The organism is Castellaniella sp. (assembly GCF_047971665.1).
GTDB lineage: Bacteria > Pseudomonadota > Gammaproteobacteria > Burkholderiales > Burkholderiaceae_B > Castellaniella.
Window position 1 is genome coordinate 1 of the sequence record NZ_JBKEAA010000020.1, and the last position, 111,500, is coordinate 111,500.

At 63.7% G+C, this 111,500-nt stretch carries 109 protein-coding genes, 2 pseudogenes and 1 riboswitch; of the genes and pseudogenes, 55 read left to right on the forward strand and 56 right to left on the reverse strand.

Annotated elements, in window-relative coordinates:
* Positions 1-43: 43 nt before the first annotated feature.
* Positions 44-745, reverse strand: coding sequence for a GntR family transcriptional regulator (locus ACK5JE_RS08225; protein ID WP_416801217.1), 702 nt, complete (start codon positions 743-745; stop codon positions 44-46).
* 233 nt (positions 746-978) lie between these two features.
* Between ACK5JE_RS08225 and ACK5JE_RS08230 the strand changes: the two are divergent.
* A pseudogene (locus ACK5JE_RS08230) lies at positions 979-1,103 on the forward strand (3-keto-5-aminohexanoate cleavage protein); the annotation flags it as partial.
* Between the two features lie 95 nt (positions 1,104-1,198).
* Here the strand turns inward: ACK5JE_RS08230 and ACK5JE_RS08235 are convergent.
* The 3 genes and pseudogenes from ACK5JE_RS08235 to ACK5JE_RS08245 all read right to left on the reverse strand — a co-directional run bounded on the left by ACK5JE_RS08235 (position 1,199) and on the right by ACK5JE_RS08245 (position 3,611).
* Positions 1,199-2,761, reverse strand: a complete 1,563-nt coding sequence (locus ACK5JE_RS08235) for a hypothetical protein (RefSeq protein WP_416801409.1) — start codon at positions 2,759-2,761, stop codon at positions 1,199-1,201.
* Positions 2,762-2,881: 120 nt separating this feature from the next.
* Positions 2,882-2,944, reverse strand: a pseudogene (locus tag ACK5JE_RS08240) (hypothetical protein); the annotation flags it as partial.
* A 493-nt stretch (positions 2,945-3,437) separates the two neighbouring features.
* Positions 3,438-3,611, reverse strand: a complete 174-nt coding sequence (locus ACK5JE_RS08245) for a hypothetical protein (protein WP_416801218.1) — start codon at positions 3,609-3,611, stop codon at positions 3,438-3,440.
* Between the two features lie 274 nt (positions 3,612-3,885).
* Here ACK5JE_RS08245 and ACK5JE_RS08250 point away from each other — a divergent pair, with 274 nt between their 5' ends.
* On the forward strand, positions 3,886-4,608 hold the full coding sequence (locus tag ACK5JE_RS08250; RefSeq protein WP_416801219.1) for a thioesterase family protein: 723 nt from the start codon (positions 3,886-3,888) through the stop codon (positions 4,606-4,608).
* Between the two features lie 62 nt (positions 4,609-4,670).
* Here the strand turns inward: ACK5JE_RS08250 and ACK5JE_RS08255 are convergent, their stop codons facing one another.
* The 7 genes from ACK5JE_RS08255 to ACK5JE_RS08285 form a co-directional block, all read right to left on the reverse strand.
* The gene (locus ACK5JE_RS08255) at positions 4,671-5,309 is read right to left on the reverse strand and encodes a glutathione S-transferase family protein (protein ID WP_416801220.1); all 639 of its coding nucleotides are present in this window, start codon (positions 5,307-5,309) and stop codon (positions 4,671-4,673) included.
* 70 nt (positions 5,310-5,379) lie between these two features.
* A complete protein-coding gene (locus ACK5JE_RS08260) occupies positions 5,380-5,778 on the reverse strand; it encodes a YchJ family protein (protein WP_416801221.1) in 399 nt (132 codons plus the stop codon).
* Positions 5,775-6,473 carry an ABC transporter permease gene (locus ACK5JE_RS08265; protein WP_416801222.1) on the reverse strand — a complete coding sequence of 233 codons (699 nt, stop codon included), beginning with the start codon at positions 6,471-6,473 and terminating at the stop codon, positions 5,775-5,777. The genes ACK5JE_RS08260 and ACK5JE_RS08265 overlap by 4 nt, the downstream gene beginning before the upstream one ends.
* The gene (locus tag ACK5JE_RS08270; protein WP_416801223.1) at positions 6,470-7,186 is read right to left on the reverse strand and encodes an ABC transporter permease; all 717 of its coding nucleotides are present in this window, start codon (positions 7,184-7,186) and stop codon (positions 6,470-6,472) included. The genes ACK5JE_RS08265 and ACK5JE_RS08270 overlap by 4 nt, the downstream gene beginning before the upstream one ends.
* Before the next feature lie 100 nt (positions 7,187-7,286).
* Complete coding sequence (locus ACK5JE_RS08275) at positions 7,287-8,105, reverse strand: transporter substrate-binding domain-containing protein (RefSeq protein WP_416801224.1); 819 nt, start codon at positions 8,103-8,105, stop codon at positions 7,287-7,289.
* Positions 8,106-8,248: 143 nt separating this feature from the next.
* Positions 8,249-9,613, reverse strand: a complete 1,365-nt coding sequence (locus ACK5JE_RS08280; protein ID WP_416801225.1) for a TrkH family potassium uptake protein — start codon at positions 9,611-9,613, stop codon at positions 8,249-8,251.
* 6 nt (positions 9,614-9,619) lie between these two features.
* Positions 9,620-10,276: a potassium channel family protein gene (locus ACK5JE_RS08285; RefSeq protein ID WP_416801226.1), complete on the reverse strand. Its 657-nt coding sequence runs from the start codon at positions 10,274-10,276 to the stop codon at positions 9,620-9,622.
* 167 nt (positions 10,277-10,443) lie between these two features.
* Here ACK5JE_RS08285 and ACK5JE_RS08290 point away from each other — a divergent pair, with 167 nt between their 5' ends.
* Positions 10,444-11,454, forward strand: coding sequence for an alkene reductase (locus ACK5JE_RS08290; protein ID WP_416801227.1), 1,011 nt, complete (start codon positions 10,444-10,446; stop codon positions 11,452-11,454).
* A 9-nt stretch (positions 11,455-11,463) separates the two neighbouring features.
* Here ACK5JE_RS08290 and ACK5JE_RS08295 read toward each other — a convergent pair whose 3' ends face one another.
* Together ACK5JE_RS08295 and ACK5JE_RS08300 are read right to left on the reverse strand one after the other, a co-directional pair.
* Positions 11,464-11,925, reverse strand: a complete 462-nt coding sequence (locus tag ACK5JE_RS08295; protein ID WP_416801228.1) for a GatB/YqeY domain-containing protein — start codon at positions 11,923-11,925, stop codon at positions 11,464-11,466.
* Positions 11,926-11,954: 29 nt separating this feature from the next.
* On the reverse strand, positions 11,955-12,773 hold the full coding sequence (locus tag ACK5JE_RS08300) for an NRDE family protein (protein WP_416801229.1): 819 nt from the start codon (positions 12,771-12,773) through the stop codon (positions 11,955-11,957).
* Between the two features lie 226 nt (positions 12,774-12,999).
* Here ACK5JE_RS08300 and fabA point away from each other — a divergent pair, with 226 nt between their 5' ends.
* Together fabA and fabB are read left to right on the forward strand one after the other, a co-directional pair.
* Entirely contained in the window at positions 13,000-13,515 is a 516-nt protein-coding gene (gene fabA, locus ACK5JE_RS08305; protein ID WP_416801410.1) for a 3-hydroxyacyl-[acyl-carrier-protein] dehydratase FabA, read from the forward strand.
* Between the two features lie 10 nt (positions 13,516-13,525).
* Positions 13,526-14,743 (forward strand): beta-ketoacyl-ACP synthase I, encoded by a 1,218-nt coding sequence (gene fabB / locus ACK5JE_RS08310; protein WP_416801230.1) that lies wholly within the window; start codon positions 13,526-13,528, stop codon positions 14,741-14,743.
* 79 nt (positions 14,744-14,822) lie between these two features.
* On the opposite strand, the gene ACK5JE_RS08315 is transcribed toward fabB, so the two are convergent.
* Entirely contained in the window at positions 14,823-16,031 is a 1,209-nt protein-coding gene (locus ACK5JE_RS08315) for a CynX/NimT family MFS transporter (RefSeq protein WP_416801231.1), read from the reverse strand.
* Positions 16,028-17,245, reverse strand: coding sequence for an MFS transporter (locus ACK5JE_RS08320; RefSeq protein WP_416801232.1), 1,218 nt, complete (start codon positions 17,243-17,245; stop codon positions 16,028-16,030). The genes ACK5JE_RS08315 and ACK5JE_RS08320 overlap by 4 nt, the downstream gene beginning before the upstream one ends.
* A 145-nt stretch (positions 17,246-17,390) precedes the next feature.
* Here ACK5JE_RS08320 and ACK5JE_RS08325 point away from each other — a divergent pair, with 145 nt between their 5' ends.
* The gene (locus ACK5JE_RS08325; RefSeq protein WP_416801233.1) at positions 17,391-18,275 is read left to right on the forward strand and encodes an urea transporter; all 885 of its coding nucleotides are present in this window, start codon (positions 17,391-17,393) and stop codon (positions 18,273-18,275) included.
* Here ACK5JE_RS08325 and ACK5JE_RS08330 read toward each other — a convergent pair.
* From ACK5JE_RS08330 to ACK5JE_RS08345, 4 genes are all read right to left on the reverse strand, one after another.
* On the reverse strand, positions 18,257-19,960 hold the full coding sequence (locus tag ACK5JE_RS08330; protein ID WP_416801234.1) for a cbb3-type cytochrome c oxidase subunit I: 1,704 nt from the start codon (positions 19,958-19,960) through the stop codon (positions 18,257-18,259). The two genes, ACK5JE_RS08325 and ACK5JE_RS08330, sit on opposite strands and share 19 nt — an antisense overlap.
* Before the next feature lie 13 nt (positions 19,961-19,973).
* Positions 19,974-20,945 carry a c-type cytochrome gene (locus ACK5JE_RS08335; protein ID WP_416801235.1) on the reverse strand — a complete coding sequence of 324 codons (972 nt, stop codon included), beginning with the start codon at positions 20,943-20,945 and terminating at the stop codon, positions 19,974-19,976.
* Entirely contained in the window at positions 20,942-21,205 is a 264-nt protein-coding gene (locus tag ACK5JE_RS08340) for a hypothetical protein (protein ID WP_416801236.1), read from the reverse strand. The genes ACK5JE_RS08335 and ACK5JE_RS08340 overlap by 4 nt, the downstream gene beginning before the upstream one ends.
* A 481-nt stretch (positions 21,206-21,686) precedes the next feature.
* Entirely contained in the window at positions 21,687-22,598 is a 912-nt protein-coding gene (locus tag ACK5JE_RS08345) for a YicC/YloC family endoribonuclease (protein WP_416801237.1), read from the reverse strand.
* A gap of 82 nt (positions 22,599-22,680) precedes the next feature.
* Here ACK5JE_RS08345 and rph point away from each other — a divergent pair, with 82 nt between their 5' ends.
* The 6 genes from rph (at position 22,681) to ntrC (ending at position 29,479) form a co-directional block, all read left to right on the forward strand.
* Positions 22,681-23,433 (forward strand): ribonuclease PH, encoded by a 753-nt coding sequence (rph, locus tag ACK5JE_RS08350; protein ID WP_416801238.1) that lies wholly within the window; start codon positions 22,681-22,683, stop codon positions 23,431-23,433.
* Positions 23,430-24,047, forward strand: coding sequence for an RdgB/HAM1 family non-canonical purine NTP pyrophosphatase (gene rdgB, locus ACK5JE_RS08355; protein WP_416801239.1), 618 nt, complete (start codon positions 23,430-23,432; stop codon positions 24,045-24,047). The genes rph and rdgB overlap by 4 nt, the downstream gene beginning before the upstream one ends.
* An 18-nt stretch (positions 24,048-24,065) precedes the next feature.
* Positions 24,066-25,277 carry a radical SAM family heme chaperone HemW gene (gene hemW, locus ACK5JE_RS08360; protein ID WP_416801411.1) on the forward strand — a complete coding sequence of 404 codons (1,212 nt, stop codon included), beginning with the start codon at positions 24,066-24,068 and terminating at the stop codon, positions 25,275-25,277.
* A 256-nt stretch (positions 25,278-25,533) separates the two neighbouring features.
* Positions 25,534-26,946: a type I glutamate--ammonia ligase gene (gene glnA, locus ACK5JE_RS08365; RefSeq protein ID WP_416801240.1), complete on the forward strand. Its 1,413-nt coding sequence runs from the start codon at positions 25,534-25,536 to the stop codon at positions 26,944-26,946.
* A gap of 11 nt (positions 26,947-26,957) precedes the next feature.
* Positions 26,958-27,911: a two-component system sensor histidine kinase NtrB gene (locus tag ACK5JE_RS08370; RefSeq protein ID WP_416801241.1), complete on the forward strand. Its 954-nt coding sequence runs from the start codon at positions 26,958-26,960 to the stop codon at positions 27,909-27,911.
* The gene (gene ntrC / locus ACK5JE_RS08375; RefSeq protein ID WP_416801242.1) at positions 27,908-29,479 is read left to right on the forward strand and encodes a nitrogen regulation protein NR(I); all 1,572 of its coding nucleotides are present in this window, start codon (positions 27,908-27,910) and stop codon (positions 29,477-29,479) included. The genes ACK5JE_RS08370 and ntrC overlap by 4 nt, the downstream gene beginning before the upstream one ends.
* 17 nt (positions 29,480-29,496) lie before the next feature.
* Here the strand turns inward: ntrC and ACK5JE_RS08380 are convergent, their stop codons facing one another.
* From ACK5JE_RS08380 to ACK5JE_RS08390, 3 genes are read right to left on the reverse strand one after another with little or no spacing between them, the layout of a single operon-like run.
* Positions 29,497-30,279 carry an ABC transporter ATP-binding protein gene (locus ACK5JE_RS08380; protein ID WP_416801243.1) on the reverse strand — a complete coding sequence of 261 codons (783 nt, stop codon included), beginning with the start codon at positions 30,277-30,279 and terminating at the stop codon, positions 29,497-29,499.
* 8 nt (positions 30,280-30,287) lie between these two features.
* The gene (locus ACK5JE_RS08385) at positions 30,288-31,940 is read right to left on the reverse strand and encodes an ABC transporter permease (protein WP_416801244.1); all 1,653 of its coding nucleotides are present in this window, start codon (positions 31,938-31,940) and stop codon (positions 30,288-30,290) included.
* 12 nt (positions 31,941-31,952) lie between these two features.
* Positions 31,953-32,993 carry a Fe(3+) ABC transporter substrate-binding protein gene (locus tag ACK5JE_RS08390; protein ID WP_416801245.1) on the reverse strand — a complete coding sequence of 347 codons (1,041 nt, stop codon included), beginning with the start codon at positions 32,991-32,993 and terminating at the stop codon, positions 31,953-31,955.
* A 262-nt stretch (positions 32,994-33,255) separates the two neighbouring features.
* Here ACK5JE_RS08390 and ACK5JE_RS08395 point away from each other — a divergent pair, with 262 nt between their 5' ends.
* The 5 genes from ACK5JE_RS08395 (at position 33,256) to ACK5JE_RS08415 (ending at position 38,910) form a co-directional block, all read left to right on the forward strand.
* On the forward strand, positions 33,256-34,032 hold the full coding sequence (locus tag ACK5JE_RS08395) for a ferredoxin--NADP reductase (protein ID WP_416801246.1): 777 nt from the start codon (positions 33,256-33,258) through the stop codon (positions 34,030-34,032).
* Positions 34,033-34,120: 88 nt separating this feature from the next.
* Positions 34,121-34,507: a Rid family detoxifying hydrolase gene (locus tag ACK5JE_RS08400; RefSeq protein ID WP_416801247.1), complete on the forward strand. Its 387-nt coding sequence runs from the start codon at positions 34,121-34,123 to the stop codon at positions 34,505-34,507.
* 120 nt (positions 34,508-34,627) lie between these two features.
* Entirely contained in the window at positions 34,628-36,604 is a 1,977-nt protein-coding gene (gene recG / locus ACK5JE_RS08405) for an ATP-dependent DNA helicase RecG (RefSeq protein WP_416801412.1), read from the forward strand.
* A gap of 11 nt (positions 36,605-36,615) precedes the next feature.
* Positions 36,616-37,572 carry a LysR substrate-binding domain-containing protein gene (locus ACK5JE_RS08410; protein WP_416801248.1) on the forward strand — a complete coding sequence of 319 codons (957 nt, stop codon included), beginning with the start codon at positions 36,616-36,618 and terminating at the stop codon, positions 37,570-37,572.
* Positions 37,573-37,788: 216 nt separating this feature from the next.
* Positions 37,789-38,910, forward strand: coding sequence for a branched-chain amino acid ABC transporter substrate-binding protein (locus ACK5JE_RS08415; RefSeq protein ID WP_416801249.1), 1,122 nt, complete (start codon positions 37,789-37,791; stop codon positions 38,908-38,910).
* A 95-nt stretch (positions 38,911-39,005) separates the two neighbouring features.
* Here ACK5JE_RS08415 and ACK5JE_RS08420 read toward each other — a convergent pair whose 3' ends face one another.
* From ACK5JE_RS08420 to ugpB, 4 genes are read right to left on the reverse strand one after another with little or no spacing between them, the layout of a single operon-like run.
* Positions 39,006-40,079, reverse strand: a complete 1,074-nt coding sequence (locus ACK5JE_RS08420; RefSeq protein WP_416801250.1) for a sn-glycerol-3-phosphate import ATP-binding protein UgpC — start codon at positions 40,077-40,079, stop codon at positions 39,006-39,008.
* 15 nt (positions 40,080-40,094) lie between these two features.
* Positions 40,095-40,937 carry a sn-glycerol-3-phosphate ABC transporter permease UgpE gene (ugpE, locus tag ACK5JE_RS08425; RefSeq protein WP_416801251.1) on the reverse strand — a complete coding sequence of 281 codons (843 nt, stop codon included), beginning with the start codon at positions 40,935-40,937 and terminating at the stop codon, positions 40,095-40,097.
* Between the two features lie 33 nt (positions 40,938-40,970).
* Positions 40,971-41,852: a sn-glycerol-3-phosphate ABC transporter permease UgpA gene (gene ugpA, locus ACK5JE_RS08430; protein ID WP_416801252.1), complete on the reverse strand. Its 882-nt coding sequence runs from the start codon at positions 41,850-41,852 to the stop codon at positions 40,971-40,973.
* 4 nt (positions 41,853-41,856) lie between these two features.
* Positions 41,857-43,167, reverse strand: a complete 1,311-nt coding sequence (gene ugpB / locus ACK5JE_RS08435; protein WP_416801253.1) for a sn-glycerol-3-phosphate ABC transporter substrate-binding protein UgpB — start codon at positions 43,165-43,167, stop codon at positions 41,857-41,859.
* A gap of 175 nt (positions 43,168-43,342) precedes the next feature.
* Between ugpB and proC the strand changes: the two genes are divergently transcribed.
* The 6 genes from proC (at position 43,343) to ACK5JE_RS08465 (ending at position 49,179) form a co-directional block, all read left to right on the forward strand.
* A complete protein-coding gene (gene proC, locus ACK5JE_RS08440; protein WP_416801254.1) occupies positions 43,343-44,176 on the forward strand; it encodes a pyrroline-5-carboxylate reductase in 834 nt (277 codons plus the stop codon).
* Positions 44,177-44,335: 159 nt separating this feature from the next.
* Complete coding sequence (locus tag ACK5JE_RS08445) at positions 44,336-45,454, forward strand: high-affinity branched-chain amino acid ABC transporter substrate-binding protein (protein ID WP_416801255.1); 1,119 nt, start codon at positions 44,336-44,338, stop codon at positions 45,452-45,454.
* A gap of 94 nt (positions 45,455-45,548) precedes the next feature.
* Entirely contained in the window at positions 45,549-46,478 is a 930-nt protein-coding gene (locus ACK5JE_RS08450) for an ABC transporter permease subunit (RefSeq protein WP_416801256.1), read from the forward strand.
* Complete coding sequence (livM, locus tag ACK5JE_RS08455; protein ID WP_416801257.1) at positions 46,479-47,714, forward strand: high-affinity branched-chain amino acid ABC transporter permease LivM; 1,236 nt, start codon at positions 46,479-46,481, stop codon at positions 47,712-47,714. It begins immediately after the preceding gene.
* The gene (gene livG / locus ACK5JE_RS08460) at positions 47,711-48,475 is read left to right on the forward strand and encodes a high-affinity branched-chain amino acid ABC transporter ATP-binding protein LivG (protein WP_416801258.1); all 765 of its coding nucleotides are present in this window, start codon (positions 47,711-47,713) and stop codon (positions 48,473-48,475) included. Before livM ends, livG begins: the two co-directional genes overlap by 4 nt.
* A gap of 2 nt (positions 48,476-48,477) precedes the next feature.
* Positions 48,478-49,179 carry an ABC transporter ATP-binding protein gene (locus ACK5JE_RS08465; RefSeq protein WP_416801259.1) on the forward strand — a complete coding sequence of 234 codons (702 nt, stop codon included), beginning with the start codon at positions 48,478-48,480 and terminating at the stop codon, positions 49,177-49,179.
* Positions 49,180-49,268: 89 nt separating this feature from the next.
* On the opposite strand, the gene ACK5JE_RS08470 is transcribed toward ACK5JE_RS08465, so the two are convergent.
* A complete protein-coding gene (locus ACK5JE_RS08470) occupies positions 49,269-49,880 on the reverse strand; it encodes a glutathione S-transferase family protein (protein ID WP_416801260.1) in 612 nt (203 codons plus the stop codon).
* 131 nt (positions 49,881-50,011) lie between these two features.
* On the opposite strand from ACK5JE_RS08470, the gene ACK5JE_RS08475 reads away from it, so the two are divergent.
* The 6 genes from ACK5JE_RS08475 (at position 50,012) to ACK5JE_RS08500 (ending at position 55,211) form a co-directional block, all read left to right on the forward strand.
* Positions 50,012-50,983: a D-2-hydroxyacid dehydrogenase gene (locus ACK5JE_RS08475; protein ID WP_416801413.1), complete on the forward strand. Its 972-nt coding sequence runs from the start codon at positions 50,012-50,014 to the stop codon at positions 50,981-50,983.
* A gap of 18 nt (positions 50,984-51,001) precedes the next feature.
* Positions 51,002-52,111, forward strand: coding sequence for a type I glyceraldehyde-3-phosphate dehydrogenase (locus ACK5JE_RS08480; RefSeq protein ID WP_416801261.1), 1,110 nt, complete (start codon positions 51,002-51,004; stop codon positions 52,109-52,111).
* Positions 52,112-52,115: 4 nt separating this feature from the next.
* Positions 52,116-53,519, forward strand: coding sequence for a class II fumarate hydratase (fumC, locus tag ACK5JE_RS08485; protein WP_416801262.1), 1,404 nt, complete (start codon positions 52,116-52,118; stop codon positions 53,517-53,519).
* A gap of 131 nt (positions 53,520-53,650) precedes the next feature.
* Positions 53,651-54,031 (forward strand): DUF488 domain-containing protein, encoded by a 381-nt coding sequence (locus ACK5JE_RS08490; protein WP_416801263.1) that lies wholly within the window; start codon positions 53,651-53,653, stop codon positions 54,029-54,031.
* Positions 54,032-54,096: 65 nt separating this feature from the next.
* Positions 54,097-54,426 (forward strand): NfeD family protein, encoded by a 330-nt coding sequence (locus ACK5JE_RS08495; RefSeq protein WP_416801264.1) that lies wholly within the window; start codon positions 54,097-54,099, stop codon positions 54,424-54,426.
* Positions 54,426-55,211 carry a slipin family protein gene (locus tag ACK5JE_RS08500; protein ID WP_416801414.1) on the forward strand — a complete coding sequence of 262 codons (786 nt, stop codon included), beginning with the start codon at positions 54,426-54,428 and terminating at the stop codon, positions 55,209-55,211. Before ACK5JE_RS08495 ends, ACK5JE_RS08500 begins: the two co-directional genes overlap by 1 nt.
* Here ACK5JE_RS08500 and ACK5JE_RS08505 read toward each other — a convergent pair.
* Complete coding sequence (locus tag ACK5JE_RS08505) at positions 55,168-55,659, reverse strand: TlpA family protein disulfide reductase (protein WP_416801265.1); 492 nt, start codon at positions 55,657-55,659, stop codon at positions 55,168-55,170. The two genes, ACK5JE_RS08500 and ACK5JE_RS08505, sit on opposite strands and share 44 nt — an antisense overlap.
* Before the next feature lie 224 nt (positions 55,660-55,883).
* Here ACK5JE_RS08505 and ACK5JE_RS08510 point away from each other — a divergent pair, with 224 nt between their 5' ends.
* Positions 55,884-56,216, forward strand: a complete 333-nt coding sequence (locus ACK5JE_RS08510) for a c-type cytochrome (protein WP_416801266.1) — start codon at positions 55,884-55,886, stop codon at positions 56,214-56,216.
* A 241-nt stretch (positions 56,217-56,457) separates the two neighbouring features.
* Positions 56,458-58,092 carry an L-aspartate oxidase gene (gene nadB / locus ACK5JE_RS08515; protein WP_416801267.1) on the forward strand — a complete coding sequence of 545 codons (1,635 nt, stop codon included), beginning with the start codon at positions 56,458-56,460 and terminating at the stop codon, positions 58,090-58,092.
* A 6-nt stretch (positions 58,093-58,098) separates the two neighbouring features.
* Here the strand turns inward: nadB and nadC are convergent, their stop codons facing one another.
* Together nadC and nadA are read right to left on the reverse strand one after the other, a co-directional pair.
* Entirely contained in the window at positions 58,099-58,974 is an 876-nt protein-coding gene (gene nadC / locus ACK5JE_RS08520; RefSeq protein WP_416801268.1) for a carboxylating nicotinate-nucleotide diphosphorylase, read from the reverse strand.
* Entirely contained in the window at positions 58,971-60,107 is a 1,137-nt protein-coding gene (nadA, locus tag ACK5JE_RS08525) for a quinolinate synthase NadA (protein WP_416801269.1), read from the reverse strand. Before nadA ends, nadC begins: the two co-directional genes overlap by 4 nt.
* Positions 60,108-60,288: 181 nt before the next feature.
* Positions 60,289-60,431, forward strand: a riboswitch (yybP-ykoY riboswitch).
* A gap of 75 nt (positions 60,432-60,506) precedes the next feature.
* Here nadA and ACK5JE_RS08530 point away from each other — a divergent pair.
* From ACK5JE_RS08530 to hutG, 8 genes are all read left to right on the forward strand, one after another.
* Complete coding sequence (locus tag ACK5JE_RS08530; RefSeq protein WP_416801270.1) at positions 60,507-61,082, forward strand: TMEM165/GDT1 family protein; 576 nt, start codon at positions 60,507-60,509, stop codon at positions 61,080-61,082.
* A 6-nt stretch (positions 61,083-61,088) separates the two neighbouring features.
* On the forward strand, positions 61,089-62,366 hold the full coding sequence (locus ACK5JE_RS08535) for an arsenic transporter (protein ID WP_416801271.1): 1,278 nt from the start codon (positions 61,089-61,091) through the stop codon (positions 62,364-62,366).
* Positions 62,367-62,489: 123 nt separating this feature from the next.
* On the forward strand, positions 62,490-63,191 hold the full coding sequence (locus tag ACK5JE_RS08540; protein WP_416801272.1) for an aspartate/glutamate racemase family protein: 702 nt from the start codon (positions 62,490-62,492) through the stop codon (positions 63,189-63,191).
* 241 nt (positions 63,192-63,432) lie between these two features.
* The gene (locus tag ACK5JE_RS08545; RefSeq protein WP_416801273.1) at positions 63,433-64,191 is read left to right on the forward strand and encodes an IclR family transcriptional regulator; all 759 of its coding nucleotides are present in this window, start codon (positions 63,433-63,435) and stop codon (positions 64,189-64,191) included.
* Between the two features lie 32 nt (positions 64,192-64,223).
* Positions 64,224-64,967 (forward strand): transporter substrate-binding domain-containing protein, encoded by a 744-nt coding sequence (locus tag ACK5JE_RS08550; protein WP_416801274.1) that lies wholly within the window; start codon positions 64,224-64,226, stop codon positions 64,965-64,967.
* Positions 64,964-65,632, forward strand: coding sequence for an amino acid ABC transporter permease (locus tag ACK5JE_RS08555; RefSeq protein ID WP_416801275.1), 669 nt, complete (start codon positions 64,964-64,966; stop codon positions 65,630-65,632). Before ACK5JE_RS08550 ends, ACK5JE_RS08555 begins: the two co-directional genes overlap by 4 nt.
* Before the next feature lie 14 nt (positions 65,633-65,646).
* Entirely contained in the window at positions 65,647-66,414 is a 768-nt protein-coding gene (locus ACK5JE_RS08560) for an amino acid ABC transporter ATP-binding protein (RefSeq protein ID WP_416801415.1), read from the forward strand.
* Positions 66,411-67,346 (forward strand): formimidoylglutamase, encoded by a 936-nt coding sequence (gene hutG / locus ACK5JE_RS08565; RefSeq protein WP_416801276.1) that lies wholly within the window; start codon positions 66,411-66,413, stop codon positions 67,344-67,346. The genes ACK5JE_RS08560 and hutG overlap by 4 nt, the downstream gene beginning before the upstream one ends.
* Positions 67,347-67,540: 194 nt before the next feature.
* Here hutG and ACK5JE_RS08570 read toward each other — a convergent pair whose 3' ends face one another.
* Together ACK5JE_RS08570 and ACK5JE_RS08575 are read right to left on the reverse strand one after the other, a co-directional pair.
* Positions 67,541-67,969: a DUF411 domain-containing protein gene (locus ACK5JE_RS08570; protein WP_416801277.1), complete on the reverse strand. Its 429-nt coding sequence runs from the start codon at positions 67,967-67,969 to the stop codon at positions 67,541-67,543.
* 101 nt (positions 67,970-68,070) lie between these two features.
* On the reverse strand, positions 68,071-68,367 hold the full coding sequence (locus tag ACK5JE_RS08575) for an acylphosphatase (protein WP_416801278.1): 297 nt from the start codon (positions 68,365-68,367) through the stop codon (positions 68,071-68,073).
* Positions 68,368-68,674: 307 nt separating this feature from the next.
* On the opposite strand from ACK5JE_RS08575, the gene ACK5JE_RS08580 reads away from it, so the two are divergent.
* On the forward strand, positions 68,675-69,934 hold the full coding sequence (locus ACK5JE_RS08580; protein ID WP_416801279.1) for an FAD-dependent oxidoreductase: 1,260 nt from the start codon (positions 68,675-68,677) through the stop codon (positions 69,932-69,934).
* Positions 69,935-69,982: 48 nt separating this feature from the next.
* Here ACK5JE_RS08580 and ACK5JE_RS08585 read toward each other — a convergent pair whose 3' ends face one another.
* Both ACK5JE_RS08585 and arsC read right to left on the reverse strand, forming a co-directional pair.
* Positions 69,983-70,765 (reverse strand): hypothetical protein, encoded by a 783-nt coding sequence (locus ACK5JE_RS08585; RefSeq protein WP_416801280.1) that lies wholly within the window; start codon positions 70,763-70,765, stop codon positions 69,983-69,985.
* Positions 70,766-70,839: 74 nt separating this feature from the next.
* Entirely contained in the window at positions 70,840-71,184 is a 345-nt protein-coding gene (arsC, locus tag ACK5JE_RS08590; RefSeq protein ID WP_416801281.1) for an arsenate reductase (glutaredoxin), read from the reverse strand.
* A 105-nt stretch (positions 71,185-71,289) separates the two neighbouring features.
* On the opposite strand from arsC, the gene ACK5JE_RS08595 reads away from it, so the two are divergent.
* The 5 genes from ACK5JE_RS08595 to ACK5JE_RS08615 all read left to right on the forward strand — a co-directional run bounded on the left by ACK5JE_RS08595 (position 71,290) and on the right by ACK5JE_RS08615 (position 76,188).
* On the forward strand, positions 71,290-72,117 hold the full coding sequence (locus ACK5JE_RS08595; protein ID WP_416801282.1) for an RsiV family protein: 828 nt from the start codon (positions 71,290-71,292) through the stop codon (positions 72,115-72,117).
* A 194-nt stretch (positions 72,118-72,311) separates the two neighbouring features.
* On the forward strand, positions 72,312-73,337 hold the full coding sequence (locus tag ACK5JE_RS08600) for a sulfate ABC transporter substrate-binding protein (RefSeq protein ID WP_416801283.1): 1,026 nt from the start codon (positions 72,312-72,314) through the stop codon (positions 73,335-73,337).
* A 26-nt stretch (positions 73,338-73,363) separates the two neighbouring features.
* Positions 73,364-74,212, forward strand: coding sequence for a sulfate ABC transporter permease subunit CysT (gene cysT / locus ACK5JE_RS08605; protein WP_416801416.1), 849 nt, complete (start codon positions 73,364-73,366; stop codon positions 74,210-74,212).
* Between the two features lie 18 nt (positions 74,213-74,230).
* Complete coding sequence (gene cysW / locus ACK5JE_RS08610) at positions 74,231-75,118, forward strand: sulfate ABC transporter permease subunit CysW (RefSeq protein WP_416801284.1); 888 nt, start codon at positions 74,231-74,233, stop codon at positions 75,116-75,118.
* On the forward strand, positions 75,115-76,188 hold the full coding sequence (locus ACK5JE_RS08615) for a sulfate/molybdate ABC transporter ATP-binding protein (RefSeq protein ID WP_416801285.1): 1,074 nt from the start codon (positions 75,115-75,117) through the stop codon (positions 76,186-76,188). Before cysW ends, ACK5JE_RS08615 begins: the two co-directional genes overlap by 4 nt.
* A gap of 74 nt (positions 76,189-76,262) precedes the next feature.
* Here the strand turns inward: ACK5JE_RS08615 and ACK5JE_RS08620 are convergent, their stop codons facing one another.
* The 6 genes from ACK5JE_RS08620 to ACK5JE_RS08645 form a co-directional block, all read right to left on the reverse strand.
* Complete coding sequence (locus tag ACK5JE_RS08620; RefSeq protein ID WP_416801286.1) at positions 76,263-77,147, reverse strand: ankyrin repeat domain-containing protein; 885 nt, start codon at positions 77,145-77,147, stop codon at positions 76,263-76,265.
* A gap of 57 nt (positions 77,148-77,204) precedes the next feature.
* Positions 77,205-77,987, reverse strand: coding sequence for a TatD family hydrolase (locus ACK5JE_RS08625; protein ID WP_416801287.1), 783 nt, complete (start codon positions 77,985-77,987; stop codon positions 77,205-77,207).
* 40 nt (positions 77,988-78,027) lie between these two features.
* On the reverse strand, positions 78,028-79,071 hold the full coding sequence (gene holB / locus ACK5JE_RS08630) for a DNA polymerase III subunit delta' (RefSeq protein WP_416801417.1): 1,044 nt from the start codon (positions 79,069-79,071) through the stop codon (positions 78,028-78,030).
* A complete protein-coding gene (tmk, locus tag ACK5JE_RS08635) occupies positions 79,062-79,745 on the reverse strand; it encodes a dTMP kinase (protein ID WP_416801288.1) in 684 nt (227 codons plus the stop codon). The genes holB and tmk overlap by 10 nt, the downstream gene beginning before the upstream one ends.
* Positions 79,746-79,749: 4 nt before the next feature.
* Positions 79,750-80,757, reverse strand: a complete 1,008-nt coding sequence (mltG, locus tag ACK5JE_RS08640; RefSeq protein ID WP_416801289.1) for an endolytic transglycosylase MltG — start codon at positions 80,755-80,757, stop codon at positions 79,750-79,752.
* Between the two features lie 217 nt (positions 80,758-80,974).
* A complete protein-coding gene (locus ACK5JE_RS08645) occupies positions 80,975-82,045 on the reverse strand; it encodes a YeiH family protein (RefSeq protein ID WP_416801290.1) in 1,071 nt (356 codons plus the stop codon).
* Between the two features lie 197 nt (positions 82,046-82,242).
* Between ACK5JE_RS08645 and ACK5JE_RS08650 the strand changes: the two genes are divergently transcribed.
* From ACK5JE_RS08650 to ACK5JE_RS08670, 5 genes are all read left to right on the forward strand, one after another.
* Complete coding sequence (locus ACK5JE_RS08650) at positions 82,243-83,094, forward strand: EamA family transporter (RefSeq protein ID WP_416801291.1); 852 nt, start codon at positions 82,243-82,245, stop codon at positions 83,092-83,094.
* A gap of 305 nt (positions 83,095-83,399) precedes the next feature.
* Entirely contained in the window at positions 83,400-84,443 is a 1,044-nt protein-coding gene (gene tauA, locus ACK5JE_RS08655; protein ID WP_416801292.1) for a taurine ABC transporter substrate-binding protein, read from the forward strand.
* A 105-nt stretch (positions 84,444-84,548) separates the two neighbouring features.
* Positions 84,549-85,364 (forward strand): taurine ABC transporter ATP-binding protein, encoded by an 816-nt coding sequence (locus ACK5JE_RS08660; protein WP_416801418.1) that lies wholly within the window; start codon positions 84,549-84,551, stop codon positions 85,362-85,364.
* Between the two features lie 34 nt (positions 85,365-85,398).
* Positions 85,399-86,229, forward strand: a complete 831-nt coding sequence (locus ACK5JE_RS08665; RefSeq protein ID WP_416801293.1) for an ABC transporter permease subunit — start codon at positions 85,399-85,401, stop codon at positions 86,227-86,229.
* Between the two features lie 27 nt (positions 86,230-86,256).
* Positions 86,257-87,759, forward strand: a complete 1,503-nt coding sequence (locus tag ACK5JE_RS08670; protein ID WP_416801294.1) for a PLP-dependent aminotransferase family protein — start codon at positions 86,257-86,259, stop codon at positions 87,757-87,759.
* A gap of 50 nt (positions 87,760-87,809) precedes the next feature.
* Here ACK5JE_RS08670 and ACK5JE_RS08675 read toward each other — a convergent pair whose 3' ends face one another.
* Both ACK5JE_RS08675 and ACK5JE_RS08680 read right to left on the reverse strand, forming a co-directional pair.
* A complete protein-coding gene (locus ACK5JE_RS08675) occupies positions 87,810-89,237 on the reverse strand; it encodes an NAD(P)/FAD-dependent oxidoreductase (protein WP_416801295.1) in 1,428 nt (475 codons plus the stop codon).
* Between the two features lie 38 nt (positions 89,238-89,275).
* Entirely contained in the window at positions 89,276-89,668 is a 393-nt protein-coding gene (locus tag ACK5JE_RS08680) for a nuclear transport factor 2 family protein (RefSeq protein ID WP_416801296.1), read from the reverse strand.
* Between the two features lie 310 nt (positions 89,669-89,978).
* Between ACK5JE_RS08680 and xsc the strand changes: the two genes are divergently transcribed.
* Together xsc and pta are read left to right on the forward strand one after the other, a co-directional pair.
* Entirely contained in the window at positions 89,979-91,775 is a 1,797-nt protein-coding gene (xsc, locus tag ACK5JE_RS08685) for a sulfoacetaldehyde acetyltransferase (RefSeq protein ID WP_416801297.1), read from the forward strand.
* Positions 91,776-91,799: 24 nt separating this feature from the next.
* Positions 91,800-92,768: a phosphate acetyltransferase gene (pta, locus tag ACK5JE_RS08690; protein ID WP_416801298.1), complete on the forward strand. Its 969-nt coding sequence runs from the start codon at positions 91,800-91,802 to the stop codon at positions 92,766-92,768.
* Positions 92,769-92,924: 156 nt separating this feature from the next.
* Here the strand turns inward: pta and ACK5JE_RS08695 are convergent, their stop codons facing one another.
* The 7 genes from ACK5JE_RS08695 to ACK5JE_RS08725 all read right to left on the reverse strand — a co-directional run bounded on the left by ACK5JE_RS08695 (position 92,925) and on the right by ACK5JE_RS08725 (position 101,310).
* Complete coding sequence (locus ACK5JE_RS08695; RefSeq protein WP_416801299.1) at positions 92,925-94,652, reverse strand: cobaltochelatase CobT-related protein; 1,728 nt, start codon at positions 94,650-94,652, stop codon at positions 92,925-92,927.
* On the reverse strand, positions 94,639-95,619 hold the full coding sequence (locus ACK5JE_RS08700; RefSeq protein WP_416801300.1) for an AAA family ATPase: 981 nt from the start codon (positions 95,617-95,619) through the stop codon (positions 94,639-94,641). The genes ACK5JE_RS08695 and ACK5JE_RS08700 overlap by 14 nt, the downstream gene beginning before the upstream one ends.
* A gap of 11 nt (positions 95,620-95,630) precedes the next feature.
* Positions 95,631-96,458 carry an IclR family transcriptional regulator gene (locus ACK5JE_RS08705; protein WP_416801301.1) on the reverse strand — a complete coding sequence of 276 codons (828 nt, stop codon included), beginning with the start codon at positions 96,456-96,458 and terminating at the stop codon, positions 95,631-95,633.
* Between the two features lie 125 nt (positions 96,459-96,583).
* Positions 96,584-97,705, reverse strand: coding sequence for a TRAP transporter substrate-binding protein (locus tag ACK5JE_RS08710; RefSeq protein ID WP_416801302.1), 1,122 nt, complete (start codon positions 97,703-97,705; stop codon positions 96,584-96,586).
* A gap of 74 nt (positions 97,706-97,779) precedes the next feature.
* The gene (locus ACK5JE_RS08715; RefSeq protein WP_416801303.1) at positions 97,780-99,102 is read right to left on the reverse strand and encodes a TRAP transporter large permease; all 1,323 of its coding nucleotides are present in this window, start codon (positions 99,100-99,102) and stop codon (positions 97,780-97,782) included.
* Positions 99,099-99,656, reverse strand: coding sequence for a TRAP transporter small permease subunit (locus tag ACK5JE_RS08720; RefSeq protein WP_416801304.1), 558 nt, complete (start codon positions 99,654-99,656; stop codon positions 99,099-99,101). The genes ACK5JE_RS08715 and ACK5JE_RS08720 overlap by 4 nt, the downstream gene beginning before the upstream one ends.
* Before the next feature lie 19 nt (positions 99,657-99,675).
* On the reverse strand, positions 99,676-101,310 hold the full coding sequence (locus tag ACK5JE_RS08725) for a GMC family oxidoreductase (RefSeq protein WP_416801305.1): 1,635 nt from the start codon (positions 101,308-101,310) through the stop codon (positions 99,676-99,678).
* A 126-nt stretch (positions 101,311-101,436) separates the two neighbouring features.
* Between ACK5JE_RS08725 and ACK5JE_RS08730 the strand changes: the two genes are divergently transcribed.
* Both ACK5JE_RS08730 and ACK5JE_RS08735 read left to right on the forward strand, forming a co-directional pair.
* A complete protein-coding gene (locus ACK5JE_RS08730) occupies positions 101,437-102,291 on the forward strand; it encodes an IclR family transcriptional regulator (RefSeq protein WP_416801306.1) in 855 nt (284 codons plus the stop codon).
* A 149-nt stretch (positions 102,292-102,440) separates the two neighbouring features.
* Positions 102,441-103,358, forward strand: a complete 918-nt coding sequence (locus tag ACK5JE_RS08735) for a YgfZ/GcvT domain-containing protein (RefSeq protein ID WP_416801307.1) — start codon at positions 102,441-102,443, stop codon at positions 103,356-103,358.
* Positions 103,359-103,457: 99 nt separating this feature from the next.
* On the opposite strand, the gene mmsB is transcribed toward ACK5JE_RS08735, so the two are convergent.
* From mmsB to ACK5JE_RS08760, 5 genes are all read right to left on the reverse strand, one after another.
* Positions 103,458-104,351, reverse strand: a complete 894-nt coding sequence (gene mmsB, locus ACK5JE_RS08740) for a 3-hydroxyisobutyrate dehydrogenase (protein WP_416801308.1) — start codon at positions 104,349-104,351, stop codon at positions 103,458-103,460.
* 80 nt (positions 104,352-104,431) lie between these two features.
* A complete protein-coding gene (locus tag ACK5JE_RS08745; RefSeq protein ID WP_416801309.1) occupies positions 104,432-105,592 on the reverse strand; it encodes an enoyl-CoA hydratase/isomerase family protein in 1,161 nt (386 codons plus the stop codon).
* Complete coding sequence (locus ACK5JE_RS08750) at positions 105,589-106,743, reverse strand: acyl-CoA dehydrogenase family protein (RefSeq protein WP_416801310.1); 1,155 nt, start codon at positions 106,741-106,743, stop codon at positions 105,589-105,591. Before ACK5JE_RS08750 ends, ACK5JE_RS08745 begins: the two co-directional genes overlap by 4 nt.
* Before the next feature lie 241 nt (positions 106,744-106,984).
* A complete protein-coding gene (locus ACK5JE_RS08755) occupies positions 106,985-107,290 on the reverse strand; it encodes an RnfH family protein (protein ID WP_416801311.1) in 306 nt (101 codons plus the stop codon).
* Positions 107,271-107,705, reverse strand: a complete 435-nt coding sequence (locus ACK5JE_RS08760) for a type II toxin-antitoxin system RatA family toxin (RefSeq protein ID WP_416801312.1) — start codon at positions 107,703-107,705, stop codon at positions 107,271-107,273. The genes ACK5JE_RS08755 and ACK5JE_RS08760 overlap by 20 nt, the downstream gene beginning before the upstream one ends.
* A gap of 161 nt (positions 107,706-107,866) precedes the next feature.
* Here ACK5JE_RS08760 and smpB point away from each other — a divergent pair, with 161 nt between their 5' ends.
* Positions 107,867-108,331: an SsrA-binding protein SmpB gene (gene smpB / locus ACK5JE_RS08765; protein WP_416801313.1), complete on the forward strand. Its 465-nt coding sequence runs from the start codon at positions 107,867-107,869 to the stop codon at positions 108,329-108,331.
* Positions 108,332-108,359: 28 nt separating this feature from the next.
* Here the strand turns inward: smpB and ACK5JE_RS08770 are convergent, their stop codons facing one another.
* On the reverse strand, positions 108,360-109,079 hold the full coding sequence (locus ACK5JE_RS08770) for a methylated-DNA--[protein]-cysteine S-methyltransferase (RefSeq protein WP_416801314.1): 720 nt from the start codon (positions 109,077-109,079) through the stop codon (positions 108,360-108,362).
* A 5-nt stretch (positions 109,080-109,084) separates the two neighbouring features.
* Positions 109,085-111,463, reverse strand: coding sequence for a phosphoenolpyruvate synthase (gene ppsA, locus ACK5JE_RS08775; protein ID WP_416801315.1), 2,379 nt, complete (start codon positions 111,461-111,463; stop codon positions 109,085-109,087).
* Positions 111,464-111,500: the final 37 nt, after the last annotated feature.

Consider the following 111,500-nt stretch of genomic DNA (forward strand, 5'->3'; position numbering starts at 1 on the left):
GAGGGCCTGCAGAGTTTTCTCTGCGGGCCCTTGTTCTTGGGGCTCAGTGGCCGGATGCCGCCCGGGGGGCGTAGCGCTGGCTCACGATGTAGTTGTATGAGGTCTTGATATCCTCTTGCAACGCTTGGCGCGCGGCTGCGATGTCTTTTGATTCGAGGGCATTGATCAGGGCCTCGTGGTAGACGACAGCCACCTTTTTCTGGGTTCTGACGGACCCCGAACGCAAGTCGTAGTTCAGGATCGGGCCGATCCGAAGCCACAGCGATTCGATGATCTTGAACAGGGTGGGCATATGTGCGGCGGCGTAGATGGAAAAATGGATCGTTTTATTCAGCAGCACCACATCGCCCAGGCTTTCGCCCCCCACGGTCATCTTTTCTGACAGCTCGGCGTTCTGCTCCCGAAGCGACTGGATCAGGTCGGGGCCCACGTTCGGCACGGCCTTTTCGACCGCATAGCTTTCGACTTCCAGCCGGATCTGCGTGACTTCCTGGAATTGTTCGGCCGTCAGCACCGGAACACGGACTGAGCGGTTGGGGGTGACTTCCAGCGCCTGATCCGCGACCAGCTCATAGACCGCCTGACGGACCGGCATCATGCTGACGCCCAGGGTTTCGGCCGCGGAGCGCAGAGACAAGGACTCGCCCGGCGTGATCTGGCCCGTCAGCAGAATTTCCTTGATTTGTTGCAATACCTGGGCGCCCAGCGTTTCGCTCTGCAGGACCGGTTTGAGAGGGTTGTTCATGTCGTTCTTTGGCGGGTTTTATTTGCTGTGCCCGGGGAGGGTCTGATCAGACCGCAGGCCGCATTCAACAGCCTACATTCTGACAGGTCTGGGAGGCTTGTTCAGCGGAATTCAGAGAGTGGCCTTTTCCTGGGCTAAACTCTCATGTGACCTGTGATCACAAATAGGCAGCATCACTGTGATCACAAAAAGAGATCCTGCTTTCTCTGAGGATCGGGTGGCGGTGCGTCGACATCCTTACAAAAGGGACAGCGAACGGTACGCGTTTCGAATTCGAATGCCATGACATGAGTCATCCAGGCATTTCTACGATCGGGGCCTCGCCAAGGGGCCCCTGTTCATCCAGTCCGTGTCTGGCGGTCTGACGTCATGGGCCAGCCGCCTGTGACAGCCTCGTCGATTGGACGTTTTCCCTGCGGCGAGGTTTGTCCTCGCCGCAGGGAAGTCCTCTGCTTATTCAGGCAGCGCGAATGCAATGATGTAGTCGCCCCAGTCATTGGGGTTGTAGCGCGCGCCACTGGCGGTCAGAACAATGTATTGCCGTCCGTCCTTTCCGACATAGGTGAGCAGCGTGGATTGCGAGCCCGAGGGCAGGCGTCCCTTCCACAGCACTTCACCCGTCACAGTGTGATAGGCGCGCAGATAATAGTCCTGTGTGCCTGAATGGAATGTCAATCCCGAGCTGGTCGTGATCGCACCGCCCAGGGCGGGCATGCCGATGTAGAAGGGCAGCGGATTTTGAAAACCGAGGCCGGGAAGCGTGACGTCCCGGCCGGTGCCCGCGGGCTGTTGCCAGATCATCTTGCCACTGGCGACATCCACGCCGGACAGAGTGCCCCAGGGAGGTTCCAGGCAGGGGATGCCGATGGGTGACATGAAATTGACGACTTCATGCGCATAGGGAAGCCCGAATTGCGCCGATAGGGCACCATGCGCATCCCCCTTGAAATCGGGATTTTCTTTACGGAATTGTTCACGCGCAATGAGTTGCGCCACGACGGGCATCCGCATGTCGGCCACGACCAGAATGTTGCGCTGTTGATCGATGGTTGCGCTGCCCCAGTTCATGCCCCCGTTGTTGCCTGGATAGATGATGGTTTTGCTTGTCGATTGCGGGGTGAAATCGCCCTGGTAGTTGTAGCGCTTGAACATGATGCGACAGAGCATCTGATCGAAGATCGTGGCGCCCCACATGCGTTTCTCGCTGAGTGGCTCGCCTCCGATGACCGCCATGCCGGTCGAATAGGGCTGCGTGTCGGCGTAGTATTCCCCCTCGACGGATCCATCCCCCTGGGGAACGGGCTTTTCCTCGACCGTCTTGATCGGTTTGCCGGTACGGCGATCCAGTACAAAGATCTGGCCGCGTTTGGTGGTCTGAATCACAGCGGGGAGCGTGCCGCCCTGGCCATCGGGGATGTCGGCCAGCGCGGGCTGCGAAGGCAGGTCGTAGTCCCAGATGTCATGGTTCTGTGTGCGAAAGCTCCAGACCGGCCGGCCATCGTCCAGTTTGAGCGCCACGAGGGCTGCATTGTACGTATCGTCGAAATCGCGCCGTTTGCCGCCGTAATAGTCGGGTGTCGCGTTCCCGAGCGGCAGATAGACCAGGCCCAGTTTTTCGTCGATTGCGATTCCGCTCCAGACATTCGGCGTGCCGCGGGTATAGCCTTCGCCTTCGGGAGGCAGGTTGGTGATGGCGGAGTTTCCCAGATCCCAGGCCCAGACCTGGGCGCCGGTCAGTGCATCGAAGGTCCGCACGGCACCCGAGGGCTCTCCAGTGCTGATGTTATCCGCAATCCAGGCGCCGAGTATGATTTTGCCGCCACCGATGAACGGCCCGGCGGTTTGAGCCACATAACCAGGAATCGCAGGAACGACTTTGTTTTCGTCTGGGGGATCCCCGGGAATCAACTGATTCATGCCGATGGACAGATCGACCATGCCTTGTGTGCCGAAAGATGTGCAAAGCTGCCCGTCGGATGCCTTCAGGGAAATGAGACGGGTATCGGTTGTCGTCATGACGATGCGAGGGCCGCATTTGTCTTGGGAACCCGGATCGAAATAGGCCAGGGTACGGCAGCGCTTCCAGAATGGCGAGGCGCTTTTGGGATCGAACTGCCATTTGATCTTTCCGGTGACGCCATCCAGTGCCGTGACTTGCGATCCAGCGGCGCACTGGTATAGCGTGCCATCGATCGCCAATGGTGTGTTCTGATCCTGCAGGTGCTTGGACTGATCGGCGACAAAGCCGGTTCTCGTGACCCAGGCGGTTTCAAGTTGCAGATGTTTTGTGGCGTGATTTGTTCGATCGTGGCATAGCGCAGACCTTCTGTGGTCTTGCCCCAGGATACCCAGTTGTCCCCGACTGCCGCAGTGGCGGGCGACGTCTTGCCCGGAACGAGTGCCACTTCATTCCGGATGATGTTGTGCGGCAGGAACATGAGCGCGATGAACCCGGCAAATCCCGCGGTCAACACCAGGCCGCCCAGGACGAAGGGCCGACCTGATGCCGGGCGGCCCTTGTCGGTGGGGATCAGTGGTAAAACGAACAGGGCGCAGGCCGCCAGAAAGATCGGGACGATCAGACGCGGCACGAGTGGCCAGAAAGCCAGGCCGGCCTCCCACAGCGCCCAGGCAACTGTGGCCACGAAGACGGCCAGATACAGATACAGGCCAGTCGCGTGGCCGCGGAATGTCAACCATGCCGAAAGCAGAATGAACAGTCCCGCGATACCGTAATACCACGAGCGCCGCCGAGGGTCATCAGATTGATGCCGCCGATCATCAATGCGGCACTGATGATGGCCAGCAACGCACCGGTCAGCCGTACGAGAAAGTGTGTCTTGCCCCCGTTGTCATGTTGTCTCATGGCACTTTCCCAATAATTTTAAACTTTAAATGATGTTAAATCTCATGTTAAAAAGTTAGTTTTCAGCCCCCCCGGCGTCAAGTGACATTGCGTAAGGATGTGTGGTATCGCAATGACGGGTTCGAGGACAGGGTGGCGAGCCCCGCAATGATGCCCGTATGCCCGTATACTCTTGCGCATGCCTACTTCCAACAACCTTCATCTCGGCCATGCTGGAGAGTCCTATCCCGACGCTTTCTATGTGCGTTGCGGAGAGAATCGATTTCAATCTACGTTGCACGCGCAGGGTGCCTGGCAACCCGGTGAGCAGCATCTGGCGGCGGCTGCCGGGCTGGTCCTGGCCGAGGCCGAGCGCCGCCAGCCCAGCGACAAGCTGGTCTCGCGCGTGTCGTTCGATGTGCTGGGCGTCATTCATTCGGGCCCGTTCACCATCGACGTCCAGATGGCCAGGCCGGGCCGCTCGATCGAGTTGATCGAGGCCCGCATGCGACACGGGGACCAGACCAGCGTTCATGCGCGGATCTGGCGGCTGGCCTCGAGCGATACCAGGCAGGTGCAGGGATCCGAATGGTCGCCGCTGCCGTCGCCCGATACGGTCCCGCCTTTGGCGTTTTCGTCGGTCTGGGACGGGGGGTTCATTGCCTCGCTGGAAGCGCGTCAGATGGCCGGCGCCCGTCCGGGCCGGGGCCAGACCTGGCTGCGCACGTCTTATCCCCTGGTCGCCGGCGAACTCGATCCGCCGGTGGCTGCATTCGTCAAACTGATCGATACCGCCAACGGCCTGGTCGTGCGCGAGAATCCGGCGGCGGTGTTCTTTGCCAACGTGGACCTGACCGTTCACCTGACGCGCCAGCCCGAGGCCGGCTGGGTCGGGTTCGATACGCGGGTCGATTTCGGTCCCGGCGGCCTGGGCGAGACATTTTCGGTCCTGAGCGATATCAACGGTCCGATAGGGACCGCGGCACAAAGCCTGACCGTGCGCCTGCGCGATAGATAAGGCGTGCGCCCTCGCAACCCGTCAGACCTGCGCAGGCGCAACCCTTGCGTCTGCGCGGTGATTCATGGAGATGTGGGCAGCAGTTCCCGGCTGCGTGCCGCGCTGGGCCGGGCCGCGATGCGTTCGAACCACGGGCCGATGTGCGGCAGCGCGTGATCGAAGGGCTGATTGACGGATTCACCAAAATCCAGCCAGACATACAGCCAGATATCGGCGGCGGTAAAGCGCCCGCCGCACAGGTAGGGGCCAGGACCGAACATGCCATCGAGCCATCGCAGACGATCCTGCGCCACCCGCTTCAGGCCCTCGGCTGCTTCGGGCGCGACCGGAATACGGGGTTCGAAGCGGGCCAGTCCCTCGGCATAGTGGAACGCGTTGTGAATGAATTCGGTGATGTTGAGTTCGACGCGGCGCCACCACTGCCGGGTCTGGGCGCGTTGCTCAGGTGTGCGGCCGATCAGGGCGGGATCGGGGTGGCGTTCTTCCAGGTATTCCGCGATGGCGACGGCTTCGGCCAGGGTGGTGCCATCATCCAGTTGCAGGGCGGGGGTCTGTCCTGCGGGGTTGCGCGTCAGATAGAGGGGCTGGCGGTTTTCCCCTGTCATGACATCGATCGTCGCGGCGGGCAGCGACAGCTGCTTTTCGAGCAGGAACATCCGCAGGCAGCGCGGCGCGGGACTTTGGGCGTCGTAGATCAGCATCTTGCAATGAAAGGCAGCGGGGTTGGGGTGGTAACCGGAATCCCTGGTTGAAACAGAGCCCCCAGTGTACTCAAGTGGTCCCGTCCACGTACAACCATTGCCCTGTCATCCGTTCGAACCGGCTGGTTTCATGAATGCGGGTGGCGCGGCCATGGAGGTGGACCCGGGCGACGAATTCCACGATTTCATGATCGGCGTCGAGCCGGGTGTGATGCCGCACGTCCAGACCCAGCCAGCGCGTACCGGTTTCGTTGGGTTCCAGTGTGGCGGGGCGCGTGTCGGGATGCCAGGTCCGCAGCAGGTAATCCAGTTCGTCCAGGACATAGGCGCTGTAGCGCGAACGCATGAGGGCCTGGGCGTCGGGAGCCTGGAGATGGGCGGGGCCGTGATGCCAGCGGCCGCAGCATTGAGGATAGGCGGACGGGAGGCCGCAGGGGCAGAGATCGGGGAGGGCGGTGGCGCGTTTCATGAGAACGGGCCCTGGTCCTCCGCCCGGATCCCCAGACTGCGTTCCACCATCCAGGCACAGCCCAGCAGGACGAAGTTGATGGTCAGATACAGGATGCCGGCGATGATGAAGGTTTCGACGATCAGGTAGCTCTGGCTCATCAGGCGGCGGGCAAAGCCCGTCAGCTCCATGACGGCAATGGTGGAGGCCAGGCTGGTGCCCTTGATGGCCAGCACCAGCTCGTTGCTGTAGGCGGGGAAAGCCTGGCGAATGGCCAGGGGGAAGCGGATGCGGCGAAAAATCTGCAGGCGGCTCATTCCGCAGGATGCGGCGGCATCGATCTGGCCGACCGGGACGGATTGCAGGCCGCCGCGCAGCGCCTCGCTCATGTAGGCGCCGCTGTTCAGGGCGATGGCCAGGATGGCGCACCGCGCGCCGTCCGAAAACAGCCACCACAAGGCGGGCTGGTTGCGCACGAAATCCAGTGTACCGATGCCGTAGTACAGCAGGAACAGCTGAATCAGCAGTGGCGTGCCGCGGAAAAGGGTGCTGTAGGCGAAGGCGGTGCCCGACACCAGCCGATGGTGCGTGGTCCGCATCAGCGCCGCGCCCAGCCCCAGCAGCGAGGCGAACAGGATGGAGAACAGACCGATGCGCAGGGTGATCCAGAAGCCTTCGATCAGGACCGGAACGGTTTTCTCGAACAGTTCGATCATTGTCCCGTCCCTCGCATGCCGCGCCCGAAATGGCGCTCGGCCCAGACGAACAGCCCCTGGCTGCAGGCGCCGATCAGGAAATAGAGGATGCCTGCCATCAGGTAGAGAGCCAGCGGCGCACGCGTGGCCGCCGCACCCAGGACGGCTGCGCGCATCAGTTCGACTAGACCCACCAGGGAAATCAGGGCGGTGTCCTTCAGGGCGGTCTGCCAGACGTTGTTGGCGCCGGGCAGGGCATACCAGAAGAGCTGCGGCAACGTGATGCGTCGCAGACACTGGCGTCGATCCATGCCGATGGCCCGTGCGGCTTCGATCTGGCCGGGGTTGATGGCCTTGAAGGCGCCGCGAAAGACCTCCACGCTGTAAGAGCCGGAAATCAGGGCGATGGCCAGAATGCCGACCAGCATGGGAAAGACGGCGCTCATCAGGTCATCCCATTCCAGCCAGTCGGCCAGATTGGCGGCGGGCTCGACCGTGCCGAAAAACAGCAGATAGATGATGAGGAGTTCCGGGACGCTGCGCACGACCAGCGTGTACAGGCCGACCAGGGCGCGCACCAACCGGTTCGCACCGAGCTTGGCCGCCGCGCCGACGATGCCGATGATCATGCCCAGACAGATGCCGCACAGGCTGATGAAGACGGTCATGGCCGCCCCGCGCAGCAGCATGACGCCCCAGCCGGCGCTCAGAATGTCGTACAGGGTCTGAATCATGGAATCGATCGGAATCTCCGGGGCCAGGCCGACGTGAAGCCGCCGGCGGCTCCGGAGAGAGGGCGCCGGCTTTCAGGAAAGCCGGCTGCGCGGCCGGGCATTATTTTTTGCAGGCAGCGTAGTTGGACAGGTCGACGCCAAACCATTTGGTGCTGGACGCCTTGATGGTGCCGTCGCCGATCAGTTCGCACAGGGCCTTGTCCACCTTGGCCTTGAGTTCGGTGTTTTTCTGGTTGATGCCGGTACCGATGCCCAGGCCCAGGATGTCCGGGTCTGCGTTGCTCTTGACGACGGCGTCGGCCAGGGCGAACTTGTCCTTGCCAGTGGTGTCCAGGAACTGACTCTGAGGCGTGACCTCGGAGAAAGTCGCATCCAGGCGGCCGGCCGTCAGGTCGATCTGCATCTGGTCCTGGGTCTCGTACGTTTTGATCTTCATGTCCGGGGCGTATTTCTGCAGAAAGGCGCCCTGGGTGGTGCCGCTCTGGACGCCGACGGTCTTGCCCGCCAGGCCGGCCATCAGAGCCTTGGAATCGGCGGCTTTCAGCAGCGGGGATCCCTTGGGCAGCACGAAGGCGGAGTCTTCTGTGGCATAGGGCAGGCTGAAGGCGATGACCTTGGCGCGCTCGGCGGTGACGGACATGCCGGAGATCACCAGATCGAATCGCTCGGCTTCGAGGGCGGGGATCAGGCTGTCGAAGGCCTGCACCACGAAACGGCATTTCATGTCGAGTTTTTTGCACAGGGCCTGGCCGACATCGGCGTCGAAACCGGTGACCTTGCCATTGGCATCGACCATGCTCCAGGGCGGGTAGCCGCCTTCGGTGCCGATTTTAAGCGTGGCGGCCGAAACCGTGGTTGCCAGGCCTGCGAGACCCAGAGCGGCGCACAGCGCCGCCTTTCGTGCGATGGAAATCACCATGAACAGAATCCTAATCAGTGGTTGAAACCAGGAACTACAAAAGGCAATAGTAGTATATCGAAGGCCCGGACGGGGCCGCCATCCTTCTTCTTCGCGGTTTGCATGCGGCTCGGATAACCCGCCTCGCGGCCGGTATGCCGGGGTTATCCAATCTGCACGGCGGTTTCGGGGTAGCGGACCCGGCTGCGGCGCTGGGTGCCGAGGCTGTAGACCAGGGTCAGGGGACCGAGGCGGCCGACGAACATCAGCAGCATCAGCACGATCTGGCTGGGCATGCTCAGCGTGCGGGTGAAATCAGGGCTGAGCCCGGTCGTGGTGAAGGCCGACATGACTTCCATGACGACGGCGATGAAAGGCTCGTTCTCGAGCAGGCTGACGAGAAAGATGCCAAGGCAGACCAGCATGCCGGACATGATCATCAGGGCCAGGGCCTTGTGGATGATCTCGGGGGCGATGGTCCGGTGCATCAGGACGACTTCCTTGCGCTGCAGGACATAGGCCCGGACCACGGCAAGCAGGACGATGAAGGTGGCGAGCTTGATGCCACTGGCGGTGGACAGGGAGCCGCCACCGATGAACATCAGGCCGGTGAGCAAGAACCGGGAACTGTCATAGAGCTGGTTGACATCGAGACTGGAAAACCCCGCCGTGCGGGCCGCGATGATCTGGGTCCAGGCGGCCAGCCCCTGGTTGGCCGCCGGCAGCGCGCCCAGCGTCAGGGGGTTGCTCGCCTCGATCAGCCAAAAAAGCACGAAGCCAGCCAGATTGATGATCAGCGTGCCGAGCAGCATCAGCCGCGTGTAGTAGGCCAGCGTGGCCCAGCTGCGTTTTTGCTGGATATCGGCCAGAACCGTGAAGCCCAGCCCGCCCAGGATGATGCAGCCGGTCATGACGAACGTGGTGACCGGATCTCCGGTGAAGCTTGCCAGACTGTCGGAAAAGAGCGTCATGCCCGCATTGTTGAAAGCTGACACGGTATGGAATCCCGCCAGCAGGAAGGCATGTTCCAGGCTGTCGTGGCGCCACCACCAGAGCGTCAGGATCAGGGTGGCAGCTCCCTCGATTACCAGTGAGAACTTCAGCACGGTCAGCGCGGTCTGGCGGATGCGCATCACGCTGGTTTGGTTGAAGGCTTCGAGCGCCAGGGCCTGATATTTGAGGCTGATGCGCTTGCCCAGGGTCAGGGTGGCAATGATGGCGAACGTGACGAAGCCGATCCCGCCGACCTGGACCAGGGTCAACAGCACGGCCTGACCGAAAAAGGTCAGTCGCGTCCCCGCATCGATCACCATCAGGCCCGTCACCGTGACGGCGGACGTGGCGGTGAACAGCGCTTCGAAGACGCTGAAGGGCTGGCGCTGCGCAATGGGCAGTGACAGCAACGCCGTTCCGATCAGGATCAGAACGAGAAAGCTGCCCGCCAGCACGGCGGGCGGGCTGGCCTGCAGCTGACCGGTATGGCGTATCTGCCGATATGCCCGCAGCGGATGGATATTGAAACGAGCCATGCGTGATCAGCTCAGTTTCGGTGCGGCGTGCTTGAGTTCATTCAGCGGACCGAACAGAATCAGCGTGTCCTTGGTGCGCACGACGAACTGGTCGGTCGGATGCACGGTGGTCTCTCCCTTGCGCTTGACGGCCAGCGCATGGATGGCGCCGGGTGGATCCGTACTCAGCGCGTCGCCCAATGTATGCCCGTCCAGTTGCTCGCTGGCCTCGATTTCAACGACGAAATCGCCATTGCCCAGGGAAATGTAGTCGTTGACCATGGGGTAGCTGAGCACCTGGGCGATGCGGATGCCCATTTCTTCTTCGGGGTGGATGATGCGGCTGACGCCCAGTTTGGTCAGAATCAGATGGTGTGCGCGCGAGGAGGCCTTGACCCACAGGTCCTTGACGCCCAGCGACTTGAGATGCACGGTACAGACCAGGCTGGCCTGCAGGTCCTCGCCGATGGCGACCAGGACCACGTCGTATTCCGAGAGCCCCAGTTCGGCCAGCGTATCGCGGTCGGTGACATCGGCGATGGCGGCATGTGTCAGCCGGTCGGCCATCTGGTCGACGACACGGCCTTCAGCATCCACGCCCAGCACCGAGTGGCCCAGCCGCATCAGCTCCAGTGAGGTGGCGCTGCCGAAGCGGCCCAGACCAATGACGGCGAATTGTCCCATGATGCTCCCTTCTTTAAAGCTCAAATAATGATCTGGACGTGGTCAGCGTCGTAAAAATCTGGTAAAAACCCTGATGGATTTTTATGTAAATTTGATTTCTGGATATTGCGTTGCAGCAAATCACGCCAAGAAATGTGCTGAATCAGCCCCGCTTTTTCCCGCATGATATGACAAGTTTGTTCGATCCGGTCAGGCTGGGTGAAATAGAGCTGTCCAATCGCATCGTGATGGCGCCCGCCGCAGGAGCCTGGTCCACGCAGCGGCGCATCCCGGACGACGGCATGCGCGCATATTATGCCCAGCGCGCCGGCGCCGGCCTGATCCTGGCCGGCGCGGCCTCGGTGTCGCCGCTGGGGATCGGGCATCCGGATACTCCAGGGATCTGGAATTCGTCTCAGACGCAGGGCTGGCGGGCAGTCACGGATGCCGTGCATCGGCGGGGCGGGCGGATCGTCCTGCAACTGTGGCATGCGGGCCGGATGTCGGACCCCGAATACCTGTCGGGCGAAATGCCTGTGGCGCCTAGCGCCATTGCCTGCGGGCGAGGGCCCTGCCTGCAGGCCAGCGGGTTCGTTGTGCCGCGCTGTTTGCGGCTCGATGAAATCAAGCGCGTGGTTGCGGACTTCGAACAGGCGGCGCGTCACGCCTGGCTGGCGGAATTCGATGGCGTCGAAGTACATGCCGGGGATGGTTATCTGATCGATCAGTTCCTGCATGAGGGCTCCAACAGCCGCAGGGACGATTATGGCGGCTCGGTCAGCAAACGCAGCCGTTTCCTGCTGGAAATCGTCGACGCCTGCGTCGGCATCTGGGGCGCGGGCCGTGTCGGTGTGCATCTGTCGCCGCGCGACGACCGTCATGACATGCGCGAGCCGGACCCGGCGGCGCTGTATCGCCATGTGGCCCTCGAACTGGGCCAGCGGCGCATCGCGTTCATTGGTGTGCGCGAGCGCGAGGGGGCGGATGCGCTCGTGCCGGTGATCCGGAATGCGTTCAGTGGCACACTGGTCTTGAACGAGGGCTACGAACCCGATTCAGCGCTGCGCGCCGTCCAGGCCGGGCGCGGCGAGGCCGTCGCGTTCGGCCAGGCGTTTGTCCGCTATCCCGACCTGGTCCAGCGCATCGAGGCCGGTCTGGCCTCGATGCCTCAAGCCTCTGCGGTCGGCGGGCGCGGCTGACCGGGTCGATCAGCCGTTCAGGCGTGAACGCACCTGGGCGGACACGGCCGCCATGTCGGCGCGGCCTGCCAGCGCTTTTTTGAGCTGACCCATGATGACCCCCATGGCAGCGCCGCCCCGCAGCTCCTGGTCGTTGGCCTGAGCGATTGCTGTCTCGATGGCGGCGGTGATTTCCTCGGGCGCAGCGCCCCGCGGCAGGAATTCCTTCAGGATGTCCAGTTCGGCGCGCTCCTGATCCGCGCTTTCGGTGCGTCCGGCGGCGTCGAAGGCCGCGATCGATTCGCGGCGCTGCTTGACCTGTTTTTCGATGATGACCAGGATGGCTGAATCATCGGGTTCGACGCGCTCGTCCACGGTTTTTTGTTTGATGGCCGCTTGCAACAGCCTCAGGGTGCCCAGGCGGGTGCTGTCGTGCGCGCGCATGGCGGTCTTGATCGCGTCGGTGATCTGGCTGGCGAGCCCGGTGCTCATGGAAAAATTCCCTGTCATGCATGAAAATCCTATTTTAACGCGTGCGCCGAGGCCGCCGGCGCGGCCCGGGACGCCAGATTCGATGGTGACAGCCGCCAGTCATGCCGTTCACGCGCGTGTCCCGCAGCATCATAAGTCTGCTCGCACAGCAGCATGCGACCGTCGGCGGCGCGGGTCAGCACCGTCGAGCACCGGGTGCCATAGTCGGGACTGATGATGAAGGGACTGCTCAGCAGACGCTCGAGCGCCAGGGAAAGACCGGTGACCGGCAGTTGTGCGTCTTCGGCCGGCGTGATGTCGCGCAGTCGTTCGAACACCTGTTCCGGCGCCGAGGCCCATGTCTCGGGCGTCAGGGCGTCCAGCGAGGCGCGCAGGCGCGCGGCCTTGGGCCAGGGGGTGTCGAGCAGGTGGTTTGACAGCACGTAGCGGCCAGGCCCGAGCGCGCGGGGCGCGCAGGCGGGATCCCGGTTGCTCAGATACCAGGTCCGCCGGGCATCGCCCACGATCAGGTTGAACCCGGCCCACGCGTTCGCCCGGGCGGCCAGGACGGCGATCCAGTCCTCGGGGGGCGCTTCGCTCAGTAGAAAATCGCGCACCAGCCATCCGCGCGAAGAAGCGCCGGGCGGCACGGGATGGCCCGGCTCCCGGTAGTTGGTCAGCAGCGCATGGCGCGAGGCGGTCATGCCCAGCCAGGTGCCGCCGCCTTGCAGGTCGCGACCGGCGATCAGGTGCCTGGCGTTCGGCCAGGGGGCGGCGGCCTGCGTCGGACGCGCATGGAATTCGTCGCGATTGGCGGCGATCAGCACAGGCCAGTCGGGGTGCCCCAAGGACAGATAAGCAATGCACATGATCTTGAATTCAACAGGAGTTTTCCAATCGTATCCTGAATCGGTGAGGGTGCTGCGCATGACCGATGAGTCGTGGACTGATTGCAGGCGCCCGCCGGACCGTCCCTTCGTTCTCCGTGCGGTCCCCCATCGGCTGAAAAGGGATCGGGTTATACTAATCAGCTTACCTGGTTTATAGGGCGCTTGCGCCCGCAATGGCCGCCGAGCCGGAGACCTCAGACGGAGCATCATGGAAAAGAATAGCTATAGCTACGACGAATTGTTGACGTGCGGGCGCGGGGAACTCTTTGGACCTGGCAATGCCCAGCTGCCGTTGCCCCCCATGTTGATGCTCGACCGGATCACGCATATCGATGACAAGGGCGGTGCGCATGACAAAGGCCAGATCGTGGCCGAGCTCGACATCCATCCCGACCTGTGGTTTTTCGATTGCCATTTCCAGGGCGATCCGGTGATGCCGGGCTGTCTGGGTCTGGATGCCATGTGGCAGCTGGTGGGTTTTTTCCTGGGTTGCTGCGGTGGCAAGGGCCGGGGCCGCGCCCTGGGCGTGGGCGAGGTCAAATTCACCGGCCAGGTGCTGCCGACCGGCAAGCTGGTCCGCTACACCATCGACATGAAACGCGTCATGATGCGCAAGCTGGTGATGGGCATCGCCGATGCCCGCATGGAGGTCGATGGTCACGAGATCTACGTGGCGCATGACCTGCGCGTCGGCCTGTTCACCCGTACGGACAATTTCTAGGAGGTTCGACATGCGTCGTGTCGTCGTTACCGGCATGGGCATCGTGTCCAGCCTGGGCAACAACCAGTCCGAGGTCCTCGACAGCCTGCGCCATGGGCGCTCGGGCATCACGTTCCAACCCGAATACGCCGAACAGGGACTGCGCTCCCATGTGGCGGGTTCGGTGCACCTGGATGCGCTCAGCCTCATCGACCGCAAACTCAACCGTTTCATGGCCAATGGTCATGCCTACGCCTGGCTGGCCATGCAGGAAGCCATCCAGGACGCAGGGCTGACACCGGATCAGGTGTCCAATCCGCGCACCGGCCTGATCGTCGGCGCCGGCGGCGCTTCGCATTCTTCCATCCATGATGGCATTCAGACGCTGCGCGAAAAAGGCGTGCGCCGCGTCGGCCCTTATATGGTCACCAAGGCCATGGCCAGCGGTGTGTCCGCCTGCCTGGCCACCGGCGCCCAGATCAAGGGGGTGAATTACTCCATCAGTTCGGCGTGCTCCACCAGCGCCCATTGCATCGGCAATGCGGTCGAGCAGATCCAGCTGGGCAAGCAGGACATCGTCTTTGCCGGCGGCGCCGAAGAAGAACACTGGTCGCTGTCCTTCATGTTCGACGCCATGGGCGCGCTTTCCGTGCGCTACAACGACATGCCGGATCACGCCTCGCGCACGTACGACGCGGACCGCGACGGGTTTGTCATCTCGGGCGGTGGCGGCATCCTGGTGGTCGAGGAATACGAGCACGCCAAGGCGCGCGGCGCGCGCATTCTGGCCGAGATCGTCGGCTATGGCGCGACCTCCGACGGCTATGACATGGTGGCGCCCTCGGGCGAGGGGGCCGCGCGCTGCATGCGTCAGGCGCTGGCCGACGTGACCACGCATGTCGACTATATCAATACCCACGGCACCAGCACGCCCGTGGGCGACATCAAGGAACTCGAAGCCATCCGCGAGGTCTTCGGCGAAACACAGCCCTTGATCGCATCCACCAAGTCCTTGTCCGGCCACGCGCTGGGCGCGGCGGGCGTGAACGAGGCGGTCTATACCCTGCTGATGATGGAACACGGGTTTGTCGCCGCTTCGGCCAACATCGAGACGCTCGATCCGGCGGCCGAGGGCATGAACATCCTGCGCGAAACCCTGCCGCAGACCCGCATCGAGACGGCGCTGTCCAACAGCTTCGGCTTTGGCGGCACCAACGCAACGCTGGTGTTCTCGCGCGCGGAACTCTGATTCCGCTCCGGATGCGACAGCGTCCACCGGGCAGATCGACGGCCCTCGCGCTTTTCCCGCGCCGGGGCCGTCATGGTTTTCAAGAGGCCGGCTCCCGGATGACCGTGGCGCGGACCAGCGCATTGCGGCCCGCCCGCCAGCCGGCCAGCGCCGTGCAGACCCCGAGCACGATCAGCAGCCCGGTCGAGGTGCGGAAATTGCCGGCCCTGTCATGCAGGACTCCGATCAACAGCGGACCGGCCGCGGCCAGCAGGTAGCCTGCGGTCTGCGACATGCTGGACAGGTGGGCGGCGACATGGGCATCGCCGGACCGCAGCACGATCAACAGGACGGCCAGCGCGAACAGCCCCCCCTGGCCGATACCCTGGACGACGGCCAGCGGCCAGATGCTCCAGCGCGGTCCCAGGATCATGCCGATCAGGGCCAGAGTGGCGGCGGTCGCCAGAAAGACGGCCAGGCCCCGCTGGTCGCGGCAGCGTGAGGCGAACATGGGCGTCAGCAGGCAGGCGGCGACCTGCATCAGGATCGACAGAGAGGTCGCCAGACCGGACTCGGTGCCGCCCAGGCCGCGATCGCGCAATATCGGCGCCATCCAGCCCAGCACGCAATAGGCCAGCGCCGATTGCAGCCCCATGAACAGGGTGACGGCACGGGCCAGGCCGTCGCGCCACAGGCCTTCGACCGGCAGAATATGACGGCCCCCGGCCGGTCGGGCGGGCGTGCGCAGGGCAATCGGCGCCCAGGCCGCCAGCGCGGTGATTCCCGGAATGGCCCAGAGCGCCAGGCCCAGATCCCAGCGTTCGCCCAGGGCCCGGGTCAGGGGCAATGTGATGGCGGCCGCCAGCGCGGCGCCGCCGACCAGGCTCATGGTATAGAGGCCGGTCATCAGCGCCGCCCGGGCGGGGAAATCGCGTTTCACCAGACTGGGCAGCAGCACGTTGCCCAGCGCGATCCCCGCGCCTGCCAGGCCGGTGCCCAGGAACAGGCCCGATACGCCCAGCGTACCGCGCAATGCCGTGCCGATCACGATCAGCGCAAGTACCAGCAGCAGGGTGCGTTCAATGCCTGTGCGCCGGGCCAGACGGGGTGCCAGCGGTGCGAACAGTCCCATGCACAGCACGGGCAGGGTGGTCAGGTAGCCGGCCTGCGCGCCGTTCAGGTTCAGGGCCTGGATCAGCTCGGGCAGCAGGATGGCCGTGCTGGGGAACAGGGGCCGCAGATTGGCGGCCAGCAGCAACAGGCAAGCCGCCGTGAGCCAGGCGGCCTTGCGGGGAGCGGGCGGACTCATGCGGCGCGTCGACGCGTGTCGGGCAGGAAGAAGGCCGCCAAACCCAGCAAAGGCAGGAAGGCGCACAGGTGATAGACGAAAGCGATGCTGGTCGCGTCGGCCAGCCGGCCCAGCGCGGCGGCGCCGATGCCGCCCATGCCGAAGGCGAAGCCGAAAAACAGGCCGGAGACGGTTCCGGTCTTGCCGGGCATGAGTTCCTGGGCGTAGACGACAATGGCGGGGAACGCCGAGGCGATCATGAATCCGGCGCAGAACACCAGGATCAGCGTCCAGTGCAGGTTGGCGTAGGGCAGGGCCAGCGAGAACGGTGCCGCCCCCAGGATCGAGCCCCAGATCACGCGTTTGCGGCCGATGCGGTCACCGATGGGACCGCCCGCCAGGGTACCGGTAGCCACGCCGACCAGAAACACGAACAGCGAGTATTGCGCCTGCTGAATGCCCAGACCGAAGCGGTCGATCAGGAAAAAGGTGAAATAGCTGTTCAGTCCGGCCAGATAGAAATACTTGCTGAAGATGAGCAGCATCAGGATGAGCACGGCGCTGCGTACCTCGCGTGGCGACAGGCCATTGTCGGTTTTGCTCAGCGACGAGCGGCCGCGTACGCCGGACAGGTTGGCCGCATACCAGCGGCTGACGCCGAGCAGGATGCAGATGCCGATGAGCGCAGCCACGGATACCCAGGCCACGCTGCCCTGGCCGTAAGGCACGATCAGCAGGGCGGCCAGCAGGGGCCCGATCGACGAGCCGATATTGCCGCCTACCTGGAAGATCGACTGGGCCAGACCATGATGACCGGCCGAGGCCATGCGCGCGACCCGCGACGATTCCGGATGGAAGACCGAGGATCCGGCCCCCACCAGCGTGGCAGCCAGCACCACCAGGGGGAAATTCCAGGCCTGCGACAGCAGCAGCAGGCCGCAACAGGTGAAGCCCATGCCGATCGGCAGGGAATAGGGCAGTGGACGGCGGTCCGTGAAATGGCCGATGAACGGTTGCAGCAGCGAAGAAGAAAACTGGAAGGCCAGGGTGATGATGCCGACCTGGGCGAAGCTGAGATCGAAACGGCCCTGCAACACCGGGTAGATCGCCAGCAGCACCGACTGCATCATGTCGTTGAGCAGGTGCGTCAGACTGATGGCCCCGAGAACGGGGAAAGCGACACCGGGTTCCGATGGCGCCGCGCCGGACGGCGCCGTGGCGAGTGCGTTTTTCATGATGGGTCGGATGTTGACATCCAAAGGATTGTACGCCTGTGCCGGACATGCGCCGGCCCCGTTCCCGCTGTACGATCGCAACTCGGGCTTCGTTCCGGGCCCGAACCTCATTCGATCCGTTCGATTCAGACATCAGGTCACCGTCATGTCCCTGTGGATGCGCGATCCGTTCGCCATTGCGTTTGGCCGCATGCTGTTGCGCGGTATCGGCCAGGTCTATCTGCTGCCCAGCGCCCGGGCGGGGGCGGTGCTGTGGGTGGCCGTGGCCTGGCAGTCCTGGGCGCTGGCGGGCGCTTGCCTGCTGGGTGCGCTGGCAGGCACGGTGCTGGGGATCTCCATGGGGGATGCTGCCGGCAGCCGTGCGGGGCTGAATGGCTACAATGGCGCGTTGACCGGGCTCGGCATCCTGCTGGTCCTGCCTTCCGGGCCACTGGCCTGGTCCCTGGTGACGCCGCTGGCCTGTCTGGCGAGCTGGATGGCCTGGGCCTTGCGTCGATGGTGCGCCTGGCCGCCCTACACGGCGCCGTTTGTCCTTGTGATCTGGCTGTTGATGGCGGCAACGACCCATCTGGGGCTGCCTCAGGCCGCGGCGGCTGGCGCGGCTGATCCTGGGGGCAGTGGGTCCGAGATCCTGGGGTTGCTGCGCGGTGTCGGCCAAGTGATGTTCCTGGACGATCCCTGGGCCGGCGCCCTGTGCCTGTTGGGGCTGGCGCTGGGCGCACCTCGCGCGGCCCTGTCTGCCGTCCTGGCTTCGGGCCTGTGCCTGCTGGTCGCCATGCTGGCGCAATTCCCCGTCGACGCGTCCCTGCTGGGACTGTATGGCTATAACGCCGTCCTGACCGCCGAGGCGCTGCGCGCGATCCGCCCAGGCCGATGGGGGTGGCCGTGCCTGGGCGTGGTGCTCAGCCTGGGCCTGATGCGCGGTTTCCAGTGGCTGGCACTGCCGCCCTTGACTGCGCCATTCCTGCTGGCGACCTGGCTGGTGCGTCAGGCCGCTTTGCGCCAGCCGTCTCAGGCCCGGACCGCCTGATCGACCGCCCCGGCCCCGCGTTCGGGGGCCGGGGCCGGCTCGATGCTTGCCCGGGCTTCGAGCGAAGCCAGGAAACGCCAGACGAACAGCAGCGTGATCAGCAGCAGGCCCGGATATCCCAGTCCGGCCAGGACGTAGGGAATGGTCGGATCCCCCTTGGCGACCGTGTCCAGGTTGAAACTGAGCAGGCCCAGCGTGATGAAGGCGCCGAACACCCACATGCCTGTCAGCCACAGCCCGGCCTCGGTGCCGCGCAGCGTACGCCGCCAGCGGCCCGGATCGCCCGTCTGGCGGGACTCCCGCTGCACCGGGGCGGTGCGGGCGCGCAGCCCCAGCGTCATCAGGTCGTAGATCAGCAGGCCGGCGCCCACCATGAATACCAGGCCGAATATCGGTACCAGCACCTTGTAGAACTGCATGGCGGGGAAAACCTGGCCGCCGAACCAGCTCAGCCCCATGGCGCGGTACAGGAAGACCTGGATCGTGCCGCCGATCGCGAAGGCGAAGGCAATGCCCAGCATGCCGGTGAATACCATCCAGAATGCAATTCGCCCCAGCCGCTGGTCGAAATACTTGACGCCGCGCAGCAGGGGGATCGCATAGTAGGCCGAGGCGATCCCCAGCATGCCGAAGGTGCCGAACAGCGCCAGGTGCGCATGGCTGGGGGTGACCCAGGTGCCGTGCGACCAGACGTTGGTCAGTGCAAAGGTCATGGTGAATCCCAGGATGCCCGCGCCAACCTGTTCGAGCACGACCGATCCCAGGATGAAATAGAAGGCGGGGGCGTTTTCCAGCGGACGGCGGTCCTGATGGGCATCCAGATAGATGTGCCAGAAGCAGAACACCAGAGGCAGGGGTTCCAGCGCGCTGAACAGCGATCCCCAGAACTGCCAGAATTCCGGCGTGCCGATCCAGAAGTAATGATGGGCATTGCCGATCAGACCCGACAGCCAGACCATCGCAACGCCCCAGAACACGGCATAACCCACGGCCTTGACGTCCGCCTTGAACATCAGCACCAGCAGGAAGCCCACCAGACTGATGTGGATGACTTCCCAGACGCCTTCGACCCAGTAGTGGACCACGTACCAGCGGAAGTATTCCTGCAGGTCGAGGCGATCGACGAAGAACACGCCGAACAGCCAGACAAACGTCAGGGCGCTGACGCCGATGGCCAGCCCCCAGTGGATTTCATTCCACTCCCGGCGCGGCGGGAAGGTCCGCAGCACTACCCAGGCCAGGATGGCGAAGCCGATGAAAATCACGATATCGGCAGCGCGGCCGGCTTCCAGATATTCCAGGCCCTCCTCGAGCCAGGGCTGGCCCAGCCACCACCCGGCATTGCCGGTCGCCGCCAGGGATTGCGTGGCGACATTCCACAGCGTGACGGCCAGCAGGGCCCAGAACAGGAACCGGATCAATCCCGGCGCAGCCAGCTCGCGGTGCGACAGCAAGGGGCCGACGAACAGAATGGTGCCGATGAACCCCGACAGGATCCACAGAATGCCGAGGTTGGTGTGCTCGGCGCGCATGACGTTGAAATTGAGGATGCCTGCAAGCAGGTTCGGATCCACGTGCTGCACGGCGATCAGCAGGCCGAACAGGACCTGGAATCCGAACAGCACCAGCATCAGCAGGAAAAAACGCAGGCTCAGGCGCTGCGATTGGTAGTCGATCTTGATCATGATGGCTTCCTTTTCACAGACTGCGCAGATAGGCCACGATGGCCTTCATGTCGGCCTCGTCGATCAGCGCGTCGTAGGACGGCATGACGTGGGGCGGATAGCCTTTGACGATCTGGTCATCGGGTTGACGGATCGAGCGGACCAGATAGGCCTCGTCTGCCGTGACGGTGGTGCCGTCGGCCAGCTCGACCTCATGTCCCGCCAGACCGCCCCAGCCCGGTCCCACGGTGCGTTTCTGGTCGGTCGCGTGACAGGCCACGCAGCCCAGCTCGGTGACCAGCTTCCTGCCCAGCGCCACGATGTCCTGCGCCTGTGCCGCCGGCGCGGGGGCCGCCGATGGCACGGCGGCTGCCATGATCTGGCTGGCAGGCGCTGGCGCGCTGGCCTTTTGCAGGAACTGCGCGGGAATGCGCCGGTCTTCGCGCGGCTTGGGCGGCCAGCCCTCCGTGTTCATGGCAGAGGCGTATTTCAAAAAGGCGATCAGGGCCGTGATCTCGCGGGCGCTGAGCGGCAGATTGGGCATCAGCGAGTGCTGTCCGCCGCGTTTTTCAAGCCGCTCGGCCGCGCCTGGATAGCGCTGCAGATAGGCTTGCAGGTCGGCCGTGCCGGCGTCTTTCTTGGCGGCGGCGTTCTGCAATTGAACCCGCACCGCAGCGGCCGTGGGCCAGCCGCCCGCCGAGGGCAGGAAGGCGGCCAGCCATGAGGCGCCGGCATCAGCGTAGATGCGTGTCAGGTCGGGGCCGAAATAGGCGCCGTTGCCGACGATGGTGTGACAGCCCATGCAGTTGTAGGCCTGAAAGACGCGTTTGCCCTCCACAGCGCCCGCGCCGCCGTACTGGATTTCCTCGGGCTCGGCCTGACCGCGCGAGGGCAGGAACGACCAGGCGGACAGGAGCAAGAAGATCGCCATCATCAGCGCCAGCACGGCCAGTGCCGTGCGGCGTTTGGCGGTTTCGTGACAGTCGGTTCCGTTCAGGCAGCTCATGATTGCTTCTCCCGTGCCAGGTCATCGCCCGAGGATGCCTCGGGCCGCGCCTGTTCGTCATGCAGGAACAGGGTGCGCAGGCTGCCCAGAAAGACATAGAACACATAAACGGCCAGGAGGTAGCCGAGGCCGATGTACAGCCACCACATGACATGGGATTCCGGCCAGTACTTGAAATCCCGCCAGTAAGGCCAGGACAGCAGGACGCTGACCAGGGCCGCCAGGGCCGACAGCACGCTGTCGATGATACGTTGCGCCATGATGGATTCCCCTCCAGGTTGTGGATGGCAGAATCAGTCTAGGAGCGGAGAGAGGGCGGAGTGGTCAAACCATCATTCGGGATGAGGGATACGATTGATTCCCTATAAACGATAGAGACATCAAACGATGGTTTGATTTGATGCGATGCAGAAAGACAATATGCTTGAAATTGCTTTATGAACAGTAAGGTTCGATCGTAGAAAATATATTTATATTCAATGAATTATATAATTATTCAAAGAATTTACTTCTAAAGTGATTTCTTAAGAAAGAAAACCCGAGTAAATCGATCAGGTAAAGTTTGATTATCCTTTTCAAAGGCGTTGCCTTAACTTGAGTCAAGGTGGCAACAAAATAGGGATTTCCCCTTGTTTGAGAGGTTGCTGCGACGTGCGGTCCGGCGCGCCTGGCCGCATCGTGTAGGCAAGGTGCAGGGATCGGTTGCGCATACGAACCAACTCACCCAGCCCTCCTCGCGCATCACTCGATATTTTGCGCCTGCTCCCGCATCTGTTCGATCAGCAGTTTCAGGTCGATGGCCGCCTGGGTGACCGAAAGGGCGGCGGCCTTGGAGCCCAGCGTGTTGGCTTCACGGTTCATTTCCTGGAACAGGAAATCCAGGCGCTTGCCGCTGCCGCCGCGGGGCGAGGAGGTGTGGGTGCCCGACAGGATCTGGTGCAGCTCCTGCAGGTGCGATCGCAACCGGGTGAGTTCCTCGGCCACATCCACCCGCAGGCCGAACAGGCTGGCCTCCTGGGCGATACGGGCCGTGAGCTCGGGGCCGCTGATGGCGGCAAAGCCCTCGGGGCTGATGGCTTCCAGGGCCTCGCGCAGGCGCTGGGCGACACGCTCCTGGTGCTGCTCGACCAGGGTCGGCAACGCCACGTCCACCCGGGCGACAATGGTTGAGATTTCGTCGGCCATGGCCAGCATGGTCTGCGCCAGCCGGGCGCCTTCGCGCTGCCGGGCGGCGCTGAATTCTTCCAGGGCCTGCGTGCAGGCCTGTTCGCACAGCGGCAGCCAGACGTCGGGGTCCAGATCGCGGCGCATCACGCCTTCGCGCGGCAGCTCGGCCAGCGCCGGTGCGGGCAGGTCGGGGATGAACCGGCGCGCCCACTGCAGCTGTTCGGCCAGCGCGCGCACGGCTTCGCCATCAATGGGCCGCAGTGCTTCGTGGTCGACGGCGGCGAAGCTGAGCTTGAGTTCGATCTTGCCGCGCAGGGCATGGCGACCGATCAGGTTGCGCACGCGGGATTCGGCAAAACGCAGATCCTCGGGAATCCGCAGGTTCAGGTCCAGAAAACGATTGTTGACGCTGCGGATCTCGGCGCTGACCGAGCCGGCGTCGGAATCCAGTCTGGCGGAGCCAAAAGCGGTCATGCTGCGGATCATGGGGCAGTCTCGTCGGCGTTTATCTACAATAAGGCCTTATTGTAGTCTGGCCGCTCATGGCCGCATGGCAGGAACTTTCTTCATGACGATCCCCCCGACTCCCGACCCCGCGTCCGCGCGGCCGTCCGGCCGCCAGCCGGCCGAACTGCGCCGCATCGAACTGCTGACCGGTTATACATGCCATGCCGAAGGTTCCGTGCTGGCCTGCATGGGTGAGACCCGCGTGCTGTGCAATGCCAGCGTGCTCGACAAGGTGCCTCCTTTTCTGAAAGGGCGGGGGCAGGGCTGGGTGACGGCCGAATACGGCATGTTGCCGCGCGCCACGCACACCCGGGGCGAGCGCGAGGCGGCCCGGGGCAAACAGAGCGGCCGCACACAGGAGATCCAGCGCCTGATCGGTCGCAGCCTGCGCGCGGTGTTCGACTTGCAGGCGCTGGGCGAGCGCACGCTGCATCTGGATTGCGATGTGCTGCAGGCCGACGGCGGCACCCGGTGCGCCAGCATCACGGGCGCCTGGCTGGCGGCAGCGCTCGCGGTGCGTGGCCTGAGGGCAAGCGGTCAGTTGACGGCGGACCCGCTGCGGGGCCAGGTGGCCGCCGTTTCGGTCGGCATCGTGAATGGCCGGCCGGTTCTGGATCTGGACTATCCGGAAGACGCTGCCTGCGACACCGACATGAATGTAGTGATGACCGGCGCCGGGGATTTCGTCGAAGTCCAGGGCACGGGCGAGGGCGGCAGTTTCCGTCGTGATGAATTGAACCGCCTGCTGGACCTGGCGACAGACGGCATCCGGACATTGATCCGGTCGCAGGCGCAGGCACTGGAGGCCTCATGAAGCGCGTCGTGCTGGCCTCGGGCAATCCCGGCAAACTCAAGGAATTTTCTGCCAGCCTGTCGGTGGCGGGCATCGACATGGTGCCGCAAAGCGCGCTGGGCGTCTCCGAGGCGCCGGAGCCTTTCTGTACCTTCGTGGAAAATGCGCTGGCCAAGGCGCGTCATGCCAGCCGTGCGACAGGCCTGCCCGCGCTGGCCGACGATTCAGGGCTGTGTGTGCCAGCGCTGGGCGGCGCGCCCGGGGTGAATTCTGCGCGCTATGCCCAGGCCCCGGACGGCACGCGTTCGGATGCGGCCAACAATGCCAGGCTGGTGGCCGAAATGGCCGACAGCGCCGACCGGCGCGGCAGCTATGTCGCGGTGCTGGTCTATGTCCGCAGCGCCGACGATCCTCGTCCCATCGTGGTCGAGGGCTCCTGGGAGGGCGAGATCCTGCAAGTGCCCCGGGGCGCCAACGGTTTCGGCTATGACCCGTATTTCTACCTGCCCGACCTGGGCATGACGGCGGCCGAACTGCCGCTGGCGCAAAAAAACATGCTCAGTCATCGCGCGCGCGCCCTGCGGGGACTGCTGCAGGCGTTGCGGAGCGAATTTGACCAGGAACACAACGCGTAGGGGCCTGTGATGAAGCGACTGGTGCCTGTCCCCCTGCCTGAACGAGAAGGTGACGGCCGACCTGGTGTGCGCGGCAAGCCCGGCCTGGCCGCGCTGCCGCCGTTGTCGCTGTATGTGCATGTGCCCTGGTGTGTGCACAAATGTCCGTATTGCGATTTCAATTCGCACGAACGCAGCGGTGAACTGCCTGAGGAGGCCTATTTGCAGGCTCTGCAGGCCGATCTGGAACAGGCCGTGCCCGATGTCTGGGGGCGGCCGGTTTCGACAGTGTTCTTTGGCGGCGGCACGCCCAGCCTGCTGTCGGCGCAGGCCATCGACCGGATCATCGGCCTGTTCCGGGCCTATCTGAACCTGCCGCCCGATGTCGAGATCACCCTGGAAGCCAATCCGGGCACGGCCGAGGCCGCCCGTTTTCAAGGCTATGCCCAGGCCGGCGTGAACCGGATTTCGCTGGGCATTCAGAGTTTCGACGACGACAAGCTGCGGCGCCTGGGCCGCATTCACGATGCCGCTCAGGCGCGCGCGGCCATCGAGATGGCTCAGCGCGCCGTGGACCGAGTCAATCTGGATGTGATGTTCGCGCTGCCGGAACAGACCCTGGCCGAATGCGAGCGCGATGTGCGTGAGGCGCTGAGCTTCGGCACGGGGCACCTGTCGCTGTACCACCTGACGCTGGAGCCCAACACGGTCTTTGCCAAATACCCGCCCCGGGTGCCCGACGATGAACTGGGCGCGGCCATGCAGGACCGGGTGGCGGAACTCATTCAGCAGGCGGGATATGACCGGTATGAGGTCTCGGCCTATGCGCGGGCGCATCAGGCCTGTCAGCACAACCTGAATTACTGGCGGTTCGGCGATTACCTGGGAATCGGTCCCGGGGCGCATTCCAAGATTTCCTTTCAGGATCGCATCGTGCGTCAGGCGCGGGCGCGCATGCCGGAGGCCTGGATGCAGCGGGCGATCGAAGGGACGAGCCGACACGTGGTCGAACGACGTGAGCTCAGCCATGACGATCTGGGGTTCGAGTTCATGCTCAATGCCTTGCGGCTGCGCGAGGGGGTCGAAGGTGGATTGTTCATCGAGCGGACCGGCCTGTCGTTGATGGCCCTCCTGCCGGCCATGCGCCGCGCCGTCGAACGCGGCCTGCTCGAGCCCGGACTCGACCGGATCCGCGCCACGCCGCACGGCTGGCGCTTCCTGAACGAGCTGCAAATGGAGTTCCTTGCCTGAGCGTGGTATGCCCGTTTCTGGTGCTTTCGCCTGCGGGTCTTCCCCATGCACCCACTCGGTGCATACAAAATGGACTTGCACTAAAATATGCACCATTATCGTGCATCAATGCGCCATGATGCCCTTGATCGCGACTCATGTCAGTGCTCGTCCGCCTGGAGAGCATGGGCTGAAAAGCTGGCACGATCATTGCTTGTAGTTCTGGCGAAGCCTCGGGCTTTTCCTTTTGACGATATGACTTGGCGCAGGAGCTTTTATGTCCACCCCTGAAAACGTTGTGCAGATGATCGCCGAACGCGAAGTGGCGTTCGTGGATTGCCGCTTTACCGATACCCTGGGTCGGGAACACCACCTGACCGTTCCCGCCGGCCTGATGGATGAGGACCGGATGGAATCGGGCGTCGCCTTCGATGGCTCTTCGCTGCCCGGCTGGAAAGGCATCGAGGCTTCCGACATGATTCTGGTTCCGGATGCCGCCACCGCACGCCTGGATCCTTTCCGCGAAGAAACCACGCTGATCCTGACTTGCGACGTGGTCGAACCGTCCGACCTGAAGGGCTACGACCGCGATCCGCGATCCCTGGCGCGCCGCGCGGAGGCCTACCTCAAGTCCAGCGGTCTGGGCGATACCGCCTATTTCGGCCCGGAGCCTGAATTCTTCGTTTTCGATGGCGTGAGCTGGAATGCGGACATGAGCGGCAGCTTCGTCAAGATCTCGTCCGACGAGGGGGTATGGTCCAACGCCCATGAGGCCAATGGCAACAACCAAGGCTATCGTCCGGGCGTCAAGGGCGGCTACGTGCCTGTGCCGCCGATCGACTCCTTTGCCGACATGCGCTCCGAGATGTGCCTGCTGCTCGAGCAGATGGGCGTGCCCGTCGAGGTTCACCACCACGAGGTCGCGAACTGCGGCCAGCTGGAAATCGGCACCCGCTTCAGCACGCTGGTGCAGCGCGCCGACTGGACCCAGATCATGAAATATGTGATCCGCAACGTGGCCCACGTCTATGGCAAGACCGCGACCTTCATGCCCAAGCCCGTCGTGGGCGACAATGGTTCGGGCATGCACGTGCACCAGTCCATCTGGAAGGACGGCCAGAACCTGTTCGCCGGCAACGGTTATGGCGGCCTGTCGGAGTTCGCCCTGCATTACATCGGCGGCATCATTCATCATGCCCGCGCGCTGAACGCCATCACCAACCCGAGCACCAACTCCTACAAGCGGCTGGTGCCGCACTACGAAGCCCCGGTCAAGCTCGCGTATTCCGCGCGCAACCGTTCGGCCTCGATCCGGATTCCGTACGTCAGCAACCCGAAGGCCCGGCGCGTCGAGTCGCGCTTCCCGGATCCCCAGGCCAACCCGTATCTGGCGTTCTCGGCCCTGATGATGGCGGGTCTCGATGGTGTCCAGAACAAGATCCACCCGGGCGATCCGGCCGACAAGAACCTGTACGATCTGCCGCCCGAAGAAGACGCCAAGATCCCGACGGTGTGCTCGTCGCTGGATCAGGCGCTCGAAGCCCTCGACCGGGATCGCGAGTTCCTGACGCGGGGCGGGGTTTTCAGCAACGACCTGCTGGATGCCTATCTGGACCTCAAGTCCAACGAGATCGATCGTTTGCGCGTGACGCCGCATCCGGTCGAATTCGACATGTACTACACCCTCTAGCGAGGCCTCGGGTGGACACGTCCGGCCTCGACCTGCTGTGCACTGCGGTCCTGCTGCTGGACGAGTCTCACCATATCCGCTACGCCAATGGCGCAGCGGAAGAACTGCTGGGCCAGTCCCGTCGTCAATTGGCGGGACAGCCTGCCCAGCCCTGGCTGGATGGCTGCGAGAGCGTCCTCAAGACGCCATTGCAGGGCCAGTCCTGGGCCTGGCTCATCGAGATTCCGGTCCATCAGGGCGGCCATCTGGACGATCTGCGGCAGGCCCGGGGCACCCAGGCGGCGCAGCGCGAGACGTTGCGCAATCTGGCCCATGAGGTCCGCAATCCCCTGGCGGGCTTGCGCGCCGCTGCGCAGTTGCTGGAAATGGAACTGCCGCGCGACGACCTGCGCGAATATACCCAGGTGATCGTGGCCGAAGCCGATCGGCTGGCCGGCCTGGTATCGCGCCTGTCTTCGTCCAATCAGCCGGCTTCGACGCCGAGCGTCTTCAACGTCCATGAGCTGTGCGAGCATGTGCTGGCCCTGATTCGGCTGGAATTCGGCGAAAGGGTCCGGCTGGAACGCGACTATGACGCATCGGTTCCCGAAATGCGGGCTGACCGCGACCCGCTGTTGCAGGCCCTGTTGAACGTCATGCGCAATGGCGCGCAGGCGCTCGTCGAGACGCCGGATCAGGCATCGCCCACGCTGCAATTGAGCACCCGGATTCTGCATCAGCCGATGCTGGCTGACGGCCAGCATCGCATGGGACTGCGGATCGCCGTCGTCGACAACGGACCAGGGGTGTCCGAGGCGCTGCGCCACAAACTGTTTCATCCGCTGGTGACCGGTCGGGCGCAGGGAACCGGCCTGGGCCTGAGCCTGGCCCAGGAATACCTGCAGGGGCAGGGCGGTCTGCTGGAATTCGATACCGTGCCGGGCCGCACGGAATTCCGCCTGTTGTTGCCGCTGGACGTCGCATGAACACGATCTGGATCCTGGATGACGAACCCGGCATGCGCTGGGTGCTGGAAAAAGCCCTGGACAAGGCTGGCTGGCCGGTGCGCAGTTTTGCGGACGGCACGGCGTTGAAAAACGCGCTCGACGCCCTGGAAGGTGCGGACGACCCCCGTCAGCCGGCCGTGCTGGTGTCCGATATCCGCATGCCCGGACCGGACGGCCTGACCGTGCTGGCGGCTGTGCGCGCGCGTCTGCAAGACCTGCCCGTCATCATGATGACCGCCTATACCGACCTGGACACGACCGTGGCGGCCTTCGAGCAGGGGGCATTCGATTATCTGGCCAAGCCGTTCGACATTCAGGCCGCCGTCGAGCTGATCGAGCGCGCGGCCCAGTCGGGACCGGCGCAGGCCGAGGCCGATGCTTTTCACGACGATCCCGCCGCGACCAAAAGCATGCTCGGCGAGTCGGAAATGGCGCCTTCGCAGTCGCCTGCCATGCAGGATGTGTTTCGCGCCATCGGCCGCCTGTCCCAGTCCGGCGCCACCGTGCTCATCACGGGCGAATCGGGGACCGGCAAGGAACTCGTGGCCCGGGCGCTGCACCGGCACAGCCGCCGGGCCGCAGGACCGTTCGTGGCGGTGAATGCCGCCGCGATTCCGCGCGATCTGCTGGAGGCCGAACTGTTCGGTCATGAGCGCGGCGCCTTCACGGGGGCGGTCCAGTCGCGCCGGGGGCGCTTTGAAGAAGCCGATGGAGGCACGCTGTTCCTGGACGAGATCGGCGACATGCCGGCCGAATTGCAGACCCGGCTGTTGCGGGTGCTGGCCGAGGGCGCTTTCTACCGCGTGGGCGGCACGCGGCCGATCCAGGCGGATGTGCGGATCGTGGCCGCGACCCACCAGCCGCTGGAAGAGCGGGTGCGGGCGGGCCTGTTCCGCGCCGACCTGTTCCATCGTCTGAACGTCATCCGCCTGCGGTTGCCGCCCTTGCGCGAACGCCGCGAGGATATCGAGTCCCTGGCGCGGCATTTTCTCGCGCGCAGCGCGGCCGAGCTCGGGGTGCCGGTGCGCCGGCCCGATCCAGCGGCGCTGGAGGCGCTGCGCGGCTTCGACTATCCCGGCAATATCCGTCAACTGGAGAACGTCTGCCAATGGCTGACCGTGATGGCGCCCAGTGCCGAAGTCGGCCTCGAAGACCTGCCGCCCGAGTTCCTGGAAACTGGCGCGGCAAGCGCAGGCGTCGGTCCGGCGACGGGCGCTGCGCCCTCCGGGATTCCCGATGCGGCGGGCGCGATCTCTGCGGCGTCCATCGCGCCCGCGACCAGGTCTGACTGGCGCGCCGCGCTGGAGGCTGAGGCGCGGGTGCGGCTGGCGTGCCGCGAACCCTGCGTGATGGATGCGCTGCGCCAGGACTTCGAGCGGACGCTGCTGGAAGCCGGCCTGCGCCAGGCGGGCGGGCGTCGGGGAGAGGCTGCGCTGCGCCTGGGCATCGGCCGCAATACGCTGACCCGCAAATGCCGCGAGCTGGGGCTGGACACGCCGGATGAGGACGAGGCGCTGGCGTCTCCGGCTGATTCAGGCGGCGCTTGATTCAGACAGTATTTGATTCAGGCGGCGATCGAGGGCGCCCCGCGCAGGCTGGCCTGCGCGCGCTGGGCCATCAGGGCTTCGCGATGGATGAACGTCGCGATTTTCGGTGTCGCGGGATGGTGGTGGATGTCGTAAGGAGTGTCCCATTGCGCCAGCTGGCCCGCTTCCAGAATGCCGATCCGGTCCGCCACGGCAAAGGCCTCTGCCTGGTTGTGGGTGACCAGCAACGCGGTGCGTCCCGTGGCCTTGAGCAGGTCGCGCAGTTCATAGGCCAGCCGTTCGCGTGCGTCCACATCCAGATTGGAAAAAGGTTCGTCGAGCAGCAACAGATCGGGCTCCGGCGCCAATGCCCGGGCCAGCGCGACACGCTGCTGCTGTCCACCCGACAGTTCGTGAGGCGCGCGCGCCTCCTGGCCCGTCAGGCTCACCAGCTCCAGCATGGCCCGCACGCGCCGATCGCGCTCGGTCGCCTCCAGGCGGCGCAGGCCGAAACCGACGTTGGCGGCCACGCTCAGGTGGGGAAACAGCGCATAGTCCTGGAACATCATGCCCACGCGCCGGTGCTCGGGTTCGACACAGGCGCCTTCACCCGACAGCAGGCGGCCGTCCAGCCGGATGGACCCGCCGTCCAACGGCTCGAAGCCGGCAATGGCCCTCAGCGCGCTGGTCTTGCCACAACCCGAGGCGCCCAGCAGACAGGCGATCTGTCCCGTTTCCAGGGTCAGGCTCAGTTCGTTGAGCACGGCGAGGCGGTCGGTGGCGGTGGGGTAGCTCAGGGAAATCCGGTTCAGTTCCAGCATATCGGGCCTCAGGAAGCAGGGCGGTCCAGCAGGCGCGCCAGCAGGATCACGGGCAACAGGCCTGCGGCGACGATCCCCAGCGCGGCAATGGCGCCTTCTTCGTACGTGCCGCGCGCGGCTTCGGCGTAGAGCCAGGTGGCCAGTGTGTCGAAATTCAGCGGGCGCAGCAGCAGAGTGGCGGGCAATTCCTTCATCGCATCCACGAAAATCAGCAGGGCCGAAGCAGCCAGCGCGGGACGCAGCAGGGGCAGGTGGACCCGGCGCAGCATGCCGTGGACATTTTCGCCCAGCAGCCGCGCGGCCTGATCCATGGAAGACGGGATTCTGTCCAGTCCGGCCTCGAGCGTCCCGACAGGAATGGTCAGGAAACGGATCACATAAGCCAGGGTGAGGGCGGCTGGCGTGCCCAGCAGGAGCAGGCCCGCCGGGTCCAGGCCACTGGCGGCGCGCAGCGCGGACAGGCCGCGCTCGACCGCCATCAGTGAAAACAGCAGGCCGATCGCCAGCACGGTGCCGGGCACGGCATAGCCCAGTGTGACCAGCCGGGGCAGGGCGCGCCACCAGGTGCGGGTCCGGGGCAGGATCCGGCGGCTCCAGACGACGATCAGGCCCAGGGCCAGTGTGACGATCATTGCCAGGGCGGAGATTTTCAGTGTCTGACCGGTGGCCCGGATCAACGCGGCCGAGGGACCTTGTCCGGTGCCCAGGCGTTCGAGCGACAAGGCCAGCAGATAGCTCGCCGGCGCAATGAATCCGACGGTGACGGGCATCAGGCCCAGCAGGATCGCCAGCCAACCCTTGAGGCCGTGCAACCTGCGCGGGCGGATCGGTGTGACCCGGCGGCTGCCCGTGTAGCGCAGACGCCGCCGGCTGTGGCGCTCGATGGCGATCAGCAGGGTGACCAGCAGCAGCGCCACCAGAGCGATCTGAGCGGCGCCCGCCAGGTCGGACCGGGTGACCCATGTGGTGTAGATGGCGACGGTCAGGGTCTGGACGCCCAGGAACTCGGAGGCGCCGATATCATTCAGGGTTTCGAGCAGCACCAGGCACAGACCGACGGCGATGGCGGGGCGGGCCAGGGGCAGGGCGACATGGCGGAAAGCGGCCCAGGGGCCGTGACCCAGCAACCGGGCGGCCTCCATCAGATGGGCGGCCTGACTGGCGAACATGCTGCGGGTCGTCAGGTAGACGTAGGGATACAGGACGAATGCCAGCAGCACGATGGCGCCCGACAGGTTGCGCAGATCCGGCAGGCGGAATTCGCGCGGGCTGGCATAGCCCAGCAGCGCGCGGACAGATTCCTGGATGGGGCCGAGGGGGTGCAGGATGTCCAGGTAGGCATAGGCGACGATATAGGTCGGCACGGCCAGCGGCAGCAGCAGCGCCCAGGACAGCATCTTGCGGCCCGGAAAGTCGTAGGCGGTGACCAGCCACGCCGCGCCGACCCCCAGGGCGGCCGCCAGCGCGCCCACCCCGACGAGCAGGCCCAGCGTCTGGACCAGCACGCCGGGCAGCACGAATTCCAGCAGATGCCCCCAATGCGCGCCCGAGCCCTGGCCCGCCAGTCCGATCAGAGCCAGGACCGGGGCCAGCACACCGAGCGCCGCGAGCATCATCCCGGCGTGCCACGGCCAGGTCTGAAAACGGCCGCTGACCGCCATGGCGTCAGACGACTATTGGTTGAAGCCGACGCGGTCGACCAGTTCGCTGGCCTGCTTGCGGTAACGGGCGATTTCGGTCAGCGGCAGGGCATCGACCTGCAGCGGTCCGAAGCTGGCGACGGTCGGGTCCAGTTCCACACCCGCCTTGACGGGGTATTCGTAGTTGGCCTGGGCGTAGAGGCTCTGGGCCTTGTCCGAGACCAGGTATTCCAGCAGTCCGACGGCGTTGTCGCGGTTGGGCGCATGACGCGCCACGGCGGCGCCGGAGACATTGACGTGCGTGCCCGGCGCGTTCTTGAATGTGGGTCGGATCACACGGATGGCATCACCCCAGCGACGGTTGTCGCTGCCTTCGGCGGCGTTGCGCATGCGACCGACATAATAGGCATTGGCAATGCCGATGTCGCAGATGCCGCCCAGGATGTCGCGCGCCACGTCGCGGTCGCCTCCAGTGGCGGGGCGGGCCAGATTGGCTTTCACGCCACGCAGCCATTTTTCCGTGGCTTCGGCGCCATCATGCGCGATCAGGGCTGCGATGAGCGCAGTGTTGTAGGGATGCTGGCCGGAACGGATGCAGACCTTGTTGTTCCAGCGCGGATCGGCCAGATCCTCGTATTGGAACGTCTTGATGTCCAGGTCCTTGGCGACGTAGGCCACCCGGTCGCGCAGCGACAGGGAGAACCACTGGTCATCGGCTGCACGCAGGTTGGCGGGAATGGCGGCCTTCAGCTTGGCCGAATCGACCGGCTGGGTGACCCCGCCGTCCACCAGATCCAGCAGATTGCCGATGTCCACCGTCATCAGCACGTCGGCCGGCGATTGCTTGCCTTCGGCGCGCACACGCTCGAGCAGGCCGTCCTTGACGAACACCGTGTTGACCTTGATGCCTGTGTCCTTGGTGAAGGCTTCGAGCAGCGGCTCCACCAGCTTGGGTTCGCGGGTGGTGTACAGATTGACCTCTGCCGCGAAGGCGGTGCCGGCCATCAGCGGCAGGGCGGCGGCCAGCAGGGAGAGGCGTCGAACGAGGGGCGTAGCGCGGAAATGGAAGGACATGGTCGTGGCTCGTGCAAATTGAAAGGAAGATGAGAATAATTCTCAAAACAGGTCGAAAATTTAGCATCGTGTTCAGCTTAAAGCAAGCTGAACACGCTAAAATGCGCCACGGTCCGGTCTTCGTGCCGGATTTCATGCGGGTTCTTGCGTTAAATCAAGAGAATCCCTGCGCGGGATAGGGGCTAACCTTGTGTTTTCCGACCGCCGCCGTACCATTTCCGCATTCTGTTTTTCTCCCGAATTCTGGAGTTCGACCTTCGTCATGGCCGCTTTTAATTCCGAGCAAGTCCTCAGCGTACGTCACTGGAACGACACGCTGTTTTCCTTCAAGACCACCCGCGATCCCGGCTTGCGCTTTCATAATGGCCATTTCGTGATGCTGGGCCTCGAAGTCGAGGGCAAGCCGCTGATGCGCGCCTACAGCATCGCCAGCGCCAATCACGAGGACAACCTGGAATTCTTCAGCATCAAGGTCCCCGACGGGCCGCTCACCTCCCGCCTGCAGCACTTGCAGCCGGGCGATGCTGTGCTGGTCAGCCGCAAGCCGGTCGGCACTCTGGTGGCCGATGATCTGCGGCCTGGGCGGCATCTCTATCTGTTTGCCACCGGCACCGGGCTGGCGCCGTTTCTCAGCATCATCAAGGACCCGGACGTCTATGACCGGTTCGACAAGATCATCCTGATGCACGGGGTGCGTTTCGTCAGCGAGCTGGCCTACGCGGATTACATCCGCCAGGAACTGCCCCAGGACGAATACCTGGGCGAACTGGTGCGCGACAAGCTGATCTATTACCCGACGGTCACGCGCGAGCCCTATGCGCACCAGGGTCGGCTGACGACCCTGGTTGAAAGCGGCCAGCTGTTTTCCGATATCGGTCTGCCACCGCTGGATCCTGCCAATGATCGGGCCATGATCTGCGGCAGCCCGGCCATGCTGATCGATATCCGTGCCATGCTGGATGCGCGCGGCTTCGTCGTCTCCCCTGGCGTGGGGGAGCCCGGCGATTACGTCTACGAGCGCGCCTTCGCCGAAAAATAATCAGAGAGGCGACTCGTCGCCGCTTTTATTTTTTGCTATTGGTCGGTACACTCTGATAGTCTTTTAACCAATCACGAGTTCTCCACCTATGAGCAAGGCAATCATCCACACCGATGCCGCCCCGACGGCCGTCGGCCCGTATTCCCAGGCGGTCAGCGCGCCGGCCGGCAAGCTGGTCTTCCTGTCCGGCCAGATCGGGCTGGAACCCGGCACGGGTGAGCTGGTATCCGAAAACTTCGAGGGCCAGGTCCGTCAGTCGTTCGCCAACATGCAGGCTGTCATCGAGGCGGCCGGCGGTACGCTGAACGACGTCGTCAAGCTCACGCTGTTCCTGACGGATCTGAGCAAGTTCGCCAGCGCCAACGCGATCATGGCGGAAATCATTCCACAACCTTATCCGGCACGTTCGACCCTGGGTGTCGCCAGTCTGCCCAAAGGCGCCCAGTTCGAGGTCGAGGCCATCCTGGCGCTCTGATCATCATCATCGCCTGTCGGGCCATGTGTCGTGAATTCGGCTGAAAAGCCGCGCCGGACCGCATCCGGCGCCCGCAAGGCAACGGGGGTCTCGCAAGCCCGCCTGTTCGAACGGCTGGGCTTGTGCGCGCCAACCGATTTCGCCCTGCATCTGCCGTTGCGTTACGAGGATGAGACCCGCGTCACGCCGATCGGTCAGGCCCGGCCCGGGGTGCATGCACTTTTCGAAGGCGAAATCGCCGACAGTGAAATCCGCTTCGGGCCGCGCCGGGAATTGCAGGCCACTCTGAACGACGCTTCCGGCCGTCTGGGGCTGCGCTGGCTGCATGTCTATCCGGGTCAGCAGGCCCGCATGGCGGTTGGCCGACGGATCCGGGCCCGGGGCGAGGTGCGCGCAGGATTTCGCGGCCTGGAAATCGTGCATCCGCTGGTGACCGAGCCAGACGTTCCGTTGCCCGATACGCTGACACCGATTTATCCCTCGACCCAGGGCCTGTCTCAGGCCGCGTTGCGCAAGGCCATCGCGCGGGCCCTGGACGAGGCCGACCTGGACGATACGCTGCCGGCCGCCGTGCGCGAGGCTTACCGGCTGGCCGATTTCGAGCCGTCTCTGCGACTGCTGCATCATCCCGGCCCGGAGATCTCTCTGGCATTACTGGCCGAGCACAGCCATCCGGCCTGGCGGCGCATCAAGTTCGATGAATTGCTGGCACAGCAACTGGCGCTGGCTGAAGCCCGGGCCGCGCGTCGCGCCCAGACCGCTCGCAGCCTGTCGGGGCGCGGTGAACTGTGCGCCCGCCTGCTGGCGCGCCTGCCGTTTACCCCCACGGCCGCCCAGACGCGGGCGGTGGCGCAGATCAGCGCCGACCTGGCGTGTGGTCACCCCATGCATCGCCTGCTGCAAGGCGATGTGGGCAGCGGCAAGACGCTGGTGGCCGCACTGGCCGCAGCCCAGGCGATCGAGGCCGGCGCGCAGGTGGCCGTGATGGCGCCGACGGAAATTCTCGCCGAACAGCTCTGGCGCAAGCTGTCCGACTGGCTGACACCACTGGGAGTGCCCCTGGTCTGGTTGACCGGCGGTTTGCCTGTCGCCGAGCGGCGCAGGGCATTGCAGGCGATGGCCTCGGGCGAGGCCCGGCTCGTGGTCGGGACCCAGGCCCTGATTCAGGACAGGGTCGAATTCGAATCGCTCGGCCTGGTGATCAGCGACGAGCAGCATCGTTTCGGCGTCGGGCAGCGTCTGGCGCTGAACCGCAAGGGCGATCAAGCCAGATCCCGTCCCCATCAGCTCAGCATGAGTGCCACGCCCATTCCGCGCACATTGGCGATGGCGTTCTTTGCCGATATGGATGTCTCCGTGCTGGACGAGTTGCCACCCGGCCGCGTGCCCGTGCGCACGCGGCTGTTCGACGATCGGCGTCGCGATGAGATGCTGGCGCGCGTGGGCGAGGTCGTGCGGACCGGGCACCAGGCCTACTGGGTCTGCCCGCTGGTCGAGGAAAGCGAGGCCCTGCAATTGCAGACGGCGGTCGATACCTACGATCTGCTGTGCGCCGCGCTGCCGGATCTGCGTGTCGGTCTGATGCACGGCCGTCTGGCGGCCCGGGAAAAATCAGCCGTGATGGAGGCCTTTCGTGCCGGGGACATCGACCTGCTGGTGGCCACGACCGTCATCGAGGTCGGCGTCGACGTGCCCAATGCCGGCCTGATGGTGATCGACCATGCGGAGCGCTTCGGGCTAGCGCAATTGCATCAGCTGCGCGGCCGGGTCGGGCGCGGCGCGGGTGAGGCCACCTGCGTCTTGTTGTACCAGCCGCCTTTGTCGGCCATCGCCCGGGAGCGTCTGCGGGCGATGTACGAAACCACGGATGGGTTCGAGATCGCGCGTCGCGATCTGGCGCAACGTGGGCCGGGGGAACTGCTGGGCCTGCGCCAGTCGGGCCAGGCGCTGCTGCGCTTCGCCGATCTGGAATCCGACGAGGACCTGCTTGAGCAGGCCCGAGAGGCGGCCGCCTGGCTGTCCGCCGATTTTCCCGAGCATGCCCGTGTCCATCGGCAACGCTGGATGGCGGGCGCCGACCAATTTCTGCGCAGTTGAGAGGAAACTTCATGACATTGACCGAATTGAAGTACATCGTTGCCGTGGCGCGGGAACGTCATTTCGGCCGGGCCGCCGAGGCCTGTTTCGTCAGCCAGCCCACGCTGTCGGTGGCCATCCGCAAGCTGGAGGAAGAGCTGGGCGTGGTGCTGTTCGAACGCGGTGGCGCGGAAGTCGGCATCACGCCCATCGGGTTGCGCGTCGTCGCCCAGGCACAGAAAGTGCTGGAAGAGGGCGCCAATCTGCGCGAGATCGCCCGCCAGGGGCATGATCCGCTGGAAGGCCCGCTGCGCGTCGGCGTGATCTACACCGTGGGACCGTATCTGTTGCCCTACCTGGTGCCGGAGCAAATCCGTCGCACGCCCCAGATGCCCCTGTTGCTCCAGGAAAACTATACCGCGCGGCTGCTGGAGCTGCTGCGCCAGGGCGAGATCGATTGCGCCATTGTCGCGCTGCCGTTGCCCGATACCGGGTTGTCGCAATGCGCGCTGTACGACGAGCCTTTTTACGTCGCGCTGCCTCATGACCATCCCTGGGCCCAGGCGTCGCAGATCGATTCCGGCCAGCTCAAAGAAGAAACCATGCTGCTGTTGGGCGCGGGGCACTGTTTTCGCGACCAGGTGCTCGAGGTCTGCCCCGAGCTGTCGCGGTTTTCGGCCTCCAGCGAAGGCATCCAGCGCACCTTCGAGGGGTCTTCGCTGGAAACCATCCGTCACATGGTGGCCGCCGGCATCGGCATCACGGTGCTGCCCGCAAGCGCCCTGGGGATGCAGGGCGCCGAGAGCAAGCTGCTGCGCTTCATTCCGTTCAAGCCGCCGGCGCCCGATCGCCGCGTGGTGCTGGTCTGGCGCAAGAGTTTTCCGCGCCAGGCCGCCATCGAAGCCTTGATCCAGTCGGTGCGCCATTGCGGCATGCCGGGCGCAACGATGCTGGAGGATCCGGCTCCGGTCGCCGCCGAGGCGGACTGACGCGGGTGGGACCATCCGGTATCGGTCGGCCCGGGCGGATCTCCGTTGCGACAGGGGAAAATGCCTGGATGTTGCGCACGCGGCAGGCCTGACCCCATATCCGCATGCGCTTTCACCTCGGGGCGCAACACAATATCGGGAAAACCCCCGTACTGCGCAATGGCCGCTATCCTGAGGTTTCGTGTATTCTTTTCAGAGTCTTTCACAGGAGGTTTTATGAACGTACGCTTTACGCCGATGGCAGCCGCACTGGGTCTGGCCGCCGGCATGATGCTTTCTTCCGTGGCGCATGCCGATACCATCCGCATCGCCATCGCGGGGCCCTTCACCGGGGCGTTGACCCAGTATGGCAACATGGTCAAGGAAGGCGTGGACACGGCCATCGAAACCATCAACGCCGGTGGCGGCGTGCTGGGCAACAAGCTTGAAGCCGTCGAGATCGACGATGGCTGCGAGCCCAAGCAGGGCCCGGTCGTGGCCAACCGCGTCGTCAACGAAAAGATCCATTACGTCGTGGGCCACGTCTGCTCCGGCGCGACGATCGCCGCGACCCCCGTGTACAACAACGAGGGGGTGGTCATGGTATCCCCGTCCGCCACGTCGCCTCTGGTGACCGACGGCAAGAACTATGACATGATCTTCCGCACCATCGGCCGTGACGACCAGCAGGGTCCCGCCGCCGCCGAATTCATCGCCCAGAAGATCAAGCCCACGGCCGTGGCCGTGCTGCACGACAAGCAGTCGTACGGTCAGGGCATCGCGACCGCCGTCAAGGCCGATCTCGAAAAGGCCGGCATCAAGGTCGTCCTCTTCGAAGGCATCAACGCCGGTGACAGCGACTACTCCGCCGTGATCACCAAGCTCAAGGCCGCGGGGGCCGATTTCGTCTACTACGGCGGCTACCACCCCGAAATGGGTCTGCTGCTGCGTCAAGGCGCCGAACAAGGCCTGAAGGCCAAGTTCATGGGCCCCGAGGGTGTGGGCAATCCGGACATCAACGCCATCGCCGGCAAGGCCGTCGAAGGCATGCTGGTGACCCTGCCGGCCGACTTCACGACCGACCCGGCCAACGCCGCTGTGGTCAAGGCGTTCAAGGACAAGAACCGCAATCCGGGCGGCGCCTTCCAGCTGACGGCTTATTCCGCTGTCGAGGCCATCGCGGCCGGGATCAAGGGCGCGGGCAAGGACGATCCGGTCAAGGTCGCTGCCTGGCTGCATGCCAATTCGGTCAAGACCCCGATCGGCGACATTTCGTGGAACAAGCAGGGCGACCTCAAGGCCTTCAAGTTCGACGTCTTCACCTGGCACGCCGACGGCTCCAAGTCCGTCTTCAAATAAGCAGGTCCATTCCGGGAACCACACGGCTCCCGGAATGGAAAACGGCGCATCCCTTCAGGGATGCGCCGTTTTTCTTGGCGTCGATTCCTGTGTCGTCAGTCCTCGATCCGTTTTCCGGTGGCGGCATCGAACCAGTGCGCGGGGTGCTGCCCGTCCGGTCCCAGCGTGATCTCGTCGCCGGAAGCCAGCGGACGATCTCTGGTTTCGGCGACGGTGCAGCGCAGGATCAGGGATTGATCCCCCCAGCGGGCATGGACCAATTGCTCGGAGCCCAGGACTTCGATCAGTTCGACGCGGACTCGCAGCCCCGGCGCGCCGAGCGTCAGGTGTTCAGGGCGCAGCCCCAGGATCAGTTCGCGGGCGGCGCCGGCGGGGGCGGTCAGGGGCAGGGCGGTGCCATCGGGGCCGACGGCCCGGCCTTGCGCGTCAACCGAGACCCGCAGCAGGTTCATCGGCGGCGAGCCGATGAAACCGGCCACGAAGACCGTGACGGGGCGCTCGAAGACCTCGGCGGGCGTGCCGATCTGCTCGGGCACGCCCTTGTTCATGACGATCATGCGATGCGCCAGTGTCATGGCTTCGACCTGATCGTGCGTGACGTAGAGGCTGGTGGTGCCCAGGCGCTGGTGCAGTTTCTGGATTTCGAGGCGCATCTGCACCCGCAGTTTGGCATCCAGATTGGACAGCGGCTCGTCGAACAGGAACACCGATGGCTCGCGCACGATGGCCCGGCCCATGGCCACGCGCTGGCGCTGGCCCCCCGACAGCTGGCGCGGCCGCCGCTGCAGCAACTGGTCCAGTTCGAGGATGCGGGCGGCATCCTCGACGCGCCGGCGGATCTCGTCGCGCCCCAGGCGGCGGATCTTCAGGCCATAGGCCATATTGTCGAAGACGCTCATGTGGGGATAGAGCGCATAGTTCTGGAACACCATGGCGATGTCGCGCTCGGCGGGTTCCAGGTTGTTGACGATCCGGTCGCCGATGGCGATCTCGCCGCCGGTGATGGTTTCCAGGCCTGCGACCATGCGCATCAAGGTCGATTTGCCACAGCCGGACGGTCCGACGATCACGACAAACTCACCGTCGCGGACCTCCATGTCGATGCCGTGGATGACGGCCACGCCGCCGGGATAGGTCTTGCGCACATTGCGAAAACTGAGCGTTGCCATGGGGAATGGGGTTTCCTATTTTTCTGAGTCGACCAGGCCCTTGACGAACCATTTTTGCATCAGGATGACGACGGCGGCGGGCGGCAGCATGGCCAGCATCGCGGTAGCCATGACCAGATTCCATTCTGTGACGCTGTCGCCGCCGGAAATCATGCGGCGGATGCCGACCACCACGGGATACATGTTCTCGTGCGTGGTGATGATCAGCGGCCATAGGTACTGATTCCAGCCGTAGATGAACTGAATCACGAACAGCGCGGCGATGCTGGTGCGCGACAGCGGCAGCAGGATGTCCTTGAAAAACCGCATGGGGCCGGCGCCGTCGATGCGGGCAGCTTCGACCAGTTCGTCGGGCACGGTCAGGAAAAACTGCCGGAACAGAAAGGTGGCGGTGGCCGACGCGATCAGCGGCAGGGTCAGGCCGGCATAGCTGTTGAGCATGCCCAGATCCGCCACCACCGCGTACGTGGGGGCGATGCGGACTTCCACCGGCAGCATCAGGGTGACGAAAATCATCCAGAAACACAACATGCGCAGCGGAAAGCGGAAATACACCACGGCGAAGGCCGAGAGCATGGAGATGGCGATCTTGCCGATCGCGATCGCCAGGGCCATGAAGGTGCTGATCCACAGCATCCGGCCTACGGGCGGGGTATTGATGGCGCCGCCCGTCAACGCGGTCCAGTAGTTGTCCAGGAAATGGGATCCGGGGATCAGGGACATGGGCGCCTGGGCGACTTCCTGGGCTGTCTGGGTGGAAGCCACGAAAGCCACGTAAAGCGGAAAGGCGATCACCGCCACGCCCAGGATCAGCGTGAGGTGGGAGATGATGTCCAGCAAGGGGCGGCGTTCAACCATGATGGCACCCGGAACGGTTGGCGTCGGCCGTCATCAATAGTTCACCTTGCGGTCGACATAGCGGAATTGCAGGGCCGTCAGGCCGATGACGATCAGCATCAGGATGACCGACTGGGCGGCCGATGAGCCCAGGTCCAGGCCCTTGAAGCCGGCGTTGTAGACCTTGTAGACCAGAATGTCCGTGGCGTGTCCCGGTCCGCCTTGCGTGACCACGTCGATGACCGCGAACGTGTCAAAAAAGGCATAGATGAAATTGATGACCATCAGAAAGAAGGTCGTGGGCGAGAGCAGCGGAAAGACGATGGTGCGGAACCGCCGGAACGGGCCCGCGCCATCGATGGCGGCCGCCTCGATGAGCGAGCGGGGAATGGACTGCAGGCCCGCCAGGAAGAACAGAAAATTGTAGGAGATCTGTTTCCAGATCGAGGCGAAAACGACCAGCGCCATGGCGTCGCCGCCGTCCAGACGGGGATTCCAGTCGAAGCCCAGTTGCGCCAGACGGACCGCCAGGATGCCGACCGAGGGAGAAAACAGAAACAGCCACAACACCCCGGCGACCGCTGCCGCCACCGCATAGGGCCAGATCAGCAGGGTCTTGTAGATGCCCGCGCCGCGCACCACCCGATCGGCCATGACGGCCAGCACCAGCGAGATGGCCAGCCCGCCGATCGCCACCAGCGCCGAAAACCAGAGCGTGGTGTGAAACGAGCTCAGATAACTGGCATTGGCGAACAGGTCGGTGAAGTTGTCCAGGCCCGCGAACTGCGAGGACAGGCCAAAGGGGTCTTCCAGGCGGAAAGACTGCCACATGGCCTGGCCTGCGGGCCAGAAAAAGAACACCAGCGTGATCGCCAGTTGCGGCGCCAGCAGCAGCCAGGGCAGGCTGCGGTGGCGAAAGACGACGCGTTTTTCCATCGACCTACTTGACGCTCTTTTCGAAGCGTTCGAGCAGGGCGTTGCCCTCGGTGCTCATCTTCTTGAGGCCGTCCTCGGGACTCACCGAGCCGCCGAAGATCTGCTCCATGGTGCTGTCCTCGATGTCGCGGATTTGCGGCAGATAGCCCAGCCGGATGCCGCGCGAGTTGGCCGTGGTCGTGGCGTCGAGCTGCTTGACCGCGATCTCGGTGCCCGGGTTCTTTTCATAGAAACCGGATTTCTTGGTGGCCTGGTAACCCGCCTTGGTGACGGGAACATAGCCGGTGCCCTGGTGCCAGGCAGCAGCCTGCTCGGGGCTGGCCAGGAATTTGAAGAATTTCACCACGCCCTTGTAGGTGGCCTCGGACTTGCCGGAGAACACCCACAGCGAGGCGCCGCCGATGATGGAGTTCTGAGGCGCGCCCTTGACGTCGGGATAATAGGGCAGGGAGCTGGTGCCGAAGGCAAAGCCGCCCGTCTTGAGGATGGAGGCGCGCATGCCGCTGGAGCCGGTGTACATGCCGCACTTGCCCGATGTGAACAGCGCATTGCCCGCATCACCACGTCCGCCGTAAGTGAAGGTGCCGGCCTTGGCCATGTCGGACAGGAAGCCCAGGTGCTTGCGGAACTGGGGGCTGTCGATCTGCAGGCGGGCATCCAGACCTCCAAAGCCATTGTCCTTGCTGGCGTAAGGCGTGTTGTGCCAGGCAGCGAAGTTCTCCAGCAGGACCCAGGACGGCCAAGACGAGGAGTAGCCGCATTCCATTCCGGCAGCGCGCAGCTTTTTGGCGGCGGCAGCGACTTCGGGCCAGGTCTTGGGCGGGGCCTCGGGATCCAGGCCGGCCTTCTTGAAAGCATCCTTGTTGTAGTACAGCACCGGCGTGGAGCTGTTGAAGGGCATGGACACCAGCTTGCCATCGGGGGACGAATAGTAGCCGGCCACGGCGCCCAGGAAGATGGACGGATCGATCGGATCGCCGACGGATTCGGACAGCGCCTGAACGGGTTTGATGGCGCCTTTGGCGTACATCATGGTGGCGGTGCCGACCTCGAAGACCTGCAGGATGTCGGGCGCGTTGCCGGCGCGGAACGCCGCGATCCCCGCGTTCATGGATTCACCATAGTTGCCTTTGTAGACGGCCTTGACGACGTAGTCGGACTGACTGGCGTTGAAGTCCTGCGTGATCTTGGCGACACGTTCGCCCAGCGGACCTTCCATGGAGTGCCAGAAGGTGATGTCGGTCGCCGCCTGGGCCGCGCCTGCGCCTGCCAGCAGCGTGGCCAGCACGGTCGTGCGAAGCAAGGGAAAAGCCATGATGATCTCCTTTGGTGATGCCACCCGATTCCGCCCGGATGGCGGAAAGGGATTATAGGGAATCATTGTGATGAGCACATGACAGCTTTGGCAATCCTCGTTTTCTACGGGGTTTCCCCCGTGCGCTCCGACCGGGGCTTCTGTGCGCAGACGCTTGTCCGTACAATGCCGGATCATGAAAACCGAACTTTCTCTCGCACTCATCGGCGGCGGCAACATGGCCAATGCGCTCGCCAGCGGCCTGATCGGCCGGCGCTGCCCGGCCGCAGGCGTTCATGTGATCGAGCCCGGCGAGGCCGCGCGCGCGCGCTGGGATGCGCTGGGCACTACCACGGCCGCGACGCCCGATGCGCGGCTGTCCGAATGCCGTGTCTGGTTTTTCGCCGTCAAACCCCAGATCATGGCCGAGGTCGTGCGCCAGTGCCGTCCCTGGCTGCGCCCTGACACATTGATCATCAGCATTGCCGCCGGCATTCCGGGCGAGGCCATTGCCCGCTGGCTGGGGTTCGATGCCGAACCCTATGACCGGATCGTGCGCTGCATGCCCAATACACCGGCGTTGATTGCCAGCGGCATGACCGGCATGGCGGCCCTGGCCGGCGTCGATCAGGCCGACCGCGCCCTGGCCGAGGAACTGCTGCGCGCCGTCGGCCAGGTCATCTGGGTGAAGGACGACGCGGCCATCGATGCCGTCACGGCGGTTTCGGGCAGCGGCCCCGCCTATGTCTTCCTGTTCCTCGAATCCTTGATCGCGGCCGGGATCGAACAGGGCCTGACGCCGGATCAGGCGCGCCAATTGGCCCTGGGGACTTTTCATGGCGCCACGCAGCTGGCGGCGCTGTCGCCGGACTCGCCCGCGGTGCTGCGCGAGCGGGTGACCTCGAAAGGCGGCACCACCGCGGCGGCCCTGGCCGTGTTTCAGGATCGTGGTCTGCCCGACATCATGCGCGAGGCCGTCGAGGCCGCCGCGCGCCGGGCGCGTGAACTGGCCCGTGAATTCTCGGCCTGAATCCTTAGGGATTAACCGTAGTGACACTCTCAAGGCGAGCCGTCAGAATACGGCCTGCCGTTCGTGGAGGAGAGCAACACCCGATGCTCCACACCTCCCGGCTTCAACCCCGACCGGGATGTTGATATGGCCCGCGGCGCCTCTACCGGAGACTTTCGAATGAAGCTCAAGCTGTCCCTCACCCCCTGCCTCTTTGCGTTGGGAGCTCTGACGCTGGCTGCCGGCGCGCACGCCGAGACCCTCAAGATCGGCATCCCGCAGCCGATGACCGGCCCCAACACCCAGTATGGCGATCAGATCCAGGCCGGCGCGCTGACGGCGATCGATGCGCTCAACGAGACCGGCGGCATCAAGGGCATGAAAATCGAGCCCCTGCTGATCGATGACGGCTGCGAGCCGAAACAGGCTGTGCCAGCCGCCAACCGGGTGATCAATGATGGCGCCAAGTTCGCCGTGGCCCATGCCTGCTCGGGCACCACGGTTCCGGCCGTCAACATTTACGAACAAGAAGGCATCGTCGCCATCACGCCGGGCGCCACGTCGCCGCTGGTCACCGATACGATCAAGCCGCATTTCTTCTTTCGCACCATCGGCCGTGACGACCAGCAAGGACCGTTCGCCGCCGATTACATCGCCAAGCAGCTCAAACCCAAGAAAGTCGCCATCCTGCACGACAAGCAGACTTATGGTTCAGGCGTGGCCACCCAGGTCCAGAAAGCCCTGGAAAAAGCCGGCGTGAACGTCGCCATGTTCGAGGGCATCAACGTCGGCGACAGCGATTACTCCGCCGTGATCTCCAAGCTCAAGGCCCTGGGCCCCGATCTGATCTATTTTGGCGGCTATCACCCCGAGTTGGGCCTGCTGCTGCGTCAGGCGCGCGAGCAGGGTCTGGACACCCAGTTCATGGGGCCGGAAGGCGTTGCCAACAAGGACCTCGCCGCCATCGCGGGGCCTGCGGTGGACAAGCTGCTGGTCACGCTGCCTGCGGATTTCACCAAGCGCAAGGGCAACGAACAGGTGCTGGAACAGTTCAAAAAATACAAACGCAGCCCGGACGGCGCCTTCACCATGACGGCGTACGCGGCGGTTCAGGTGCTGGCCAAGAGCATCAATGCGGTAGGCGCCGATCCCGTCAAGGTCGCCGACTACATGCACAAAAACAGCTTTGACACCGTCATCGGCAAGGTCGACTATGATGCGAAGGGCGATCTCAAGCATTTCGAGTTCGCGGTCTTCCGTTGGGATGCCAAGGGCAACCTGACCCAGATCCAGCCCTGACAGGCTCGGAGGATCCCGGCGCATGCCGGGGTCGCTGCGGTCGCTCCGGGCGCATGCCGTCCGGCCATCTTTTAGTCTTACTTCATCCGCCACTATGTCCGATCTGCTTCCTCTTCTGACGCAACAGCTGTTCAACGGCCTGTCGCTGGGCGCCATCTATGCCCTGATCGCCATCGGCTACACCATGGTCTACGGCATCATCGGCATGATCAACTTTGCCCATGGCGAGATCTACATGATCGGCGCCTATGTGGGGCTGGTCACGCTGTCGGCCATCGGGATCGGCACCGGCCTGCCGCTGCCCCTGATGGTGCTGATCATGTTGATCATGGCCGTGCTGGTGACGGCAGTCTATGGCTTTGCCGTCGAGAAAATCGCCTATGCGCCGCTGCGCAGCAGTCCCCGGCTGGTGCCGCTGATTTCCGCCATCGGGATGTCGATCTTCTTGCAGAACTGGGTGGCGACCGGGCAGGGCGCGCGCGACATGGCCGTGCCGGCGCTGATCACGGGTTCGGTCAATTTCACGATGGGCGACAGCGACTTCACCGTGACCGCTCCGTATTCCCGCATCCTGATCATTGTGGTCACGGTGCTGATGATGGTCGGCCTGACGCTGTTCATCAAATATTCCCGCACCGGCCAGGCCTCGCGGGCCTGCTCGCAGGATCTGCGCATGGCCAACCTGCTGGGCATCGACACGGGCAAGATCATTTCCTTCACCTTCATGATCGGCGCCATGCTGGCCGCAGTCGGCGGGGTGCTGATCGCCCTGGCCATCGGCAAGCTGAATCCCTTCATCGGCTTCATCGCCGGCATCAAGGCCTTTACCGCCGCCGTGCTGGGCGGGATCGGCAGCATCCCGGGCGCCATGCTGGGCGGCGTGCTGCTGGGACTGGCCGAGACCTTCGCCGCCGCGTTCATCTCATCGCAGTACAAGGACATCGTCGCCTTCATGCTGCTGGTCTTCATCCTGCTGTTCCGTCCTACGGGGCTGTTGGGCAAACCCGAGGTGGAAAAAGTCTAAATGAATCAGAATCTCAAGAACGCAGCGATTGCTTCGCTGCTGGCGGGAGTGATCATTGCGCCCGTCTATGGGCTGCAGATCCTGCGCAAGGGCCAGGAAATCTACCTGCAACCCGAATGGAAAATGATCCTCGGCGGCATGCTGGCCGTCTTCGTGATCCAGCTCCTGACCGCCTGGGTGCGTCAGCGCCGGGCCAGTCGGGTCGCCACTCCTTCGCGGTTCCGCATCCCCGCCATCACCGACAAGTTCCGGCACAAGGCCATCCTGGTGCTGATCCTGTTCGCGCTGGCCTGGCCGTTTTTCACCGGCCGCGCGCAGGTGGACATCGCCACCCTGGTACTCATCTACGTCATGCTCGGCCTGGGATTGAACATCGTGGTGGGCTTTGCCGGTCTGCTCGACCTGGGGTTCGTGGGGTTCTACGCCACGGGCGCCTATACCTATGCCTTGCTGTACCACTGGGCGGGCTGGAGCTTCTGGGAGGCGCTGCCGTTCTCCGGCCTGGTGTCGGCATTGTTCGGTTTCGTGCTCGGTTTTCCAGTGTTGCGGCTGCGGGGCGATTACCTTGCCATCGTGACGCTGGGCTTCGGTGAAATCATCCGCCTGCTGCTCATCAACCTGACCAGCTTCACCGGCGGTCCGGACGGGATTTCCGGCATTCCAAAGCCGTCCTTCCTGGGCTACCAGATGGTGCGCCGCTCGGTGGATGGTTCGCCGACCTTTCATGAGCTGATGGGCTGGACCTTCGACAGCCAGGACGTGGTGATCTATCTGTATCTGATGGCGCTGCTGCTGGTGCTGTTCACGCTGTATTTCACCAGCCGCCTGATCCGCATGCCGATCGGCCGTGCCTGGGAGGCCTTGCGCGAAGACGAGATTGCCTGCCGTTCCCTGGGCCTGAATCCGCGCAACATCAAGTTGTCGGCCTTTACCATGGGCGCCATGTTCGCGGGCTTCGGCGGGGCGTTCTTCGCCGCGCGCCAGGGGCTGGTCAATCCCGAATCCTTCACCTTCATCGAGTCGGCGCTGATCCTGGCAATCGTCGTGCTGGGGGGCATGGGCTCGCAGCTGGGGGTCATCCTGGCCGCCGTGCTGCTGACCGTGGTTCCCGAGATCGCACGCGAATTCGCTGAATACCGCATGCTGATCTTCGGCCTGGTCATGGTCGTCATGATGATCTGGCGCCCGCAGGGGCTGCTGCCGGTGAAACGTCCGCAAGTGGAATTGGAATCATGAGTGAAACTTTGTTGAAGGTCAGCGGACTGACCATGCAGTTCGGCGGCCTGCTGGCGGTCGATCAGGTGGAATTCGACGTGCGTCGCGACGAGGTTTTTGCCATCATCGGCCCCAATGGCGCCGGCAAGACGACCGTCTTCAACTGCGTGGGCGGCTTCTACAGGCCGACGACGGGCGACATCATCATGGACGGCAAGGCCATCACGGGCCTGCCCAGCCACAAGGTCGCCCGCCATGGACTGGTGCGCACGTTCCAGAATGTGCGCCTGTTCAAGAACCTGACGGTGCTCGAAAACCTCATGGTGGCGCAACACACCTTGATGCAGACCGGTTTGTTGCAGGGGCTGCTGAAGCTGCCTTCGTTCAAGCATTCCGAAGCCGAGGCCAAAAAACGTGCAGTGCAATGGCTGGATTTTATGGACATCCGCCAGTACGCCAATCGCGAAGCCGGCAATCTGGCCTATGGTCATCAGCGCCGTCTCGAAATCGCCCGCTGCATGATCACTCAGCCGCGCCTGCTGATGCTCGATGAGCCGGCCGCCGGTCTGAATCCCCAGGAAAAGCGCGATCTGCAGGCCTTGATCGATCAATTGCGGCGCGAATTCGGTGTGGCCGTGCTGCTGATCGAGCACGACATGAGCCTGGTGATGGGCGTGTCCGACCGGATTCTGGTCATGGAACACGGCAAGCCCATCACGACCGGCCAGCCCGACGAAGTCCGCGCGGATCCCCGCGTCATCAAAGCTTATCTGGGGGAATGACCGTGCTCAAACTCGAAAACGTCAGCACGTTCTACGGGGCCATCCAGGCTCTGAACGATGTATCCGTGGAGGTCAATCAAGGAGAAATCGTCACCTTGATCGGGGCCAATGGCGCGGGCAAGACCACGTTGCTCATGACGGTCTGCGGCAATCCGCGCGCCAGCGCCGGCAAGATCACTTTCCTGGATCAGGAGATCACGCAGGAACCGACCCACGTCGTCATGCAGCGCGGGATCGCCATCTCGCCGGAAGGCCGGCGCGTGTTTCCCGACCTGACGGTGGCGGAAAACCTGAACATGGGGGCGTTCTTCCTGAACCGGACTCTGACCGAAGAAGGCATGGAGCATGTCTTCAATCTGTTTCCGCGCCTGCGTGAACGCGCCAATCAGCGGGCGGGCACGATGTCCGGCGGTGAACAGCAGATGCTGGCCATCGGCCGGGCATTGATGACGCGCCCCAAGCTGCTGCTGCTGGACGAGCCGACACTGGGGCTGGCGCCGCTGATCATCGCGCAGATTTTCGACATCATCCGCACCATCCGCGAGGAGGGGGTGACGGTGTTCCTGGTCGAGCAGAATGCCAACAAGGCGTTGCAGGTGGCCGACCGAGGCTACGTCCTGGAAACCGGCAAGGTCGTGCTGGCCGACACGGGGGTCAATCTGCTCAGCAACGACGAGGTCCGCAAGGCCTATCTGGGCGCCTGAGAATCTCGCGGGCTCCGATTCCCACGTCGCCGCTTGCAGGCGGCTCCGATCGTCCTGTACACAAGACAGCCCGCAGGGGCTGTCTTGTGTCAGGACAATCCCTGTGATTTGAGGGCGGATTGGACGGCGGGGTCGGCGCGCAGGCGGGTCTGGAATGCGCGCAGCTCATCCTGGCCGGGCAGCGGGATTTCCTTGAGATCCGCCCACATGAGCAGGACGAACAGGTAGGCGTCGGCGACGGAACGCTTGCCGGTCAGCCAATCGCGTCCGCGCAGGCGGTCGTTGGCGAATGCGAACAGGCTTTGGAGTTTTTCGGCGGCTTTGCCCGCCACGATCCGGGCCTGCGCCTCATCGCCATTGGTGTAATAGGCCGGGCCGAAGACCAGGCCGAATGTCTTGTGCACGTCGGCATTGCAGAAGGCCAGCCAGCGGCGCGTCTGCGCCCGTTCGCGCGGCGTGTCGCCCAGCAGGCCGGCCTCCGGGTTCAGCTCGGCTAGGTAATTCAGGATGGCCGCGCTCTGGGTCAGCACGAAGTCGCCATCCACCAGCGTCGGGACCGCGCCCAGCGGATTGAGCGCCAGGTAGTCGGCTTCTTTGGTCTGTTCGCGGGTCAGGCGCACGGCCTCGTAGGGTTTGCCGATCCATTCGAGCGCAATGTGGCTCGCCAGGGGACAGGCGCCAGGAAAATAATAGAGTTTCATCGGAGTGATCAGGATAAAAGGGAAGGGTCGTTTCGAGTTATACCACCATGGCGAGGCCGCGTGCGGGCCGGCCATGAGGTAGACTATCCTGCTGACGCTGTTTTTCGACGAGGCCTCTTTCCGTGGAACCCCTGCGTATTGTTTTCCTGGACCGGGATTCCCTGCCGGCGACAGAGAATTTCATGGGCCCGGAGACGCCCCACGACCTGGTGCAGTACCCGCGCACCACGCCCGATCAGGTGATCGGGCGCATCCGTGACGCCGATATCGTGATCGTCAACAAGGTTGTGCTCGATGCCGTCGCGATCGCGGCAGCGCCGCGCCTGCGCATGATCGCGGTCGCCGCGACCGGCACCGACAATGTTGACCTGGAGGCCTGCAATCAGCGCGCCATCGTCGTGTCCAATGTGCGCGATTATGCCGTGCATACGGTGCCGGAACATACGTTCGCCCTGATGCTGGCCCTGCAGCGCAACCTGCTTGCCTATCGCCAGTCGGTCCGTGAGGGCCGCTGGCAGGAAAGCGGCCAATTCTGCTATTTCGATTTTCCCGTGCGCGATCTGGCCGGATCGACACTGGGCATCATCGGCCGGGGCGCGTTGGGCGAGGCCGTGGCCGGGATCGCCCGCGCCTTCGGCATGCATGTCCAGTTTGCCGCGCGGCGCGGCGCGGGCAAGCCGGGCGACGACTACGTCGACTTCGAGCAGGTGCTGCGCACCAGCGATGTGATCAGCCTGCATTGCCCGCTCAACGCGCAGACTCGCGGCATGATCGGCGCGGCCGAGTTCGTTCTGATGGAGCGCAGGCCGTTGCTCGTGAATACGGGGCGCGGCGGCCTGGTCGATGAGCACGCCCTGGAACACGCGCTGCGCAACGGCCAGATCAGCGGGGCGGGGTTCGACGTCTCGTCCCAGGAGCCGCCCGCGCCGGATCATCCCCTGATGCGTCTGCTGGACCATCCGAACTTCATTCTGACCCCACACGTGGCCTGGGCCAGCGAGTCCGCCATCCGGACCGTGATTCAGCAGGTGCGTGCAAACATCGACGCGTTTCTGCGCGATGAGCCGCGCAGCATGGTCGCCGGCCGGCGCGCCGTCCCCTGAACCGCGAAGCCGCCTCTCATGTCTTCCGATTGCCCTGAAGCCTCAGCCATTCGCCCCTTGCGGGTCGCCATCAACGGCTATGGCAGGATCGGTCGTTGCGTGCTGCGCGCATGGATGGAATCCGCGCACCGGCACCGCCTGCGCATCGTGGCGATCAATGAGCCGGCCGACCTGGAGTCCATGGCGTACCTGACCCGCTTCGATTCGACGCATGGCGTCTTTCCGGGGGCCGTCGGCGTGATCGATGGCGGGCTCTGCATCGCGGGGCAGGCGATTTCTGTCTTTCATGCGCGAGAACCCGCTGACGGTCCCTGGAACTCACTGGAATTCGACCTGCTGCTGGAATGCTCCGGCGCCTTTTCCACCCGCGACGCGTTGCAGACCTTTCTGGATGCCGGCTGCCCACGGGTTCTGGTTTCGCATCCCGGCAAGAGCGCAGCCGACGTGGACAGCACCATCGTTCACGGCATCAATGACGATGAACTGCAGGCCGGGCAGCGCATTGTGTCGGCGGCCTCGTGCACGACTAATGCCGCCGTGCCGATCCTGGATCTGCTGGAGCGTCATCTGGGCGTGGACAACGCTTTCCTGACCACACTGCATTCAGTCATGAACGATCAGCCCATGATCGATGGCTATCACCATGCCGATCTGCGCCGCACCCGCTCGGCCATGCAGTCGATCGTGCCGGTCGCGACGGGCCTGGCCCAGGGCATCGAACGCCTGCTGCCGGGCCTGGCGGGCCGCATCCAGGCCAAAGCGGTGCGGGTTCCGATCCTCAACGTCTCGGCCATCGATCTGGCCGTCAATCTGCGCCGGGACACGACGCAAGACGCGCTGAATGCTCTTTTTGCAGAGGCGGCGCGGGCGCGGCCGGATCTGATCGCCTGTACCAATCTGCCCCATGCTTCTGTGGACTTCAATCACGATTCGCACTCGGCCGTCGTCGACCTGGGACAGACCCGGGTCAATCAAGGCCGGTTCGTCAATCTGCTGATCTGGTTCGACAACGAATGGGGCTTCGCCAACCGGATGCTCGACGTGGCGCGATGCTGGGCGGATCGATGCCCGCCTTCCGACACGCTGACGCGAGAACCCGTTCCCCCATCCTCATTTTCTGGAGTTTGACATCATGGCTGAAAGCCGGACAGAAACCGATTCCATGGGCGCCATCGAGGTGCCTTCCGCCCACTACTGGGGCGCTCAGACGCAGCGTTCCATTCAGAATTTTCCGATCGGTGTGGCCCGATTCCGCTGGCAGCCTCCCGTGATCCGCGCCCTGGGCGTACTGAAAAAGGCCGCCGCCCAGGCCAATGCCGAACTGGGCGAATTGCCGGCCGACATCGGCAAGCTGATTGTGCAGGCCGCTGACGAGGTCATCGAAGGCAAGCTCGACGGCGAGTTCCCGCTGGTAGTGTTCCAGACCGGATCGGGCACCCAGTCGAACATGAATGCCAACGAGGTCATTTCCAACCGCGCCATCGAGATCGCCGGCGGGCAGGTGGGCTCCAAGACGCCGGTGCACCCGAACGATCACGTCAATCGCGGCCAATCGTCCAATGATACGTTCCCCACGGCGATGCATATCGCCGTGGCCGAGGAACTGGCGCGCCATTTCTTCCCCTCCGTCGGCCGTCTGCGCGCCACGCTCGATGCCAAGGCCAAGGCCTTCGAGGACATCGTCAAGACCGGCCGCACTCATTTGCAGGATGCCACGCCGATCACGCTGGGCCAGGAAATCAGCGCCTGGGTTGCGCAGATCGATTTCGCCCTGGATACGGTCCAGTCGGCGCTGCCCGGGGTCTATGACCTGGCGATCGGCGGCACGGCTGTGGGGACCGGCCTGAATGCGCATCCGCGTTTCGGCGAACTGGCGGCGGCCCGCATCGCCGACATCACCGGGCTGCCTTTCCGCAGTGCGGAAAACAAATTCTTCGCGCTGTCGGCTCACGATGCGCTGGTGAGCCTTTCGGCGGCGTTGCGCACCCTGGCCGGTGCGTTGATGAAAATCGCCAACGACGTGCGCTGGCTGGCCAGCGGCCCTCGCTGCGGCATCGGCGAGCTGCTGATTCCGGAAAACGAACCGGGATCCTCCATCATGCCGGGCAAGGTCAATCCCACCCAATGCGAGGCCATGACGATGGTCTGCGCCCAGGTCTATGGCAACGATGCCGCCGTGGCCTTCGCCGGGTCCCAGGGCAATTTTCAGCTGAACGTCTACAAGCCGGTCATGGTGCACAATGTGCTCGAAAGCATCGGTCTGTTGGCCGACGCCTGCTTGTCTTTCGACGAACACTGCGCCACGGGCATCGAGCCCAACTTGCCGCGGATCGAGGAAAACCTGAAAAAGAACCTGATGCTGGTGACGGCCCTGAACCGCCACATCGGCTACGACAAGGCAGCCGCGATCGCCAAGAAAGCCCACAAGGAACACAGCACCTTGCGGGAAGCCGCGCTGGCGCTGGGCTTTCTGAATGATGCGCAGTACGATGAATGGATCGTCCCGCTCGATATGACGCACCCCAGCGAAAAATAAGGCGGGACGTGCAACGGCCCTGGCGGGCTGTTGCGCGCCAGCCGAATCGAATCCGGACCGCGCACAGGCGGCGAGGTGGCGGGAGGCAACGGCTGGAGATCTCCTGACAGGGAATCCGCAAGGCAGGCACCATGAAATCGCCCGTACAGATCAAGCGTGTATACGAAGAACCCGAAAATACCGACGGCCTGCGCGTATTCATCGACCGGCTCTGGCCGCGCGGCCTGTCCAAGGCTGCGCTCAAGTATGATCTGTGGTGCAAGGATCTGGCTCCCAGTCCGGCCTTGCGGACCTGGTTTGGTCACAAGCCGGAGCACTGGGAGGGTTTTCGCCACGATTACGCCGCCGAATTGCAGGATGCGCAGGCACAGGCCCGCATGGGCGAGGTTTTCCAGGCGGCCCGGGGCCGGCGCATCACCCTGGTTTTCGGCGCCAAGGATCTGGAACATAATCACGCATTGATTCTGGCGGAGGCGATGAACGACTACGCCAGGCGTCATTCTGTCGGCTGACCGAATCGACGCCGATGCCGTTGCGGCCTGCGCCGGGAGGCCGACCCTATGCTTGGGGAAGAGAGATGCTGTTGGTTTATTTCGGCTCCCAGTCGGTCTGGGCGCTGTCGCTGTTGGGATTGATTCTGCTGTTGGCCGTGATCATCGCCATCCAGGCGCATCGCGGCCGTGCCAGGGGCGGCAACGAAGAACTGCCCGGCATGATCGGTGAGGTCGTCCAGGCCTCCGACATCCGGGGCAGGGCGCGCGCCCTGGTGCGCGGCGAGATCTGGCAGGTGCATGCGGACATGCGCCTGATGCCGGGTCAGACCGTGCGCGTCCGGGCCGAACGCGGCCTGATATTGGAAGTCGAACCCGTCCCCGAGCGGGATGTTTCTCCGGGAGAACCCACATGATGTTTCTGGAACTGGATACGGGCTTGAGCCTGGGCATCCTCGCCCTCCTGCTGTTCGTGCTGTTCAAGCTGTTCCGCATTCTGCGCGAATATGAGCGCGCCGTGATCTTCACCCTGGGCCGGTACACCAGCACCAAAGGACCGGGGCTGATCATCGTGATTCCCTTTCTGCAGCAGGCGGTGCGGGTGGACATGCGCGTGGTGACGCTGGATATTCCCCCTCAGGATGTGATTTCCCGAGACAACGTCTCGGTCCAGGTCAATGCCGTGGTGTATTTTCGGGTGGTCGAGCCCGCCAAGGCCATCATTCAGGTCGAACGCTACCTGGAGGCCACCAGCCAGCTGGCGCAGACGACGCTCAGGGCTGTGCTGGGCAAGCATGAGCTCGACGAGATGCTGGCCGAGCGCGAAAAACTGAACCAGGACGTGCAGACCATTCTGGATGCCCAGACCGATGGCTGGGGCATCAAGGTCACCAATGTCGAAATCAAGGATATCGGCCTGAACGAGACCATGGTGCGCGCCATGGCGCGCCAAGCCGAGGCCGAGCGCGATCGCCGTGCCAAGGTCATCCACGCCGAAGGGGAACGTCAGGCGGCTCAGGCGCTGGCCGATGCAGCCAATACCCTGTCCCAGGAACCGGCCTCCATGCAGCTGCGCTATCTCGAAACGCTGGCGCAGGTCGCGGGTGACAAATCGTCGACGCTGGTCTTCCCGATTCCCATCGATCTGCTGGCGGGGTTCATCGGGACGCCGAATCCGCCTCGGCCAGAAGCTGACCGATGACCGCGCCTACCCGCAGGTCGTCCAGCCGTCCAAAATGATGCAACCGGATACCGCCCCGGACGTCCAGAATCACCAGGGTCGGTGTGCCTTGCAATCCCCAGGCCTGCATGGTCAGCGGGATCGGATTGCCGGTCGGGGAAGGGCGGTCGATGCCGACGGGAAAGCGGATCCGGTATTCGTGAACGAACGCCCGCAGGGAGGTCTCCCCCATGGCGTCATGATGTTCGAATACGGTGTGCAGGCCAATGACCTGAACGCGTCCAGGCGGGAAAGACTCATGAATCATCCTGGCCTGGGGCAGGCCATGGGATACGCAACCCGGACACAGCATCTGGAACGCGTGCACGACCACGACGGCGCCGCGCAGCGACTCCAGCGTGGGTGCCGTGTCATGGACGTTCAGCCAGGTCTCGATGTCCCAGGGGGGAGGCAGCGCACCGCTGATCATGGCAAGACTCCGCAAGGATGACGTTCGATTCCATGATAGGCCGGTCGCGCACCCGGGAAAAGGTGTCCGGAGGCGATAACCTACAGATCATAGTGGTAATCTATCGCAGGTTTGCCGGCCGTGGTGTAATGTGGCACTTCGCTGCAGGCTTGCTCAGCGGCGGGGCGATGCGGGACGCCCGCAGGCGCTTCTCGGTAACTTCCTTGTTTGACGGAGACTCTCACATGAAAATATCCGCGCTCGTACTGAGCCTTCCTCTGTTGGCCATGGGCCAGGTCGCTCACGCTGCGCCCACGTTTGCCGATGTCCAGAGCATTCTGACCATGAATGCCTGTCTCGCCTGCCACTCGGTCGACAAGAAAGTCGTCGGACCCGCGTATACCGAGGTTGCCGCCAAGCACAAGGGGCAGGCCGACGCTGCCGAAATCCTGACCAAGCACATCAAGGAAGGCAGCTCGGGCGTCTATGGCCCCATTCCGATGCCGCCCAATGTCGCGATCAAGGACGATGAGATCAAAAAAGTGGTCGAGTGGCTGATCGCCGGTGCGGCGCAGTAATTCTTCCCCATTTTTGTGACCGGTCCGTCCCGGCGCATCGGGCTGGGCGGACCGGATCGCGATGCTTTGCGTGACCCTGCAGCGGTCGTTGACTGCGGCAGGGTTTTTTCGATTCCAATCGCCGGCTTCGAGCGCGCCGGCGGGCCGGAACGACCGGCAGGCCGTGAATCAGGTGAATCGGATATAGAATGATCCACCGGCCCGGCAAGTCCGGAGATTCATCCGCCAACCAAAAAGAGTCATGGATCACCAATACGACGTCCTGATCATCGGCAGCGGCCTGTCTGGCCTGACGGTGGCACTGCACCTGGCCGCCGACAAGAAAGTCGCCGTGCTGTCCAAAAAAGCCTTGCTCGATGGGGCCAGCAACTGGGCCCAGGGCGGCATTGCCGCCGTGCTGGACTCTCAGGACAGCCACGACGAGCATATCGCCGATACGCTGGTGGCCGGCGCCGGACTGTGCGACATCGACGCAACACGCCATATCGTCGAGCAGGGCCGTTCGGCCATCGACTGGCTGATCGAGCTTGGGGTGCCATTCACACCCGATCAGGGCGCCGAACTGGGCTTTCATCTGACCCGCGAGGGCGGCCACAGCCAGCGGCGCATCATTCATGCGGCCGACGCCACCGGCCATCTGGTCCAGCTCACGCTGGAGCAACAGGTTCGGACCCATCACAACATCACCTTGCTGGAATATCACTCGGGGGTCGAGCTCATCACCAGCCGCATCCTGGCCGACGGTGGCCCGATTCCGGACAATCAACCCGCGCGCTGCCTGGGCGCCTACGTCTATGACGAACAGGCCGACCGCGTGCACACGGTCCTGGCCTCCTGCGTGGTGCTGGCGACGGGCGGCGCGGGCAAGGTCTATCTGCACACCAGCAACCCGGATACCTCCACGGGCGACGGGATCGCCATGGCCTGGCGGGCGGGCTGCCGCGTGGCCAACATGGAATTCATGCAGTTCCATCCGACCTGCATGTTCCATCCCCGGGCCAAGTCCTTCCTGATTTCCGAGGCCGTGCGGGGAGAAGGCGGCGTACTGCGCCTGCCGGCCTCGGCGGGCGCCCAGGCGGGCGAGCGCTTCATGAAATGGCACGACGAGCGGCTGGAGCTCGCGCCGCGTGACGTAGTGGCCCGCGCCATCGATTTCGAGATCAAGAAACGCGGCCTGACCCATGTGGATCTGGACATCAGCCACCGTACGCCCGAGTTCATTCGTGAGCATTTTCCGACCATTCATGCCCGCTGTCTGGAATTCGGCATCGATATGACCCGTGAACCGATCCCGGTCGTCCCGGCAATGCACTTCACCTGCGGCGGAGTGGTGGTGGACATGAACGGGCGCACCGATATCCCCGGTCTCTATGCCGTGGGAGAGACAGCCTATACCGGCCTGCACGGCGCCAACCGCCTGGCCAGCAATTCGCTGCTGGAATGCCTGGTGATCGGCCGCAACGCCGCGCATGACATCGATGTCCTGCCGCCTGCCGAGCCCCTGGAGGGCCAAGTGCCCGATTGGGATGACAGCCGGGCGCGGGACAGCTCAGAGGCTGTCCTGGTGACGCATGCCTGGGACGAGGTCCGCCGCCTGATGTCCAACTATGTCGGTATTGTGCGCACACAAAAGCGCCTGGGCCGTGCGCATCAGCGCATCAACCTGCTGAACCAGGAGATCGAGTCGTATTACCAGGAACACCGGGTCACCAGCGATCTGCTGGAATGCCGCAACCTGATTCAGGTCGCGGCGCTGGTGGTGGCGGCCGCCCTGTCGCGCAAGGAAAGCCGGGGCCTGCATTATTGCCAGGATTTCCCCTGGACGTTGCCCCGGGCGCTGCCCACGGTCATGACGCCCGAGGAGGGCTTTCGCTGAGACTGGTCAGACGATGCGCAAGGAATAATCGGTGGCCCGGATGTCCTTGGTCAGGCTGCCGATGGAAATCCGATCGACCCCCGTACGGGCGATGTCACCGACCGTGTCGTGATGGATGCCGCCCGAGGCCTCCAGCAAGGCACGTCCCCCGTTGAGCGTGACGGCGGCGCTCAGGTCATCCAGATCGAAATTGTCCAGAAGTACGGATACGGCGCCGGCATCCAGCGCCTGCCGCAATTCGTCCAGGGACTCGACTTCGATCTGGATCGGGACGCCGCCCGAGATCTTTTGCGCGGCACGCAAGGCAGCGGCGATGCCGCCGGCCGCCAGGATATGGTTTTCCTTGATCAGGATCCCGTCATATAAAGCCAGCCGCTGGTTCTGGCCGCCGCCCACCCGCACGGCGTATTTTTCGGCCAGGCGCAGGCCGGGCAGCGTCTTGCGGGTATCCAGGATGGCCGCCCGGGTGCCCGCGATCAGATTGACGTAACGGCGGGTGGCCGTGGCCACGCCGGAGAGCAGCTGCAGAAAATTCAAGGCCGTGCGTTCGGCGGTCAACAGCGCGCGGGCCGGGCCGCGCAGACGGCAGACCACGGAATCAGCAGCCATCTCGTCGCCTTCGGCATAGGCCCAGTCCAGTTCGATCTGTCCATCGATGCGGCGCATCACGGCTTCGAACCAGGGCGCGCCGCACAGGACCGCCGCCTCACGGACGATGACGCGGGCGGTTTCGATCTGCTGATCGGGAATCAGCAGGCCGGTGACGTCGCCCGTTCCGATATCCTCGAGCAGGGCCTGTTCGATATTGGTCTCGAAGGCCGACTGCAGGGCGGGCGGGAAGGGGGCGTGGGGATTGCGCAAAGAAGAAGCAGAATGGCTCATGCCGGGCCGACTCCCGAGAACAGGGCCTGTTCCCGGGCCAGATCCGGACCAGGACGCGTATTGCGGCGACGCGCCGCCGCGAAATCCAGCATCCGGTCGATACAGACCTTGGCCTGACGCCCGATGGCCGGATCCAGGTGGATCTCATGGGTGTCGAATTCAAGGGCATCGGCAATGCCCTTGAGGGAATTCATGGCCATCCAGGGGCAATGGGCACAGCTTTTGCAGGTCGCGGACTCACCCGCTGTCGGCGCTGCGATGAAAGTCTTGTCGGGCGCGGCCAGACGCATCTTGTGCAGCAGGCCCTGGTCGGTGGCCACGATGAAGGTCATGGCCGGTGATTCGGTCACGGCGGCCAGCAGCCGCGAGGTCGATCCGACGACATCGGCCTGGGCCACGACGGCGGCGGGCGATTCGGGATGCACCAGGACCAGGGCGCCGGGATGTTCCTTGCGCATCAGATCCAGCTCGATTCCCTTGAACTCGTCATGCACGGTGCAGGAACCCTGCCACAGGATCATGTCGGCGCCGGTCTCACGCTGGATGTAGGAACCCAGGTGACGGTCAGGCGCCCAGAGGAGCTTTTGGCCCTGCCGGTGCAATTCGGAGACGATGTCCAGGCCGATGGAGGAGGTCACCATCCAGTCGGCCTGGGCCTTCACGGCGGCGCTGGTGTTGGCATACACCACCACTGTCCGGTCCGGATGCTGCGCCCTGAACGCGGCAAACGCCACGGGATCACACCCCAGATCGAGAGAACAGGTGGCGTCCAGGTCGGGCATCAGGATGCGTTTTTCGGGAGACAGTATCTTGGCGGTTTCGCCCATGAAACGCACGCCCGAGACCATCAGGGTCTGGGCCGCGTGATCGCGTCCGAAACGGGCCATCTCCAGAGAGTCGGAGACACAGCCGCCGGTTTCCTCGGCCAGATCCTGGATGTCGGCATCCACGTAGTAGTGCGCAACCAGGACGGCATTGCGGGATTTCAGCAGCCGCCGGACGCGGTCCTTTTGAAAGCTGCGTTCCTGGGGAGAGAGCGGCGGATTCACCCGGGCCCAGGCTTCGGCCACCGTACGGGTGCCGACAGCCATGTCCGGGCGGTCGAATTCGACGATTCGGGTACCTGAGGGCATGATGAGTGGGATCGAATCTGTATGTAAAACGAGTAGGAAGCCATCATACGACAAAGCGGCCCGACCCGCCTGATTCAGCCTTGCGTTTCGCATGGGAATCACCGGGACGCAGTCCGGTCATCTGCGGACCGTCTCCGGCGAAAAACCACCCTGTGGACGGAACAACCCCGGTATAATTCGCGCACCCGTCATCGGGGAGTAGCCGACTCGCGCCCAGGTCCGTCCTGTCAGGATGACTTGCCGCGCGCAGTGCGGGCGTCAACACACTTGGCCATCCGGTCATGGCGCCCGCAGCCCGCCGGTATCTTGCATTCCGGGGCCTGGCAAGACCGCTGACTGCGTTTTCCGCCGCGAGGGGCCGGTGGAAGCGTAGTCGCGTCAGCCCCGGATCTCTTTGTCATGGATACCTTTCTTGTTTCCACCGGCGTGGTTGCCCTGGGTGAAATCGGCGACAAGACGCAACTGCTGGCCATGATGCTGGCCGCCCGCTACCACCGGCCTGGCCTGATCTGTCTGGGCGTGCTGATTGCCACACTGTTCAACCATGCGCTGGCGGGCCTGGTGGGTCAACTGGTGGCGCAACTGCTCGATCCCGTCATGCTGAAATGGATTCTTGGCATTTCCTTTCTGCTCATGGCCTGTTGGTTGCTGATCCCCGATAAGCTCGATGAGGCGCCACGACCGATGCGCGGGCTGGGGGTGCTGACGGCCACGATCACGCTGTTTTTCCTGGCCGAGATGGGAGACAAGACCCAGATCGCCACTGTGACCCTGGCTGCGCGCTACGACAATCTGGTCGCGGTCGTGGGCGGCAGCACCTTGGGCATGATGCTGGCCAACGTACCGGCGGTGTATTTCGGCGATCGCGCCGCCAGTCGGCTCCCTGTGCGCGTGGTGCATGGCGTTGCCGCCGCGCTGTTCGCGCTCCTGGGCTGTACGACGCTGCTGAGCGCAGCGGGCTGGCTGGGGAGTTGACGCTCGATGATGGCTTTGGCGCTGTTCGTCCTGACGCTGGCGCTGGTCATCTGGCAACCGCAAGGTCTGGGCATCGGCTGGAGTGCGTGCCTGGGAGCGGGGCTGGCGCTGTTGACCGGGGTCATTCAACCCGCGGACATTCCCGTGGTCTGGGGGATCGTCTGGAACGCCACCGGAACTTTCGTCGCGGTCGTGATCATCAGCCTGCTGCTGGAAGCCGCCGGATTCTTTGAATGGGCCGCGCTGCATGTCGCTCGCTGGGGCGGCGGCAGAGGAGAGCGCCTGTTCGTCCTGATGGTGCTGTTGGGCGCCGCCGTGAGCGCCCTGTTCAATAACGACGGAGCGGCGTTGATCATGACCCCGATCGTTGTCGCCATGCTCGCGGCGTTGCGGTTTTCTTCCGGGGCGACACTCGCTTTCGTCATGGCGGCGGGTTTCATCGCCGATACCGCCAGCCTGCCGCTGGTCGTATCCAATCTGGTCAATATTGTCACCGCGGATTATTTCGGCATCGGTTTTACCCGCTATGCGGAGATCATGGCGCCCGTCGATCTTGCCGTCATCCTGGCCTCATTGGCGGTGATGGGGGGGCTTTTCCGCCGTGCCATCCCGCCGCGCTATGACGTGCAACGTCTGGCGGCACCCGCCACGGTCATCAACGACCGGCCGACCTTTCTGGCCGGATGGGGCGTGCTGGCCTGGCTGTTGCTGGGCTTTTTCGTGCTCGAGCCGCTGGGCGTCCCGGTCAGCGCGACCGCGGCGGCCGGCGCGTTGGTGCTGGCTGTCGTGGCGGGCAAGGGCGGACGCATTCCGGTTCTGCGCCGGGTGCGCAGTGCGCCCTGGCAGATCATCCTATTCGCTCTGGGCATGTATCTGGTGGTCTATGGCTTGCGCCATGCAGGGCTGACGGGCCTGCTGACACACGCGCTGGATTGGCTGGCCAGGCAGGGACTGTGGACGGCCACCTTGGGGACGGGAATCCTGAGCGCGACCCTGTCTTCGCTGATGAACAATCTGCCCACGGTCCTGATCGGCGCTTTGTCGATCGAGGCCTCTCAAGCCCAAGGGGTGGTGCGCGAGGCGATGATCTACGCGCATGTGATCGGTTGCGACCTGGGCCCCAAACTGACCCCCATCGGCAGCCTGTCGACCCTGCTGTGGCTGCATGTGCTGCGTGGCCGGGACATCCGCATCGGCTGGAAGCAATACTGCCGCACGGGGCTGGTGCTGACGCTGCCGGTGCTGGGCGTGGCGCTGGCAGTCCTGGCGTGGCGGGTGGGGTGATTCAGTGTTAGGTTTGAAAGCACCGGCCTGCATGATTTTCGAGGTCATGGGCAAGCAGTGCCTTTTGGTCGCCGGCCTCAAGCCCCCAGGACACCAGACAGACGAGAGATGACGCAAACCCTCATGAAAACCATCGGCCTGCTTGGCGGCATGAGCTGGGAATCCACCGTTCCTTACTATCGCCATCTCAATGAGGCGGTCAAGGCCCGTCTGGGCGGTTTGCATTCGGCAAAGATCGTGCTGTACAGCGTCGATTTCGCTGAAATCGAGCGCCTGCAACACAAGGGAGACTGGGCATCGGCCGGTATCATGCTGGCCGATGCGGCGCGCGCGCTCGAGCGGGCCGGCGCGGATTTCGTCGTGCTGTGCACCAACACCATGCACAAGGTGGCGCCGGCGATCGAGGCGGCGGTGGCGACGCCACTGCTGCATATCGCCGATCCGACGGCCGCTGAGATACGCAAGGCCGGAATATCCCGCGTCGGGCTGCTCGGCACGCGGTTCACGATGGAGCAGGCGTTCTACCGTGGCCGGCTGGAAGAGCGACACGGCATCGAGGTTCTCGTGCCCGACCAGGCGGATCGCAGCCTGGTGCATCGCGTGATCTATGAGGAACTCTGCCTGGGCCGGGTGCAAGAGACCTCGCGGCAATGCTATCGCGATGTGATGCGGCGCCTCGTCGAGCGTGGCGCTCAAGGCATCATCCTGGGCTGCACGGAGATTTCGTTGCTGGTGGGCGAGAAAGACGCCTGTGTGCCGCTGTTCGACGCTACAGCGATTCATGCGACGGCCGCCGCCGAGATGGCTTTGGTCGCGGCGAACTGAACGATTCGCATATCTGAAGAGACCGGCTCACGGCCATCAGTTTCATCTGATGAACTGCCTTGTATCGCTGACTTGCTTGCGATCAAAGAAAAGGAGTACGACCCGGTAGACATCCAGTCTTGCGTTCGATTGATTCAGTAGTTTCCCCAATATTCTCGTCAGATGAGAATAAAACAATAAAAATTATCGAAAAATACTTATGATTCAATCAATCGATTGAAGAATAAGGTGCTGTCTCCGCATGCAGATAGATCATGTCGCTGCCAAAGGTAGCTCAGAAAGAGTTCTGCTTGTTTTAGCGACGCTGGCCCGGCTGGGGCGCGGAGCCGCCATCTCGGAATTGATCGGGTTGACTGGTCTGGCGCAAAGCACGCTATATCGCCAGTTGTCTCTGTTGCGGCGGTGGGGCTTCGTCATCGGGCGGGACAATGAGTTCTACCCCGGCCCCATGTGCGTGCCCCTCGCCTGGGGATTCGATCAGTCCTCGTTCCTTGCGCAGGAATCACATGAAAGGATGGAGACGCTATCCGTGCAGAGCGGGGAATCAATTGGATTGCTCGTGGCTGTCGGGCATCAGCTTGTCTGTCTCGATATGGTGGAAAGCCAACACCCTCTACGCTGCTCCTTCGTCAAGGGCCGGATTCTGCCACTTTGCAGGGGGGCCTCCGCCAAGGCGTTGCTGGCCTTCATGCATGCTGAGCAACGGCGTGTTGCGCTCGATGAGCTGGAGAGGGCGCAGTTATTGAATGGTCTGTCTCGGACAGTGCTGGAGCGACAGTTGGATCAGATACAAGCGTTGGGTTATGCCGCATCCAACGGCGAACTCGATGCCGGTATCTGGGGAGCAAGTGCACCGTTGTTCCAGCATGCAGATCATCCTGCCGTCGCAGTCATCACCATGATGGCGCCCGCACTTCGGGCGCAAGGTCAGGAAGACCGGTTGATCGAAATGACTGTGCGCGCGGCCGCGCATATTTCGTCGCAGTTGCAGAAACTTTGACTTCAAGACTTGCCCCTACCAAGGAGAATTACATGAAACTTACCCAGACCCTCCGAATGACCTTGCTCGCCCTGACCTTGGGCAGCGCCTCGATCGCCAGCCAGGCTGCATCAGACACCATTCGCGTGGTCACCGACCCCACGTTTCCACCTATGGAGATGACTGTAGATGGAAAACGGACAGGCTTTGACATCGAGTTGACCGAAGCTCTGGCTCAAGCCATGGGCAAGAAAATTGCCTGGACCGATATCGATTTCAAGGGCCTCATCCCGGCAGTGATTTCAGGGCGCGCGGATGCCGCCATGTCAGCGATCTACATCACGGATGCTCGCAAGCAAGCGGTGGACTTCACGGATTCATACTATGCTGGCGGGCTTGTCGTACTGACCAAGAGCGAAGGACCAATCAAGACATTGAAGGATCTGGACGGCAAGCGCGTCACGGTGCAGGTCGGCACGAAATCCGTGAATTACATGCAGGAACACTATTCCAAGGTGCAGCGGGTCGAGGTAGAGAAAAATCAGGAGATGTTCAACTTGGTGGACATCGGCCGGGCGGATGCCGCCGTCACCGGCAAACCCGCGGCCAAACTTTTTGCCCAGCAAAACCCTGGTTTTACTGTGCTTGATGAGCAGATCACGACAGAAGAATACGGCATTGCGGTCAGTAAGAATGAGCCTGAACTGACCAAGGAGCTCAATCAGGCGCTGAGGACGATCAAGGCCAATGGCGTGTACCAGCGGCTGGTCGAAAAGTGGTTCGAGAACAAGAAATGAATCTCGATTTCACCCCTGCGATTGTCGGCTGGGAAGACTTGCTGCGAGGCACATGGGTGACCGTTGAGGTCACCGTGTGCGCGCTGCTGCTTTCCTGCTTCCTGGGCCTGTTGATCGGCATCGGCCGGCTGAATCCACAGCGTCGAATCATCTATAAAGCATGCAGCATCTATCTATCATGCTTTCGCGGGACGCCTTTGCTGGTACAGCTCTTTATCTGGTTCTTTGGTTTGCCCAGATTTGGCATTCTTCTGCCGGCTTTTGTCTGCGGCGTACTCGGCATGGGCATGTATTCCGCCTCATACGTATCCGAGGTCGTTCGAGGCGCAATCCAGTCAGTGGACAAAGGGCAGATCGAGGCGGCGCGTTCTCTTGGAATGTCCTCAACTCAGGCAATGATCAAGATCATCCTGCCGCAAGCCTTTGTGCGCATGATTCCGCCGCTGGGCAATGAGTTCATCGCTCTGATCAAAAATTCAGCATTGGTTTCTCTCGTCACGATTCATGACGTCATGCACGAAGGCCAGAAGATCATCAGTGTGTCTTACCGCTCTCTCGAGGTCTATCTCATCATTGCGCTGATCTACTGGATACTCACCAGCGCCACATCGAGAATCCTTCGCCGTGTCGAACTGCGTTTGCAGGCTGGAGGAATGGTGCAATGAGCGCGTCCGATATCATGATCCAGATTTGTCAGCTGCATAAATCCTATGGCGAGAACGCTGTCCTCAAGGGAATTGATCTGGAGGTCGACAGGTCCCAGGTCGTGGTCGTCATAGGCCCTAGCGGCTCGGGCAAGAGTACACTGTTGCGCTGCTGCAATGGTCTGGAAATCGCCCAACAGGGAACGATCGATATTTGTGGTGAGCGATTACTCGATCAAGGCAAGCTCATGCCGGAAAAGGCCTTGAATCACCTGCGGACCCGCGTCGGTATGGTGTTTCAGTCCTTCAATCTTTTTCCACATCTGACTGTGCTCGAGAATGTCACCATCGGCCCACGTACCCTGCGTGGCGTCTCTGTTGCGCAAGCCGATGAAAAAGGGTTGGCGCTGCTGACTAAAGTCGGGCTCGAGGCGAAAGCACAAGCCATGCCGAATAGCCTTTCCGGAGGACAGAAGCAGCGGGTGGCCATTGCAAGAGCGCTGGCCATGGAGCCGGAAGTCATGCTGTTCGATGAACCTACGTCCGCCTTGGATCCAGAGCTTGTCGGAGAGGTTCTACAAGTGATGAAATTGCTTGCCAAGGAAGGCATGACGATGATGGTCGTGACGCATGAAATGGGCTTTGCGCGGGAAATGGCGGATACCGTCGTTGTCATGGACTATGGCAGAGTGATCGAGGCTGATCGGCCAGACGTCATTTTTCAGCAACCTCGACACGAGCGTACGCGTTCCTTTCTGCAAGCCGTACTCAGCAAAGGGCCCATGGAGACAGGCGCATCATGAACAACTCGCTGTGGAAAGGGCGCGAGGACACATCAGAAAGCGGAGATACGCGCAGGCTGCATCAGGTCGTGCGCCTCGAGCCTACAGGCTATGGGGCAGGGGACAGTGTCTTGCTGGGTTTTGCCAGCGATGCGGGGGTACGGCGCAACCACGGGCGCCCAGGCGCCCGCAAGGGCCCCGAGGCGATCCGGCGCATGCTGGCCAACCTGCCCGCGCACGATCTGACGCGTTTCTGGGATGCGGGCGATACGGTCTGCGAAGGCGATGCCCTCGAAGAGGCTCAGAAAATCCAGGCGCGCAAGATTGCCGAGACACTGAACGCCGGTGCGCGGCCCGTCACGCTCGGTGGTGGACATGAGGTTGCCTGGGCCAGCTTTCAGGGGCTCGCCGCGCATCTGGAAGAAGAGGGTGGTCCGCCGCCGCGCATCCTGATCATCAATCTGGATGCGCATTTCGACCTGCGTACCAGCCGGCCGGGATCATCGGGAACCCCTTTCGACCAGATCCTCGAATATGGCCGAATTCACCGTCTGCCGATTCAGTATGCGTGTCTTGGCGTTTCGCCCGTGGGCAATACCCGGAGTCTGTACGATCACGCTCAGACCCTGAATGTCTGCCATGTCGAGGATTCGGACATGCAGGAGCGGCATTTGCCCGAGCGCCTGCAACAGATCGCAGGATTGCTCGCAGACGCCGACCTGGTCTACTTGACGATTGATCTGGATGTGTTGCCCGCCAGCACGGCGCCCGGTGTGTCGGCTCCCGCATCACTGGGTGTGCCCATGTGCGTCGTCGAGGCTTGTGTGCAGGCGGTCAAGCACAGCGGAAAGATGCGTCTGGCCGATATGGCGGAAATGAATCCGGATTTCGATATCGACCACCATACCGCCCGTGCGGCAGCCAGATTGACCTGGCATTTGCTCAGACCTTAGCGTCTTCCAGGATCACTTCATGATGCGGACGCCTCGCAGCGGATCGGTGGCGACCTGGTTTCGCTTTATTCATACATTTTACATAATATACATTATGCGAATAACAGATCCGGGCAGATCCGACGCCAAAGCCCCGGTTATCCATGGCGGGTCGCACATGAGCGACCCGCCATGGACAAGCCTGACAGCCGTCCTCAGTCGCGTGAGAAAGGCATAGCGTTGAAATCGTACGTCATCAGATTGCCATCCATCGGGCCCATGCCAGGCGCATTGCCCGGCATGCCGGGCGCGGAGACGCCGCGGGTGTCCTTCGAAGCCAGCAGTTTGCGCACGACGGCCGTCGGGACATGTCCCTCGACAATCTGACCGCTCGATTCCAATTGCGCCGTATGGCAGGAAGCCAGCTGCATCGGCACGTTCAGACGGGTCTTGATCGCCGCCAGATCGGCGGACTGAACCTCGCGTACATCGAACCCCTCGGCGCGCATGTATTGTGCCCAGCCCGAACAACAGCCACAGTTTGGATCCTGGTAGATCGTGATGGTCTCACCGGCCTGAGCCTGGACAGATACGGCGGTTCCCAGAGCGGTGGCCATCAAGCCCATGATGATGAATCGTTTCATGCATTCCTCAAATCAGGTTGAGTCCTGCCAGAATCAGCAAGATTCAGGGTTGGATCGCCGGGAACCCGATTAGTTCAATCGGGTTCCTGCGTCACACCGGCTCAGATCTGCTCGAACCGCTCGTAATGGCGCTCAGTCCGGGTCTCCACATGTGACACGCCCGTGACCCGGGCCGCCGGCGGACCTTGAAGCAGCCACGACAGCATCTGATCGATTGCGGTGTGTTCACCCTGAATCAGGACTTCAACCCGGCCGTCGGCCAGATTGCGTACCCAGCCACCCAGCTTGAGCAGATGCGCCTGGCGAACAGTGGCCGCGCGAAAGCCAACGCCCTGTACGCGGCCCTCGACAAGCGCCGTCAATGTCTCGAGATCGTGATGTGCAGGCAGTGATTTCATAAGGTGGGATGAGAAGGCGATCCGATGCTCGACCGGCGGCACACTCGGGGAGCTCGGCCATCAAATCCATGGTTTTAACACACGGCCTTTCGGCCCCCGAGCCAGGGCCGAAAAGACCTCCTCGCCCCGTTCCGCGACGGATCGAATCGGCCCGAATATCCATGCCTGCCCGAGGGTTTCTTGACGGGAAAGTCATAAAGACATAGCCCATCGGTCGTTCAACTCCGGGCGTGCGCCTCCTAGAATGATTGCATCGTGCCGCCGGGCGCCCCGCCCCAGGCCCCATCCGACTCTTTCGAGGCTTTTCATGACCCACGCATCCGTTCGCAAACACACTGTCGTGATCGTCGGCGCCGGCACCGGCGGAACCACGGTGGCGGCTCAGCTCCGGCGCCATGATCCAAAGCTGGACATTGCCGTCGTCGACCCTGCGGCCCATCACGATTACCAGCCCGCCTGGACGCTGGTCGGCGGTGGCGCCTACAAGGCCGAGGACACCCGCCGTCCGCTGCACGATTGCCTGCCTGACGGCGTGCGTCACATCGCGCAGCGCGTGACGGCTTTGCTGCCCGACGAGCGCCTGGTGACGCTGGAAAACGGTGATCAGGTGGCCTATGACTATCTGGTGGTAGCCGCCGGAATCCAGATCGACTGGCACGCCATCGAGGGGCTGGCCGACGCGCTGGGGAAAAACGGCGTGACCAGCAACTACCGCTACGATCTGGCGCCCTATACCTGGGAACTGGTGCGCCAGTTCCAGGGCGGCACTGCGATCTTCACCCAGCCCGCGGGCGCGGTGAAATGCCCGGGCGCGCCGCAAAAGGCGCTGTATCTGGCCGCTGATCATTTCCGCCGCCGGGGCATCAAGGCCGACAGTCTGCAATTTCGCACCGCAGGCGCGGCGATCTTTGGTGTGCCCTTCTATGCTCAGGCGCTGGACAAGATCATGGCGTCATACGGTGCGCAGCCGCACTACGGCCAGAATCTGGTTCAGGTGCGCGGCGAGGAAAAGATTGCCGTCTTTGAGTCGGTGGTCGATGGCAAGACCGTGCGCGAGGAGGTCGCCTACGATCTGCTGCACGTCGTGCCGCCGCAAGGCGCGCCGGCATTCATTCGCAACAGCCCGCTGGCCGACGCCGGGGGCTGGCTGGATGTGGACAAGCACACACTGCGCCACACGCGCTATCCCAATGTCTTCGGCCTGGGGGATTCCACCTCGACGCCCAACAGCAAGACGGCCGCCGCCATCAAGAGCCAGGCCCCCGTACTGACGCTCAATCTGCTGAGCGCCCTGCGCGGTGCCGGCAATGTGGAGAGTTACGATGGCTATGCCGCCTGCCCGCTGACGACGTCGCGCGGCAAGGTGTTGTTGGCAGAGTTCACCTACGGTGGCGCGATCACCCCCAGTTTTCCGTGCGATCCGCGCGTTCCACGACGTTTTTACTGGTGGCTCAAGCGCAGTTTCCTTCCCTGGTTCTATTGGAACATCCTGCTCAAGGGACGCGGCCTGCCGGTGACGCACCGCACACGCAGCTTCCCGGCGGGCGTTCCTTCTGCCCAGCCTTGAGCGGAATCAGCGCCCATCCATCACCGGGCGGCCGGCGCACGCGGCCCCCTACCCTCTGATCAGCAAGACGGACAGGGGGGTCGGCTCGATGATGGTGCTGCCCGTGAAGGGACGGTCGAACGAGGCGATCAGATAGAGCGTGGCGCCGAACCCCAGGGAAAACAGGGTCATGGACAGCGCCAAAGGCCGGCGCTGTCCTAGGTGCAGCTCGCACAGGACGCACGCGGCGACGAACAGCAGCACCAGCATCGCAAACCATTTCGACGATGCCACTTGGCTATGCGAGACCAGCAGGCGCTGGTTGCGCGCTTTTTCGATGTCCGTCATGTATCGCCACAGGGTCTCGGCGGCTCGATGCAGATCAGGCGACCTGGACTGCGTTCCGATCTTCGCGGCAATGATGCCCAGCGTTTCCAGTTGATCTTCAGCGACCCGGCTCGAACCGCCTTTGCTCATCAGCGGCCATTCGTTTTCGACGACTTCGCGGATGTAATCATCGAGCCCCCCAGTAACCTGTTCCCGCAGCTCGACCGGCAGACGCTGGGCGACACGCAGTGCGTCGGCCACGGCGATGGCTTCCTGCTCGACGGCAATGCGCCCCTTGGCTTCCTGCTGCCAGATATCGGAGGCGACAAAGGCGATCACGATCCCTGTCGGCAACAGAATGCCCGAGAGCATGGTGCTGACCATGCTGGGGCCGTGCGCAACGGGTGGCCAGAGACGGTGCAAGGCGCTCATCACCCCCAGCGCGATCACAGTGAGCGCGCCGATCAGCAAGACACAGACCGTAAACATGGCCCATTCGGACAGGTCATACATGAAGTTGAACACGATACCCTCACTGGCAGTCGGCGGTCGGCAGTCCGGAATTCACCGGAATTGAACAGAAATGGTCAGCAGTCCTATCAGAGAATTTCCTGGATCACCTCGAACGGCCGGCAGAGACGCGAACCCTTGTCGGTCACCACGAAGGGCCGGTTCAACAGCACCGGGTGCTGCTCGATGGCCTCGAACAATTGTTCATCCGTCAGCGACGCATCCGCCAGCCCCAGCGTCTCATAGGCGGCTTCCTTGGTGCGCAAGGCCTGGCGCACCGTCAGGCCCGAGGATCGGATCAGTTCACGCAATTCGTCCCGCGACGGCAAGGCCCGCAGATACTCGATGATTTCGACGGGCTGGGCCGTGGCCTGAAGCGCCTCGAGCGCCTTGCGTGACGTGCTGCATCGTTGGTTGTGGTAGATTCTGAGCATGCGGCTGCCCCAAGTGGAAAGCCTTTATTATCCATGATCCGGTCTCAGGATTGCCCCGCCCTGCCCGCGGTCGCTGCGCCTGTGGCCGTTCCGCCCATGAGGCCCATGCCGATGTCCTCGCCCGCCGAAATCCGTCAGCTGTCTTCCCTGCGTGCCGCGCTGCCGGCGATGGCGCTCGTTCTGACATTGGCCGGCTGCGCCAGCGGACCTCGGGACAACATCAGCCTGGTGCCCGCGCAACTCGATCAGCAGACCCGCCAGGAAGGCCTGTTCACGCAGCCGGTGGAATTATCACGCGAACGGCCGGGATGCCGGGGAGAATGCCCCAAGCTGATGATCGACTCCCTGGCCTTTCCCGGGCATCCGCGCCTGACGCAACTGGTCGATCACGCCCTGGCGTCCATGACCTGGATCGATACGCAAAGCGCCCCGCCCTACGATACGCTGGCGGGTTTCGAAGCCTATTACTGGAAGGCCGCCGGATCCAGGGACGAGGTCCAGCTGACGGCCCGGACGCGCTATCGCAACGAGCATCTGACGGTGGTCGAGCTGGATGCGGGTCAGTACCGGACCGGTATGGCGCATGGCATTACCGGATCGCAGTTGCTGAACTGGGACAATGCCGCCGAAAAAGCCCTGACGATCGACAACCTGCTGATGTCAGGCGCCCGTCCGGCTTTTGAGGCGGCGCTGCGCGTCGAACATGCCCGCTGGCTGGATCAGCATGCCGATGCCATCGACAACCGGGAGAATTTCGACCGCATGTGGCCTTTTGCGCCCACGGACAACGTCGGATTGACCGATCTGGGCATGCTGGTCAAATATCAGCCCTACGAGATCGCCCCCTACGCCTGGGGGCAGCCGGAACTGTTGATTCCCTATGACCGGTTGCGGGACATTCTGAAACCGCAATACCTGCCGCCCCAATCCTGAGGGCGCGGATGGTCCCCGCCCGCCCGCGCGCCGACCACGCGGCCTTGCGCGCATGGACATCGATGCGCGCATACGCATAGATCAGGCGCGCATAATGCGCAGCGCTCATATCCATGGACAAAACGATTCGTTCGATCTCGCACAGGAACGCTTTACGCTGATGCCTCGCCCTTTTGTATCACGAGGTTCCTTTCATGCAACACCGAGGCCTGCCGCTGATGGCGGCCCTTCTGAGTCTGACTCATGCGGCGGGGGCGGCCGATGTGACGCTGCTGAACGCATCCTACGATCCGACGCGCGCGCTGTATCAGGCTTATGACGCTGCCTTTGCCCGATACTGGCATGACAGAACGGGCGATCGCGTCACGATCCGGCTGTCTCATGGCGGTTCGGGAAAACAGGCACGCGCGGTCATCGACGGTCTGCCGGCCGATGTGGTGACGCTGGCGCTGGCGCCTGATATCGATGCCATCGCCACGCGAGGCGCCATCCGCCGGGACTGGCAGCAGCAACGACCGCAGCGCAGCACCCCGTACACGTCCACCATTGTCTTTCTGGTTCGCAAAGGCAATCCCAGGCGGATTCACGACTGGGACGATCTGATCCGGGAGGATGTGCAGGTCATTACCCCGAATCCCAAGACGTCGGGCGGTGCGCGCTGGAATTACCTGGCGGCCTGGGGCTATGCCCTGCGGAAATCCGGCGGCGACGAGACAAAAGCACGCGCTTTTGTCGGCAAGCTCTACCGCAGGGTGCCGGTGCTGGATTCGGGGGCACGGGGATCGACCATGACGTTCATCGCGCGCGGCCTGGGCGATGTGCTGCTCACCTGGGAAAACGAGGCGTTCCTGGCGATCGAAGCCCTGGGCGCCGATCGAGCGGAGATCGTCGTGCCCTCTGTCAGCATCCGGGCCGAACCACCGGTGGCGGTGGTGGACAACGTGGTCGATGCGCGCGGCACACGTGATGTGGCGCAGGCCTATCTGGACTATCTGTACAGTGAGACCGGTCAGGAGATCGCCGCCCGGAACCACTACCGGCCCGTCTCCGAGGCCGTGGCCCGGCGTCATGCCGCTCAGTTTCCCCGCCTGACGTTGTTCACCGTCGCGGAGATCGCCTCGAGCTGGACCGAGGCGCAGAAACGACATTTTTCCGATGGCGGCGTTTTTGATCAGATCTACCTGCTGCCCCAGCCCCAGGGCTCAACGCAATCTCCTTGATTCGTGTGAACAGGTCCTGGAACATGATGACGACCCTTACGCCCCCCTCTTCCCTCCGCCGGGTTCTGCCGGGCCGCAACCTGACATTGGGCCTGACGCTGACCTATCTGTGCCTGGTGGTGCTGCTGCCGCTCTCGGCTGCATTCCTCGAGCTCGGGAGTCTCGGCTGGGCTGCTTTCTGGGAGACCGTCACCACGCCCAGGGTGCTGGCCTCGTACCGCCTGAGCTTTGGCGCGGCGCTGCTGGCCGCGACCGTCAATGCCGTGTTCGGCAGTGTAGTGGCCTGGGTGCTGGTGCGCTATGACTTCCCTGGCAAGTCATGGATCGATGCCCTTGTGGATCTCCCCTTCGCCCTGCCGACGGCCGTGGCCGGCATCGCGTTGACTGCGCTGTATGCGCCTTCGGGCCTGCTCGGGAATCTGTTGGCTCCGCTGGGCATCCATGTGGCCTTCAGCCCCCTGGGCGTGCTGGTGGCGCTGATCTTCATCGGCCTGCCCTTCGTCGTGCGCACCGTGCAGCCCGTCCTGGAGGACATGGCGCCGGAGTATGAGGAAGCGGCCAGCAGCCTGGGCGCCTCGCGCAGCCAGGTCTTCACCCGGGTGCTCTTTCCCACGCTCCTGCCCGCGCTGCTGACGGGATTCACCCTGGCCTTCGCACGCGCCACCGGTGAATACGGGTCGGTGATCTTCATCGCCGGCAATATGCCGATGATCTCGGAAATCACGCCACTGCTGATCGTCACCAAACTGGAGCAATACGACGCAACGGGCGCCACGGCGCTCGCGGTGGTGATGCTGGGCATTTCCTTTTTGCTGCTGCTGACCATCAACCTCCTCCAGGCCCGGGTGCGGCGGCGCTCGATCGGCCGGATCTGATTCGCGCTTTCAAACGCCATGACCTCTCTCGTATCCAGTCCCCTCCCTCCTATCGGCACGGCGCAGTCCGGTGCCGAGGACCGCGTCGTCCGCCAGGTGCTGATGACCATGGCGCTGGTCTTTTTGTGCCTGTTTCTTTTCCTGCCGCTGGCAGTGGTTTTCCATGAAGCCCTGAGCAAGGGATGGGCGGTCAGTGTGGCGGCGATCACCGAGCCGGATGCCCGGGCCGCCATCGGCCTGACTCTGATGGCGGCCGGGATTGCCGTGCCGCTGAATCTGGTGTTCGGCGTCTGCGCGGCCTGGACCGTCACCCGCTTCGAGTTCCGGGGCAAAAGCCTGCTGATCACGCTGATCGACCTGCCTTTCTCTGTGTCGCCGGTGATCGTCGGGCTGATCTATGTGTTGATGTTCGGCGCCCAGGGCTGGTTCGGCGGCTGGTTGCAGGCGCATGACGTCCAGATTCTGTTTGCCGTGCCGGGCATCGTCCTGGCCACGGTCTTTGTCACCGTGCCCTTTGTCGCCCGCGAACTGATTCCGCTGATGCAGTCGCAGGGCTGCGAGCAAGAGGAAGCCGCCATCGTGCTGGGGGCTTCGGGCTGGCGTGTGTTCTGGCACGTGACGCTGCCCAACATCCGTTGGGGGCTGTTCTACGGCGTGATCCTGTGCAATGCGCGCGCCATGGGGGAATTCGGTGCGGTCTCCGTGGTGTCCGGTCATATCCGTGGCCTGACCAACACACTGCCGTTGCATGTCGAGATTCTCTACAACGAATACAACTTCGCGGCCGCTTTCTCGGTGGCCTCGCTATTGGCCCTGCTGGCGTTGCTGACCCTCGCCCTCAAATCCCTGGCGCAATGGCGCTTGCGCGTCCTGAACGTTCCTTCCGTATCGGAGTCATTCGCATGAGTATCGAAGTCCGTCATGTCCATAAGCAATTCGGCCCGTTCACGGCCTTGGACGATGTGTCCCTGGCCTTCCCGGATGGCCGCCTGACCGCGCTGCTGGGGCCGTCGGGCTGTGGCAAGACCACCCTGCTGCGGATCATTGCCGGTCTGGAGCATCCGGACCGGGGCCATGTCCTGCTCGGAGAACAGGACATGGCCCGCACCCACGTCAGGCAGCGCCAGGTCGGTTTCGTGTTCCAGCACTATGCGCTTTTCAAGCACATGACGATCTTCGAGAATGTCGCCTTCGGTCTGCGCGTCAGACCGCGCAGGCAAAGACCCGTCGAACGCGAAATCCGCAAGAAAGTCATGGGTTTGCTGGAACTGGTGCAGCTGGACTGGCTGGCCGACCGCCGTCCGGCCGCCCTGTCCGGCGGGCAGCGCCAGCGCATCGCATTGGCCCGCGCCCTGGCGGTGGAACCTCGCGTGCTGCTGCTGGACGAACCCTTCGGCGCGCTGGACGCCAAGGTACGCAAGGAATTGCGACGCTGGTTGCGACGCCTGCATGACGAATTGCACATGACCAGCCTGTTCGTCACGCATGATCAGGAAGAGGCGCTGGAGGTCGCCGACGAGGTCGTCATCATGAACCAGGGCCGGGTCGAGCAGCGCGGCGCGCCGCAGGCGGTCTATGACGCGCCGGAGACCGCTTTTGTGTTCGGCTTTCTGGGCCATGTGAATCTGTTTCATGGCCGGGCCCATGACGGCCGGTTGCAGACGGGATGTGTCACGCTGGACCTGCCGGGGCTGGAACACGCCACGGGCGCCCCAGCCACGGCCTATGTCCGGCCGCACGATATCCAGATCGAACCCCTGCCGGCAGGAGACGCGGCGTCCCCCGGTCCGGGCATGCGGGTGAGCCTGCAGCGGGCGCACGCCTTCGGGCCGCTGGCGCAACTGGAACTGCGGCGCGAAGACACCCAGGAGCTCATCGAAGTGATCCTGCCCAGCCAGGAGTTCGAGCGCCTCCGGGCGCAGGGGCATCAGCGCTTCGTCGCCCGCCCCCGGCAAGCCCGGGTGTTCCTGAACTAGCGCCTGTTCACACGAATCGAGCAGGTCGCGTCGAGTCCGCGCGCCGCCCGGCGGCATGCGGTTGGCCACCCCGGTTATTGGCCCTGGGGCGTATCCTCGAAGCGGCCAGGATCGAAATAGCGCGAGAACGAAGACCTGTCCTCCGCGCCGGATTCCGGTGCCGGTGCAACCGGGGGGGCTGCATCGACCAGGGATGCGCCCTGTGTCTCCGGCCGGGGCGTCTGCGGGGTCGCCTCCGTGGCGGGGGCGCCCTGCCGTTTTTGCGCCACCCGGACAGCGGCGTGCTCCAGGGAGGCGGCCAGGGCGACATGGTTGCGTTTACGCGCCCAGTCTGCCGCCGTCTCGCGGGCGGCATTGATCATGGTCGGGTCGGCGCCATGCGACAGCAGCAGGCGGACGATATCCGGTTTGCCCGACAGGGCGGCCATCATCAGCGGCGTGGTTCCGTCCGGACCGGGCGCATTGACGATGGCGCCGCGTTCGATCAACATGCGGGCGGTGTCCACCCGGGCCTTGGACGCTGCATAGTGCAGTGGCGTCCATCCCAGGCGATTGACCTGCGCCCCGGTGGCGATCAGCGCCCGCGCCCGGTCGGTCTCGCCCAGAATGCAGAGGTACATCAGCGCGGTCTCGTCCTGGGCATTGGGCTCGTCGATCTTGACGTCGGGGGATGCGCGCAAGGTATCGAACACCCGCCAGGACTGCTCCCGCGCCGCCTGGATCAGCGCGGGATTGCCCAGATCGTTGCGCGCGTTGGGATCGGTATAGCGCAACAACATGTCCTGGACGGTCGAGACATCATCGCGTCGAATGGCCGACCACCAGTCGGCTGTCGGCGCCTGCGGCGCGGTCGGGGCCTGTTGGGCCGACACCGCAGGCGACAGGCCAGCGCCGACCGCCAGCAACAGCGCCAGACCGGCCAGCCGGGCACGCGATCGAACGTGAGTGAGCAGGGACATGGCGAAAACCTCTGTCAGCAGGAGTGAAAACGGACGGCCCGGACGATCAGCCAGGGCTCAGGCGGCGACGGCGGCCTTGTCGAACAGCCGCCAGTAGTTCTCGGCACTGGCCTGTTCGATGGTCGCGACCGGCACGCCGCGCAGCTCGGCGATCTTTTCGGCGACGTGGATGACCCGGGAAGGATCATTGAGCTTGCCCCGATACGGCACCGGAGCCAGATACGGGGAATCAGTCTCGATCAGCAGGCGGTCCAGCGGCACCTTGCGCGCGACATCCTGGATTTGAGCCGCATTCTTGAACGTCACGATCCCGGACAGAGAAATATAAAAACCCAGCGCCAGCGCCTCTTGCGCGACATCCCAGGATTCGGTGAAGCAATGCATGACGCCGACCGGCGCGCGTTCCTCCCGCATCAGACGCAGCGTGTCGTCCGCTGCCGCGCGCGTGTGGATGATCAGCGGCAATCCGGTCTCATGCGCGGCGCGGATATGCGTGCGAAAACGCGCGCGCTGCCATTCCAGCGGTTCGCTCAGACGGTAATAGTCGAGTCCCGTCTCGCCGATGGCGACGACCTTGGGGTGCGCGGCCCGGCTCACCAGATCGTCCAGAGTCGGTTCGAGGCCGTCATCATCCTCGGCATCATTGTCCGGATGCACACCGACCGAGGCCCGCAGAAAAGGATGCTGTTCGACCAGCGCCATCAGGCCGGGCCAATCGCGCAGATTGACGCTGACCACCAGCGCATGGCCGACGCCCGCCGTCCTCATGCGTTCCAGCACGTCGGGCAACTGAGCCTGCAGATCAGGAAAATTCAGATGGCAATGTGAGTCGATATACATGATGACGAGGTGTGTACGGAGAAAAAACGGAGGGCCCGCGTCAGTCGGCCCTGGCAACGGCGCGTCCAGCCGGCTGGACGGATTGCAGCAGATAGCGGGCGGCATGATCGGCGAGCAGCTTGGGGTTGAGGGCATGACGCGCCAGACGGCGCTGTTCCCGCAGCCAGTCGGCCGCCCGGGCGAGCGCCGCCGGATCCAGTGCGCGGGCGAGCGCCATGATCCGCGCGGTCTGTTCCGGATAATAGCGCGGCGCAAGACCGTGCGCGCCCAGGCTCAGATCCAGCCACAGCCGCTGAAACCCGTCCACCCATTCGCTCACCTCGGCGGCCTGCAGCATATCGGCCAGCGCGGCGCTGTCGCCGCCGTGGCTCGCGCGTTCCAGGAACAGCAGCAGCCATTCAGGGGTCGTCGGTTGCCCTGCCCTGGCCTGCTCCAGCGCCAGCAAGGGCGCATTCCCGGCCGCGGCCAGCCGGGCGGCGGCATCCTGGATGCCCTGCGCCTCCAGCCAGGCCAGCGATTCGGCAACCGGCGGGATGGCCAGGGGCAGACGCCGGCAGCGCGATACCAGTGTCGGCAGCAGGCGGTCGGGCGCCTGGGCCGACAACAGGAATACCGTATGCTCGGGGGGCTCCTCCAGAATCTTCAGCAGGGCATTGGCGGCGATGGTATTCAGGGACTCGGCCGGATACAGCAGCGCGACGCGCCAGCCGCCCCGGTGCGTGGCCGTATTGAACCAGGGCAGCAGGCTGCGGATCTGCTCGATGCGGATCTCGCGCGAGGGCTGTTTCTTGGCGTCTTCAGCGACATCCATGGCGCCTTCGCGCACGGCCTGGGCATCGGACCGGATGCGGCGCAGATCGGGGTGATTGCCGGACTGCACCCAGCGGCAGGCCTGACAAGCGCCACAGGCCAGTCCGTCGCGGGGCGACTCGCACAGCAGGCTGGCAGCGCCCGCCAGGGCGAATTCCATCTGTCCGCAACCCGGCTGCCCATGAATCAGCCAGGCATGGGCAAAGCGTTCCCGCGAGGTCAGCCACTGGCGCGCCGGCGCGTGTTGCCAAGGCAGAAAATCGGTCATGAGGATTCCTGCCTGCCGGATGGGGACGTATCACCGCGCGTACGCAGCAATTCGTCCAGGATGGCGTCCAGTTCGGCGCGGATCTCCGGAATGTCCCGGCGGGCGTCGATGATCCGGAAGCGTGCGGGGTCGGCGGCGGCCCGGTCATGATAGGCCTGGCGCGTGCGTTCAAAGAATGCGGCATCCTCGCGCTCGAAGCGGTCGATCCGCACGCGGCCTTGCGACAGGCGCTCGCGGGCGACTTCCAGCGGGACATCGAACAGCAGCGTGCAGTCCGGCCCCCTGCCCTGTTGCACCCAGTCCTCGAGAATGCGGATGGACTCCGCCCCCAGTGACCGGCCGCCGCCCTGATAGGCAAACGAGGCATCGGTGTAGCGGTCGCACAGGACCCACTGCCCGCGCTCCAGCGCAGGCAGGATGCGCGTGCGCCAGTGTTCGTTGCGCGCGGCAAACATCAGCAGAGTTTCTGTGCGCAGGTCCATCGCATGGTGCAACAGCAATTCGCGCAGGGTCTCGCCCAGCGCGGTGCCACCAGGCTCCCGGGTGGACAGCAGATCCACCCCGGCACGGCGCAGCTGATCCTCGATCCAGGCAATGTGCGTACTCTTGCCGGCCCCGTCCAGGCCTTCGAGCGTGATGAAACAGGCATGACGGGCCAGGCCTGCGGGTGGGTGGATCATCGCGTTACCGTTTCAGAATGTATTTGGCGACGGCGCGATTGTGCGCAGCCAGATCGGTGGAAAATTCGCTGGTGCCATCGCCCCGCGAGACAAAATACAGGTATTTGTGCCGTTCCGGATGCAGGGCGGCCAGCAGGGCGGCCTTGCCCGGGCTGGAGATCGGCGTGGGCGGCAGGCCTGTGCGGGTATAGGTGTTCCAGGGAGTGTCCCGCTCCAGGTCCCTCTTGCGCAACCGCCCCTGGTAATCGGCGCCCAGGCCGTAGATCACGGTGGGGTCGGTCTGCAAGGGCATGCCGATCTTGAGCCGGTTGATGAACACCCCCGCGATACGAGCCCGATCGGCGCTGCTGCCGGTCTCTTTTTCGATGATCGAGGCCAGAATCAATGCCTGATAGGGGGTATCGAGCGGCAGGTCGGCATCGCGATCGGCCCAGGCGCGTTCCAGTGTCTGCCGGCCTGCCTGCGCGGCCCGGCGCAGAATGTCCAGATCGGAACTGCCCGGAGTGAAGACATAGGTATCGGGGTAGAACAGGCCCTCGGGGGCGTTGGCGTCGAGCTTCAGTCGCTGGAGAAGCGACGGGTCGTCCATGTTCTGGGTATCGTGGCGGATCTGAGGATTGGCGTTCAGTGCCGCCCGGATCTGGGCAAAAGTCCAGCCCTCGGGGAAAGTCAGGCGGACCTGGGTCATGTCCCCGTTGGCCATGCGATTGAGCAGGGTCCAGGGGGTTTCACCCTCGCGGGCCTCGTAGGCGCCGGCCTTGAGCCATTTGTCGCGGCCGCTCAGACGCGCCAGCCAGACGAAGGCTTCAGGCTGGATGTCGATGCCCGCATTGCGCATGGCCATGGCGATCTGGCGTGGTGTGCTGCCCGCATCGATGAGGTAATCCACCACGGGCGTGCGCATGGGGACCGGACGCTTCCAGCCCCACCAGGCGGCAGTTGCGATGGCAACCGCCACGGCCGTCAGGCAAAAAATCATCAACCAGAGGAATCCGCGTATGGCTTTTTTCATGCTCGCCAGTTTAACTGGAACGCAGGCGGACAACCGGGTCAGCTTGTGACTTTTGGAATGGCGGCGCACCGGCCGGGCCGGAGGCCAGGATCCGCAAGCGCCCGACAGGATTCGCAGGCTCTATATATATAGAGAGAGATAGCCTGCTTGATCAGGCGGCCGGGATCGGCGGGCAGCGTACCTGATCAGACGTCCAGTCCCTCTGACCGGGCCACTTTCAGAGGCTGCCCATGAACCATTGCACCCCCAGGCTGCTGAGCGACACAGCCGCCCAGACGCCCAAACCGAGCAACAGCGGGCGGGCGCCCGCCAGCGCCATGCGACGCAAATCAGAGGACAGCCCGATGGCGGTCAGCGCCATGATGATGAGGAATTGCGAGATCACATGCAGCGGGCCCAGCAGCATGTCGGGAATCAGATCCAGGCTGCGCGTGGCCGAGGCGGCCAGAAACCAGAGGATGAACCAGGGGAAGATCTTGGCCAGGGACACGCGGGTCTCGGAATGCTGATTGCGCCAGGCCACCCAGAAGGCGATGACGATGCAGATCGGGATGATGAGCGTGGCGCGGGTCAGCTTGACGATGGTGGCGATGTCGCCCGCCGCCACACTGTAGCTGTAGCCGGCGGCCACGACCGAGGAGGTGTCGTTGATGGCGGTCCCCGCCCACAGACCGAAGCCGGGGTCGCTCAGCCCCATCCAGTGGCCCAGGGGTGGAAACAGCAGGACAGCGACCACATTGAAGAGGAAAATCGTCGAAATCGACAGAGCGGTTTCATGGTCGTCGGGCTTGATGATCGGCGCGACGGCGGCAATGGCCGACCCCCCGCAGATGGCGGTGCCGACGCCGATCAGGGTGCACAGGTGTCCGCCCAGCTTGAGCCAGCGTCCCAACAGCCAGGCCGCCAGAAATGCTGTGCTCAGGGTGATCAGGGTGACGATCAGGGAGGATGCCCCGGTTTTCATGACCTGGCCGAAACTCAGGCCAAATCCCAGGCCGATGATGGACCATTTCAGCACCTGGCGGCTGCTGAACACGACCCCCGGCGTGAAGACCGGCGACAAGCCCAGTACATTGCGCCAGACCATGCCCAGCAAAATGCCGAACACGGGGCCGCCGATGAGCGGGAATTGTTCACCCAGCCACCAGGCGGCCAGCCCCAGACCTGCCGCCAGCAGCAGGCCATACCACAGCGAAGGTGTGCGCGATGAGCTGTTGGATCGCGCCTGCGCTGCGGGGCGGCGGGCGGCCGATGGCAGAGGATGCGGGACGGCTGAAATGGGCAGCATGCGAAAGACTCGTCAGAAAGAGGAAACTGACGGCCATTCTAGGGATGAGTTATGAATAAATAAATTCAAATCATTTTAGTAAATATATAAAAAATATTTAATTATTATGTTTTGATGCCGTTGGTTCGTCAGTTCCCGCGCAGGATCGCGCTATCCTATGCGGCCAGTCTTCTTCCCTCCCCCGCCTCCCAGCCGTCATGTCGCCCAGCGTTGATTTCGTCTATGGTGCCGTTCTGGCCTCCGCCCTTTTTCATGCGACCTGGAATGCGCTGATCAAGGGCAGCGCCGACACGTTGCTGAGCGCCGTCGGCATGACCGGCGTCGCGACATTGCTGGCGCTGCTGAGCTTGCCCTGGATGCAGCAACCCGCTTCGGAGAGCTGGCCCTTCCTGCTGATCTCGCTGGTTCTCCAGGTGGTCTACATGCGCCTGGTAGCACGCATCTACCGCACAACCGACATGAGCGTCAGTTATCCGGTCATGCGAGGCACCGCACCGTTGCTGGTCGCACTGGTGTCGGTCCTGTTCTTCCACGATGATCCAAGCCCGGGCGCGCTCATGGGCGTGGCCACGATCTGCGCCGGCATCCTGTGCCTTGGCCTGCTGGGTGGAGCAAAGCCACGCCGGTTCACCCACATCAGGCTTGCCCTGCTCAATGCGTTCGTGATCGCGGGCTATACGCTGGTGGACGGCACGGGCGTCCGACTTTCACAAGCACCGGCAAGCTATACGCTGTGGATCTTTCTGTTGCAAGGCTGTGTCATGATCGGCATGGTCATGCCCCGTCGGGCCGCGGATCTTGGCCGTCATTTCCGTACCCACTGGGGCGCGATCGTGGCGGGAGGTTTCGGCACCGTGGTTTCCTATGGCGTGGCGCTGTGGGCCATGACGCTGGCGCCCATTGCCGTCATTGCCGCCCTGCGCGAGACCTCGATCCTGTTCGGCATTCTGATCTCAGGCCTGTTCCTGCACGAACGGCTGACTCCCGCCCGAATCGTGGGCGCCGGCATCCTGGTCCTGGGCGTGATCATGCTGCGTCTGGCTCCATGACTGGCGCGGCCTGCCGACGTCTTTCTGACCGCCGTGGAACCATCGGATTTTGAAATCCTGGTGTGGTATCAGCATTTACCCTAGCCCGCTCAGTTCTGACGCCAGGTGCTTTCCGACGTTCAACCAATATTCATGCGACTCTTGAATGATTCACGTCAAAATCTGAAAAAATCTGGCACTAAAATTCGAGATGAACTGGACCTAGTTTACTGAGTTGACTATGGGCACCATGGGCGGACAAATGACGCGCTGGAACAGAGCCAAAGACTGGTATCCCAAACGCGCCATCCACCAAGGAGACGACTGTGAAAACATCTTTTCGCTTCATTCGCAAGCTCACGGTGCTGAGCGCTGTCGCCGGGGCCTTGACCCTGAGCGCCAGTGCTTTTGCAGCCACAAAGGTCGTGGTCGGCTATCAACAGATCGTGGGCCCCTTCGTCAGCTCCATCGCCGACGGCAGTTTCGACAAGGCGCTCAAGGAGGTCGGCTACGAAGTCGACTGGCGCCAATTCAGTTCGGCGGGTGACATTTCCAGCGCGTTTGCCTCGCGCGATGTGCCCGTCGGCGTGCTTGGGTCCACCGGGATCACGGCCGCCGTGACGCGCGGCGTGGACATGCAGCTTTTCTGGATTCTGGACAACATCGGCAAATCCGAGGCGCTGATCGCCCGCAATGGCTCAGGCATCGAGCAGCCCGGCGACCTGGTGGGCAAGAAAGTCGGCGTGCCGTTTGTCTCGACCTCGCATTTCCACTTGCTGCTGGCCCTGAGCAACATCTGGAAAATCAAGCCCAGCCAGGTGCAGATCCTGAACATGCAGCCGCCGCAGATCGTCGCTGCCTGGCAACGCGGTGATATCGATGCCGCCTATGTCTGGCCGCCGGCACTCACCGAAATCATGAAGACCGGCAAGACCATCGCCGATTCCGGCGATATCGGCGCCAAGACCGTTCCTACGTTCGACGGCCTCGTGGTCGACAAGGCCTGGGCGGCCAAGAATCCCAAATTCATGGCCGCCTTCACCAAGGTGCTTGCCCAATCCTACCAGGGTTTCAATGCGCGCAAGGCGACCCTCACGCCTGATTCGCCAGAAATCAAGGGGATCGTCAAACTGATCGGCGGCGCACCGGCCGACATTGTCAGCGCCCTGAACCTGCTGCTCTTTCCCGATGCCAAGGAACAGGCTTCCAACGTCTGGCTGGGCGGTGGCGCACAGGGAGGCGCAACCAAGGCTTTCACGGCCAGCGCCAACTTCCTCAAGGAACAGCGTCAGATCAATGCGCCTCTGGCCGATTACAGCCCCTTCGTGACCTCCAGCTATGCCGACGAAGCCATGAAATCCGTGAAATGACGCAACCATTCCGGACCTGAAACGGTCCGTGCGACGGCCGGGGATCCCCCTGATTTCTCCCCGGCCGCCGGGCAATCCCCGAAGGAGAACCGCATGCCCGCCGCCATGGCCAATCTCAGCATCCGCAACGTCAGCGTGACATACCCCTCCCAGATGATGGGGGGCGCTGTCACCGCGCTCAAGAACGTCAATCTCGAAATCGGTCCGGGCGACTTTGTCGTCGCCCTGGGGGCATCCGGCTGCGGCAAGACCACGCTGCTCAGTGTCATCGCCGGGTTTCTGACTCCGACCGAAGGCGAAGTTCTGCTTGGCGGCGACCCGGTCGTCGGTCCGGGCGCGGATCGAGGCGTGGTGTTCCAGAAACATGCCCTGCTGCCCTGGCTCAACGTCATTGACAACACCGAGTTCGGCCTCAAGCTGCGCGGTGTGCCCAAGAACCAGCGCTATGAAATCGCCGCCAAGAACCTTGAACTGGTGGGCTTGAAGGACTTCCACAAACATATGATCTATCAGTTGTCGGGAGGGATGCAGCAACGGGTCGGGATTGCGCGGGCCTTGACCTGTGACCCTGCCATGTTGTTGATGGACGAGCCGATGGCGGCGCTGGATGCGCTGTCGCGCGAAACCATCCAGGAGTTGCTGCTGGATGTCTGGCAACACACGCACAAGATGTTCTTTTTCATCACCCACAGCGTCGAAGAGGCCCTGTTCCTGGGTACCAAGCTGATCGTGATGTCGCCTCGTCCGGGCCGCGTGACCAACACCTATGACCTCGATTTCAACCGCCGCTTCCTGAAAGAGCGCAACGCCCGGGCCATCAAATCCAGCCCCGATTTCATCCAGATGCGGGAAACCGTGCTGGACATCATCTACGGGGACGAGCGGGCCGCCGGCACGCCCGAATACCAGCAGCACCTCTGAGCCTCAACCTCAATCGCATCATCGGAGCCACAGCATGTCCATCGTATCCAAGCGCAAGCGCCGCTCCGCGGAGCCCGGAAAAGTCTATGGCGCACCGGGGGCCGGCTACAGCGGCCACATCAGTGCCATGACAGCCCTCGCGTTGATCGCCTTGTGGTTTTTCGTCACCGGCATGGGCTGGATCAAACCGATCTTCCTGCCCTCGCCGATGGCCGTCTACGGCAAATTCATCGAAGCGGTGACCGAAGGCGTCGCCAATTCCACGCTGGCCCAGCACACCCTGGTCAGCCTGGGCCGGGTCATGGGCGCCTTCCTGCTGGCGCTGGTCACCGCCGTCCCGGTCGGGATTCTCATGGGAGTGAACCGCACGATGCGCGGTCTTTTCGATCCCATCATCGAGTTTTATCGCCCCCTGCCCCCGCTGGCCTATCTGCCGCTGGTCATCATCTGGTTCGGCATCGGCGAATTTCCCAAGGTCTTCCTGATCTTCCTGGCGATCTTCGCGCCCATGGCCATCGCGGCCCGGGCCGGGGTCAAATCCGTCTCCATCGAGCAGATCCATGCTGCCTATGCCATGGGCGCCAGCAGCCGCCAGATCATCATGCACGTCATCCTCAAGGCGGCACTGCCCGAGATCTTCACCGGCATGCGCATCGGCATCGGCGTCGGCTGGACGACGCTGGTGGCGGCCGAGATGGTGGCGGCCGCGCGTGGACTGGGCTTCATGGTGCTCAACGCCGCCCAGTACCTGGCCAGCGATACCGTGATCATGGGTATCATCGTGATAGGATTCTTCGCCTTCTCGTTTGATTTGCTCTTACGATACCTGGAACGCATGTTGATCCCCTGGAAAGGCAAGGTCTAGGTCGGGAAGGCCTGAGGGACGTCATTCATGCCAGAAAGCAGTTCAGTTGGTGAGATTCAGTGGTCGGCGCTGTTTGAGCGGGTCGACGACTACAACCTGAGCCTGCAGGGCCGCATCCGCAAGATGCTGGTGTCGGCCATCCTGAGCGGCTATCTGCCACCGGGTGCCTCGGTGCCCTCCAGCCGGGAATTGGCCAAGGCGCTGGGGGTTGCGCGCAACACGACAGTCTTCGCGTACCAACAACTCGTTGTCGAAGGCTATCTCGAGTCCCGGGAACGCAGCGGCCACTATGTCGCCAAGGACATCGTCGGCCAACGGGTCGACAGTCAGGACGCGCAGGCGGCGGAACCGCCATGCGGCGCCACGGACTGGTCCCGGCGTCTGGTGTTCCACCCGTTTGCCCAGCGCAATATCGTCAAACCGGCCAACTGGCAAAGCCTGCCCTATCCGTTCAGTTACGCTCAGTTTGATGCCAAGCAGTTCCCCACGGCGGAATGGCGCGAATGCTGCCTGCGATCGCTGTCCGTGCTGGATATCCGGATGTGGGCGCCCGACCTGATCATCAACGATGACCCTGCGCTGGTGGAGGCGATCCGCAATCAGGTGCTGCCCCGGCGCGGCATCTGGGCCGAAGACGACGAGATCATGGTCACGCTCGGCGCGCAACAGGCACTCTACCTGGTGGCCACCCTGCTGATTCACGACCATACAGTGGTTGGCATGGAAGACCCCGGTTATCCGGATGCGCGCAATATCTTTGCGCACCGTACCCCCCGCCTGATGCCCCTGCCCGTCGACAACGACGGACTGATTCCCTCGCCCGCGCTGGGAGAATGCGACTATATCTTTGTCACGCCCAGCCATCAGTGTCCAACCAACGCCACTCTGTCCATGGAACGGCGGGTGGCCTTGCTGGAATTGGCAAGCCGCACGGACAGCATCCTGATCGAAGACGACTACGAGACAGAGAATCGCTACGACGGCCATCCTTCACCGGCGCTCAAAAGCCTCGACAAGCATGGCCGCGTGCTCTACATCGGCAGTCTGTCGAAAAGCTTCGCACCGGGGTTGCGCCTGGGCTATATCGTGGCACCGAAAGAGCTGATGATCGAATTGCGCGCGCTGCGTCGCCTGATGATCCGCCATCCTCCCGCCTACCTGCAGCGGGCATTCGCGCTGTTCATTTCCCTGGGACATTATCATGCGCTGTTGCGTCGGCTGTCCCAGGTGTATGCCGAACGGGCTCAGGTGCTGCAGGAATCCGTCCGGGCGCATCTGCCGCAATTCAGCGGCAGGCCCATCCATGGCGGCTCGTCCTGGTGGGTGGAAGGGCCGCCCGAGATCGATACCGACCGGCTCGCTCAAGAGGCTTTGCGGGCAGGCGTGGTGATCGAGCCCGGCCGGGTTTTCTACCAGGACTCAAGATCACAGGACCATCGCCACATCCGGCTGGGCTTTTCGTCCATCGACCACGGCAAGATCGCAGAAGGCATCACAGCCCTGGCGCGCGTCGTCGGGCAATTCCGATAACGGCGCCAGGGCCTGCCCGGACGGTCGACGGTCGGTCCGGGCATCCCCGCTCAGAGCACTTCGTCGCGCAGGTAGTAGTATTTGTAGAGCATCGCCTGCCCCAGTCGCCGGAAAGGCGCGAACAGGTGGCCGTTGAGCGGTGAATTGTAGATCGGCAATTCCCATTGGGGCCCGGACTTGCCGACCACACGCTGCGCCAGACGCCGGCCGGCCTGGGCTGAAAAGGCCACGCCGTTGCCGCCGTAACCGATCGCGTAAAAGATGTTCTGGCCAGGGTCCGGCTGCGTGATGCGCGGCATCATGTCGTGGCTGACATCCACCCAGCCCCACCAGGAATACTGGATGGGGACATCCTTGAGGGCCGGGAACTTGCGTACCAGACCGTTCTTGAGCAACTCGAGGTGTTTGGGATTCTTTGCGTCCGCGCCCGTCAGCGCGCTGCGGCTGCCGATCTGCATCGCGCCATCAGGCAGCAGACGGTAGTAGAAACGCAATGTCCGCGTATCCGTGAGGAACGTCGTGTTCCTGAGACCGGCCGCCTCTCTTTCCGCGTCGGTCAGCGGACGCGTCACGATCGAGTTCGACAGGATCGGCATGATCTTGTTGTTGAGCAGCGGATGCAGACCCTGGGGCGTATAGCCGCCCGTGGCCACGGCCACACGCCGGGCCCGGACGATGCCGCCAGGCGTGCGCAGATGATGAATGCCGCCGATGGTTTCCCAGCCCAGGACCGGACTGCCGGTATGGATCTTGACGCCCAGTTCGCGCAGGCGGCGCAAATAACCGAATGCCAGTTTCAGAGGGTGGATGCCGACCCCCTCGGGCTCGTACATCGCGCCAGCCGCCTCGCGGTCCATGGCAAAGCGTTCCCAGAGCTCGTCACGGGTCAGCATTTCGGTCTGGTAGCCGAACTGCTCACGCATGACGCGGGCCAGGTTTTCCAGGAAGGCCACTTTTTTGGGACGATGCGCCGTATAGATATGACCTGTGTGCTGGGCATCGCACGGAAAACGCGCCACCAGGCTTTTCCAGTAGTCGAATCCTTCGTGGATCTCGCGATCCAGGCGTTTGGCCGTCTCCAGTCCCCAGCGCTCGATCCATTGCGTGCGGTACAGGCGGCCGGAAGCGTTCTGCCCTTGCCCGCCATTGCGGCTGGTGCACCCCCAGGATTCTTGATTGGCCTCCAGAACGATGGGGATGACACCATGCTCCTCGGCCAGGTTCAATGCGGTCACCAGCCCCGTGAAACCGGAGCCGATCACCACCACATCCGTCTCCATGTCCTGAGTGACCGGGCCGTCGTCGGGCGGCGGCTCTCCGGCCGTGTCAACCCAATAAGTCGGCGCGTAACCCTGGTTGCGGCCCGCTGGCGAAACCAGCGGATCATAGAGCGGGTCATAGGGATTGGTCGCATGCGGCGCACCCGTGGTCCGGGCTGCCTGCGCGTCACGCGGTAATGCTGAAGTCAAAGTGGCCATGATGTTTCCTGTGGACGGGTGGAAGTCCGACGATCGGTTCAGCCTTGTGCGGGCAGCGCGGGGCGTTGCTTGCGAAACGCGTTCTTGATCAGGATCTTGCCGTCCTTGAAGGTCAGCAGATCCACCATGTCGGCTTCGATCCGGGTGCCATCGGCATTCGTGCCGGTGAATGTCGATTCCATGACCCCCCGATCGCCGGACACCCAGCAGCGGGCATTGCGCCAGGCCGCGTCGGGGATGTTCAGCCAGGCGGCCTCGAAGGCCTTGCGCACGGCGGCCGGGCCTTCGTGACGCACACCGCAGGCCAGCGGACCCGCCACACCTTCGAAAACGCACGCATCGTGCATGCAGGCCATCAGCGCGTCGATGTCATGCCGGTTCCAGGCCTCGCCAAACGCCTCGAGGGTGGAAAGCAACTGATCCTGTGTCATGGGGTCTCCTCATCATGTCGTGCCGGCCCGCCTCTCGGGACCGGCTCACGGATGTTCATACATTAGGAGAACGCCCAGGGCTGGTCTAGGACCAGTGAATACGTTTCGCTGGCACCAGATCGACCTTCTGGCCCCTTCGCTTCAGTCTGATTATTCGAGATGCATGGTTCCAGATTCAGAGATTTATGTTGACAATTGAAAAAGGCTCTGTAGAATTCAAATCACACGATATTGAGATGATTCATCTCGATATTCGAAATAAGCAGGCCGATCAAAACGGCCATCCGCAGACCGCACCAGGAGATACACGATGGCAAACGATACCCGCCAAGTCGTTCAAGGCGTCCAGGAAATGACCCCATCGGAGGCTTTCGTCGAAACGATGGTCGCCAACGGCGTCACCGAAATTTTCGGCATCATGGGTTCGGCATTCATGGATGCCATGGATATCTTCGCTCCGGCAGGCATCAAGCTGATTCCGGTGGTTCACGAACAAGGCGCCGCGCACATGGCGGATGGCTTCGCCCGCGTCAGCGGCCGCACGGGTGTCGTGATCGGGCAGAACGGCCCCGGTATCAGCAACTGCGTCACCGCGATCGCCGCCGCTTATTGGGCACACACGCCCGTGGTCATCGTCACTCCCGAAGCCGGCACGACAGGGATCGGCCTGGGCGGCTTCCAGGAAGCCAAGCAGTTGCCGATGTTCCAGGAATTCACCAAATACCAGGGGCATGTCACGCACCCCGCCCGCATGGCGGAATACACGGCCCGCTGTTTTGCCCGCGCCCAGGATGAGATGGGGCCGACCCAGCTCAATATCCCGCGCGACTATTTCTACGGCAAGATCAAATGCGAAATCCCTCTGCCCCAGCCGCTGGATCGCGGCCCGGGCGGTGCGCACAGCCTGGATGAAGCGGCCAAGCTGCTGGCCCGGGCCAAGTTCCCGGTCATCATCTCCGGCGGCGGCGTCGTCATGAGCGACGCGGTCGAGGAGTGCAAGGCGCTGGCCGAGCGCCTTGGCGCCCCGGTGGTCAACAGCTACCTGCACAACGATTCCTTTCCGGCCAGCCACTCGTTGTGGTGCGGCCCCCTGGGCTATCAGGGTTCCAAGGCGGCCATGAAACTGCTGGCCGACGCCGATGTGGTGCTGGCCCTGGGCACACGGCTCGGCCCCTTCGGCACGCTGCCCCAGCACGGTCTGGACTACTGGCCCAAGAACGCCAAGATCATCCAGGTCGATGCCGACAGCAAGATGCTGGGCCTGGTGAAGAAAATCACTGTGGGAGTCTGCGGTGACGCCAAGGCTTCCGCGGCAGAAATTTCCCGTCGAATCGATGGCATGACGCTGGCGTGCGATGCCACCAAGGCCGAGCGCGCCGCCCGCATCAAGGCCGAAAAGGACGCCTGGGAAAAAGAGCTTACGGACTGGACCCACGAGCGCGATCCGTTCAGCCTGGACATGATCGACGAACAGAGCAAGGAAAACGGCAGCTGGCTGCATCCGCGCCAGGTGCTGCGCGAACTCGAAAAGGCCATGCCCGAAGACGTCATGGTGTCGACCGACATCGGCAATATCAATTCCGTGGCCAACAGCTACCTGCGTTTCGAGAAGCCGCGCAGCTTCTTTGCCGCCATGAGCTGGGGCAATTGCGGCTATGCCTTCCCCACGATCATCGGCGCCAAGGTCGCCGCCCCGCATCGGCCGGCGGTGTCCTATGCCGGTGACGGCGCATGGGGCATGAGCATGAGCGAGATCATGACCTGCGTGCGCCATGACATCCCGGTGACGGCCGTGGTGTTCCACAACCGTCAGTGGGGCGCCGAGAAAAAGAATCAGGTGGACTTCTACAACCGCCGCTTCGTGGCGGGCGAACTGGAAAGCGAAAGCTTTGCCGGCATTGCCAAGGCCATGGGCGCCGAGGGCATCGTGGTCGACCGCCTCGAGGACGTGGGGCCCGCGCTGAAAAAAGCCATCGATGCGCAAATGAACGATCGCAAGACCACCGTGATCGAAATCATGTGCACCCGCGAACTGGGCGATCCATTCCGCCGCGACGCGCTGTCCAAGCCCGTGCGTCTGCTGGAAAAGTATCGCGACTACACCTGAGTCCAGAGCCCCGAGGAGACGCCCATGCGCGCACAGGACATGCTGTTGGAGGCCGCCCGGCGCAACCCGAAGCGGATCGTCCTGTGCGAAGGGGCGGATCCACGTGTGCAGTCGGCGGCCCGCCAGGCGGCCGCCGACGGCATCGCCGAGGTCTTTCTGCTGGAATCGGCCCAGGACATTCCCGGCGTTCACTGCATCCGGCCCGACGACACTGGCTGGCTGGATGCCTTTACCGAGGAACTGCTGTCGCTGCGCCGCGCGCGCGGCATGACACCGGAACAGGCCAGTCAGATCGTCCACCAGCCGCTGGTCTTTGCCGCGCTGATGGTGCGGCTCGGACAGGCGGACGGCTCTGTCGCCGGCGCGGTGCACACCACGGCGGATGTCGTACGGACCGCCATCCAGGTCATCGGCAGGCAGCCCGGCACACAAACCATTTCCAGCTTTTTCATCATGATGCGCGACGAGCCCTTCCCGACCGGAGGGCACACCATGGTCTTTTCGGATTGCGGGCTGGTGATCGAACCCAGCAGTCACGAGCTGGCCGAAATCGCGCTGGCATCGGCGCGCAGCACCCAGGCGCTGCTGGGCATCGAGCCACGCGTGGCCATGCTGTCTTTTTCCACGCACGGCAGCGCCGCCCACAAACAGATCGACAGAATCCGCGAGGCCATGGAATTGGCCCGGCAGCAGGCGCCGGATCTGCTCATCGACGGCGAAATGCAGCTCGATACCGCAATCGTGCCGGAAGTCGCCCATCGCAAGTGGGCGCAATCTCCCGTCGCCGGGCGGGCCAACGTGCTCGTCTTTCCCAGCCTGGATGCGGGCAATATCGGCTACAAACTGGTTGAACGCCTGGGGCATGCCACTGCGCTGGGACCGATTCTTCAAGGGCTGAACAAGCCGGCCAACGACCTGTCGCGGGGCTGCTCGGCGGACGACATCCATCAGGTGATCGCCGTCACCGTCGCGCAAGCGGCCAGCGCGCGCTGAGGGGCATGGCCCCCTCCCCGAATCCGAGCGCAACTCCCCTCCCCGAACCCGGGCGCAGCCCCTCCTTCGAACCTGAGCGCCTCCTCTCGCCCGAGCCTGGACGCAACCTCTTGCCTCAAGCCTGCACGGGCATGCGCTCCGTGGCTCTCTGCAGTCTTATCCGCCGTGTCCCGGACGGCGCGGTGCAAGCGTGTGGATCAGGGACAGCAGCATCTGCATGGTCACACCGCCTTCCAGATCGGCGCCGATCGAATGAGGGTAATAACCGCTCAGATCCTGATTCACGCCGATCGCCAGGATTTCGACACCGCGTTCATGCGTGTAGTGCCGGACCATTTGCCGCAAATGGGCATCGAGGAATCCAGGCGGATTGGCCAGCATGGTGGCGCTGTCCATCGGGCCGCCGTCAGACACGACCCACAGGATCTTGCGCTGCACGTCTGATCCGCTCAGCAGCCGTTCGCAGGCCCATTGCACGGCTTCGCCATCGATGCCTTCACGAAACAACTCCGGTTTCATGACGGCGGTCAGGTTCAGCCGGCCCTGATGGCGCGGCATGTCCTGCGACCAGAAAACCAGATGCTGCGATTCATTGAGCCGGCCGGGATGAGCGGGCCTGCGGCCTGCGGCTTGCCAGGCGCGGGCTGGTCGGCCGCCATTCCAGGCGCCCGTCGTGAAACCCAACAGCTCGAAAGGCACGTCGGCGCGTCCGAACACGCGCGCCAGCAGATCCATCAGCAGCGCCAGGCGCGGCCCGTGATGCCGCATCGATCCGGAACAGTCCAGCAACAGCGCAAGACGGGCTTGCGCCACGGGTTCATCGCGTTCACGGAAAAACAGTCGATGATCATTGGGAGAGCTGATCAATTGCGCCAGACGCCTGCCGTCGATCAGACCTTCATCCTGGCCAAACAGGTGGCCGTCGGGCCGGGGCCGGCACAGCCGTTGCCGCAGGACATGCACCAGACGGGACAAGGACCAGGGTAGCCGGGCGATTTCCTCGTCGAGACGCTGACGGTATTCCGCCAGCAAGGCCGGACGCACCAGATCGCAGGCCGGCACGACCTGATCGTAGCGGCGGGACCAGACAGCATAGGCGGCGCCGGCAGCGCCTGACGCGGACAGGCTGCCCGGCCCCTGAGCGCTCACCGCTTCGTCATCGCCTTGCGGCGGCAACAGCGCGACGGAAAAATCCAGATGGCGCTTGGGCGCGCGTTTTTTACCCGTGCCGATCAGGTCCTGAAACCACCTGGCCAGGCGCACGGACAATTCCGCCGCGACAGGCGCGTAGGCGGCCTGATCCTCGCGCAGGCGGCGCAAACGCGCCAGCGGATCGGCCAGCAACGATCCCATCCGGTAATGGGCGGATTCGATCAGATCTTCCTGGCGCGGCGGAATCGGCTGATCCAGCAGCCGGCTGCGGGCCATCAGGGCGAGGCAGAACAGATGCTGGCCCGTGCGGGTTTCGATCAGACCGGAACCTTCGAACAGAAACAGCCATTGTTCGAAGCGCCGGTGCAGATTGGCGCGCATGCCAGGCCACCGCTCGGGCGCCAACGCCTCGACGCGCCACTGCTCCAGCCATTCGAAAATCAGCGTGGCCACCGGGTCCTGAGCCGGACAATGCGCCAGGTGCGTGCGGGGATCGGATTCCAGCAGGCGCAAGGCCAGCGCATCGGCCAGCGCACGGTAGGCCGGCGCATCATCCAGTCCCGGCTGCGTCTGCAGATGCGGAGCGCCATGGGGCAGCGGACGGTCGCCGTTCCAGGGGTGGCCGGCCTCGAAATGCACCCGTGGCTGCCGGGTCAGCGCCCGGACTGTCGCGGCGGCCCGGGCTTCCAGTACATGGCGCCGGGTCCAGTCGCCGAGATCAGGCGTGGCCATGCCCGGCAGCCGGGCCAGTGCTGGTCATCCCCGGTTCGGTATCGAAACAGCGCTGATAGTATTCCGCCACGAGCGCCTGTTCCGACGCGTCGCACTTGTTCAGGAACGCATAGCGGAAGGCGCGTTCGGTGGACTTGAAAATACGCAGGTTCTCGGCCCAGGAAATCAAGGTCCGCGGCGACATCAGCGCGGACAGATCGCCGCTCTGGAAACCGGCACGCGTCAGGGTGGCGACTTCCACCATAGCCGCGATCAGGCGACGCCCTTCGGGGTGATCGAGTTCGGGCACCTGGGCGGCCACGATCTCGATCTCGGCCTCGGGGCCGAGATAGTTCAGAGAGGCCACGATATTCCAGCGATCCAGTTGCGCATGATTGAGCCGCTGGACACCGTAATACAGGCCGCTGGCATCGCCCAGCCCGACACTGTTGGCGGTGGCGAACAGGCGGAACCCCGAATGCGGCGTCATGACCCGGTTCTGGTCCAGCAGCGTGAAGCGGCCATCCCGCTCCAGGATGCGTTGCAGGACAAACATCACCTCTGGCCGTCCGGCATCGTATTCATCCAGCACCAGCGCCATGGGCCGCTGCAGCGCCCAGGGCAGGATGCCTTCCTTGAATTCGGTGATCTGGCTGCCATCGCGCAGCACGATGGCATCGCGCCCGACCAGATCCAGGCGGCTGATGTGACCGTCCAGATTGACTCGGATGCAGGGCCAGTTCAAACGCGCCGCCACCTGCTCGACATGAGTGGATTTGCCCGTGCCGTGCATGCCCTGGATCAAGACCCGGCGATTGCAGGCAAATCCGGCCAGAATCGCCAGCGTGACATCGGGATCGAAACAATAGTTGGGATCGATCTCAGGAACATGCTCGTCCGGTTCCGCAAACGCCATGACCTCCAGTTCACTGTCGAGGCCAAACGTGTCGCGCACGGACAGGCGGGTCGTGTCCAGATCCGTTTCCACCGGTTTTTTCATCACGAGGCCCGCTGTCTGGCGCTGACGCGCTCAGGGTAGCTGCCGGCCTCGATGTCTGCCAGGGCCTGTGCGGCGCGGCACAAGGCCGGCAGACAGGCTTCGATGCGGTGCGTCTGGAACCGCAGCGTCGGCGCCTGGATGGCGATCCCCAGATTGGACTTTCCGGCCGGCACCGGCACCAGCATGGCGATGCAGGTCAGGCCCGGCAGGAATTCCTCATTGTCCATGGCGTAGCCGTCCTCGGACGCCCGCTGCAATTCGGCCTCCAGCGCTTGCGGATCCGTGAGGGTTTTTTCGGTGTATTTTTCCAAGGAGCCCGGCACCAGCAGGCGCTTGCGCTGCGAGGCCGTCATTTGCGTCAGAAAGAGTTTGCCGCTGGCCGAGCAATGCAGCGGCACCCGCGAGCCCGGATGCAGATAGAAACGCAGCGGCGCGGGGGTTTCCACCCGATCCAGATACAGCACCTCGCTGCTGGCGCAACTGGTGATGTTGCAGCTTTCGCCGACCTCGGACACCAGCGTGCGCAGGACGTTGCGGCGAGCGCCGTGCACGGTATTGTTCAACAGCAGGTTTTCGGCGATCCGGCGCAGACGCACGCCCGTACTGTAATGACGCCCGTCGCCGTCGCGCTGGATCATGCCGGCGCTGTCGAGTTGCTGCAGCATGCGGTGCAAGGTGGGCTTGGGCAGTCCCAGCTCTTCCACCAGACTCTGGAGCGAAAAATACTGGTCCTTTTCGGCGATCACTTCCAGGAGCGCAAACAGACGGATGGCGGGCGTATCGCCATCGAGTTTGGTCGGGACGGGGGCAAGTTCGACGGAGGACATGGAGACAGGACTCTATTATCTCGATAACAGGAACATATTGTACCGATTTCAGAGTTTTTGACCAGGAAAATGAAGGGGACCCACCGGTCCCCTCGCCCATCAGACAATCTGCTTCGCGCAGGCCATCAAGGCTTTTGCTCGTTGGCGGTCTTGACCATGTTGTCGTACAGCGTCAGGATGCGCGACCGGTACGGAAAGACCATCTTCGCGAAGTCACTCTGGGAATCCAGGACTTTCTTGAAAAAGGGATTGGCCGCCGCGTATTTGGCCGTCACCTTGCGTTCCTCCTCGATGAAGCGCGTGTAGTAGTCGGGGGGTGTATCCAGCACCTTCACGCCTTCCTTGTCCATGAATTCGCGCAGCGCCACGGCATTGTCATAGACATTGGCATCCAGTGTATCGGCGATGTTCGCCTTGGCGGCAATCCGGATGATTTCCTTGAGATCGTCGGGCAGCGATTCCCAGAAATCCCCGTTGATGAAGATCTGTCCGATGTCGGTCTGCTGATGCAGCCCTTGCAGATAATAGTATTTCCAGATTTTCTGCAGACCCAGATTGCGGTCGTCCGCCGGTCCGATCCATTCGGCGGCGTCGATGACGCCCCGCTGGGCCGAAGGCACGATGTCGCCCCCTGGCACGCCCACTGACGACACCCCCATGCCCTGATAGGTTTCACCCGGAATGCCTGGAGGAGAACGGTACTTGAAGCTCTTGAATTCGTTGACGTCCTTGATCGGTTTCTTGAACCAGCCCAGCGGATCGGGCCCCATGGGCTGCATCAGGAAGGCCCTGACGTTGTAGTGCATCACGTCCTCCAGGAGCTCTTTGTAGAGCTGCTCCCCTCCTCCCCTGTAGTACCACGCGACCATGCTGGTCTGATCCAGCCCCGTGCTGGCGGGCGCATTGGAAAACAGCACGAATGCGGAATTCTTGCCAGAGAAATAGTTGGGCCAGACATAACCCGCCTTGACGACGTCATTGCTGACCGCATCCAGGATCTCGAAAGGCCCGACGACGGCGCCGGCCGCCAGCACCTCGATCTTGAGACGGCCACCGGACATGAGATCGACCTGCCTGGAAAACTGTTCCAGCAGCTTGAAGTACAGGCTGGCATTGGGCACTGCGGTCTGGATGGAAAATTGATAAGTCTGCTGCTCGGCCGCCCGGGTCATGGCCGGTGCGCTCATCAGCAGGCCGGCCGAGAGGCACAGCATTCCAGCGAATTTCGCGTTGAAAGCACGAATCATGATGGTCTCCTTGAGTCGTAATGGAACTGACAACCTGGGTCACGCCATGGCTTGCCCTCCGTGAAGTGGTTGCATCAATCCTCCAGCCCCGCCATGCGCGGCAACCAATGGACCAGGACCGGGAACTTGATGAGGATCAGGATGACCAGTCCCTGCAGCCCGACGAACTGAATCATCCCCAGGTAGATGTCTTTCATGCTCCACTGCGGGACGACACCCTTGAGAAAATAGGAGGACAAAGCCAAAGGCGGCGTCAGCCATGAGGTCTGCAAGGTGACGGCGACGAGGATGCTGAACCAGAGAATGTCGAAATCCAGGCTGTGCACGACCGGCAACAGGATGGGGACGACCACCAGGACGATGGGGATCCACTCCAGCGGCCCGCCCAGCAGGAAAATCAGCAGCAGCATCAGCCCCAGCATGATCATCGGCGAGACCGGCAGAGAGGTCAGAATCTCGGTGATCAGCCGTCCGCTTCCCAGGCGGGCAAAGACCGCGCCAAAGAAATTGGCCGCGCCGATCAGGAACATGATGAAGGCGCTGACCTCCATCGTCTTGATGACGGCGACCCCGAGCGCCTTCCAGCTCAGGCGTCGATAGAGACCGGTCAGCGCCAGCGCCGCAAAGGCGCCGGTGGCCGCGGCGTCGGTGGGCGTGGTCACGCCCCCGACGATGAGCCCCAGCGTGGCCAGAATGATGACCGTGATGGGAATCACGCCGATGAACAACTCGCGCATCTTTTCGAGTGCGCTCAGTGTCGGTCCCTCATAGGCGATCGGCGGGCCCAGCCGGGGATTGAGCTGACAGCGGATGACGGTATAGAGGAGATAGACACCCGAGAGCATCAGGCCGGGCACGACCGCGGCGGCAAACAGCGTGGACACGGGAATCCCGACCAGCGGCCCCATGACGATCAGCATCACGCTCGGCGGAATCAGGATGCCGAGTGTGCCGCCCGCCGCAATCACCCCCGCTGACAGGCGGGTATCGTATCCGCTGCGGATCAGCATGGGCGCGGCCATCACGCCCAGGACGGTCACCGACGCGCCGACGATGCCGGTGGCCGCGGCAAACAGCGTGGCCGTCGCCAGCACGATGACATAGAGCGAGCCTTTGTACTTGCCCAGCATGATCTGCAGCGCGCGGAACATGCGGTCCATCAGTCCCGACTGATCGAGGATGTAACCCATGAACAGGAACAACGGGATGGCGGCCAGCTCGACGCTGGTCATCAGGGAAAAGAACTGATAGGTCAGCAGATGGAAGACCTGCTGACCGATGGCCGCGAAGCCGAACAGCAAGGCCACGAAAACGAACACGAAGGCCATGGGGAACCCGGTGAGCACCCCCACCACGGCGACCAGCAAAGAGAGGAGACCGAGAACGGGATTGCTCATGATGCGGGCTCCTCCGGCTTGAAGGCGGTGTTGTGCCGGATGACCCAGCCGACCTTGATCAGCTCGGCCACCCCCTGCAGCAGCAACAACAGGATCGTCAGGGGAATCACCGCCTTGAGCGGATAGATCGGCGGCATCCACGGGCTTTGCGGATAGAGCTCATGCTGCATCCAGGATTGGCGGGCAAACCGCAGACTGACCACGAAAAACAGGATCATGGCGGGGAAATACAGCACGAGGTACATCGCGGCATCGAGCAAGGCCTGCCAACGCGGCTTGAGCATGGCCAGCAGAAAATCCGCCCGGACATGGCTGCCTTTCTGCAAGGCGTAGGCCGCCCCCAGCATGAAAACCGCGCTGGAAAGCATGTAGGTCATGTCGTAGGCCCAGATGGTGGGGTTGTTGAAGAGGTAGCGGGACACCACCTCGTAGACCAGCGCCCCCGTCAAGGGCAAAAGCAGCCAGGCCGCCAGATTGCCGATCAACTGCGCGGGGTATTCCAGCACGGCGAGCAACCTGCACAATCCGGGAGAAGGTTCTCTGTCATGGTCCATGGGTCTGGGCTCCTTGCGGTCAGGCGGCGAGTTCCTGCGCCGTCGGCGGCTGGACGGCATCAGCGAGAATGAATTCCGCCGCGCGTTCGGCCATCATGATGATGGGAACATTCGTGTTGCCCGACACCAGCGTGGGCATGACCGAACCGTCCACCACCCGCAGCTGGTCGATGCCGTGGACCTTCATGCGAGGATCGACGACGGCCATGGGGTCGGCGCGCGGGCCCATTCTGGCCGTGCCGGTCGGGTGAAAGATGGTTGCGCCATGCTCGCGGCAGAAATGCAGGATCTCGCTGTCGCTCTCGGCATCCCGCCCGGGCCGGTACTCGCGCTTCATCAGGCCTTTGAGCGGTGCCGTATCCGCGAGGCGACGGGCGAACCGCACGGCCGCGATCGCGGTGCGCCGGTCGAGATCGGCATCCAGATAGTTCGGCTGCATCGACGGGGGCTGCAGCGGATCGGGCGACTGGATCCGCACATGCCCGCGAGACTCGGGCCGCAACTGGCAGACGGAATACGTGCAGCCGGAAAAATCATGCACCTTGGCGCCGGCCAGATCGGCCGACAGCGTTCCCAGATGGAACTGGATGTCGGGCCGGTCCGATTCAGGCAGCACCCGGCAGAACAACGCCCCCTGATTGATCCCGATGGCCAGCGGACCGCTGCGCATCAGCAGCCATTGCAGCCCCATCCGGGCCCGCCCCCAGAGACTGCGCAATTGATCATTGTTGGTGATCGGCTTGGTGACCTCGTAGATCAGGCGCAGCTGCAGGTGATCCTGGAGGTTCTCGCCGACGCCCGGCAGATCCCGGACCACCGGTGTATCGAAGCGCCGCAGCAGGCTGGCCGGACCGATCCCGGAGAGCTGCAGCAGCTGGGGCGACAGCAAGGCGCCTGCGCACAGAATGATTTCCTTGCGGGCGCGCAGGGTCCGCACCTGATCTCCGATGCGGTATTCGACGGCGCGGGCGCAGCGGCCCTCCATGATGACCCGGGTCACCTGGGCGCGGGTGACGACCTCGAGATTCGGTCGGCGCCGGGCCGGCTTGAGGTAAGCCACGGCCGCGGAGCAGCGCCACCCGCCATGCGTCGTGAGCTGGTAATAGCCGACGCCTTCCTGCATGCCGGTATTGAAGTCATCCGTCCTGGCAATGCCATGGGTCTCGGCCGATTGGATGAACGCTTCGACCAGTTCATGCCGGGCCCGGATCGATGACGCATACAGCGGACCGTCGGTGCCGCGCGTGGGGCCCGGACCCAGATCATTGCGCTCGAGCCGGCGGAAATAAGGCAGGCATTCCGCCCAGCTCCACCCCGGGTTCCCCAGCGCTGCCCAGTGGTCATAGTCCTGTTGCTGTCCGCGGATGTAGATCAGACCATTGATCGAGCTGCTGCCCCCCAGCGTCTTGCCTCTGGGCCAGTAGATCCTGCGGCCCAGCATGTTGGGCTCGGGATCGGTGTAGAAGCCCCAGTTCACACGCTTGTCGAACATCGTCTTGCCGTAGCCGATCGGAATGTGGATCCAGGGATTGGAGTCCGGCGGACCAGCTTCGAGCAGGCAGACACGGTATCGACCGTTTTCGCTCAACCGGTTGGCCAGCACGCAGCCTGCCGATCCTGCCCCCACGATGATGTAATCCACAGCCTCGCTCATACGCTGACGTCTCCTGTCTCTGGACTTGGTGGCGTTCATTTTTATTTTTTTGACAGTGTGCTCGGAGGCCTCGCGCATCACTACCGGGTTAATACTATGAATTCCACCTGTGGCACAGAATGTGTCATGATGGTTTCAATTGCCTTGACCGAATGGCCCTCCATGCCCATGAATACGTTCGATGAGCGCGCGCTGCGCGTATTGCGGATTCTTGAGAAACTGTCGGCGGCCACCCTGCCGCAGACTCTGACCCAACTGGCCCGGCGTACCGGCCTGCCCAAATCCAGCCTGTTGCGCGCGCTCAACGAAATGGAACGCGCCTCCTATGTGACCCGCCTGCCGGGCCGGGGCGGCTACGTGACCGGCGCGCGGACCCATGAGCTCGGTCTGGCGATTCTGCGGGCGCCGCAGTTGCTGCGGGCCTGCCGTGCCGTGTTGAGCCGGCTGGTCGAGATCACGGGCGAGACGTGCAACCTGAACACCCTGTCGGGCGATACCGTCCAATATCTGGCGCGCGTGGAAAGCCCGGGGCACCTGCGACTGCAATTGCACATGGAAATCGGCTCGCATGTACCGTTGCATTGCACCGCCAGCGGCAAGCTGTTCATGGCCCTGATGCGGTCCACGGAACAGCGAGCCCTGCTGGACAGACTGGACCTGCCGCGCATGACGCCCAAGACCTTCACCCGGCCCGAGACCTTGTTATTGGCGCTCCAGCCCATCCGCGAACAGGAAATGGGGATCGATGACGAGGAGTTCATCATCGGCATGGTGGCGGTCGCAGTCCCGATCCGGGATCAGGCCGGCAAGATGATCGCCGCGCTGGCATGCCATGCGCCGACGGCCCAGGTCTCGCTCGAGGATCTGAGGGGAAAAGCCTGCTTGATGCGTCAGGCCGCTCACGAACTGGGTCGGATCCTGTCCTGCGATCAGGCGCCGATCTCGTCTGGCGACCAGGAACCCGTCCCGTCCGACGAATAGCACCGCATCCCGTCCGGCGAACAGGCGTCCGTCCTGTCCGACGTCCGGCCTCCGGTTCCCACATCGGGCGCAGTCATACTCGCCATCAGAGTCCACCCTCCGCGCTATCATGGCGCTGATCGATCGTTTTGGACATTTGCGGATTCACCATGGAAGGTCTTTCCCCCCACGGATTTCACCCCTTGCCGTCTCATGCGCTGGTGCGGGTACAGGGCCCCGATGCCCCCTCGTTCCTGCATGGGCAATTGACCCATGGCGTCACCGGGCTGGCATCCGATCAGGCGGCGCCGGCTGCGTATTGCACTGCCCAGGGACGCCTGCTGGCCAATGGCGTGCTGTGGCGCGCCCAGGATGATCAGTTCGTCTGGATGGTGTCCCGCGATCTGGCCGCCGACCTGATCAAGCGCCTGCGCATGTTCGTGTTGCGCGCCCGGGTGACGCTCGATCTGGACGACGCATGGCGGCCCCAGGGTGCGGTCGGCACCGACATCGTGCCAGAGGCATTGCATGCGCTGCCGGCCTGGACGCGCGCCTCGATCAAAGGGGCGGACTGGATCGTGGCGCCGATGTCCCGGCCCGGGCAGCCGGCCGCCTGGCGCCTCGCCGGGGACAGCGCGGATGTTCTCGCGGCGGATGGCGAACCGGCCTGGGCCGCCCTGCGGCTGGCCGGCGGCTGGCCGCTGATCCGGGCGGCCGCGCGGGATCTGTTCCTGCCGGTGTCCCTGGACATGGATCTGAACGGCACCATCGATTTTGCCAAAGGCTGCTACCCAGGCCAGGAAGTCATCGCCCGCAGTCATTATCGGGGCACGGTCAAGCGCCGCATGGCGTATGGCGCCGCCCGCTGGGAATCGGGTGCGTCCGCTTCACCCCTCGCGTCGGATCTGTATGCGGCCGGCGGCGAGGCAGGCCGTCCGGTCGGCCGGATCATCGAATCAGCCGTCCATCAGGGCTGGCTGCATCTGGCCGCTGAAATCACCCTGACCGACTGGCCGACCATGCGTTATGCCGTCGGTGCGCCCGAAGGCGTCATGCTGGACATGCGCCCGCCTGTGGGCGCCGCCTGACGCCGACTCGCGGTCTGCCGCCGGACGCGGGCGCCCTCCGGCGTGTGCAGGCCGCGATGACCTGAGCGCCCCGCCCTGCCTCCGGCGCAGTCTCCGCGTTCAGCGGGACTGATGATAGAGCTTCAGGATGCTGGAGAAGTCCAGTTTTCCGTGCCCTTGCGTGCTGTGCAACGCATACAGGTTGCGCGCCAGTTCGCCCAGCGGCGTGGTGGCGCGGGCCTGCATGGAGGCTTCGGCTGCCAGGCCCAGGTCCTTGAGCATCAGGTCCACGCCGAAACCGCCGGTATAGTCCTTGGATGCCGGGGCATTCTCCATCACGCCGGGCCAGGGGTTGTACAGTTCGGTCGCCCAGTTGCGGCCGGAGCTCTTGGCGATGATGTCCGACAGCGTTTTGGGATCCAGCCCGTTGGCCACGCCCAGGGCCAGCGCCTCGGCCGTGCCGGCCATGAGAATGCCCAGCAGCATGTTGTTGCAGATCTTGGCGACCTGCCCCGCGCCCGCATCGCCGGCGTGGAAGATGTTCTTGCCCATGACCTGCAGATAGGGTTGCGCCGCCGCCAGGTCGTCGGCCGCGCCGCCGACGATGAAGGTCAGCGTCCCGGCCACGGCGCCGCCGGTCCCGCCGGACACCGGTGCGTCCAGCATGCGGATGCCGCGCTGCGCAGCGGCGGCCGAGACCTTGCGGGCCGACTCGGGCGCGATGGTGCTGCACTCCAGCACCAGCGTGCCCTTGGCGATGGACGCCAGCAGGCCCTCGTCGCCCAGATACAGCCCTTCGACATGACGGCTTGCCGGCAGCATGGTGACGACCAGATCGGCATCGGTCACGGCCTCGGCGGCCGAGGCGACTGCCGCCGCACCAGCCTGGACCAGCGTCTGGACGGCTTGCGGAACCAGATCGAAGACCTGAAGCTTGTGGCCTGCCTTCAGCAGGTTCTGTGCCATCGGGCCTCCCATGTGGCCCAGTCCGATGAATCCAATGGTGCTGCTCATGCGTGTCTCCTGTGATGATGCGTGGAATGCTTGTCGTGATGCCCCTGAAATCGCCCCGATCGGCCCGAACGGGATCGGAATCAGGCGCCCAGGTCCGCCAGCGGATGGGGGCGATCGTCCGGTCCCAGGGGGACCAGAAAGCGCTGCGCCCAATCCGCCGTCGCCTGTTCGCGCGTGGCCGGGTTCCAGTGCGGGGATTTGTCCTTGTCGATCAAAAGCGCCCGGATGCCTTCGCGGAAATCGGGCTCGGCGCAGCAATGCAGCGAGGCCATGAATTCCATCCGGAAGGTTTCCGCCAGCGATTGATGCCGGGCACGCGCCAGCAGCGTATGACTGAGGCGGGCCGAGCCCGGAGAGCCTGCCAGAAAGGTCGATGCAGCCCGGGCCAGCCAGGGGTCCGGATGATTTCTCCAGACCTCGATCGCCGCGGCGATCTCGAGAAAATCGGCGCGACCGCAGGCCTGGCGGATGATGTCCGCGTGACGCTGCAACGGTCCGGGTTCCGGCGTCGGCGCCTGGCAGACATCGAGCGCGGCATCCACCTGGGCCGCGTGACGCGACGGGTCGGCCGACCAGTCGGTGGCGGTCAGCGCGGCCAGCACGTCATCGAGCCCGGCGGCATCGCAGAACCGGTCGGCCAGACCATAGTGCAGGCAGTCGCCCGCCCCCAGTTGCGCGCCGGTAAACGCCAGGAAGGTGCCGATTCCGCGCGGCAGACGGCTGAGCATCCAGGTGCCCGCCACATCGGGATACAGGCCGATGGTGACCTCGGGCATGGCAAAGCGCGTCGCGCCGGTGACGATCCGATGGCTGGCGCCCATCATCAGCCCGACGCCGCCGCCCATCACGAAACCGCTCGCCCAGCACAGCACGGGCTTGGCATAGCAGTGGATGCGATGATCCAGCCGGTATTCGGTTTCGAAGAATTCGCGGGCCGGCGCATTGGCCCAGGCGTCTCCCGCGGGACTGTCGAGCATGGCGCGTTGCAGCGCGTGCAGGTCGCCGCCGGCGCAAAAGGCCTTTTCGCCCGCGCCCTTGAGCACCACGGCCACGATGCCGTCGTCCGCCGCCCAGGCCCGCAGACGGGCGTCCAGCAGCCGGCACATGGGCAGGGACAGACCGTTGAGCGTCTGGGGGCTGTTCAGCATGGCGACGCCGATGCGCCGGCCTTCCCGGCCGGGGATCTCATGGAACAGCACCGGATCCTGCGGGATGGTTTCGGGAATGGCGGACGCGCTCATCGCAGGTCGACCTCCTGGGAGAGAATGTGGCGCGCCACGATCAGACGCATGATTTCATTGGTGCCCTCCAGGATCTGATGGACGCGGGTGTCGCGCACCAGCCGTTCGAGCGGATAGTCCTTGAGGTAGCCATAGCCGCCATGGATCTGCTGCGCGTCCAGGCAGGACTGGAAGCACAGGTCCGTGGCCAGACGCTTGGCCATCGCGCAATACGCAGTGGCCTGCGGATCGCCCTCGTCGAGCTTGCAGGCGGCCAGCCGCACCATCTGCCGCGACGCGACGATATTGGCCAGCAGGTCGGCAAGCTTGAATTGCAACGCCTGAAAATCCGCCAGTGCGCGGCCGAACTGGCGCCGCTCGCCCATGTAGCGGCGCGCGGCTTCGTAGGCCCCCTGGGCCGCGCCGACCGAGCAGGTGGCGATGTTGATGCGCCCGCCGTCCAGGCCCTTCATGGCGAACCGGAAGCCCTCGCCTTCTTCGCCCAGGCGGTTTTCCACCGGCACCTGCACATTCTCGAACGTGATCGGCCGGGTGGACTGGCTGTTCCAGCCCATTTTGTTTTCCTTGCGGCCATAGGTGATGCCGGCGCTGTCGGCCGGCACGACCAGGGCGGAGATGCCGCGCGCGCCCTCACCGCCGGTGCGGGCCATGACCACCAGGATGTCGGTGTCGCCCGCTCCCGAGATAAACGCCTTGGCGCCGTTGAGCACGTAATGATCACCCTCACGCCGAGCGCTGGTCGTCAGCGAGGCGGCATCCGAGCCCGCGCCGGGCTCGGTCAGGCAATACGAGGCGAGTTTTTCACCGCTGGCCAGCAGCGGCCCCCAATGATCGCGCACGGCGGGCTGCGCCCAGGTGCCGATCATCCAGGTCGCCATGTTGTGAATGGTGATGAAGGCCGTGGTCGAGGGATCGACGGCGGCCATTTCCTCGAATACCAGCGTGGCGTCCAGACGCGGCAGGCCCAGGCCGCCGATGGATTCCGGCGCGTACATGGCGCAGAACCCGAGCTCACCGGCCTTGGCGAAGGCCTCACGGGGAAAGATGTGTTCCTCGTCCCACTGCGCTGCGTACGGGGCCATTTCTCCCCGGGCGAATTCGCGGGCGGCCTGTGCAAAGGCCTGTTGTTCCTCTGAGAGGCGAAAATCCATGGTGCGTGTCTCCGGATTTTGTATGGGGCTGTCGCGGCATGCTCGTGGCGCCGCCCGACGGGACCGGGTTCGGGTGGGAACCGGCCGATGCGCCGCTGGATTACTGTAGCACTTTAACGGCCGGCCCCCTTGAGACCCGAACCTGTTTTCGGGGGTCGAGCGCCGAGATCATGCGGCCCGCCTACCTTAGCGCAGCCTTTGTCGCGCGGCTGTCGCGCACACGACAATCCGCCCGGACGGCCTACCGCCCCGCATCGCGCCGATGCCGCACGCGTCTGCGGCGCGACTCCAGCGGGTCGAACACCAGCGGGCGGTAGAGTTCCACGCGATCCTCCGCGCGCAGCACCCGGCGTTCATCACAGCGCTCGCCGTACACGCCCATCGCGGGCGGATGATCCGTGAATTCGGGAAATTCGGCGCCGAACCCGCTCAGGGCCAGCACCTGACCGACGGTCGTCCCCTCGGGCACCTCCAAGGTCCGCCGCCACAGGACGGTGGGCGCGGCAAAGGCGACATGCACCCGCAATTCAGGCTCCGTAAATGGCATGGGCGCGCTGGGTGAAGGAGTCGATGAAGCTGGTGGCGATCCGGTTGAAGACCGGCCCGACCACCGCCGACAGCGCCCGGCTGGAAAAGGCGTATTCCATGGTGTAGATTATCTTGCAGCCCTCGTCGCCCAGCGCCTGAAAGGCCCAATGGCCGGTCAGGCTGGAAAACGGGCCATCCACCAGGTGAAAGACGATCTTGCCCGGGTATTCGTGATCGTTGCGCGTGGTAAAACTCTGGCGGATCCCGGCAAAATGGATCTTCACCGTTGCCTGCATGCCCTGTTCATTGCGCCATTGCACCTGAGAACCACCACACCAGGGCATGAATTCGGGATAACGCTTCACATCGGCCACCAGGTCGAACATCTGTTCGCAACTGAAAGGAACGAGGACGCAGCGCTGGATCGAGGGCATCGGCAAGGCAATCTATTGGGCTAGAATGCAGGGATTTTATCAGCGCAAGCGCGCCGGGCCTTGATCGGTGCCAAATCGCTCCGGCTTTCGTGGCCGGGCGACCGACGCCGCGAGCCGATGGCCCCCGCCCCTTTTTCAGTTCCAGTCTTGTTCGGACCCTCATGAGTATTGTCGAAAATCGCAAAGCCACCCACGATTATTTCATCGAGGAACGCTTCGAGGCCGGATTGGTGCTGGAAGGCTGGGAGGTCAAGGCCATCCGCGCCGGTCATGTCCAGCTCAAGGAAAGCTACGTGATCGTGCGTGATGGCGCCCTGTGGATCCTGGGCATGCACATCAGCCCGCTTCCCACCGCCTCGACGCATATCCATCCCAACGCCACCCGCACGCGCAAGCTGCTGCTGCACGCCCAGGAAATCAGCAAGCTGATCGGCAAGGTCGAACAGCGCGGCTACGCCCTGGTGCCACTGAACCTGCACTACAAGGGCGGGCGCATCAAGCTGGATTTCGGCCTGGGACGCGGCAAGAAACTGCACGACAAGCGCGACACCCAGCGCGACAAAGACTGGGCGCGCGAGAAAGAACGGCTGATGAAGCACGACACCCGCAATCGCAAGGGGGATTGAACGCCCGCCGGGCGCGCGGCATCACTCGTCAGCGAATCACAAAACCCTCGATCTCGAGCAGGCGCACCTTGCGGGCCAGGCCGCCCCCATAGCCATTCAGGGTGCCATTGCGGGCCAGAATGCGATGGCAGGGAATGATGATGCTGATGGGATTGCTGCCCACGGCCGTGCCGACCGCGCGGCCATGCCCGGCGCCCAGACCGGCCCGGCTGGCCAGCTCGCCGTAGGACAGAGTCTCGCCGCAAGGGATGGCCAGCAGCGCCTGCCAGACCCGGCGTTGAAAGGCTGTCCCTTGAGGCGCCAGCGGCATCTCGAAGACTCCGCGCCGGCCTTGCCAGTATTCATGCAGTTCGTGCCGGGTCTGTTCCAGCACCGCGACAGCCTGGGCCGGGGTGTTTGCCTGCAGCAGTTGCAACGGCGCCGCCTCTGTCCGGACCTCGCGGCCCGGCGGCGCGGCCATGCCAGCGCCGCTTTGCCCGGGCGCGCCGGTCCGGGCGGACGCAGGACCGTTCGTGAACAGATCCCCGCTTTCGCCCGCCGATGACGCGCGCACGGCCTTGAAGGTGCGAATCTCCCGCCCTGCCCGGCTGCCCGCCGAGGGATCGGAGATCACCGCCACGGCGGCCTCCACCCCGGGCACCCGGGGCAGGTCCCGCTGGTCGGTGAAATACAGCCCTTGCAGACTGGCCTCGTCCGAGGCCAGAAGGATCGGCCCCAGAGGAGACGAAATCAGGGCATGAAACGGCATGTCCGTCAGGCGACGACCTTGGTGTCGGCCAGGCGCTGCCAGGTCTCGACCACCGTATCCGGGTTCAGAGACATGGACAGAATGCCTTCGTCACGCAGCCATTGCGCCAGATCCGGATGGTCGCTGGGGCCCTGGCCGCAGATACCGACGTACTTGCCGGCCTTGAGGCACGCCTGGATCGCGCGGCGCAGCATGAACTGCACGGCGGGATCGCGTTCGTCGAAATCGGCTGCCAGGAGCTCCATGCCCGAATCCCGGTCCAGGCCCAGGGTGAGCTGGGTCATGTCGTTCGAGCCGATCGAGAAGCCATCGAAATACTGCAGGAACTCATCGGCCAGGATGGCATTGGTCGGCACCTCGCACATCATGACCAGACGCAGGCCGTTCTCGCCGCGTTTCAGGCCATGCGAAGCCAGCAGATCGATCACGCGTTCAGCCTGGCTGAGCGTGCGCACGAAAGGCACCATGATTTCGACGTTGGTCAGCCCCATCTCATCGCGGACTTTTTTGAGCGCCTCGCATTCCATGCGGAAGCATTCGGCAAAGTCCTCGGAGATGTAGCGCGACGCGCCCCGGAAACCGAGCATCGGGTTTTCTTCCTCGGGCTCGTAGCGCGAACCGCCCACCAGCTTGCGGTATTCGTTGGACTTGAAGTCCGACAGGCGCACGATCACGGGCTTGGGATAGAAGGCCGCGCCGATGGTGGCAATGCCTTCGGCCAGTTTTTCGACGAAGAAGGCGCGCGGGCTGGCATAGCCGCGGGCGGCGGACTCGACGGCCTTTTTCAGGTCGCCATCGACGTTCGGGTAGTCCAGGATCGCCTTGGGATGGACGTTGATGTTGTTGTTGATGATGAATTCCAGCCGCGCCAGGCCGACGCCGCCATTGGGAATCTGCGAAAAATCGAAGGCCAGCTGCGGGTTGCCGACGTTCATCATGACCTTCAGGCCGATGTCGGGCATCTGGCCCCAGCGGACTTCCTCGATCTCGGTCTCGATCAGACCGTCGTAGATGCGGCCTTCGTCGCCCTCGGCGCAGGACACGGTGACCTCGCGGCCGTTGGCCAGCACATCGGTGGCGACGGCGCAGCCGACCACGGCCGGAATACCCAGTTCGCGCGCGATGATGGCCGCATGACAGGTGCGCCCGCCCCGGTTGGTGACGATGGCCGAGGCCAGCTTCATGACGGGTTCCCAGTTGGGATCGGTCATGTCGGTGACCAGGATGTCGCCGGGACGGACCTTGTCCATTTCGGAGGCATCGGCCACGACACGCACCGTGCCCGCGCCGATTTTCTGGCCGATGGCGCGGCCCGTGACCAGGACCTCGCCAGTGGCCTTCAGGCGATAGCGTTCCTGGACGTCATGATGCCCCTGTTGCGATTTGACGGTTTCCGGACGGGCCTGCAGGATGTAGAGCTTGCCATCCACCCCGTCGCGGCCCCACTCGATGTCCATCGGACGCTGATAGTGCGATTCGATGATGGTGGCGTAGCTGGCCAGTTCGATGATTTCCTCATCGGTCAGGGAGTAGCGGTTGCGTTCCGAGGCGGGTACCTCGACCGTGCGCACGGCGTGGCCCGAGGTGCGCTGCTCGTCGAATTCCATCTTGATCAGCTTGGAGCCGATGCGCCGGCTGATGACGGGATAGTGGCCGGCCGCCAGTGTAGGCTTGAAGACGTAGAATTCGTCCGGATTCACGGCGCCCTGCACGACGGTCTCGCCCAGGCCATAGGACGAGGTGATGAACACTACATCCTTGAAGCCGGATTCCGTATCCAGCGTGAACATCACGCCCGCGCTGCCCTTGTCCGAGCGCACCATGCGCTGAATGCCGGCCGACAGGGCGACTTCGGCATGCGCATAGCCCTTGTGCACGCGATAGGAGATGGCGCGATCGTTGTACAGCGAAGCGAACACGTGGCGGATCTTGTCCAGCACGTCGTCGATCCCTTCCACGTTCAGGTAGGTCTCCTGCTGCCCCGCAAAAGAGGCATCGGGGAGATCCTCGGCCGTGGCCGACGAGCGCACGGCAAAGGAGCCCTTGCCGTCGGCGTCCAGCGCGGAGAATGCCGTACGGATGGCCTGCTCGAAATCAGCCGGAAACGGGGTGTCGATCACCCATTGGCGGATTTCGGCGCCGGCTGCCGCCAGTTCGCGCACGTCTTCGGCGTTCAGCGCCTCGAGGCGCGCGTTGATGCGGGCATCCAGCCCGGTGGATTTGAGAAAATCGCGAAAGGCGTCGGCCGTGGTCGCGAAACCGCCCGGCACGCGAACCCCCGCATCGGCCAGTTGACTGATCATTTCCCCAAGAGAAGCGTTCTTGCCTCCTACCGAGTCCACATCCGTCATGCGGAGCTGCTCGAACGATACAACGTACGACATGGTGTCACCTTTGAGATAGAAAAAGCGTGTTTGCCTG

Bases quoted from the DNA above. Each gene is read 5' to 3' on its own strand.
- ACK5JE_RS08225 (WP_416801217.1), bottom strand. From the start codon at position 745: ATGAACAACCCTCTCAAACCGGTCCTGCAGAGCGAAACGCTGGGCGCC.
- ACK5JE_RS08235 (WP_416801409.1), bottom strand. From the start codon at position 2,761: ATGACGACAACCGATACCCGTCTCATTTCCCTGAAGGCATCCGACGGG.
- ACK5JE_RS08245 (WP_416801218.1), bottom strand. From the start codon at position 3,611: ATGAGACAACATGACAACGGGGGCAAGACACACTTTCTCGTACGGCTG.
- ACK5JE_RS08255 (WP_416801220.1), bottom strand. From the start codon at position 5,309: ATGCTGATCTACGACGCCCAAAGTCCCGCGCCGCGCTGCCTGCGGATG.
- ACK5JE_RS08260 (WP_416801221.1), bottom strand. From the start codon at position 5,778: ATGAAACGCGCCACCGCCCTCCCCGATCTCTGCCCCTGCGGCCTCCCG.
- ACK5JE_RS08265 (WP_416801222.1), bottom strand. From the start codon at position 6,473: ATGATCGAACTGTTCGAGAAAACCGTTCCGGTCCTGATCGAAGGCTTC.
- ACK5JE_RS08270 (WP_416801223.1), bottom strand. From the start codon at position 7,186: ATGATTCAGACCCTGTACGACATTCTGAGCGCCGGCTGGGGCGTCATG.
- ACK5JE_RS08275 (WP_416801224.1), bottom strand. From the start codon at position 8,105: ATGGTGATTTCCATCGCACGAAAGGCGGCGCTGTGCGCCGCTCTGGGT.
- ACK5JE_RS08280 (WP_416801225.1), bottom strand. From the start codon at position 9,613: ATGGCTCGTTTCAATATCCATCCGCTGCGGGCATATCGGCAGATACGC.
- ACK5JE_RS08285 (WP_416801226.1), bottom strand. From the start codon at position 10,276: ATGGGACAATTCGCCGTCATTGGTCTGGGCCGCTTCGGCAGCGCCACC.
- ACK5JE_RS08290 (WP_416801227.1), top strand. From the start codon at position 10,444: ATGACAAGTTTGTTCGATCCGGTCAGGCTGGGTGAAATAGAGCTGTCC.
- ACK5JE_RS08295 (WP_416801228.1), bottom strand. From the start codon at position 11,925: ATGAGCACCGGGCTCGCCAGCCAGATCACCGACGCGATCAAGACCGCC.
- ACK5JE_RS08300 (WP_416801229.1), bottom strand. From the start codon at position 12,773: ATGTGCATTGCTTATCTGTCCTTGGGGCACCCCGACTGGCCTGTGCTG.
- fabB (WP_416801230.1), top strand. From the start codon at position 13,526: ATGCGTCGTGTCGTCGTTACCGGCATGGGCATCGTGTCCAGCCTGGGC.
- ACK5JE_RS08315 (WP_416801231.1), bottom strand. From the start codon at position 16,031: ATGAGTCCGCCCGCTCCCCGCAAGGCCGCCTGGCTCACGGCGGCTTGC.
- ACK5JE_RS08320 (WP_416801232.1), bottom strand. From the start codon at position 17,245: ATGAAAAACGCACTCGCCACGGCGCCGTCCGGCGCGGCGCCATCGGAA.
- ACK5JE_RS08325 (WP_416801233.1), top strand. From the start codon at position 17,391: ATGTCCCTGTGGATGCGCGATCCGTTCGCCATTGCGTTTGGCCGCATG.
- ACK5JE_RS08330 (WP_416801234.1), bottom strand. From the start codon at position 19,960: ATGATCAAGATCGACTACCAATCGCAGCGCCTGAGCCTGCGTTTTTTC.
- ACK5JE_RS08335 (WP_416801235.1), bottom strand. From the start codon at position 20,945: ATGAGCTGCCTGAACGGAACCGACTGTCACGAAACCGCCAAACGCCGC.
- ACK5JE_RS08340 (WP_416801236.1), bottom strand. From the start codon at position 21,205: ATGGCGCAACGTATCATCGACAGCGTGCTGTCGGCCCTGGCGGCCCTG.
- ACK5JE_RS08345 (WP_416801237.1), bottom strand. From the start codon at position 22,598: ATGATCCGCAGCATGACCGCTTTTGGCTCCGCCAGACTGGATTCCGAC.
- rph (WP_416801238.1), top strand. From the start codon at position 22,681: ATGACGATCCCCCCGACTCCCGACCCCGCGTCCGCGCGGCCGTCCGGC.
- rdgB (WP_416801239.1), top strand. From the start codon at position 23,430: ATGAAGCGCGTCGTGCTGGCCTCGGGCAATCCCGGCAAACTCAAGGAA.
- glnA (WP_416801240.1), top strand. From the start codon at position 25,534: ATGTCCACCCCTGAAAACGTTGTGCAGATGATCGCCGAACGCGAAGTG.
- ntrC (WP_416801242.1), top strand. From the start codon at position 27,908: ATGAACACGATCTGGATCCTGGATGACGAACCCGGCATGCGCTGGGTG.
- ACK5JE_RS08380 (WP_416801243.1), bottom strand. From the start codon at position 30,279: ATGCTGGAACTGAACCGGATTTCCCTGAGCTACCCCACCGCCACCGAC.
- ACK5JE_RS08385 (WP_416801244.1), bottom strand. From the start codon at position 31,940: ATGGCGGTCAGCGGCCGTTTTCAGACCTGGCCGTGGCACGCCGGGATG.
- ACK5JE_RS08390 (WP_416801245.1), bottom strand. From the start codon at position 32,993: ATGTCCTTCCATTTCCGCGCTACGCCCCTCGTTCGACGCCTCTCCCTG.
- ACK5JE_RS08395 (WP_416801246.1), top strand. From the start codon at position 33,256: ATGGCCGCTTTTAATTCCGAGCAAGTCCTCAGCGTACGTCACTGGAAC.
- ACK5JE_RS08400 (WP_416801247.1), top strand. From the start codon at position 34,121: ATGAGCAAGGCAATCATCCACACCGATGCCGCCCCGACGGCCGTCGGC.
- ACK5JE_RS08410 (WP_416801248.1), top strand. From the start codon at position 36,616: ATGACATTGACCGAATTGAAGTACATCGTTGCCGTGGCGCGGGAACGT.
- ACK5JE_RS08415 (WP_416801249.1), top strand. From the start codon at position 37,789: ATGAACGTACGCTTTACGCCGATGGCAGCCGCACTGGGTCTGGCCGCC.
- ACK5JE_RS08420 (WP_416801250.1), bottom strand. From the start codon at position 40,079: ATGGCAACGCTCAGTTTTCGCAATGTGCGCAAGACCTATCCCGGCGGC.
- ugpE (WP_416801251.1), bottom strand. From the start codon at position 40,937: ATGGTTGAACGCCGCCCCTTGCTGGACATCATCTCCCACCTCACGCTG.
- ugpA (WP_416801252.1), bottom strand. From the start codon at position 41,852: ATGGAAAAACGCGTCGTCTTTCGCCACCGCAGCCTGCCCTGGCTGCTG.
- ugpB (WP_416801253.1), bottom strand. From the start codon at position 43,167: ATGGCTTTTCCCTTGCTTCGCACGACCGTGCTGGCCACGCTGCTGGCA.
- proC (WP_416801254.1), top strand. From the start codon at position 43,343: ATGAAAACCGAACTTTCTCTCGCACTCATCGGCGGCGGCAACATGGCC.
- ACK5JE_RS08445 (WP_416801255.1), top strand. From the start codon at position 44,336: ATGAAGCTCAAGCTGTCCCTCACCCCCTGCCTCTTTGCGTTGGGAGCT.
- ACK5JE_RS08450 (WP_416801256.1), top strand. From the start codon at position 45,549: ATGTCCGATCTGCTTCCTCTTCTGACGCAACAGCTGTTCAACGGCCTG.
- livM (WP_416801257.1), top strand. From the start codon at position 46,479: ATGAATCAGAATCTCAAGAACGCAGCGATTGCTTCGCTGCTGGCGGGA.
- livG (WP_416801258.1), top strand. From the start codon at position 47,711: ATGAGTGAAACTTTGTTGAAGGTCAGCGGACTGACCATGCAGTTCGGC.
- ACK5JE_RS08470 (WP_416801260.1), bottom strand. From the start codon at position 49,880: ATGAAACTCTATTATTTTCCTGGCGCCTGTCCCCTGGCGAGCCACATT.
- ACK5JE_RS08480 (WP_416801261.1), top strand. From the start codon at position 51,002: ATGTCTTCCGATTGCCCTGAAGCCTCAGCCATTCGCCCCTTGCGGGTC.
- fumC (WP_416801262.1), top strand. From the start codon at position 52,116: ATGGCTGAAAGCCGGACAGAAACCGATTCCATGGGCGCCATCGAGGTG.
- ACK5JE_RS08490 (WP_416801263.1), top strand. From the start codon at position 53,651: ATGAAATCGCCCGTACAGATCAAGCGTGTATACGAAGAACCCGAAAAT.
- ACK5JE_RS08495 (WP_416801264.1), top strand. From the start codon at position 54,097: ATGCTGTTGGTTTATTTCGGCTCCCAGTCGGTCTGGGCGCTGTCGCTG.
- ACK5JE_RS08500 (WP_416801414.1), top strand. From the start codon at position 54,426: ATGTTTCTGGAACTGGATACGGGCTTGAGCCTGGGCATCCTCGCCCTC.
- ACK5JE_RS08505 (WP_416801265.1), bottom strand. From the start codon at position 55,659: ATGATCAGCGGTGCGCTGCCTCCCCCCTGGGACATCGAGACCTGGCTG.
- ACK5JE_RS08510 (WP_416801266.1), top strand. From the start codon at position 55,884: ATGAAAATATCCGCGCTCGTACTGAGCCTTCCTCTGTTGGCCATGGGC.
- nadB (WP_416801267.1), top strand. From the start codon at position 56,458: ATGGATCACCAATACGACGTCCTGATCATCGGCAGCGGCCTGTCTGGC.
- nadC (WP_416801268.1), bottom strand. From the start codon at position 58,974: ATGAGCCATTCTGCTTCTTCTTTGCGCAATCCCCACGCCCCCTTCCCG.
- nadA (WP_416801269.1), bottom strand. From the start codon at position 60,107: ATGCCCTCAGGTACCCGAATCGTCGAATTCGACCGCCCGGACATGGCT.
- ACK5JE_RS08530 (WP_416801270.1), top strand. From the start codon at position 60,507: ATGGATACCTTTCTTGTTTCCACCGGCGTGGTTGCCCTGGGTGAAATC.
- ACK5JE_RS08535 (WP_416801271.1), top strand. From the start codon at position 61,089: ATGATGGCTTTGGCGCTGTTCGTCCTGACGCTGGCGCTGGTCATCTGG.
- ACK5JE_RS08540 (WP_416801272.1), top strand. From the start codon at position 62,490: ATGAAAACCATCGGCCTGCTTGGCGGCATGAGCTGGGAATCCACCGTT.
- ACK5JE_RS08545 (WP_416801273.1), top strand. From the start codon at position 63,433: ATGCAGATAGATCATGTCGCTGCCAAAGGTAGCTCAGAAAGAGTTCTG.
- ACK5JE_RS08550 (WP_416801274.1), top strand. From the start codon at position 64,224: ATGAAACTTACCCAGACCCTCCGAATGACCTTGCTCGCCCTGACCTTG.
- ACK5JE_RS08555 (WP_416801275.1), top strand. From the start codon at position 64,964: ATGAATCTCGATTTCACCCCTGCGATTGTCGGCTGGGAAGACTTGCTG.
- ACK5JE_RS08560 (WP_416801415.1), top strand. From the start codon at position 65,647: ATGATCCAGATTTGTCAGCTGCATAAATCCTATGGCGAGAACGCTGTC.
- hutG (WP_416801276.1), top strand. From the start codon at position 66,411: ATGAACAACTCGCTGTGGAAAGGGCGCGAGGACACATCAGAAAGCGGA.
- ACK5JE_RS08570 (WP_416801277.1), bottom strand. From the start codon at position 67,969: ATGAAACGATTCATCATCATGGGCTTGATGGCCACCGCTCTGGGAACC.
- ACK5JE_RS08575 (WP_416801278.1), bottom strand. From the start codon at position 68,367: ATGAAATCACTGCCTGCACATCACGATCTCGAGACATTGACGGCGCTT.
- ACK5JE_RS08580 (WP_416801279.1), top strand. From the start codon at position 68,675: ATGACCCACGCATCCGTTCGCAAACACACTGTCGTGATCGTCGGCGCC.
- arsC (WP_416801281.1), bottom strand. From the start codon at position 71,184: ATGCTCAGAATCTACCACAACCAACGATGCAGCACGTCACGCAAGGCG.
- ACK5JE_RS08595 (WP_416801282.1), top strand. From the start codon at position 71,290: ATGCCGATGTCCTCGCCCGCCGAAATCCGTCAGCTGTCTTCCCTGCGT.
- ACK5JE_RS08600 (WP_416801283.1), top strand. From the start codon at position 72,312: ATGCAACACCGAGGCCTGCCGCTGATGGCGGCCCTTCTGAGTCTGACT.
- cysT (WP_416801416.1), top strand. From the start codon at position 73,364: ATGACGACCCTTACGCCCCCCTCTTCCCTCCGCCGGGTTCTGCCGGGC.
- cysW (WP_416801284.1), top strand. From the start codon at position 74,231: ATGACCTCTCTCGTATCCAGTCCCCTCCCTCCTATCGGCACGGCGCAG.
- ACK5JE_RS08615 (WP_416801285.1), top strand. From the start codon at position 75,115: ATGAGTATCGAAGTCCGTCATGTCCATAAGCAATTCGGCCCGTTCACG.
- ACK5JE_RS08620 (WP_416801286.1), bottom strand. From the start codon at position 77,147: ATGTCCCTGCTCACTCACGTTCGATCGCGTGCCCGGCTGGCCGGTCTG.
- ACK5JE_RS08625 (WP_416801287.1), bottom strand. From the start codon at position 77,987: ATGTATATCGACTCACATTGCCATCTGAATTTTCCTGATCTGCAGGCT.
- tmk (WP_416801288.1), bottom strand. From the start codon at position 79,745: ATGATCCACCCACCCGCAGGCCTGGCCCGTCATGCCTGTTTCATCACG.
- mltG (WP_416801289.1), bottom strand. From the start codon at position 80,757: ATGAAAAAAGCCATACGCGGATTCCTCTGGTTGATGATTTTTTGCCTG.
- ACK5JE_RS08645 (WP_416801290.1), bottom strand. From the start codon at position 82,045: ATGCTGCCCATTTCAGCCGTCCCGCATCCTCTGCCATCGGCCGCCCGC.
- ACK5JE_RS08650 (WP_416801291.1), top strand. From the start codon at position 82,243: ATGTCGCCCAGCGTTGATTTCGTCTATGGTGCCGTTCTGGCCTCCGCC.
- ACK5JE_RS08660 (WP_416801418.1), top strand. From the start codon at position 84,549: ATGGCCAATCTCAGCATCCGCAACGTCAGCGTGACATACCCCTCCCAG.
- ACK5JE_RS08665 (WP_416801293.1), top strand. From the start codon at position 85,399: ATGTCCATCGTATCCAAGCGCAAGCGCCGCTCCGCGGAGCCCGGAAAA.
- ACK5JE_RS08670 (WP_416801294.1), top strand. From the start codon at position 86,257: ATGCCAGAAAGCAGTTCAGTTGGTGAGATTCAGTGGTCGGCGCTGTTT.
- ACK5JE_RS08675 (WP_416801295.1), bottom strand. From the start codon at position 89,237: ATGGCCACTTTGACTTCAGCATTACCGCGTGACGCGCAGGCAGCCCGG.
- ACK5JE_RS08680 (WP_416801296.1), bottom strand. From the start codon at position 89,668: ATGACACAGGATCAGTTGCTTTCCACCCTCGAGGCGTTTGGCGAGGCC.
- xsc (WP_416801297.1), top strand. From the start codon at position 89,979: ATGGCAAACGATACCCGCCAAGTCGTTCAAGGCGTCCAGGAAATGACC.
- pta (WP_416801298.1), top strand. From the start codon at position 91,800: ATGCGCGCACAGGACATGCTGTTGGAGGCCGCCCGGCGCAACCCGAAG.
- ACK5JE_RS08695 (WP_416801299.1), bottom strand. From the start codon at position 94,652: ATGGCCACGCCTGATCTCGGCGACTGGACCCGGCGCCATGTACTGGAA.
- ACK5JE_RS08705 (WP_416801301.1), bottom strand. From the start codon at position 96,458: ATGTCCTCCGTCGAACTTGCCCCCGTCCCGACCAAACTCGATGGCGAT.
- ACK5JE_RS08710 (WP_416801302.1), bottom strand. From the start codon at position 97,705: ATGATTCGTGCTTTCAACGCGAAATTCGCTGGAATGCTGTGCCTCTCG.
- ACK5JE_RS08715 (WP_416801303.1), bottom strand. From the start codon at position 99,102: ATGAGCAATCCCGTTCTCGGTCTCCTCTCTTTGCTGGTCGCCGTGGTG.
- ACK5JE_RS08720 (WP_416801304.1), bottom strand. From the start codon at position 99,656: ATGGACCATGACAGAGAACCTTCTCCCGGATTGTGCAGGTTGCTCGCC.
- ACK5JE_RS08725 (WP_416801305.1), bottom strand. From the start codon at position 101,310: ATGAGCGAGGCTGTGGATTACATCATCGTGGGGGCAGGATCGGCAGGC.
- ACK5JE_RS08730 (WP_416801306.1), top strand. From the start codon at position 101,437: ATGATGGTTTCAATTGCCTTGACCGAATGGCCCTCCATGCCCATGAAT.
- ACK5JE_RS08735 (WP_416801307.1), top strand. From the start codon at position 102,441: ATGGAAGGTCTTTCCCCCCACGGATTTCACCCCTTGCCGTCTCATGCG.
- mmsB (WP_416801308.1), bottom strand. From the start codon at position 104,351: ATGAGCAGCACCATTGGATTCATCGGACTGGGCCACATGGGAGGCCCG.
- ACK5JE_RS08745 (WP_416801309.1), bottom strand. From the start codon at position 105,592: ATGAGCGCGTCCGCCATTCCCGAAACCATCCCGCAGGATCCGGTGCTG.
- ACK5JE_RS08750 (WP_416801310.1), bottom strand. From the start codon at position 106,743: ATGGATTTTCGCCTCTCAGAGGAACAACAGGCCTTTGCACAGGCCGCC.
- ACK5JE_RS08755 (WP_416801311.1), bottom strand. From the start codon at position 107,290: ATGCCATTTACGGAGCCTGAATTGCGGGTGCATGTCGCCTTTGCCGCG.
- ACK5JE_RS08760 (WP_416801312.1), bottom strand. From the start codon at position 107,705: ATGCCCTCGATCCAGCGCTGCGTCCTCGTTCCTTTCAGTTGCGAACAG.
- smpB (WP_416801313.1), top strand. From the start codon at position 107,867: ATGAGTATTGTCGAAAATCGCAAAGCCACCCACGATTATTTCATCGAG.
- ACK5JE_RS08770 (WP_416801314.1), bottom strand. From the start codon at position 109,079: ATGCCGTTTCATGCCCTGATTTCGTCTCCTCTGGGGCCGATCCTTCTG.
- ppsA (WP_416801315.1), bottom strand. From the start codon at position 111,463: ATGTCGTACGTTGTATCGTTCGAGCAGCTCCGCATGACGGATGTGGAC.